This is a genomic window from Chryseobacterium cucumeris, from assembly GCF_001593385.1.
GTDB classification, from domain to species: Bacteria; Bacteroidota; Bacteroidia; order Flavobacteriales; family Weeksellaceae; genus Chryseobacterium; species Chryseobacterium cucumeris.
Genome location: NZ_LUVZ01000043.1, coordinates 1 through 115343, shown reverse-complemented (window position 1 = coordinate 115343; position 115343 = coordinate 1). Strand labels below are relative to the sequence as shown.

General features: G+C 36.4%; 107 protein-coding genes (1 of these 107 running past the window's edge). 54 read left to right on the top strand and 53 right to left on the bottom strand.

Annotation, left to right across the window (positions count from 1 at the left end; translation table 11 throughout):
- Window positions 1–895: the 5' portion of a GLPGLI family protein gene (locus A1704_RS17765; protein WP_062675405.1), read on the bottom strand. 773 nt of this gene lie to the left of the window's left edge; only the first 895 of its 1668 coding nucleotides appear in the window; its start codon is at window positions 893–895; the stop codon falls past the left edge of the window.
- Window positions 896–1082: 187 nt separating this feature from the next.
- Window positions 1083–2288, bottom strand: coding sequence for an RsmB/NOP family class I SAM-dependent RNA methyltransferase (locus A1704_RS17760; RefSeq protein WP_062675404.1), 1206 nt, complete (start codon window positions 2286–2288; stop codon window positions 1083–1085).
- A gap of 612 nt (window positions 2289–2900) precedes the next feature.
- Here A1704_RS17760 and A1704_RS17755 point away from each other — a divergent pair.
- Complete coding sequence (locus A1704_RS17755) at window positions 2901–3245, top strand: zinc ribbon domain-containing protein YjdM (protein ID WP_062675403.1); 345 nt, start codon at window positions 2901–2903, stop codon at window positions 3243–3245.
- A 249-nt stretch (window positions 3246–3494) separates the two neighbouring features.
- Here the strand turns inward: A1704_RS17755 and A1704_RS17750 are convergent, their stop codons facing one another.
- Entirely contained in the window at window positions 3495–4430 is a 936-nt protein-coding gene (locus A1704_RS17750) for a sulfate/molybdate ABC transporter ATP-binding protein (RefSeq protein WP_062675402.1), read from the bottom strand.
- Between the two features lie 75 nt (window positions 4431–4505).
- On the opposite strand from A1704_RS17750, the gene A1704_RS17745 reads away from it, so the two are divergent.
- On the top strand, window positions 4506–5165 hold the full coding sequence (locus A1704_RS17745) for a YceI family protein (RefSeq protein ID WP_062675401.1): 660 nt from the start codon (window positions 4506–4508) through the stop codon (window positions 5163–5165).
- A gap of 126 nt (window positions 5166–5291) precedes the next feature.
- A complete protein-coding gene (gene pheS, locus A1704_RS17740) occupies window positions 5292–6302 on the top strand; it encodes a phenylalanine--tRNA ligase subunit alpha (RefSeq protein ID WP_062675400.1) in 1011 nt (336 codons plus the stop codon).
- Between the two features lie 279 nt (window positions 6303–6581).
- Here pheS and A1704_RS17735 read toward each other — a convergent pair whose 3' ends face one another.
- On the bottom strand, window positions 6582–7352 hold the full coding sequence (locus tag A1704_RS17735; protein ID WP_062675399.1) for a DUF3108 domain-containing protein: 771 nt from the start codon (window positions 7350–7352) through the stop codon (window positions 6582–6584).
- A gap of 153 nt (window positions 7353–7505) precedes the next feature.
- On the opposite strand from A1704_RS17735, the gene A1704_RS17730 reads away from it, so the two are divergent.
- Entirely contained in the window at window positions 7506–8561 is a 1056-nt protein-coding gene (locus A1704_RS17730; RefSeq protein ID WP_062675398.1) for an NAD(P)/FAD-dependent oxidoreductase, read from the top strand.
- Between the two features lie 12 nt (window positions 8562–8573).
- On the top strand, window positions 8574–8903 hold the full coding sequence (locus tag A1704_RS17725; protein ID WP_062675397.1) for a 2Fe-2S iron-sulfur cluster-binding family protein: 330 nt from the start codon (window positions 8574–8576) through the stop codon (window positions 8901–8903).
- 58 nt (window positions 8904–8961) lie between these two features.
- Here the strand turns inward: A1704_RS17725 and A1704_RS17720 are convergent, their stop codons facing one another.
- From A1704_RS17720 to A1704_RS17705, 4 genes are all read right to left on the bottom strand, one after another.
- Entirely contained in the window at window positions 8962–9543 is a 582-nt protein-coding gene (locus A1704_RS17720) for an LOG family protein (RefSeq protein WP_062675656.1), read from the bottom strand.
- Between the two features lie 212 nt (window positions 9544–9755).
- On the bottom strand, window positions 9756–11198 hold the full coding sequence (locus tag A1704_RS17715; protein WP_062675396.1) for an aminoacyl-histidine dipeptidase: 1443 nt from the start codon (window positions 11196–11198) through the stop codon (window positions 9756–9758).
- Between the two features lie 80 nt (window positions 11199–11278).
- On the bottom strand, window positions 11279–11770 hold the full coding sequence (locus A1704_RS17710) for a hypothetical protein (RefSeq protein ID WP_062675395.1): 492 nt from the start codon (window positions 11768–11770) through the stop codon (window positions 11279–11281).
- A gap of 23 nt (window positions 11771–11793) precedes the next feature.
- A complete protein-coding gene (locus A1704_RS17705; RefSeq protein ID WP_062675394.1) occupies window positions 11794–12399 on the bottom strand; it encodes an LURP-one-related/scramblase family protein in 606 nt (201 codons plus the stop codon).
- A 237-nt stretch (window positions 12400–12636) separates the two neighbouring features.
- Between A1704_RS17705 and recR the strand changes: the two genes are divergently transcribed.
- A complete protein-coding gene (recR, locus tag A1704_RS17700; RefSeq protein WP_062675393.1) occupies window positions 12637–13248 on the top strand; it encodes a recombination mediator RecR in 612 nt (203 codons plus the stop codon).
- Entirely contained in the window at window positions 13244–14083 is an 840-nt protein-coding gene (locus A1704_RS17695; RefSeq protein WP_117753113.1) for a glycosyltransferase family 2 protein, read from the top strand. The genes recR and A1704_RS17695 overlap by 5 nt, the downstream gene beginning before the upstream one ends.
- A gap of 51 nt (window positions 14084–14134) precedes the next feature.
- On the opposite strand, the gene secG is transcribed toward A1704_RS17695, so the two are convergent.
- The 3 genes from secG to A1704_RS17680 all read right to left on the bottom strand — a co-directional run bounded on the left by secG (window position 14135) and on the right by A1704_RS17680 (window position 18020).
- Window positions 14135–14476, bottom strand: coding sequence for a preprotein translocase subunit SecG (secG, locus tag A1704_RS17690; RefSeq protein WP_062675391.1), 342 nt, complete (start codon window positions 14474–14476; stop codon window positions 14135–14137).
- Window positions 14477–14609: 133 nt separating this feature from the next.
- Entirely contained in the window at window positions 14610–16655 is a 2046-nt protein-coding gene (locus A1704_RS17685; protein WP_062675390.1) for a M16 family metallopeptidase, read from the bottom strand.
- Window positions 16656–16706: 51 nt separating this feature from the next.
- Window positions 16707–18020, bottom strand: a complete 1314-nt coding sequence (locus A1704_RS17680) for a M16 family metallopeptidase (protein WP_047429324.1) — start codon at window positions 18018–18020, stop codon at window positions 16707–16709.
- Between the two features lie 295 nt (window positions 18021–18315).
- Between A1704_RS17680 and A1704_RS17675 the strand changes: the two genes are divergently transcribed.
- Window positions 18316–20646, top strand: coding sequence for an ATP-dependent helicase (locus A1704_RS17675; protein ID WP_062675389.1), 2331 nt, complete (start codon window positions 18316–18318; stop codon window positions 20644–20646).
- A 398-nt stretch (window positions 20647–21044) separates the two neighbouring features.
- Window positions 21045–23813, top strand: coding sequence for a TonB-dependent receptor plug domain-containing protein (locus A1704_RS17670; protein ID WP_062675388.1), 2769 nt, complete (start codon window positions 21045–21047; stop codon window positions 23811–23813).
- 219 nt (window positions 23814–24032) lie between these two features.
- Here A1704_RS17670 and A1704_RS17665 read toward each other — a convergent pair whose 3' ends face one another.
- The 5 genes from A1704_RS17665 to A1704_RS25050 all read right to left on the bottom strand — a co-directional run bounded on the left by A1704_RS17665 (window position 24033) and on the right by A1704_RS25050 (window position 29539).
- The gene (locus A1704_RS17665; RefSeq protein WP_174525204.1) at window positions 24033–25874 is read right to left on the bottom strand and encodes a carbon starvation CstA family protein; all 1842 of its coding nucleotides are present in this window, start codon (window positions 25872–25874) and stop codon (window positions 24033–24035) included.
- Window positions 25875–26067: 193 nt separating this feature from the next.
- Window positions 26068–27102, bottom strand: a complete 1035-nt coding sequence (locus A1704_RS17660; RefSeq protein ID WP_062675387.1) for an alpha/beta hydrolase — start codon at window positions 27100–27102, stop codon at window positions 26068–26070.
- 21 nt (window positions 27103–27123) lie between these two features.
- A complete protein-coding gene (locus tag A1704_RS17655) occupies window positions 27124–27507 on the bottom strand; it encodes a DUF3037 domain-containing protein (protein ID WP_062675386.1) in 384 nt (127 codons plus the stop codon).
- Window positions 27494–28267, bottom strand: coding sequence for a HipA family kinase (locus A1704_RS17650; protein WP_062675385.1), 774 nt, complete (start codon window positions 28265–28267; stop codon window positions 27494–27496). Before A1704_RS17650 ends, A1704_RS17655 begins: the two co-directional genes overlap by 14 nt.
- A 15-nt stretch (window positions 28268–28282) precedes the next feature.
- The gene (locus tag A1704_RS25050; protein WP_062675384.1) at window positions 28283–29539 is read right to left on the bottom strand and encodes a PKD domain-containing protein; all 1257 of its coding nucleotides are present in this window, start codon (window positions 29537–29539) and stop codon (window positions 28283–28285) included.
- A gap of 61 nt (window positions 29540–29600) precedes the next feature.
- Here A1704_RS25050 and A1704_RS17640 point away from each other — a divergent pair, with 61 nt between their 5' ends.
- Together A1704_RS17640 and A1704_RS17635 are read left to right on the top strand one after the other, a co-directional pair.
- On the top strand, window positions 29601–30443 hold the full coding sequence (locus A1704_RS17640) for an alpha/beta hydrolase family protein (RefSeq protein WP_062675383.1): 843 nt from the start codon (window positions 29601–29603) through the stop codon (window positions 30441–30443).
- 48 nt (window positions 30444–30491) lie between these two features.
- Complete coding sequence (locus A1704_RS17635) at window positions 30492–30995, top strand: hypothetical protein (RefSeq protein WP_062675382.1); 504 nt, start codon at window positions 30492–30494, stop codon at window positions 30993–30995.
- A gap of 53 nt (window positions 30996–31048) precedes the next feature.
- Here A1704_RS17635 and A1704_RS17630 read toward each other — a convergent pair whose 3' ends face one another.
- From A1704_RS17630 to A1704_RS17590, 9 genes are all read right to left on the bottom strand, one after another.
- Window positions 31049–31648: a hypothetical protein gene (locus tag A1704_RS17630; RefSeq protein ID WP_062675381.1), complete on the bottom strand. Its 600-nt coding sequence runs from the start codon at window positions 31646–31648 to the stop codon at window positions 31049–31051.
- Window positions 31649–31661: 13 nt separating this feature from the next.
- Complete coding sequence (locus A1704_RS17625; RefSeq protein ID WP_062675380.1) at window positions 31662–32483, bottom strand: flavin reductase family protein; 822 nt, start codon at window positions 32481–32483, stop codon at window positions 31662–31664.
- A gap of 162 nt (window positions 32484–32645) precedes the next feature.
- Window positions 32646–33893: a fumarylacetoacetase gene (fahA, locus tag A1704_RS17620; RefSeq protein WP_062675379.1), complete on the bottom strand. Its 1248-nt coding sequence runs from the start codon at window positions 33891–33893 to the stop codon at window positions 32646–32648.
- A 52-nt stretch (window positions 33894–33945) separates the two neighbouring features.
- A complete protein-coding gene (locus A1704_RS17615; RefSeq protein WP_062675654.1) occupies window positions 33946–34407 on the bottom strand; it encodes a hypothetical protein in 462 nt (153 codons plus the stop codon).
- Window positions 34408–34476: 69 nt separating this feature from the next.
- The gene (gene hppD / locus A1704_RS17610; RefSeq protein ID WP_062675378.1) at window positions 34477–35607 is read right to left on the bottom strand and encodes a 4-hydroxyphenylpyruvate dioxygenase; all 1131 of its coding nucleotides are present in this window, start codon (window positions 35605–35607) and stop codon (window positions 34477–34479) included.
- A gap of 238 nt (window positions 35608–35845) precedes the next feature.
- On the bottom strand, window positions 35846–36637 hold the full coding sequence (locus A1704_RS17605) for a hypothetical protein (protein WP_062675377.1): 792 nt from the start codon (window positions 36635–36637) through the stop codon (window positions 35846–35848).
- Between the two features lie 140 nt (window positions 36638–36777).
- Window positions 36778–38052 carry an acetyl-CoA hydrolase/transferase family protein gene (locus tag A1704_RS17600; protein ID WP_062675376.1) on the bottom strand — a complete coding sequence of 425 codons (1275 nt, stop codon included), beginning with the start codon at window positions 38050–38052 and terminating at the stop codon, window positions 36778–36780.
- A 219-nt stretch (window positions 38053–38271) separates the two neighbouring features.
- On the bottom strand, window positions 38272–39783 hold the full coding sequence (locus A1704_RS17595) for a succinate CoA transferase (protein ID WP_047424366.1): 1512 nt from the start codon (window positions 39781–39783) through the stop codon (window positions 38272–38274).
- A 171-nt stretch (window positions 39784–39954) separates the two neighbouring features.
- Window positions 39955–41106 carry a homogentisate 1,2-dioxygenase gene (locus A1704_RS17590; RefSeq protein WP_062675375.1) on the bottom strand — a complete coding sequence of 384 codons (1152 nt, stop codon included), beginning with the start codon at window positions 41104–41106 and terminating at the stop codon, window positions 39955–39957.
- A gap of 123 nt (window positions 41107–41229) precedes the next feature.
- Between A1704_RS17590 and A1704_RS17585 the strand changes: the two genes are divergently transcribed.
- Both A1704_RS17585 and A1704_RS17580 read left to right on the top strand, forming a co-directional pair.
- The gene (locus tag A1704_RS17585; protein ID WP_062675374.1) at window positions 41230–43299 is read left to right on the top strand and encodes a TonB-dependent receptor plug domain-containing protein; all 2070 of its coding nucleotides are present in this window, start codon (window positions 41230–41232) and stop codon (window positions 43297–43299) included.
- Entirely contained in the window at window positions 43296–43757 is a 462-nt protein-coding gene (locus A1704_RS17580) for a thioredoxin fold domain-containing protein (RefSeq protein WP_062675373.1), read from the top strand. Before A1704_RS17585 ends, A1704_RS17580 begins: the two co-directional genes overlap by 4 nt.
- 174 nt (window positions 43758–43931) lie before the next feature.
- On the opposite strand, the gene A1704_RS17575 is transcribed toward A1704_RS17580, so the two are convergent.
- Window positions 43932–44402 carry a cupin domain-containing protein gene (locus A1704_RS17575; protein ID WP_062675372.1) on the bottom strand — a complete coding sequence of 157 codons (471 nt, stop codon included), beginning with the start codon at window positions 44400–44402 and terminating at the stop codon, window positions 43932–43934.
- Window positions 44403–44405: 3 nt separating this feature from the next.
- Window positions 44406–45395, bottom strand: a complete 990-nt coding sequence (locus A1704_RS17570) for a quinone oxidoreductase family protein (RefSeq protein WP_062675371.1) — start codon at window positions 45393–45395, stop codon at window positions 44406–44408.
- A gap of 92 nt (window positions 45396–45487) precedes the next feature.
- Between A1704_RS17570 and A1704_RS17565 the strand changes: the two genes are divergently transcribed.
- Window positions 45488–45877, top strand: coding sequence for a winged helix-turn-helix transcriptional regulator (locus A1704_RS17565; RefSeq protein WP_062675653.1), 390 nt, complete (start codon window positions 45488–45490; stop codon window positions 45875–45877).
- Between the two features lie 67 nt (window positions 45878–45944).
- On the opposite strand, the gene A1704_RS17560 is transcribed toward A1704_RS17565, so the two are convergent.
- The 4 genes from A1704_RS17560 to A1704_RS17545 form a co-directional block, all read right to left on the bottom strand.
- Window positions 45945–46799, bottom strand: coding sequence for a glycine betaine ABC transporter substrate-binding protein (locus A1704_RS17560; protein ID WP_062675370.1), 855 nt, complete (start codon window positions 46797–46799; stop codon window positions 45945–45947).
- A 1-nt stretch (window position 46800) separates the two neighbouring features.
- Window positions 46801–47628, bottom strand: a complete 828-nt coding sequence (locus tag A1704_RS17555; protein ID WP_062675369.1) for an ABC transporter permease — start codon at window positions 47626–47628, stop codon at window positions 46801–46803.
- A 1-nt stretch (window position 47629) separates the two neighbouring features.
- Entirely contained in the window at window positions 47630–48880 is a 1251-nt protein-coding gene (locus tag A1704_RS17550; RefSeq protein ID WP_062675368.1) for a quaternary amine ABC transporter ATP-binding protein, read from the bottom strand.
- 524 nt (window positions 48881–49404) lie between these two features.
- Window positions 49405–49770 (bottom strand): DUF1304 domain-containing protein, encoded by a 366-nt coding sequence (locus A1704_RS17545; RefSeq protein WP_062675367.1) that lies wholly within the window; start codon window positions 49768–49770, stop codon window positions 49405–49407.
- Window positions 49771–49835: 65 nt separating this feature from the next.
- On the opposite strand from A1704_RS17545, the gene A1704_RS17540 reads away from it, so the two are divergent.
- The 3 genes from A1704_RS17540 (at window position 49836) to A1704_RS17530 (ending at window position 51354) form a co-directional block, all read left to right on the top strand.
- Window positions 49836–50408 carry a Crp/Fnr family transcriptional regulator gene (locus A1704_RS17540; protein WP_062675366.1) on the top strand — a complete coding sequence of 191 codons (573 nt, stop codon included), beginning with the start codon at window positions 49836–49838 and terminating at the stop codon, window positions 50406–50408.
- Window positions 50409–50471: 63 nt separating this feature from the next.
- Entirely contained in the window at window positions 50472–50906 is a 435-nt protein-coding gene (locus A1704_RS17535) for a DoxX family protein (protein ID WP_062675365.1), read from the top strand.
- Window positions 50907–50910: 4 nt separating this feature from the next.
- Window positions 50911–51354, top strand: coding sequence for a carboxymuconolactone decarboxylase family protein (locus tag A1704_RS17530; RefSeq protein WP_062675364.1), 444 nt, complete (start codon window positions 50911–50913; stop codon window positions 51352–51354).
- Between the two features lie 238 nt (window positions 51355–51592).
- On the opposite strand, the gene A1704_RS17525 is transcribed toward A1704_RS17530, so the two are convergent.
- The 6 genes from A1704_RS17525 to A1704_RS17500 all read right to left on the bottom strand — a co-directional run bounded on the left by A1704_RS17525 (window position 51593) and on the right by A1704_RS17500 (window position 56533).
- A complete protein-coding gene (locus tag A1704_RS17525; protein WP_065119674.1) occupies window positions 51593–52561 on the bottom strand; it encodes a cyclase family protein in 969 nt (322 codons plus the stop codon).
- A gap of 220 nt (window positions 52562–52781) precedes the next feature.
- Window positions 52782–53765 carry an aldo/keto reductase gene (locus A1704_RS17520; RefSeq protein WP_062675363.1) on the bottom strand — a complete coding sequence of 328 codons (984 nt, stop codon included), beginning with the start codon at window positions 53763–53765 and terminating at the stop codon, window positions 52782–52784.
- Window positions 53766–53990: 225 nt separating this feature from the next.
- Window positions 53991–54665 (bottom strand): type 1 glutamine amidotransferase domain-containing protein, encoded by a 675-nt coding sequence (locus A1704_RS17515; RefSeq protein ID WP_062675650.1) that lies wholly within the window; start codon window positions 54663–54665, stop codon window positions 53991–53993.
- A gap of 80 nt (window positions 54666–54745) precedes the next feature.
- Window positions 54746–55033, bottom strand: a complete 288-nt coding sequence (locus A1704_RS17510) for a putative quinol monooxygenase (protein ID WP_062675651.1) — start codon at window positions 55031–55033, stop codon at window positions 54746–54748.
- Between the two features lies 1 nt (window position 55034).
- Window positions 55035–55919 carry an NAD-dependent epimerase/dehydratase family protein gene (locus A1704_RS17505; protein ID WP_062675362.1) on the bottom strand — a complete coding sequence of 295 codons (885 nt, stop codon included), beginning with the start codon at window positions 55917–55919 and terminating at the stop codon, window positions 55035–55037.
- Window positions 55916–56533: an NAD(P)H-dependent oxidoreductase gene (locus tag A1704_RS17500; RefSeq protein WP_062675361.1), complete on the bottom strand. Its 618-nt coding sequence runs from the start codon at window positions 56531–56533 to the stop codon at window positions 55916–55918. The genes A1704_RS17505 and A1704_RS17500 overlap by 4 nt, the downstream gene beginning before the upstream one ends.
- Before the next feature lie 464 nt (window positions 56534–56997).
- Between A1704_RS17500 and A1704_RS17495 the strand changes: the two genes are divergently transcribed.
- Together A1704_RS17495 and A1704_RS17490 are read left to right on the top strand one after the other, a co-directional pair.
- Entirely contained in the window at window positions 56998–57744 is a 747-nt protein-coding gene (locus A1704_RS17495) for a metallophosphoesterase family protein (RefSeq protein ID WP_062675360.1), read from the top strand.
- A gap of 40 nt (window positions 57745–57784) precedes the next feature.
- Entirely contained in the window at window positions 57785–58681 is an 897-nt protein-coding gene (locus A1704_RS17490) for a LysR family transcriptional regulator (protein WP_062675359.1), read from the top strand.
- Here A1704_RS17490 and A1704_RS17485 read toward each other — a convergent pair.
- Entirely contained in the window at window positions 58658–59125 is a 468-nt protein-coding gene (locus A1704_RS17485; protein WP_062675358.1) for a GNAT family N-acetyltransferase, read from the bottom strand. The two genes, A1704_RS17490 and A1704_RS17485, sit on opposite strands and share 24 nt — an antisense overlap.
- Complete coding sequence (locus A1704_RS17480; protein ID WP_062675357.1) at window positions 59126–59560, bottom strand: GNAT family N-acetyltransferase; 435 nt, start codon at window positions 59558–59560, stop codon at window positions 59126–59128. It lies immediately after the preceding gene.
- Between the two features lie 284 nt (window positions 59561–59844).
- On the opposite strand from A1704_RS17480, the gene A1704_RS17475 reads away from it, so the two are divergent.
- From A1704_RS17475 to A1704_RS17460, 4 genes are all read left to right on the top strand, one after another.
- Window positions 59845–60720: an aldo/keto reductase gene (locus tag A1704_RS17475; protein WP_062675356.1), complete on the top strand. Its 876-nt coding sequence runs from the start codon at window positions 59845–59847 to the stop codon at window positions 60718–60720.
- A 101-nt stretch (window positions 60721–60821) separates the two neighbouring features.
- Window positions 60822–61526, top strand: a complete 705-nt coding sequence (locus A1704_RS17470; RefSeq protein WP_062675355.1) for a DNA alkylation repair protein — start codon at window positions 60822–60824, stop codon at window positions 61524–61526.
- 145 nt (window positions 61527–61671) lie between these two features.
- Entirely contained in the window at window positions 61672–62730 is a 1059-nt protein-coding gene (locus tag A1704_RS17465) for an NAD(P)H-dependent flavin oxidoreductase (RefSeq protein ID WP_062675354.1), read from the top strand.
- A gap of 93 nt (window positions 62731–62823) precedes the next feature.
- Entirely contained in the window at window positions 62824–63435 is a 612-nt protein-coding gene (locus A1704_RS17460) for a hypothetical protein (RefSeq protein ID WP_062675353.1), read from the top strand.
- Between the two features lie 48 nt (window positions 63436–63483).
- Here the strand turns inward: A1704_RS17460 and A1704_RS17455 are convergent, their stop codons facing one another.
- Genes A1704_RS17455 through A1704_RS17440 form a run of 4 tightly spaced genes read right to left on the bottom strand, consistent with a single transcriptional unit; the run spans window position 63484 to window position 66744 of the window.
- Complete coding sequence (locus A1704_RS17455; RefSeq protein ID WP_062675352.1) at window positions 63484–64821, bottom strand: UDP-N-acetylmuramate--L-alanine ligase; 1338 nt, start codon at window positions 64819–64821, stop codon at window positions 63484–63486.
- 6 nt (window positions 64822–64827) lie between these two features.
- The gene (locus A1704_RS17450) at window positions 64828–65265 is read right to left on the bottom strand and encodes a hypothetical protein (RefSeq protein WP_062675351.1); all 438 of its coding nucleotides are present in this window, start codon (window positions 65263–65265) and stop codon (window positions 64828–64830) included.
- A 15-nt stretch (window positions 65266–65280) separates the two neighbouring features.
- The gene (locus A1704_RS17445; protein ID WP_062675350.1) at window positions 65281–66087 is read right to left on the bottom strand and encodes a lysophospholipid acyltransferase family protein; all 807 of its coding nucleotides are present in this window, start codon (window positions 66085–66087) and stop codon (window positions 65281–65283) included.
- A gap of 27 nt (window positions 66088–66114) precedes the next feature.
- Window positions 66115–66744 (bottom strand): NUDIX hydrolase, encoded by a 630-nt coding sequence (locus A1704_RS17440; protein WP_034697165.1) that lies wholly within the window; start codon window positions 66742–66744, stop codon window positions 66115–66117.
- Between the two features lie 480 nt (window positions 66745–67224).
- Between A1704_RS17440 and A1704_RS17435 the strand changes: the two genes are divergently transcribed.
- The 6 genes from A1704_RS17435 to A1704_RS17410 all read left to right on the top strand — a co-directional run bounded on the left by A1704_RS17435 (window position 67225) and on the right by A1704_RS17410 (window position 72636).
- Window positions 67225–68043: an RIP homotypic interaction motif-containing protein gene (locus tag A1704_RS17435; protein ID WP_062675349.1), complete on the top strand. Its 819-nt coding sequence runs from the start codon at window positions 67225–67227 to the stop codon at window positions 68041–68043.
- 118 nt (window positions 68044–68161) lie between these two features.
- A complete protein-coding gene (locus tag A1704_RS17430; RefSeq protein WP_062675348.1) occupies window positions 68162–68560 on the top strand; it encodes a hypothetical protein in 399 nt (132 codons plus the stop codon).
- Window positions 68561–68567: 7 nt separating this feature from the next.
- Complete coding sequence (locus A1704_RS17425; RefSeq protein ID WP_238590654.1) at window positions 68568–69302, top strand: curli production assembly/transport protein CsgE; 735 nt, start codon at window positions 68568–68570, stop codon at window positions 69300–69302.
- A gap of 11 nt (window positions 69303–69313) precedes the next feature.
- Window positions 69314–69724 carry a curli production assembly/transport component CsgF gene (locus A1704_RS17420; RefSeq protein WP_062675648.1) on the top strand — a complete coding sequence of 137 codons (411 nt, stop codon included), beginning with the start codon at window positions 69314–69316 and terminating at the stop codon, window positions 69722–69724.
- 24 nt (window positions 69725–69748) lie between these two features.
- Window positions 69749–71113, top strand: a complete 1365-nt coding sequence (locus A1704_RS17415; RefSeq protein WP_062675347.1) for a CsgG/HfaB family protein — start codon at window positions 69749–69751, stop codon at window positions 71111–71113.
- Window positions 71114–71124: 11 nt separating this feature from the next.
- Complete coding sequence (locus A1704_RS17410; protein ID WP_062675346.1) at window positions 71125–72636, top strand: carboxypeptidase-like regulatory domain-containing protein; 1512 nt, start codon at window positions 71125–71127, stop codon at window positions 72634–72636.
- 260 nt (window positions 72637–72896) lie between these two features.
- Here the strand turns inward: A1704_RS17410 and A1704_RS17405 are convergent, their stop codons facing one another.
- The 5 genes from A1704_RS17405 to A1704_RS17385 form a co-directional block, all read right to left on the bottom strand.
- Window positions 72897–73547 (bottom strand): response regulator transcription factor, encoded by a 651-nt coding sequence (locus tag A1704_RS17405; RefSeq protein WP_228436889.1) that lies wholly within the window; start codon window positions 73545–73547, stop codon window positions 72897–72899.
- A 213-nt stretch (window positions 73548–73760) separates the two neighbouring features.
- Window positions 73761–74228: an OsmC family protein gene (locus A1704_RS17400; protein WP_082798822.1), complete on the bottom strand. Its 468-nt coding sequence runs from the start codon at window positions 74226–74228 to the stop codon at window positions 73761–73763.
- Between the two features lie 254 nt (window positions 74229–74482).
- Window positions 74483–76042, bottom strand: a complete 1560-nt coding sequence (locus A1704_RS17395; RefSeq protein WP_062675344.1) for an Rne/Rng family ribonuclease — start codon at window positions 76040–76042, stop codon at window positions 74483–74485.
- A 368-nt stretch (window positions 76043–76410) separates the two neighbouring features.
- Window positions 76411–76701: an HU family DNA-binding protein gene (locus tag A1704_RS17390; RefSeq protein ID WP_002984212.1), complete on the bottom strand. Its 291-nt coding sequence runs from the start codon at window positions 76699–76701 to the stop codon at window positions 76411–76413.
- Window positions 76702–77018: 317 nt separating this feature from the next.
- Window positions 77019–77690 carry a response regulator transcription factor gene (locus A1704_RS17385; protein ID WP_062675343.1) on the bottom strand — a complete coding sequence of 224 codons (672 nt, stop codon included), beginning with the start codon at window positions 77688–77690 and terminating at the stop codon, window positions 77019–77021.
- A gap of 179 nt (window positions 77691–77869) precedes the next feature.
- Here A1704_RS17385 and tssO point away from each other — a divergent pair, with 179 nt between their 5' ends.
- From tssO to polA, 21 genes are all read left to right on the top strand, one after another.
- Window positions 77870–78406, top strand: coding sequence for a type VI secretion system TssO (tssO, locus tag A1704_RS17380; RefSeq protein WP_062675342.1), 537 nt, complete (start codon window positions 77870–77872; stop codon window positions 78404–78406).
- An 11-nt stretch (window positions 78407–78417) separates the two neighbouring features.
- Complete coding sequence (locus tag A1704_RS17375; protein ID WP_034697149.1) at window positions 78418–78942, top strand: type VI secretion system transmembrane protein TssO; 525 nt, start codon at window positions 78418–78420, stop codon at window positions 78940–78942.
- A gap of 48 nt (window positions 78943–78990) precedes the next feature.
- Window positions 78991–79902: a PKD domain-containing protein gene (locus A1704_RS17370; protein WP_062675341.1), complete on the top strand. Its 912-nt coding sequence runs from the start codon at window positions 78991–78993 to the stop codon at window positions 79900–79902.
- A 47-nt stretch (window positions 79903–79949) separates the two neighbouring features.
- Window positions 79950–82355: a type VI secretion system protein TssR domain-containing protein gene (gene tssR / locus A1704_RS17365; protein ID WP_062675340.1), complete on the top strand. Its 2406-nt coding sequence runs from the start codon at window positions 79950–79952 to the stop codon at window positions 82353–82355.
- Between the two features lie 387 nt (window positions 82356–82742).
- Window positions 82743–83150, top strand: a complete 408-nt coding sequence (gene tssD / locus A1704_RS17360) for a type VI secretion system tube protein TssD (RefSeq protein ID WP_062675339.1) — start codon at window positions 82743–82745, stop codon at window positions 83148–83150.
- Between the two features lie 173 nt (window positions 83151–83323).
- Window positions 83324–85249, top strand: coding sequence for a type VI secretion system Vgr family protein (locus A1704_RS17355; RefSeq protein WP_062675338.1), 1926 nt, complete (start codon window positions 83324–83326; stop codon window positions 85247–85249).
- A gap of 12 nt (window positions 85250–85261) precedes the next feature.
- A complete protein-coding gene (locus A1704_RS24530) occupies window positions 85262–85432 on the top strand; it encodes a hypothetical protein (RefSeq protein ID WP_157885782.1) in 171 nt (56 codons plus the stop codon).
- A complete protein-coding gene (locus tag A1704_RS17350) occupies window positions 85419–86351 on the top strand; it encodes a hypothetical protein (protein ID WP_062675337.1) in 933 nt (310 codons plus the stop codon). The genes A1704_RS24530 and A1704_RS17350 overlap by 14 nt, the downstream gene beginning before the upstream one ends.
- Entirely contained in the window at window positions 86330–87031 is a 702-nt protein-coding gene (locus tag A1704_RS17345) for a DKNYY domain-containing protein (protein WP_062675336.1), read from the top strand. The genes A1704_RS17350 and A1704_RS17345 overlap by 22 nt, the downstream gene beginning before the upstream one ends.
- A 266-nt stretch (window positions 87032–87297) precedes the next feature.
- Window positions 87298–87840 (top strand): hypothetical protein, encoded by a 543-nt coding sequence (locus A1704_RS17340; protein WP_062675335.1) that lies wholly within the window; start codon window positions 87298–87300, stop codon window positions 87838–87840.
- An 81-nt stretch (window positions 87841–87921) separates the two neighbouring features.
- Window positions 87922–88557: a PepSY domain-containing protein gene (locus tag A1704_RS17335; RefSeq protein WP_131797533.1), complete on the top strand. Its 636-nt coding sequence runs from the start codon at window positions 87922–87924 to the stop codon at window positions 88555–88557.
- 98 nt (window positions 88558–88655) lie between these two features.
- Entirely contained in the window at window positions 88656–89261 is a 606-nt protein-coding gene (locus A1704_RS17330) for a hypothetical protein (RefSeq protein ID WP_062675646.1), read from the top strand.
- Window positions 89262–89532: 271 nt separating this feature from the next.
- On the top strand, window positions 89533–92028 hold the full coding sequence (locus tag A1704_RS17325; protein WP_062675333.1) for an ATP-dependent Clp protease ATP-binding subunit: 2496 nt from the start codon (window positions 89533–89535) through the stop codon (window positions 92026–92028).
- Window positions 92029–92091: 63 nt separating this feature from the next.
- Complete coding sequence (locus A1704_RS17320) at window positions 92092–92955, top strand: lytic transglycosylase domain-containing protein (RefSeq protein ID WP_062675332.1); 864 nt, start codon at window positions 92092–92094, stop codon at window positions 92953–92955.
- Window positions 92956–93301: 346 nt separating this feature from the next.
- Window positions 93302–93715, top strand: a complete 414-nt coding sequence (gene tssD / locus A1704_RS17315) for a type VI secretion system tube protein TssD (protein ID WP_062675331.1) — start codon at window positions 93302–93304, stop codon at window positions 93713–93715.
- A 206-nt stretch (window positions 93716–93921) separates the two neighbouring features.
- Window positions 93922–96090: a phage baseplate assembly protein V gene (locus tag A1704_RS17310; RefSeq protein ID WP_082798821.1), complete on the top strand. Its 2169-nt coding sequence runs from the start codon at window positions 93922–93924 to the stop codon at window positions 96088–96090.
- Between the two features lie 4 nt (window positions 96091–96094).
- Complete coding sequence (locus A1704_RS17305; RefSeq protein WP_062675330.1) at window positions 96095–97147, top strand: LysM peptidoglycan-binding domain-containing protein; 1053 nt, start codon at window positions 96095–96097, stop codon at window positions 97145–97147.
- Window positions 97148–97162: 15 nt separating this feature from the next.
- The gene (locus tag A1704_RS17300; protein WP_062675329.1) at window positions 97163–97699 is read left to right on the top strand and encodes a hypothetical protein; all 537 of its coding nucleotides are present in this window, start codon (window positions 97163–97165) and stop codon (window positions 97697–97699) included.
- Between the two features lie 74 nt (window positions 97700–97773).
- Window positions 97774–99084, top strand: a complete 1311-nt coding sequence (locus A1704_RS17295) for a hypothetical protein (RefSeq protein WP_062675328.1) — start codon at window positions 97774–97776, stop codon at window positions 99082–99084.
- A gap of 354 nt (window positions 99085–99438) precedes the next feature.
- Entirely contained in the window at window positions 99439–99852 is a 414-nt protein-coding gene (gene tssD, locus A1704_RS17290; RefSeq protein ID WP_062675327.1) for a type VI secretion system tube protein TssD, read from the top strand.
- A gap of 164 nt (window positions 99853–100016) precedes the next feature.
- Entirely contained in the window at window positions 100017–102851 is a 2835-nt protein-coding gene (gene polA / locus A1704_RS17285) for a DNA polymerase I (protein ID WP_062675326.1), read from the top strand.
- 78 nt (window positions 102852–102929) lie between these two features.
- On the opposite strand, the gene A1704_RS17280 is transcribed toward polA, so the two are convergent.
- The 3 genes from A1704_RS17280 to A1704_RS17270 all read right to left on the bottom strand — a co-directional run bounded on the left by A1704_RS17280 (window position 102930) and on the right by A1704_RS17270 (window position 104645).
- Complete coding sequence (locus A1704_RS17280) at window positions 102930–103640, bottom strand: hypothetical protein (protein WP_062675325.1); 711 nt, start codon at window positions 103638–103640, stop codon at window positions 102930–102932.
- Window positions 103641–103652: 12 nt separating this feature from the next.
- The gene (locus A1704_RS24830) at window positions 103653–104108 is read right to left on the bottom strand and encodes a hypothetical protein (RefSeq protein ID WP_062675324.1); all 456 of its coding nucleotides are present in this window, start codon (window positions 104106–104108) and stop codon (window positions 103653–103655) included.
- 138 nt (window positions 104109–104246) lie between these two features.
- Window positions 104247–104645: an immunity 22 family protein gene (locus A1704_RS17270; RefSeq protein ID WP_157885781.1), complete on the bottom strand. Its 399-nt coding sequence runs from the start codon at window positions 104643–104645 to the stop codon at window positions 104247–104249.
- A 224-nt stretch (window positions 104646–104869) separates the two neighbouring features.
- On the opposite strand from A1704_RS17270, the gene A1704_RS17265 reads away from it, so the two are divergent.
- Window positions 104870–105517: an MgtC/SapB family protein gene (locus A1704_RS17265; protein ID WP_062675322.1), complete on the top strand. Its 648-nt coding sequence runs from the start codon at window positions 104870–104872 to the stop codon at window positions 105515–105517.
- A 41-nt stretch (window positions 105518–105558) separates the two neighbouring features.
- Here A1704_RS17265 and A1704_RS17260 read toward each other — a convergent pair whose 3' ends face one another.
- Window positions 105559–106044: a copper resistance protein NlpE gene (locus A1704_RS17260; protein ID WP_238590653.1), complete on the bottom strand. Its 486-nt coding sequence runs from the start codon at window positions 106042–106044 to the stop codon at window positions 105559–105561.
- Window positions 106045–106725: 681 nt separating this feature from the next.
- Between A1704_RS17260 and A1704_RS17255 the strand changes: the two genes are divergently transcribed.
- The 3 genes from A1704_RS17255 to A1704_RS17245 all read left to right on the top strand — a co-directional run bounded on the left by A1704_RS17255 (window position 106726) and on the right by A1704_RS17245 (window position 111006).
- Window positions 106726–108864, top strand: a complete 2139-nt coding sequence (locus A1704_RS17255; RefSeq protein WP_082798820.1) for a S46 family peptidase — start codon at window positions 106726–106728, stop codon at window positions 108862–108864.
- A 70-nt stretch (window positions 108865–108934) separates the two neighbouring features.
- On the top strand, window positions 108935–109933 hold the full coding sequence (locus tag A1704_RS17250) for a polysaccharide deacetylase family protein (RefSeq protein ID WP_062675321.1): 999 nt from the start codon (window positions 108935–108937) through the stop codon (window positions 109931–109933).
- The gene (locus A1704_RS17245) at window positions 109930–111006 is read left to right on the top strand and encodes a GNAT family N-acetyltransferase (protein WP_062675320.1); all 1077 of its coding nucleotides are present in this window, start codon (window positions 109930–109932) and stop codon (window positions 111004–111006) included. Before A1704_RS17250 ends, A1704_RS17245 begins: the two co-directional genes overlap by 4 nt.
- Before the next feature lie 123 nt (window positions 111007–111129).
- On the opposite strand, the gene A1704_RS17240 is transcribed toward A1704_RS17245, so the two are convergent.
- Window positions 111130–113997, bottom strand: coding sequence for a M16 family metallopeptidase (locus A1704_RS17240; RefSeq protein ID WP_062675319.1), 2868 nt, complete (start codon window positions 113995–113997; stop codon window positions 111130–111132).
- Window positions 113998–115343: the final 1346 nt, after the last annotated feature.

The window sequence follows — 115343 nt, the reverse complement described above, 5'->3', positions numbered from 1 at the left end:
CATTTCCGTTTTCGTAAAGAGGAAGTGTTTTTGCTCCCTTTTCCAGACCGTCAAAAAAAGACTTTTCTTTATCCTGTGGAATGAAAAATACAGTTCCGGTTCTGTCATAGGCATCCCCATTGGATTGCTGCTTCAGTTCAACAAAAATATTTTCTCCTTCTAGAATAGTGGGGAATTTTATTTTTTTCAGAATGATGGTTCCGTTAGCGTATCTCTTGATCTGGTCATCAGATTTTGAGGCATCAGAGAAATTGATGGTTTCATTTTCAAAAACATTCAGTGTGGTAAATCTGCTTTTCCACAGGAGATCTTTATATCCCAGCTGATCGGTTGTCTGTATGTTTCCTTTCAATATGTTTTCAATCCCTGTGTTCTTTATTTTTTTGATTGAGCTGGCTGTCGTTAAAGAATTTTTATTTCTCTCTATTTCCAGAACTAATCCTAAATTCTGTCCTAAAACAGAAGGACCACCTTTCAGTTTTAAGTCATTGGTGTACCAGATTTCAATGGTATTTGAATTGATTTTTGTAACCGCTTTTTTACAGTTGTATCCTAAGATCTTTTTTGTTTCATTGGTGAGTTCAAAATTCTGTTTTCCAACAGACTCTGTATCTGATGCTGAAATAATGGATCCTGGTTTTAAAAATGCATAAGAAACAATAGAGTTAGATGGCTTTTCTACCTTAGTGATCTCATAAGGATAGCTGCTTTTTTGTTCTTTGATCGTACTATTGAGAATAAAATTTTCTTTCTCATTGACCCAAATGATGGTAGAGGGCTGATCCGTTGATACCTTTCCGTTATAAGAACCAGTGTACTGAATTTCATAGGTCTGTGCAGAAAACAGACAGTACGCGAAAACAGCCAGAAAATTGAAAACAATTCTTGTATGCATAAATAAATGAGTTTGCTGCAAAGGTATTCTAAACTTTCTACAGCATCAAACCGGTTTTGATCTATACAGTTAGTAGGCAATGGGGTTGAAATGTTACAAAAATTGTTACATTTTTTCAGAAAGGTTTTAAAACAAAAAAACTACTCCAGAAAATAGAGTAGTTTAGTGTATTGTTGTTGGATTTAAATTAAGAAATTCTCTCAATCAAAGCCATATAGAATCCGTCATACCCTTCGCTAGGCATTACTTTTTCATCTTTAATCATCTTGAATCCAGGATTGTTTTTGATGAACTCATCTACCTGAAGATTGTTTTCAGATGGAAGAATAGAACAGGTAGCGTATACCATTTTTCCTCCTTTTTTAAGCATTTTAGAATAGTCCTGAAGAATTTGTTGTTGTTCCTTTTTAATTCTGTCAATAAAGTCCTGATCAATTTTCCACTTGCTGTCCGGGTTTCTTTTCAAAACACCAAGACCTGAACATGGTGCATCAATCAGAAGTCTATCAGCTTTTTCATGAAGACGTTTGATTACTTTATTGTCAGAGATCATACGGGTTTCAATATTGTGGGCTCCGGCTCTCTTGGCACGACGCTTCAGCTCGGCAAGCTTCCATTCGAAGATATCTAATGCTACAATCTGACCTTTATTTTTCATTAATGCTGCCAGGTGAAGTGTTTTTCCACCAGCACCAGCACATGCATCTACTACTCTTTGTCCTTCTTTTACATCAAGAAAATACCCGATTTTCTGAGAAGAAGCATCCTGAACTTCAAATAATCCTTCTTTGAAAGCGGTAGTAAGGAAAACATTTTTCTTTTCTTCCAGCTGAACAGCGTCAGGATAACCTTTAACAGGATAAGAAACAACACCCTCATCTGAAAGATCAGAGATAAGTTCTTTAGTGGTTGTTCTTAAAGAATTGGCTCTTAAAACCGTAGGAGCCTGTTCGTTTAAAGCAATCATTTCTCTTTCCCAGCTGGCACCCAGTTCTTTTTCAAGAGTTTCAGCAAGCCATTCAGGAATAGAGTGTTCTATCGCTTTTGTAGGAACAGTATTCTTTTTAAGTTTGGTAAGAATATCGGCGATTTTGATTCCGTCAAATTCTTCGAATTTTTTATAATTGGTTTTACTCCAAAGTAAATACGCAATAATCAGTTTGTAGATATTGTTGGGTTTTACACCTTCACCCATATAGTATTCAAGGCGTTTTTTCCAACGGATAATATTGTAAAAAATTTCAGAAACAACGGCTCTGTCCTGGCTTCCCCATTTTCTGTTTGCTTTCAAAAGTCTTTCAATAACTTTATCGGCATATTTGTTTTTTTCAAAAAATGTCTCCTGTAAGGCATCGTGAATTCCGATTGCCAAGTTTCTGTGAATAAGTTCCATAAATTTGCTTCGCTGTTTGAATCTGCAAAAATACGACTTTTAATTGAGAGTTGAAGATTTGGGTGAGAGATTGAGGATAGGAGAGATGAAGGGGGATTGTGAATGGTGAATGGTGAATGGTGAATGGTGAATCCGCTTCGCTTGTGAATTTTGGGTTTCCGGTTGAGAAGTTATGAGTAATTATATATTGTACAGATATGTTTTCTAATGGAAGGTTGCGCATTCACTATTCACTTTGCAAAGCAAAAATTGACTATTGACAATCTGAGATTCAGTAGTGAATGGTCTGTGTGTTTATTAATTTTTACAGGGTAGAAATAAATTTTAATGCTCAATTTGTAAAGGTTTTCCGATTATTTATATTTTTTATTTGTTGACGATAGCCTTTTACTATAAGACGTATAAACCAGTGTTTTTTGCTTAATGAAAAATATTTGCTGATAAAATATACACTGTTCATTACTATACTTTATTTTCTTTGCAGCAAGTTTATTTAATTTGTATTAATTCACTTATCTGTGTAAAATTAATAAGCGCTTATGATCTACTATACTGAGCTTTATCTATTGACTTCAACCTTTAAAAAGTTCTACCTTTGCAAAAAATAAAAATATGAGTGACACAGTAATTTGTCCAAAATGCAGCTCTGAGTTTACATACCCGAGCGATAATATGATGGTATGTTCCCAGTGTTTCTACGAATGGGATCCGGCTGAAGCCGCTGCTGAAGCCGCAAATGAAGGAAAAATCCTGGATTCCAACGGAAATGAACTTCAGGATGGTGATTCTGTAGTGGTAATAAAAGATTTACCTGTAAAGGGAGCGCCAAAACCGGTAAAAGCCGGAACTAAAGTGAAAAATATCCGTCTGAGACCGGGAAGTGATCACAATATTGACTGTAAAATTGATGGTTTTGGAGCAATGGCTCTTAAGTCAGAATTTGTAAAGAAAGCATAAGAAAACTTTGTTTTTCTATGCCCTGAAAATAAAGAAAAGGAAAAAATTGGACAGTGTAATCTTTCAACAGACTTAATTGCAATATTGCTAATGTCCGTCTGGAAGGCAGAAAGAGAATTAACCAAAAATTTCCTTATACTTTAGAAGTACAAATGTAAGAAAAAGTTTTAAACAGCTTCTTACGTTTGTGCTTTTTTTTATTGATAAGTATAAGTGAATGTATAAGTTATGTGTAATTCGGTTTTTCGCCTACATAAACGAAATACAGATCGTTTCTGATATTTTCTCATCTGTATACACAACAAGCTCCTTTCCTTTTGCCTTTAATTTATTCCAATAATAATTTCCTGCAAATCTGCTTTCAAGAACTTCGGCTTCGAGACCGGTTTCTGTGATTTTGATTTCTTTGGGATAATAAGAGAATTTGGTAAGCTGGAAATCTTCAGCTTCTGCTTCACTAAAAATATTCACTTCCCCAAATAGCTTAGCAACATAAGAGTTGTAAGGATTTCTGTAGGTTTCTTCCGGGCTGTCATTCTGAATCAGTCTTCCATCCTGCAGAATAACAATCTGGTCCAGCCATGGCATGATATCCTGAAGTTCATGAGTGGAAATAATCAGAGAAACGCCATGCTGTTTTACATATCTGAAAAGTCTTTCTCTCAGTTCAATTTTTCTCGGAAAATCAAGATTACTGAAGGGTTCATCTAAAATAAGAAGCTTGGGAAGTACAGACAATGCTCTGGCAATAGCCACTCTTTGCTGTTGTCCGCCGCTTAGGTATTTTGGAAGTACGTTCGCAAATTCCTGAAGCCCTACCACCTCAAGAAGCTCCGTTACAGTTTCTTTTTTTTGTTTTAAATTGATATTAGAAATAAATTTTCCTACGTTTTCAGCCACTGTAGCGTAGGGCATAAGATCAAAATTCTGCGCTACGAATTTCATTTCCGGTTCTCCCGGAACAAGATTTCCTTTCGGTCCCAAAAGCTTTGTTCCGTTAAAAATAATCTCGCCGCTTTCCCAATCCAAAAGACCATAAATCAGGTTGAGAAGAGTAGATTTTCCACATCCGCTTTCACCGGCCAGCGCTATAATTCTGTTTTCTTCAAACCTTAGGTTAAGGTTCTGAAACAGGGGATTTTCTTTGTTGTGAGAGAAAAATAAATTGTTTATTTCTAATAGCATATTACAAATGTAAGGTTTTTATGAAAACATAATTTTTTTTATTATATTAGCGGAACTAATAAAAATAAATCAAAAATGAGAAAAAAACTGTTTTCGTTAGCTATTCCTGCATTATTTATTGCTGCTGTAATGGTTTCTTGTAAAAAAGACAAACCACTTACCAGTGAAAGTAATGAGGTGACGACTACTAAAGAAGGTAGCCAGTTCACTTTGGATACGCTAAACAGTAAGGTTGAATGGAAGGGATACAAAGTATTTAAATCTGAGAATACAAGCCATTTTGGAACAATCAGGTTTGAAAGTGGAGATGTGACGGTGAAAGACGGAAAACTGGAAAGCGGAAAATTCGTTGCTGATATGAACTCTTTAACTTCTGTGGATCTGAAAGACAACCCCGAAGATTTAGGAAAATTAAATGGCCACCTGAAAAGCGGAGATTTCTTTGAAGTTGAAAAATTCCCGACAGCTTCTTATGAAATTACAAAGGTAACTCCTGCTGCAGAAGGTGATTATAATACTCTTTTGGATGGTAATTTAACCATTAAAGGAATTACAAAACCTGTTCAGTTTAAAGCTAATGTTTCGGTGAAAGAAGGAGAGGTGAGTGTAGCTACTGAGCCAAAAGATATCAAGAGAGAAGAGTTTGGAGTGAAGTTCCAGGCTCCGGCTGAAAACGGTGTGATTAAAGACGAGGTAACTCTTCAGATCAGCGTTAAAGCTTTAGAAAAGAAATAATTTTTTTATTTAAGTGAAATAAGTGATTGAAGTCTGCCTCCCGAAAAAGAGGCAGATTTTTTTTTGACGGACTTATTATTCAACTTAAAATCGTATTTTTGCAAAACATTTTGAAAGGGTAAAATAATGATAGAAAAGATAGAAGAACTACTGGTCGAAGTAAACGGCTTCACTGCTACCTCTAAGGAAGAGATTGAAAACTTCCGAATCAAGTATAATGGTAAAAAAGGGGTTCTGAATGATTTTTTTGAAAAATTTAAAGAAGTTCCTAACGATCAAAAGAAAGAATTCGGACAGAAGATCAACACTTTGAAGCAGGCAGTTGCTGTAAAACTGGAGGATTTGAAAAATGCTTCCGCATCTTCTGTTGTGGTTGAAAAAGAAGATCTTACAAGACCTGCTTTTCCATTGGAATTGGGTTCAAGACATCCGATCAACCTTGTAAAAAACAGAATTATTGAAATCTTCAAATCTATCGGTTTTGCAGTAGCAGACGGACCAGAGATTGAAGATGACTGGCATAACTTTACCGCGCTGAACCTTCCGGAATATCACCCGGCAAGAGATATGCAGGATACATTCTTCATTGAGCAGAATCCTGATATTCTTTTAAGAACGCATACTTCTTCCGTACAAACACGTTATATGGAAGAAAACCAGCCGCCTATCAGAATTTTATCTCCGGGAAGAGTATTTAGAAATGAAGCAATTTCTTCACGTTCTCACTGTATTTTCCATCAGATTGAAGGATTATATATTGACGAAAATGTGAGCTTTGCAGACCTGAAGCAAACAATCCAGTTCTTTACGACTGAGCTTTTCGGGAAATCCAAAATCAGAATGAGACCATCTTTCTTCCCTTTCACAGAGCCAAGTGCTGAAATTGATGTGTATTGGGGATTAAACTCAGAAACAGATTACAGAATCACAAAAGGTACAGGATGGCTGGAAATTATGGGATGCGGAATGGTAGACCCTGCCGTACTGAAAAATGTGAATATCGATGCTGAGAAATATTCAGGATATGCATTCGGAATGGGTATTGAAAGAATCACGATGCTTCTTTACCAGATGAGTGACATCAGAATGTTCTTCGAAAATGATATCAGAACACTTGAACAGTTCAAAACACTATAAAAAATCAAACCTCCGGAGCTCCGGAGGTTTTTTGTTTTTAATTACTGACCTAAGAAACAAAACGTAATTAAAAACTGATCTTATTGAAAAATTTACACGTGTCTGTTTCTTATGCCCATGCTTCTGTTTGAATCCGCTAGGTACTTCAATGAAGTATTGACATGATGCAGTTCTTTGCCTGCCTCTATTATAAAGACAATTTGTATTAAGAATATATTACATAAGAAATTAAAAAAAGCCTGTAAAATTTACAGGCTGTATCTTTGAAACTGACAATTATTATTTGCTGAATTTTAAAGGATATTTTACATTCTTGTAATCATCAATACTTGCTTTCAGCGCTCCTACGGCAAGTTCTGCTTTCAATAGCATAGGAAGATGGTTGGCATCATTGCTAACCCACATGGTGACTCCTTCTTTGTCTTTAAATACTCTTCCGCTTTTTACGGATGGGATAATCTTCAAACAATTGATCGTACCAAATTTTGTCTTTAAATTTTCTGTTCCTGTTACTTTCAGCTGAAAAGGAAACATTTCATCATCAATCCATACATTCATATTAATAACAGTTCCCACTTTCAGTTCATCCGGGCTTTTACTTCTTAAATAATAAAAGCAGGAAAGCATATCCTGAACACCTTTCACTGATTTTAAAACCTTTGAACCGTTGGCCGGAGTTTTTTTATCCGTTAATATTAAAGTATTATTATCGTGATTAAAAACTGTTTCAAAATGCTGGCGGTAGCTTCCTTCACGTACATTTCTGACATAAAAGCTTGGTAATCCAGTCTGTGTATTGATGAAACTTTCATATAAATCTTCTACTTTGAAGAATGCTTTTACAGCACCTGTTGTCTGACCGGTTCCTTTTACATAGAGATGAGGTATACCTTTGTAAGTGGTTTGTTTGGTAGTAAGATTGGCAGTTCCTGCATTAAGGAAACCATAGTGAATTCTAAGAGTAATGGATTCGCCATCCGCGATATTATCAATCTGGGCTGAACCAAAAAAGAATATTAATAATGCAAAAAGGATTGAAATTTTCTTCATAACAAGACATTTACAAAAACATTGCCAAATTTAAAATCTTAAATGATAGATATTTGACAAATCTCAGGTTTTTATTTAGAATCAATTAAATATGCTTCGCATTAAAATTAGTAAATTTGCAGTTACATGTATAATTAAATTATCTTAAAGATTATGATAACCACTGATATATTGATCATAGGTGCGGGACCTACAGGACTTTTTGCAGTTTTTGAAGCTGGTTTATTAAAAATGAAGTGCCATATTATTGATGCACTTCCACAGCCGGGAGGGCAATTGGCTGAACTTTATCCTAAAAAACCTATTTTCGATATCCCTGGTTATCCTTCTGTGAATGCCGGAGAATTGGTAGATAATCTGATGGAGCAGATCAAGCAGTTTCAGCCTGGATTTACTTTAGGGGAGACAGCTGTTTCTTATACAAAAATAGACGATGAATGGTTTGAGGTGATTACCAACAAAGGAACCGTTCACAGATGTAAAGCGATTGCCATCGCAGGAGGTTTAGGAACTTTTGAACCAAGAAAACCTACTTTTGAAAATATCGCTGATTATGAAGAAAAAGGTCTTGAATATTTCGTTAAAGAACCTGAACACTTCAGAAATAAAAAAGTGGTGATTGCTGGTGGAGGAGACTCTGCATTAGACTGGAGTATTTTCCTTTCTAACGTTGCAAGTGAAGTAACTTTGATTCACAGAAGAAATGAATTCAGAGGAGCTTTGGATTCTGTAGAGAAAGTTCAGGATCTGAAAAATCAGGGGAAAATTAAATTAATTACACCTGCAGAAGTTACCGGTATTAAAGGTGACGGAAAAGTAGAAGCGATTACTGTAGAAGTAGAAGGACAGGAAGCTTATGATATTGAAACAGATTATTTCATTCCTTTATTCGGATTGACACCAAAATTGGGTGAGATTGGAAACTGGGGGCTGAATATCGAGAAAAATGCAATCGTTGTAAACAATGCTCTTGATTATCAAACTAACATTGATGGTATCTACGCTATCGGAGATATCAATACATACCCTGGAAAACTGAAGTTGATCCTTTGTGGTTTCCACGAAGCTACTTTAATGTGTCAGAGTGTGTACAACAGGCTAAATCCTGGTAAAAAATTCGTTTTAAAATATACAACGGTAAGTGGTGTTGACGGATTTGACGGAAGCCGTAAAGAAGCAGAGAAGGCAGTTGTGAAAAAAATTGACTAATTTTGCAGAATTATGTCAGACGTTAATATTAAAATCACCGACAGAGAAGGGGTAACCCATGATGTCGTAGCGCCTACGGATATGTCCATGAACTTAATGGAAATTATCCGTTCCTATGAATTGGCAGAAGAAGGTACTATTGGGGTATGCGGAGGAATGGCGATGTGTGCTTCATGCCAGGTTTATGTAATCAATGATCCGGGTCTGGAACCGATGGGAGATGAAGAGGATGCCATGCTGGCTGAAGCTTTCCACGTGAAAGACAACAGTAGATTAGGATGTCAGTTACATATTGTCGATGCCATGGAAGGGCTCGAAGTGGAAATTGCTCCTTATCCTTAGAAAATATTTTTTAATCTTAATAAAAAACCCGTCCGGATTTTCCGGACGGGTTTTTTCTTTATACCTCATCTTTGCTGATCACTTTCCAGATTGTAGGAGCCTGATAATTTCTCATTTTTTCCAGCAGATCATCAATTGAATTACTGAGGAGTACCATATCACTGTTGATTTGTTTTAAAAATCCTTTGTCCACCATGGTCTGAATAAGTTGAATCAGGTCATCATAAAATCCGTCAATGTTCAGAATTCCGATAGGTTTTTGATGAAGTCCCAGCTGTGCCCATGTGATCATCTCGAAAAACTCTTCCAACGTACCATAGCCACCGGGAAGAACGATAACCCCGTCACAGAGTTCGTTCATTTTGGTTTTTCTTTCGTGCATGGTCTCCACGATAATAAGCTCTGTCAGGTTTTTATGGGCAATTTCTTTAGACTGTAAAAACCGGGGTAAGACTCCTGTTACTTTACCTTTTTCACTTAAAGCACCATTAGCAATTGTTCCCATTAAACCGGTTTCCGAACCACCATAAACCAGTTGTATATTTTCTTTTGCTAAAGTTTGTCCCAGCAGAAATGCCTGTTCTTCATAAATTTTATCTGTGCCGAAACTTGAGCCACAGAATACGGTTATACTTTTCATTGTATTAGATTTGTTTTTTATACTATTGTTGAGATGCTTCGACAAGCTCAGCATGACGCTGCTAAAAATTATCTCTAAAAAAGCAGTTAGTATTAGAGATACCATGCTGAGCCTGTCGAAGCATTTTTATAATTAAATAAATATATTCAGACTAAAACTAAAAATATCCAAAATCATAAGACTTTGGATATTAATATAATTATTTTAATGTTCTATTTCTGAGGGATATTGGCTAAAATATCTTTCAGGAAGCTCCAGAATTTCTGAGTTGAAGGAATATTCGCTCTTTCATCAGGAGAGTGTGCACCTCTGATAGTAGGTCCGAAGCTTACCATTTCCATTTCAGGATAGTTGGAACCGATGATTCCACATTCAAGACCAGCATGACAAGCTACTACATGAGGCTTTTCGCTGAACTTTTCAGTATAAAGTTTCTCCATCAGCTGTACAATCTCTGAACCAGGTTTTGGCTTCCATCCCGGATATGAACCGCTGAATTCAACATTCATTCCAGCCAGCTCTGCTACCGATTTCAATTGCTCTGCCACTGAATATTTCGAAGAATCTACAGAAGACCTTGTAAGGTTTAAGATCTTAAGTTCTCCGCCTTTCAGTTCTACTCTTGCTACGTTGTTGGACGCTTCTACAAGATCAGCCACATCAGGGCTCATTCTGTATACTCCGTTGTGAAGAGCCTTTAAAGTGAGGATCACTTTTTTAGAATCTGCTTCTGAAATAGCTTTGTCGGAAGACGTAGAGTTTTCAATATTGATCTGGATTCCCGGTTCTACAGCAGCAAATTCTTCTAAGATCTCTTTTTTAAGAACCGTTACATTTTCAATAAATTCCTGGGCATTTCTCACTGAAATTACAGCAACTCCTTCTCTTGGGATAGCATTTCTCAACCCTCCGCTGTCAATTGAAATTAATTCAATATTCTGGTTTTCCAGTCCGGTATAAAGAAGTCTTCCTAAAATAATATTGGCATTTCCAAACCCTTTATGGATATCCATTCCGGAGTGTCCACCCTGAAGACCTTTTACTTCAAGTCTTACAATTTGTCCTTTTGAAGCTTCTGCAGCATAGGTTTGAGTGATTGTCACGTCTACACCTCCTGCACAGCCGATATCGATTTCATCATCCTCTTCCGTATCAAGATTCAATAGAATTTGTCCTGTCAATTGTCCTGGTTTTAATCCTAAAGCACCTGTCATTCCAGTCTCTTCATCAATCGTGAAAAGAGCTTCCAATGTAGGGTGTGGAATATCTGAACTTTCAAGGATAGACATGATGGTAGCTACTCCTAAACCGTTATCAGCTCCCAAGGTAGTTCCTTTTGCCTTTACCCAGTCACCGGCAATTTCCATTTTGATTCCTTCTGTTTCAAAATCGAAATTAACATCATTGTTTTTCTGGCAAACCATATCAAGGTGGGATTGAAGCACAATAGATTTACGGTTTTCCATTCCTGCCGTGGCCGGTTTCTTAATAATAACGTTTCCTACTTCATCTACCGTAGTTTCCAGTCCTAAATTTTCACCAAATCCTTTGATAAAAGCTATTACTTTTTCCTCCTTTTTTGAAGGTCTTGGAACAGCATTTAATCTGGAGAAATTTTTCCATATAATCTGCGGTTCTATATTAGATAATTCCATTGAAATTTATTTTTCTCAAATTTACGAAATAAAAAATGCTTCCGTGAGATACAGAAGCATTTTTGTAGGATTTAGCTTTATTAACATCCACACTCTCCATAGATCGGAGTAGTAAATGTAGTTCCGTCTGGTTTCTCTATAGTTAGAGTTCCTTCAAACAGTAAAGCTTCTTCGCCCTTTATTTTTTTACCTTTTACGGAAATTTTATAATCATCATTTTCTATTTCCTTGGTCAGCAATTCATCTACTTCCATGTCACTTGATGAAATGAGATTCATCGCCAGTCTTTTACCGTCAAGCATCATGTATGCTGTTTTTCCGGCATCATCGGCGTAGATATATCTTTCATTTTCAAAATCAGATTTGCTGGCTGCAAAATAGCAGGAACATTCTTTGATTTCTTTTGGAAACGGAATGGTTCCCACCAGAATATTTCCTGAAGAAGATCCGATAGACGCAGTATCTTTAGCGATATGTAAAGAATCGGCATGAACAGAACCTGAAACAGTTTCTTTTTCCTTTTTACAGGCTACCAATAGAAATGCGGAAAATACAATGATTATATATTTCATGTCTTTGTGGTTTTATAATTTGTTTATCCTCTTGCTCTTTCAAGAAGTGTCATCATCAATAAAGAAAGGATTACCAGGCTTTCTTCCTCATCATCAATATCGATCAGTCTGTCCAGCTGGAATCTTCTTCCAAAGAATGAAGGCATCTTTTTCAGTTTAAAATAAGCCTTTCCGTCAATTCCTGTTACCGTGTAAGATGGATTAAGGAAATACCCTGTAAACATTCCGATAATAGGAAGTTCTCCTACAAAGCTGTCCCAGAATCTTACCCATGCACTGTCTTCCTGAATTTTAAACTTAGGCTGATCATGCGCATCCAGAATATCATAACTTGCTTTCCAGATAGAACGCATTCCTTTTCTTGCCAGTCTACCGAAGTTTTTATTATCGATAAGATCATTCAAAGAATAAGAAGCATTAAAATCAATCCATTGATTCGCTCTGATTCTGAAAAGTTCCTTAGACTTGCTTTCATCATTAAAAATGATAACATCTTCTTTCAACTTGAACATTTTCTGACGAACATATGCCACATAATTTCCGTTTTTGTCAGTAATGTTGAAGTCACTTGCTAAAGTAGTGATTTTGAATTTGAAATCCAGAGGATAATTAAGATTGTTAAGTACCATGTCAGTTTATTTTTTTCATATTTAATTTAAGCCGCAAATATAAAGGTTTTTTTAGTGTTCTCAGGTATGGGAGAAATATAAAATATCATAATGGGACATTAACCTCATGGTCAATAGTCAATTTTTGCTGCGCAAAGCCAATAGTCAATAATCACTTTATACAAATTCACAAACGAAGTGAATTGACCATGCACGATTCACTATCAATTATCAACTTTAATCCTTATTTTTGTACCTATGGATTACCCTAGTAAAGTATTGGCAAAAGCAGTAGATGAGATTTCGGGATTGCCTGGGATTGGAAGAAAAACGGCTTTGAGGTTAGCACTCCATTTGTTGAAGCAGCCCCATTCCAGAGCTGTAAGTCTTGGAAACTCCCTGATTAATCTTGTCAATGAAATAAAATACTGTAAAGAATGTCACAATTTTTCAGATTTTGACATTTGTGAAATATGCAGTAACGAAAAGAGAAATGGTGAACTGATTTGTATCGTTGAAGATGTACGTGATGTGATTGCGATTGAAAATACAGGAAAGTATACAGGAAAATATCTGATTCTCGGGGGGAAAATTTCTCCAATGGAAGGAGTGGGGCCAGGCCAGCTGAATATTCCAAGTATTGAAAAGAAACTGAATGACGGAAAGGTGAAGGAATTTATTTTCGCATTGAGTGCCACCATGGAAGGGGATACCACAGCTTATTATATTTATAAGAAATTTAAAAGTTTCAATGTGAATTTCTCAAGCATTGCAAGAGGAATTTCAGTAGGGGATGAATTGGAATATGCCGATGAAATTTCTTTAGGAAGATCTATTATCAACAGGCTGCCTTACAACGAAAAGGATTAATATGAAGCTGTCCGTTATTATTGTTAATTACAATGTTACCCAATTGCTCAGAAGCTGTCTCCAGTCGCTCCAAAAGTATATACAGGAAATAGATTATGAAGTGATTGTCATTGATAATGCTTCTACAGACAATTCATGGGGTGACCTTATCCCTGAGTTTCCCAATGTATACTTTATATCTTCTACAACAAATGGTGGTTTTGCAAAGGCGAATAACAAAGCTGTTCAGATGGCAAAAGGAGAGTATATTCTGCTTTTAAACCCTGATACGGAGTTGGAAGGATTTTATATGAAAGAATTGCTGGAATTTGCAAAGGCCCAGCCTTCATTCGGATGTCTGGGAGTGAGAATGCATGATGCAGAAGGTCATTTTCTTCCTGAAAGCAAACGCTCAGTTCCGGATATGTTCAACTCGTTTGAAAAACTGTTTACCAATTTTAAAAAGAACAATTCGAAATCCTATTACAGGAACGACATAGAAGAAAATGCCATTGCAGAGGTAGATGTGATCACCGGAGCATTTTTATTGGCTAAAAAAGAGGTCTATGAAAAAATAGGAGGATTGGATGAAGCTTATTTTATGTATGGAGAAGATATTGATCTCTGCTATACATTTTTAAGAAACGGATATCAAAACTTCTATTATGGAAAAGTTTCTATCCTTCACCATAAAGGAGAAAGTACAATTAAGGATGAAGTATATCTCAACAGATTTTATGGAGCCATGCAGATCTTTATTGATAAGTATTATAAAGAATCGAAGCCTGTACAGTATTCTTTTTTGAAAGCAGGATTAAAGCTTCGGCATCAGATTGAAAAGATCAAATTAAAATAAAAAAGCAACTCAATTTGAGTTGCTTTTGTTGTATGTAAGATAATATTCTTCTTATTTTGCCGGAGCTACCGGAGTAGTTGTAGTAGAAGAAGCAGGAGCTGACTGTTTAGCCGGAGCTTCTTTCTTAGCAGGTTGTTGTGCAGGAAGTGTCTGAGATGGCTTACCTGTGATAACAACGCTTAAAAGGATAAGAACGATGATAGTTCCGCCTAGAGTCCATGTTGCTTTTTCCATGAAATCATTGGTTCTCTGTACCCCGAACTGTGCAGATGATGCACCTCCGAATGTACTGGAAAGGCCTCCTCCTTTTGGGTTTTGTGCCATAACGATAATTACCAATAAAACACTGGCAACCATAACAAGAACCATTAGTAGTGTAAATATAGTATCCATTAATTCTTATATCTTTTTGAATGGGCAAATTTAATCTTTTTTTACTGAATGACAAAAAAAGATGTCGCCAAATGTTGATAAAAATAAAAACGGCAACAATTGTTGCCGTTTTTTGTATAAAAATAAGGTGTTCTTATTTAAAATCCGCATCTGTAGCCTTATTAATCTCATAAGACTTTACCGTCATCGTCATGTCCATTCCCATCTGACTTACAGAGATGGTGTAAGGCATTTTAACTCCGTTTACATCTTTGTAATTAGAGAATGTTGTTGGGATGGTCATTTCCTGGCCTTTAGCTTTTACTTTTTTAGTTTCTCCGGTTTTTAATCCCGTTGCAACACTATAGTAATAGGTGGTATCTCCACCTTTAATAGCATAAGAATCTTCCCCTCCGATTTTTTCAATTCCGCCTAATTTATAATCAGCAGATTTTGCAAAACCTAATTCTTCGAAAAGTTCAGGGTTCTTTTGTTTTTCAGCAATTTCTTCCGGTGTGATATCCACCCTTTGTCCCATTTGCATCGAATAACCGGTTTTTCCATCGAAAACCTGCTTCTGAACAACCTGTCCCATTGCTGTTACAGTGGTAAGTTCCTTTCCGCCTTGTGCCTTAACGATTTTAAAATCGATGTTTTGTCCTTGCATAGACATTGAGGCATTGGTAGTATAAGAAGTGATTTTTGCCAGATTAGCTTTTCCTCCGATAGCATTGATGTATTTGTCAACTACAGAAGCTACCGTTACACTGGCATCCACTTTTTGTACAGTTGGTTTTGCAACAGGATTCGCTTCCTTATCAAAATATTTTACAGGATAACCTAATTTTTCCAATCCTTCAGAAATGTCAGATGCCTTACCAGCGATGAAAATTCTGCTTTGGTTAGGTAAAATAGTAGCTTTTACAGCATTGGAAACATCTGCAGCAGTTACTTTATCGATAGACTTTAAGTAATTGGTATAGAAATCAGCAGGAAGATCCTGAACTTTTTGGTTCAAAGCGAATCTTGCAATTGTCGCCGGCTGCTCTAAAGACATAATGAAAGATCCTTTCAGTTTAGCTTTAGCATTGGCTAATTCTTCTGGTTTTACAGTAGAAATAGCGTTAAGTTCATTCATGAATTCTTTAACAGCTTTGTCTGTCACTTCGTTTCTTACGCTTGCACTTGCAGAGAATTGTGGAGAATACTTGCTGGCAACCATACTTGAATACGCCCCATAGGTAAATCCGTTTTTCTCACGAAGATTCATGAAAAGTCTGGCTTCACCACCACCACCAAGAATATAGTTGGCAATTGTTGCAGGGAAGTAGTTGGCATCTTTCATTTTCAGAGTGTTCAGGTTGTTTAAAGAAACAACAGACTGTACTGCAGAAGGAACATCTACTACATTGATCTCCGTTTTAGCAACATTAGAAGCTGGTTCTAACTGTGCAATAGGAGTGTTTGCTTTTTTCCAGCCATTGAAAGCTTTTTCAATCAAAGGTTTTACCTGGTCAAACTTTACGTCTCCAACAATTACTAAATAAGCATTATCCGGAGCGTAGTATTTTTTATAAACATTTTGTACGTCAGCTAACTGAATTTTATTGATAGATTCAACGGTTTCAAACTCACCTCTTGACGTATTCTTTCCATACATCAAAGCGTTAGAAACTCTTTCAGCAATAGAAGATGCATTTTTTTCTTCAGACTTTAATCCCTCGATAGCTCTTTCTTTAGAGCTCTGAATTTCTTCAGCAGAGAATTTAGGGTTAATGATTGCATCAGCCATCAAACCTAAAACTTCAGGGAAATATTTTGAAAGTGAATTGGCAGAAGCACCTCCCGAAGAGAAATTAAGGTTCGCTCCAAGGTAGTCTACTTTTTTGTTGAAATCATCTTTGCTGATGTTGGTAGTTCCGTTTTCGAACTGTTCAGCCATAATTTCGCTTACTCCGGTTACTGCTCCTTCGTTGTATGGAGGTCTGTCCATAGAAAGGCTTGCACTTACTCTTGGTAATTTGTTGTTTTCAACCACCATTACTGTAAGACCGTTGCTTAGCTGGAAAGTTTTTGGCTTCGCAATGTTAATCGCAGGAGTAGGTCCCGGTTTCGGCATTGCATTAAGATCTATTTTTTGTGCTGAAACCATTCCTGTAAAGAAAAATGCTGCAGCTATATATGTTAATTGCTTTTTCATTTGTAAAAATTTAATTTTTAATAATCATGTTATCACCTAAAAGTTGAATGATTACTTTTTCTCAGGTACGTAATTGATGATTATTCTTTGGTTGGAATTAAGATACTTTTTAGCCGCATTTTGAAGATCCTGTCTGGTGATAGATCTGTAAATGTCAATTTCTTTGTTGATCAGATTCGTGTCACCCATCAATACGTGGTTGGTTGCCAATGAAGCAGCAATTCCCTGAATGCTAGAGTTCGCATTTACAAACTGGTTTTCGTATTGGTTTTGAAGTTTTTGATAATCTTCTTCAGAAATTAAAGTAGTCTGAAGCTTTTTGATTTCAGCATCAATATCCGTCTGTAAAGCCTGTTTTGTAGTCTGTCCCATCGGAATTGCGAAGAAGGCAAAAATACTGTAGTCTTCAAGTCCCTGGTTGAAAGCCGCTACCTGAAGTGCTTTTTTGTCCTGGTCTACTAATTTTTTATATAAAACTGAAGACTTACCGCTGCTTAAATAAGAAGAAAGCATATCTAAAACATACGCGTCTTTTTCTTTGTTAGCCGGAGTTCTGTACGCGAATACATATGCCGGAAGCTGGATGTTCGGGTCAGTAGCAGTCACTTCTTTTTCCTGTGTGATAGGCGTTTCTTTCGGAAAATCTTTTGGATAAAGCGTTCCTTTTGGAATGCCTCCATAGTAGGTTTCGATCCATTTTTTTGTCTGCTCAGGTTTGATATCTCCTGCAACTACTAAAGTAGCATTATTAGGAACGTAATACTTTTTGTAGAACGCCTGGAACTCTTCTAATTTAGCAGAATTCAGATCTTCCATAGAACCAATTGTCGGCCAGTTGTATGGGTGATTGGTAAATAAATTTTTCTGAATGGTCGTGAAAAGATTTCCATAAGGCTGGTTATCCATTCTTAATCTTTTCTCTTCTTTTACAACCTCTCTCTGTGTATCTACACCAATCTGGTTGATAACAGCGTGACGCATTCTTTCCGCTTCCATCCAAAGTCCAAGCTGTTCGTTGTTGGAAGGGAATGTTTCGTAATAATAAGTTCTGTCATTGGTGGTGTTGGCGTTGTTCTGCCCTCCGTTTGAAGAAACGATTTTAAACCAGTCTCCTCTCTTGATGTTAGGAGTTCCTTCGAATAAAAGGTGTTCAAAGAAGTGAGCAAAACCTGTTCTGCCTTTTACTTCATCTTTTGCACCTACATGGTACATTACACCTGTTGTTACAACTGGTGCCGAGTTATCCTGATGAAGAATTACGTGAAGACCATTGGGAAGGTCATACTCTTCGAATTTAATTTGCTGTGCATTCAGCATTAGCCCGAAGAAAGCTACGGCAGCAGCAGAAAGAAGTCGCTTTTTCATAAAATTTAGAAATTGTTTATCAATTAGTATGAAAAGTGAATTAAATGTTACAGAATGTGTAGAAATATATAGGTGACGGTGAATAGTGAATGGTGAATTCGCTTCGCTTGTCAATTTGTTACGTGATTCGGGTTGCGGGATTTGAGACTAAGACTAATCATTCACAATTCACTTGCGGAGCAAAATTGACCATTGACAAATACTATCTGAATACTTCAAATTCCTAACTTCTCTATGAAAGTTTGAATTCTCCTCCGAATACCTTAATTTTGTGTTCCCAAAATTTTTTTGCTGTATGGACTATTTGAAAGGACTCAACGAATCACAATATGAAGCTGTTACCTCTTTACAAGGACCTCTGATGGTACTTGCCGGAGCAGGTTCCGGGAAAACGCGTGTATTGACTATGCGTATTGCCCATTTAATACACAATGGAATAGACCCTTTCAATATCCTGGCGCTTACCTTTACCAATAAAGCAGCACGCGAGATGAAAGACCGTATCGCGAAAGTAGTTGGAGACAGCAATGCAAGAAGCCTTTGGATGGGAACATTTCACTCCGTTTTTGCAAGAATTCTGAGAATTGAAGCCCATTATCTTGGATATCCTTCCAACTTTACCATCTATGATCAGCAGGATGCTCTGAATGTGATTAAAAAAGTTCTGAAGGATATGAATATTGATGCAGATCTTTATAAACCAAAAAAAGTTCAGGCAAGAATTTCAACCTATAAGAACAACCTGATCACGGTAAAAGCTTATTTCAACAACCCTGAACTGATGGAAGCGGATGAAAAAGCGAATATGAAATTCATTGGGCAGATTTACCAGAAATATGTGGATCAGTGCTTCAGAAACGGATCTATGGATTTTGATGACCTGCTATTGAAAACCAATGAACTATTAACCCGTTTCCCGGAAGTACTGGCAAAATATCAGGACAGATTCCGATACATCATGGTTGATGAGTACCAGGATACCAACCACTCTCAGTATCTTATTGTAAAAGCTTTGGCTTCAAAATTCGAAAATATCTGTGTGGTAGGAGACGATGCACAGTCTATTTACTCTTTCCGTGGAGCGAATATCTATAACATTTTAAACTTTAAAAAAGATTATACGGATGCCAAAACAGTATCATTGGAACAGAATTACCGTTCCACACAGAATATTGTAAATGCGGCTAATGTTGTTATCGCTAAAAACCTGCAGCAGTTTAAGAAAAATGTCTTCAGTGATAATGAAGAGGGAGATAAGATCAAAATATACCGATCTCTTTCCGATGCTGATGAAGCCAATTTCGTAGCTGGAAATATCTGGGAACTTCGTAACCGGGACCAGAGAAAATACAGCGATTTTGCCATTTTATACAGAACCAACTCTCAGACGCGTGCTTTTGAAGATGCACTGAGACGTAAAAATATTCCGTACAAAGTGTATGGAGGACTTTCTTTCTACCAAAGAAAAGAAGTAAAAGACCTTATTGGTTACCTTCGTCTTCTGATCAATGAAAATGATTCTGAAGCATTGATGAGGATTATCAATTATCCTGCAAGAGGAATTGGAGAAACGACACAGAATAAACTGATTGTTTTTGCTGATGCCCACAATATAGCAGTTTCAAAAGTATTGGAGAATCTTCCGATGTATGCACCGCAGCTAGGTTTGAACAACGGCGTTTTAAACAAACTGAACGATTTCTGGTCTATGATCAAGGCTTTCCAGGTATTGCTGAAAACAGAAACGGCTTACAGTGTGGCTATGGAAGTAGCAAAGCGAAGCGGATTAATCAAGTTTTTAAAAGATGATCAGACTCCGGAAGGAATTTCCAGAGTAGAAAACGTACAGGAATTGATGAACTCCATGCAGGGATTCATTGAAGAACAGATGCAGCTTGAAGACGGAGATCCTAGTCTTTCCAACTTCCTTGAAAACATTGCCCTGTCTGCAGATACTCAGGATAAAGAACTGGAAGATGATATGGTTTCTTTGATGACGATCCACCTTTCAAAAGGACTAGAATTCCCGGTGGTTCACCTGGTAGGACTTGAAGAAAACCTTTTCCCAAGCTTTATGAGCTCAGCAACCAGAGAAGATCTTGAAGAAGAAAGGAGATTATTCTATGTGGCATTGACAAGAGCAGAAAAGCAAGCTTTCTTCTCCTATGCGGTTTCCCGTTTTCAGTGGGGGAAAATTACAGATGCTGAGCCTTCAAGATTCTTAAGCGAAATTGATGATGAATATATTGAATTCCTTAATCCGGCTTTGGAAAAAAGGTTTATCAATAATTCAGGAGTGAAATCCAATATCTTTGATGAGCATCCATCTGAAATGAGATCTTTCAAAAAGCTTGAGAAAAAGACCATCGACAGAGGAGATACTTCCAAACCTGCTCCGGAAGTCAGAAAACTGAAACCGGTAAGTACGGCTAAAATTATCAATCCAAGCGGAGCTTCTTCTCAGGATATTGAAGTAGGAGATAAAGTGAGACACGACCGTTTTGGAATAGGAGAAGTTACTTTCTTAGACGGAACAGATCCTCAGAACATCAAAGCAAAAGTAGTTTTCATGCATGAAGGAGAGAAAAATCTGATCCTGAAATATGCTAAACTGACTAAGATTTAATTTCAGAATAAAAATATAAAAGAAACGGATTCAATTTTTGGATCCGTTTTTTGTTTGACCGCCATGTTCGCAATGTGACTATTACGCTGTGTATATTTTTCGATCGCGAGCTAAGATAATCCTCTCCTGAACGAAGTGCCGTTGCAACCGGAAGAATAATCAATAAGCAGTTTATTTCTTTGCGTGGGTAACATTTTTCAATATTTATTATGAATTTAATCTTCTATAAAGCAATGTTTTTTACGAATGTTTCCTTAATTTATCATAACTTTAAATGAGGGATAGAAAGAAACGATAATAGTTTTTTACAAAAACAAAGTCTATATATTTTGTAGACTAATAAATAAATTTTACATTTGCACCTTGTAAAAACATAAATGTTAATCAAATTCTAAACTATGAATAATAAGAAAACTATTCTTTCGGCCTCTGTTTTATTTTTCCTCGGTGTATTTACTTATGGACAGGAAAAAGACAGCATAAAAGCAAATAAAGACACCATAAAAACCAATACTGTAGAAGAAGTAGTCGTACTGGGTTCAAGAGCCGGTGCCAGATCTAAAGTAGACAGTCCGGTTCCTGTAGATGTATTCAATGTAAAAGAATCTTCTATTATCCTTCCACAAACCAATATCGGACAAATTCTTAATGCGGTTGCTCCTTCATTTACTTCTACCATTCAAACGAATTCAGATGGAACAGATCACCTGGATCCTGCACAGCTGAGAGGTTTAGGACCAGATCAGGTTTTGGTTTTGGTGAATGGAAAAAGAAGACATACTTCAGCATTGGTGAACGTCAACGGAACACCCGGAAGAGGAACTGTTGGTACAGATTTGAACGCCATTCCTTCTTTTGCTTTAAACAGAATAGAAGTATTAAGAGATGGAGCGGCTGCACAATACGGATCTGATGCTATTGCCGGTGTTATCAACCTTGACCTGAAAAGAGATACAAGAAAACTGGCAGGACAGATAAGCTATGGAGGAAATCTTACACCAACAGCTAATGACCACACCGGAGATTTTGACGGACAAAATATTCAGTTGGATTTAAACTATGGGAATAAAATCGGAACCAAAGGAGGGTTCTTTAATATTACATGGTCTTCACAATTCAGAAATCCAACGTACAGAGCAGGAACAGAAAGTGGTCCTATTTACAATGCTTATAACGCCATTGAACAACGTGCTTTGAATGACGGAGTGAACCTTTCATCTCTTTTTACGAATATCTATAATACTCCCAATTCACAGCAGCTTGTGAATTATATCCATCAGTATGCACAGAATGTAAATTATTTTTCTCAGGATTTGCAAAATTCAATCCAGGGAGCGAATACCATTTCTGCGCTACAGAATGTTTTGAAATCTGCCAATTTTACAAGAGATCAACTTAATTATATCACTGATCAGGAATTGGCTTACAGAGGACAGACAAGAAAGGATTTTAATATGCAGGTAGGGCAGTCTAAGCTTAACAATCACCAGCTTTTTGTGAATGCTGAGATTCCTGTAAGTGACAACTGGAAAGTATATACTTTTGGAGGTTATAGTATAAGACACGGAACTTCCGGAGGATTTTACAGAAGACCAAGTGAAAGCAGAACTTTTACAGGATTATATCCTAATGGTTACCTTCCACAGATCGGAACAGATATTCAGGATATCTCATTAGCAGCTGGAATCAAAGGAAAATGGGAAGGCTGGAATATTGATTTCAGTAATACATACGGACAGAATTCATTTACCTATAATATTCAGAATACAGGAAATACTTCTTTGCGTTTTGCTTCACCAAGAGAGTTTAATGCAGGAGGTTTAAGGTTTTCTCAGAATACCATCAATTTAGATTTCTCTAAAAAATATGATGTATGGGAAGGGATTAACGTTGCCTTCGGCGGAGAACACCGTTATGAGAATTTTAAAATTACCCAGGGAGAAGAAGCTTCTTATGCGACCTATGATGTTTCTGGAAATGTTTGGAACGGAAATTCTGTAAGACCTACAGATTTTTTTGGAGCATCGCTTCCGGGAGGTTCTCAGGTATTCAACGGGTTTAAACCTGGAAATGCAGTCGATAAAAACAGACAGTCAGTAGCAGCCTATGCAGATGTGGAATTCAACTTTACCAACTGGTTGTTAGTAGATGCAGCAGCCAGATATGAAAACTATTCGGATTTCGGGTCTACATTCAATTATAAACTGGCTTCAAGAATCAAAGTAGCGCCTAATTTCAATGTGAGATTTGCGGGATCTACAGGATTCAGAGCGCCATCAATCCACCAGATTTATTATAATGTAACCTCTACATTATTTACGAATAATCAGCTTTTGGAAGTAGGAACATTCAGTAATGATTCTCAGCTGGCAGGATTACTGGATATGCCAAAACTGAAGCAGGAAACATCCAAATCAGCAAGTGTAGGATTTACGTACAGAATTCCTTCAGCGAGTCTTACCTTTACAGCAGACGGATATTTCACGAGAATTGACAACCGTATTATTCTTACAGACCAGTTCTTAAAAGCGAATGTTCCTCAGAAAGCACAGGAAGCTTATGATCAGTTAGGAATCAATGCAGCGCAGTTCTTTACGAATGCCATTGATACGGAAACAAAAGGAGTTGACATTGTAATTTCACATAATACCAGATTCTCTGGATTTAAGTTGGATAACAATTTTGCCATTAACCTTAATAAAACAAAACAGGTTGGTGATATCCATTCTGCAGGACTTCTGCAGTCTCCACAATTGGAGAAGGTATATTTCTCTGAGAAATCAAGAGTGTATCTGGAAGAAGCAGTACCGAGAGTGAAAGCCAGTCTTTCTCATACGCTTTCATGGAAGAATGCAAGTTTATATCTGAGAAATACCTATTTCGGAAAAGTAACAGGAGCCGATATTATTGATGTAAACGGAGACGGAATTATTGATTTTAATGAACACCAGCAGATCGGAGATAAGATCATTACGGATTTATCTGCTGCTTATCAGTTTACCAAAAATGTAGGATTGACTTTGGGAGTAAACAATTTGTTTGATATCTATCCAACGAAAAACCTTACTGCTTCTACCAATAATGACCAATTCATCTATTCAAGATCTACTTCACAGTTTGGGCAGAATGGAAGGTATGTTTTTGCAAGATTGAATTTCAATTTTTAAATAAAACAAATGCATAAAAAAAACAGTTCAGAAATCCTGAACTGTTTTTTCTTTATGTAATATGAATTAAACTTTTATTTTTGAACCATTAAGATGTAATAAGAGTGTACGAGTATTAAGATAAGATTCGCTTTAAGCTTAAGAATCAGAAAGATTCATCTTAACTATACTTTATTTCTTCAATCCTCCTTAATGGTTTTTCTTTAAAAAATTTGAATCTTATCTTTCTACCAGTTCTTTCACTGGTTCACCATAATGGTCAATTTCAGTTGTTTTGATTTGAAGAAGCTGATACCACTTTCTGAAAGCTCCTGCAAATACAATAAGCATCAGAACCATGGCTGTTACCGCTAAAGCAGCCAGTAAATACTGTCCTTTAGGAATATAAATGGCTGTCACCTGAATATAACCGGCCCAAAAGGTAATTCCAGCCATAAACACCCCTGGAATAGCCGAACATAAAGCATATTTTCCCCTGTTCATTCTGATCAGCATCGTCGTACAGACAATAAGCCCGCAGGCTGCCAGCAATTGGTTACTGATTCCGAATAACGGCCAGATACTGTTCACATTTCCGGTGTACACCAGATATCCCCAGGCAAAGGTGAAAAGAAGACTGCTGATAATGATTCCCGGAATCCAGTTTTTATCATTGAATTTTGGAACTACGGACCCCAGCATTTCCTGTAAAAAGAAACGTCCGACTCTGGTTCCTGCATCAATAGCAGTAAGAATAAATACCGCTTCAAACATAATGGCAAAATTATACCAATAAGCCGTCAGCTGATCCATATATGGAATTTTATTAAAGATATGGGCCATTCCCACGGCCAGAGATACAGCACCTCCGGTTCTGCCGTACAGATCAATACCTATTTTCTGTGAGTAATAATCAATATCTACTCCGTGCAAAGAAGGATGAGCTGCCAGAAATGAATCATAAGCCTCTTTGGGAGTATTGATCGCAAAATAATCACCAGGCATCAGCGTACATGCTGCAATAAGTGCCATTAATGCGACAAAACCTTCTACCAGCATTGCTCCGTAACCAACAAAAAGAATTTCCCTTTCTTTATTCAACATTTTTGGAGTGGTTCCCGTAGCAATCACCGCATGGAATCCGGAAATCGCTCCACACGCAATTACAATGAAAATAAAAGGAAGGACCGGCCCGCCAATAATAGGCCCACCTCCATTAACAAAAGCTGTGATAGCAGGCATCTGTATCGTAGGATGGATAACGATTACTCCTATAGCCAGCATGATAATGGTTCCGATTTTTAAATAAGTTGAAAGATAATCTCTCGGAACCAAGAGAAGCCATACCGGCAATACAGAAGCAATAAAACCATAGAGAGGAATCGCTATAGAAATCGTTTTAATATCCCAGGAAAATAAACCATTCATCGTAGGATTCTGCATCAGAGTGTGTCCTCCAATAATCCCTGCAATCAGAAGAATTCCTCCCAGAATACTTGCAAACAGGACACTGTTCTTTTTATAACGCATAATCAATCCCATAATAATAGCAATAGGCATCGTAATGATTACTGTAAAAAGAGACCATGAAGCTTCGTGCATCGCGTTGATACAAGCCAAAGATAAACCTGCCAGCGTAAGAATCAAAATGAAGAGGATTGCAAAACCCGCCACCGTACCCGTTGCTTTCCCGATTTCTTTGGAAGCAATCGTGGCTAGACTTTGCCCTTTATGTCTCACTGAAGCAAAGAGCACAATCATATCATGAACACCACCTCCCAGTACGCATCCTATCAATATCCATAAAGCTCCCGGAAGATATCCGAACTGCGCAGCAAGAACAGGTCCTACCAAAGGACCAGCAGCTGCAATAGCCGCAAAATGATGCCCGAAAAGTACATTTTTATTGGTAGCCACGTAATCTTTACCGTCGGCAAATTCTACAGCAGGTGTCGTATTTCCGTCATTGAGCCTGAGAACTTTATTGGCAATGAAAATACCATAAAAGCGGTAAGCTATCGCAAAAAGAAGAACAGATACAAAGATGAGCGTAAGTGCGTTGATATTGTTTAAAGATTCCATATTCTTTATTTTTGTTGATGAAAAATTAAATTATTGGTACTTTTGTTGTTAATAATTTAAACAATAGCCAAGGTAATTAATTCTCAATGAAAAATATCAATATGTATATCAATCTAGCAAATTTATTATATTTGTATGTGTTAATGTTTTGATTTATAGTTATTTGAATTGTGTTTTGATGAGAGTATGTATATTACTTCTTCTGTGAAAGAATGAATTCCACCATCTGATCCGTAATTTGATCCAGATAAGCTTTATCAGTGGTGCCAAAGCCATGGACTCCGCCATCAACGACGATCAATGAGTTCTGTATTTTAGCTCTGTTTAATTTTCTGTGAAGCTTTTTAGACTGGCTTAAAGGGACAATTTTATCATTATTCCCCTGAACAATCAAAGTTGGAACTCCTCCGGAAACAAAATAGGCAGGGGAAATCGTTTTAAGATAGTCAATAGCACTGTCCTGATTTTTTCTGATATCAAACCCGGAAATTCCTTTGACAAGATTCTCCTGTAAACCGACAATTTTTTTGGACATTAATCCAATGAGTGCTACCGGGATTGTGCCTAATTTGGTGTGGAAAAGTTTGTTGAGGTCTGCAGGGCCATAGTGATCAATCACATAATTCACCTTAGCCGAATAAGAGGAAAGTTCCGGATTACCCAGATAAGTATTGTCTGGTGTATAGGCTGCCATCAGAGAAAGATGAGCTCCGGCAGAAGCCCCGAATAACCCGATATTATTGGGGTCGAAATGATATTTCTCTGCATTTTTTCTTACCCACCTTATGGCATCTTTGGTGTCTTCCAGAGGCAAAGGAAAATGAATGCTGTCACTTAAAAGCGTATAATTAATACTGATCACCGCATATTGTTTGTTTATCAGTTTTTTTACAGTCGTTTCAAGATAATTATCTGCATTTACCACTTTGTCACCTTCTACCCATCCGCCTCCATGAACGTAGATCAATACCGGAAGCTTTTCAGTGGTGGCATTCTTGGGAGTATAGAGATCAAGAGCGAGAGGTTTCCCCTTTTTGTTTGTTTTGTAGACGATATCTTCGGAAACTGCTGCAATTTCAGGAAGTAATGTACTTTTTATAGCAGAAGCTTTGTTTGGTCTTAACGGTAATTCTTGTGAAAAAAATAAATTAGAAAATCCTATAATTAAAACAAAAAACAGGTTTGTGAAAAACCTGTAGATTGATATGTTGTTTGTCGATAAATTCATAATAAATTTTTAAGAAAAGTGTTACTTTACTAACTCCTCAAAAAGCTTACCAAAAGTGACATTCAGATCCTTTGATTTTCCCGGATGAGGTCTTGAGGTCTGGACTACAGAACTTCTTACCGCTGTCAGCCATCGGAAACGTTCCGGAATATCAAGAAAAGCAATAGGACCGCCATCTTTCTCACCGTTAGCAATTTTTTGAAAGCTTTCAAGATTGTGGATGATATCATCGTAATCCAGTTTGCTGTGCATCAGTTTAAATTTGTCCGGACATAAATAGAATTCCACTCTGATGAATTTTTCCTTCTTGGAAAACATCACCAGTCCGATATTGAAAAATTCTTCTCTTTCAACTTTAGGTACCAGGCGTATTACCGCATATTCATATATTTTATCCTCTTGCATTTTTCGCTTCGTTTACAAAGATTTGAGAATTTTCTAATCTGGTTTTCATAAACTGAAAATAGATCTCACGGATTTCTTCTGGCGTTTCGTCAGCATCATTCCAGTGTAACCAGTCTTCAGGAATCATATTGACAATATTTCTGAAAAGAGTGTCATTCAAAACTTCGTGGGCAAATTTATCCGCTTCATCAAGCATTTTGGCCTTAGGAAGAAGCACATGATCTTTCACATATTTGAAAGGCGTTTTGGCCGCTGCATCAAAATTCTGCCATGAGTGGTGAAAGTAGAACGAAGCACCATTATCGATGATCCAAAGTTCTTTATGCCACATCAGCATATTGGTATTTTTAAAAGTACGGTCGATGTTGGTAATGAATGCATCCAGCCATACTATTTTTGAAGCAAGAAGCGGATCCACACTTACTCCCGGATCATATGTAATAGAACCGGAAAGATAATGTAACCCAAGATTCAGACCTTCAGAAAACTTCAGAAGATCCTGTATTTCCTCATCGGCTTCCGTTCTTCCGAAATCAGCATCAAGATTAACGAAAACAAGTTCAGGAATTTTAAGTCCCAAAGCTTCGGTAATTTTCCCGCCCAACAGTTCGGAAATCAGCATTTTTACCCCATGGCCTGCGCCACGGAATTTTAAAACATATTTGAAATCATCATCAGCTTCTGCCAGAGCCGGAAGAGATCCTCCTTCTCTCAAGGGCAGAATGTAACGCATCACGGTTACAGTTCTTAAATTCTGCATGCAGCAAAAATAAGCTTATTTTTTAATAATTTTTTTAGTGAATTCCTTTTCTCCTGTTTTATATTGCAGGAAATAAACTCCGCTGGTCAAATGTTGAAGTGAAATACTGTAGCCAGTCTCTGTTTTATTCAAATGATGAGGAATGATTTTTCCTGAAGCTTCTGTAAGGGAAATTACTTCAAATTTCTTTTTAGAAACAATGTAAATAAGGTTTTGAACAGGATTTGGATAGATTTGAATTCCATTTTCTATAGTTGTTTCTGCTGTATGTAATGTGCTTACAACAACCAGTTTTGTTTTGGTCGTAGTTGCTCCGCAGGCCTCTGTAGTAAGTTTTACATGATAACTTCCTCCCACAGTATAGGTGTGTGTCGGATTTTCCAGCGTAGAAGTCGTTCCATCACCAAAATCCCATGAATAATTGGCCGCATTCTGGGTTGCATTCGTAAACTGAACGTTTCCTGCTCCGGTAAGCTGATAAGTAAATCTGCTGTGAACATCATTGTTGGTTACATACCATTTATCAGGCTGGTTATACACTTCTGTTTTCACAATATCTTTGATCAGTTGAGCCTGTGCCGGAGTAAGATTTCCATTAAAAGGAGTCTGGGTAGGATCTTTCTTGAATATAATCGTATAAAATGTATACGCAGCTGCCATAGAACCAATGTAGCTCGGGTGCGATTCATCCTGATCATACAATTCAATTGCTGGGTTTTGTTCTCTGATCGTTCTCCAGACTTTACCTACAGGAGAGACAATACCTTCATTGTTCATCGCCATTTCCATGTAACGGTTATAAATTTGAGTGTCCATTCCCTGATATGTGCAGACTGTGGGAAGTCCTGGACAGTTGGTTGCATCACCATTTTTACGGCCCCAGGTCATATAGAAAATAACATTTCCACAAGGATTGGCTGTTTTAATTAAATTGGAAAGCTGAAGAGCATAAGGATACACCTGATTTTGTACCTGTGAATCGGGAAACGAAGGAAGCTGGCTCTGTTCCTGTAAAACCACGTAATCCCAGTTTCCCTGATTAATATCTGAAGTGACATTCGGATTGTTGGCATGATCCTGCAGGGTAGCACCTCCCGGAGTCTGGCTGTGATGTTCGAATACATCACCATTAGATGCAGCAATGCTTTGAATAAGGCCAGGTAAATTGTTAACATAAGTATAACTGTTTCCAATAAAGAATACCCTTTTGGTCGTCTGGCTCAGGATGAAAGAAAATGTAATTAAAGATAAAAAAAGTAGAGTTTTTTTCATAAATTTCAGTTTGAATTCATCCTATAAATATAAATAATATTAAGTAAAACCCATTTGTTTTATGAATTTGATTATAGAAAAGAATATATACTTAGAAAATAAAGAAACAAAAGGTTTTCTTGCTGATGCTTTTTATAAAGACAGTCAAAAAAAACGTCCCCTGATCATATTTGTTCACGGATATAAAGGGTATAAAGATTGGGGAGCCTGGAATCTGATGGCTGAAAAGTTTGCGGAAGCAGGTTTTTTCTTTGTCAAGTTTAATTTTTCACATAACGGGACTACAACTGATGATCCGTTCAACTTCGGAGATCTTGAAGCTTTTGGGCAGAATAATTATTCTAAAGAACTTTCAGATCTTGGAGTGGTAATTGATCACTTTAGTAAAGATCCCCATGTGGATGATGAAGAGATTGTGCTGATCGGGCACAGCAGAGGAGGAGGAATTTCTATTGTTAAAACTTTTGAAGATGAAAGGATTAACGGGTTGATTACGTTGGCTAGTGTGGATACTTTAAATCGTTTTCCAAAAGGAGAAGCCTTGGAGAACTGGAAAAATAATGGTGTTTATTATGCTTTAAATGGGCGTACACAACAGGAAATGCCTCATTATTATCAGTTTTATGAAGACTATGAAAAGGATATTCACCGTTTTGATGTAGAACGAGCTACAGAAATGGCTAAAGCTCATATGCTGATTATTCATGGAACAGAAGATGAAGCGGTAGAGGTGAAGCAGGCAGAACATCTTCATATTCTTCACCCTAATTCTGAGCTTTTTCTGATTGAAAATGCCAACCATACTTTCGGGGGAAAAGAACCATGGGAAGGAAATGATTTACCAAAAGATCTCCATACTGTAACTGAAAAATGCATTGATTTTATCAAAGAAAAATTGAAATAAAACATTTAAAACTACGTTATTATATAGTAACCACCATAAAATATATTTATGAAAAAAATTATTGCAGGCGCATTTGCGCTTTCACTATGTGTTGTTTCATGTAAAAAAGAAACAAAAACCGAATCTTCTGTAAGCAGTGATACTTTGGCAACCGTAATGCCTAAGGATTCCGTAACAACTCCAAAAGCAGATTCAGCGGCAACTGCAGCTCCTTCTGCTCCTGATAATGTTATTACCAAAAACGTGGGTAAATATCCTCATGATATTAAATTCTTTGAAGATAAAGGTATTTCAGAAAGACTGAAAAAACTTACCGGTGCTCAGTATGATGAAATGGTAAAGAATTTCAACGTGGAAAGTCCTATTGCATCAGAAAATGGAATCTACAAACTGACTGGATGCAAACAACACGACTGTCCGGGATATGACACAAGCATTTACTATGATGCTAAAAATGACAACCTGAATATTTCTATTGATAAAAACGGTAAAGCAACAGAATTTGCAGAAAAAGGAAAAATTACTGTTTCAGAATCGCTTAAATCCAAATAACAGAAAAGGAGTGAAACTTTCACTCCTTTTTTATTGATGATCGATAGATATCTTTAGTTCGTTTTAACAGCGTTCTTTTTTACTGCCTTTAAAAGACTTCGAAAGTTTTTCATAGTCATCATTTCTGTTGAAGGATCAAAGATAGTCACCTTTTGATCTTTTTCCACCGAAACTTCTGAATATGCTTTGAGAGAATATATTTTCTTCATAGTGCTGATATCATAGACATCCATCGTTGCAAAAGTTTCATTTTTTTTATATTCATATTGCGTTCCCATTGAATTGTCTAGACCGTTTCGCACTTTCATGGTGTAGATGTTTACCAGGAAATTGAAATCAGAATTTCTTTTCAATACCTCAAGATCTTCAGTTTCCGGATCAAAAGGAATACTATTCTGAATGATATTTTCTGCTTTTGCCGTTTTTAAGTCAAAGGCTTTGCCATTGCTTAAATCCTGGAATAGTTGAAATGCTTCCTTGCTCATCATTTCCCGGTGGTGCGAATCTACATCCGTTTTGATGTTGTTAATCAGCCACTTTTTGTCCTTCGAAAACACCAATGATTTGCTGTAAATCCCGTAATCTTTTCTTACAGGATAATAACATGACTGTAAGGTGATTAAGAGAAAAAGGAAGAATATATATTTTTTCATCTATAAATTCAGACTACTTAATTAAAATCTTCCAGGCTTCTTCAATTTTACTTTCCAGAAGTAATTTCTGGGCATCTAGATGGATGTTTTCATCGGCATGAAAGTCTCCGGCTGGTAATACTTCCGTATTGGCAAGCATTCCAAGGTCATTTCCTGTAAAGACTTTACTGTATTTAATAGGATCTGGCAGCAGATCGAAACCGATTCCTTTTGTTACCAAAGGTTTGGGTACTTCAAAAAGACTGTTTTCATTGCTTCTGGAATACCAGTTGCTGCCTAAACGGGCTACCATATCCAGTTTTTTCTGATCCAGATTTCCTGCTTCATTCAAATATTCTTCTCTGATATGGATTTTCTGAACTTCACAGATTACCAGATTTCCTGCTCCGCCCTGATCACCCAATGATTTTACCTCTAAAACCTTACATTCAAAGTTAACAGGGCATTCTTCAATAAGCTTAGGCTGTACAAGATCTGCATCTTTCATGGTAAGGCCGGATTTGATAAATTCATTCACTCCGGTTTCGTATTCTGTAGATGCTAAAGAGATCTGTTGTACAATCGGAAAGTTTACTGTTCCAATGACTACTTCAGGTACTTCAAGAACATTTTCCAGTGTATGTTTGGTAGTATTGTCACGAACTCTTCTCGATGGTGAAAAAATCAGAATCGGAGGAACCGTGCTGAACATATTAAAAAAACTGAACGGAGATAAGTTATTATTACCGTCTTTATCTACAGTAGATGCCAGTGCAATCGGTCGTGGTGAAACGGCCGTCTGCATAATGGTCTGCAGTTGTACGGAGGTTATCTCGGAGGGGATTACTGTTTTCATGTTTTTACTTTAAAAGATGCTTCGACTCCGCTCAGCATGACATTTCGAATACTAACTGTTAAGCAGTATATTTCTAGCGATGTCATCCACCAAACCTTATAGGTTTTCAAAACCTATAAGGTTTAATAGTAGTATTGTGCAGAGCTAAAATTTAGATAAAAATTAAAGTGCTGGAATGATTTTACCGGAAACTTCCCCGAAACCTACTCTTACACCATCTTTTTCAGCCCATGCTTTCATGGTAACCGTATCATTGTCTTCGATGAATTTTCTTTCTTCACCGTTGCTTAATGATAAAGGATTTTGTCCTCTCCATGTAAGTTCAAGCATAGAACCGAAAGATTTCGGGTCACTTCCGGAAATGGTTCCACTGGCGTACATATCACCAACTTCTACGTTGCAACCGTTTACGGTATGGTGTGCCAGTTGCTGGGTCATATTCCAGTACATGTGTTTGTAGTTGCTTTCACAGATCAGATTCTGATCTCCGTTTTCAGGCTGGATATATACTTCAAGGTTGATATCGTAATTTTTATCACCTTCAAATTTTAAATATTCTAAAACCTCAGGATCCTGCACTGGAGAAGCAGTTCTGAATGGTTCCAAAGCTTCCAGTGTAACCACCCATGGAGAAATGGATGAACCGAAGTTTTTCGCAAGGAATGGCCCTAGCGGAACATATTCCCAGGATTGAATATCTCTTGCAGACCAGTCATTGAAAACAACCATTCCGAAGATGGCATCTTCTGCATCTTTGGTAGAGATACTTTCTCCCATCTCTGTATTTTTATTGATGATAAAGGCCATTTCCAGTTCGAAATCCAGTTGTTTACATGGTCCGAAAACTGGTTTGTCTGCATCTGCAGGCTTCATCTGACCTTTAGGACGGTTGATTTCCGTTCCGGATACTACGATAGAAGATGCTCTTCCGTGGTAACCTACCGGTAAATGTTTCCAGTTGGGTAATAAAGCATTGGCAGGGTCACGGAACATTTTTCCTACGTTGGTAGCATGTTCGATGCTGCTGTAGAAGTCCGTGTAGTTCGGGATGTGCACAGGCATCATCATTTTTACTTTATCCAGGTCATAGAAAGCTTCTTCAATAGTTTTCTGATCTTTTGATAAAATTGATCCTTCCTGTAATAAGGTTTGGATTTTAGTACGAACAGCGTTGGTAACAGGTTTACCCAGCTCGATAAATTCGTTGATGGTATACGCTTCAAAAACATTGTCGTCTAATCCTTCAATATCTTCAAAATACCCAAGATCGTACAATGTAGCAAGGTCAATGACCTGATCTCCGATTCTTGTACAGCATCCGATATATTCTTTGTTAAAAACTGCGACTCCGAAAGGAATATTGTGTATAGAAAAATCCGAATTTGAGGAATAGTCTACAAATGATTTCATAAGTTTAGATTTTAGTTAGATTCAATATCATCCGGAGAATTCCCCGGAACATTTATTTGGTCTTTTTTGAGTAAGAGGCTTCATCAATCCATCTGTCTCTGGTATTGACATCAATAAGGTACAGAATATTGTCCTGTTGTGTCAGCAATAAAGTCTTCGTGACAGGCATTGGGATTTTTTTGTTTTCAAGCATGTCTGCTCTTAAAGAAATAATATTTTTTTTCCTGATGATATCACCGGTGAAAACATTGGAACTGCTTTCTCCAGTTGCTTTATCATCGAAAACTTCTACATAGGTGGCATTATTCCCTTTGATAATAATAAAGTCCCTCTCCGTATGGTCGTCTTCATCTTTAATAAAAACAAACTTTTTGTTGTCAATATTTACATTTTCAAGATGCTGATTGATGCCTTTTCTTTGTTCAAGTCGGTTAAGGATTTCATTCAAAGTTCCATATTGGGCTTTAAGCCCTAAGGTTCCCAGAAGGAAAATCCCGATAAAAAGTTTTCTCATATACTGTGTTTTATAAAAAAGTTTTGCCAGAATACAGTATTCTGACAAAACTTATATTTTATTGTAAAATTAAAGATTACCTCTTCTTTCCTGTTCTCTTTCTAATGCTTCGAACAATGCCTTGAAGTTTCCGGCACCAAAACTCTGTGCGCCGTGTCTTTCAATAATTTCGAAGAATAGAGTAGGACGGTCTTCTACAGGCTTCGTAAAGATCTGTAATAAGTATCCTTCTTCATCATGATCAATAAGTATACCTAACTCCTGAAGTTTTTTAAGATCTTCATCAATATGACCAACTCTTTCAGGAACCATGTCGTAATAAGCTTCCGGTGGAGCAGAAAGGAACTCTACACCACGTTTCTTCAATTCAGTTACGGTGTGGATAATATCCTTTGTTGCCACGGCGATGTGCTGAACTCCTTCACCTTCATAGAAATCAAGATATTCTTCTACCTGAGATTTCTTTTTACCTTCTGCAGGCTCGTTGATTGGGAATTTAGCATATCCGTTTCCGTTTGACATTACTTTAGACATCAATGCAGAATATTCTGTGTTGATCTGCTTGTCATCAAAAGAAAGGATGTTTACAAATCCCATTACTTTTTCATACCATTCTACAGTTGGGATCATTCTGTTCCAGTCAACATTTCCCACACAGTGGTCTACGTATAATAAACCTGCTTCTTCAGGCTTATAATCACTTTCCCACTTTTCATAACCAGGCATGAAAGCTCCGTTATAATTTTTTCTTTCCACAAACATGTGAACGGTTTCTCCGTATGTATAGATACCGGACATTCTTACCTCACCATGCTCATCAGTTAACGTTACAGGCTCTAAATAAGGTTTTCCACCTCTTTTAGTTGTTTCTTCGAAAGCTGCATAAGCGTCATCTACCCAAAGTGCCAAAATTTTTACTCCGTCACCATGTTTTTTTACGTGCTCGCTGATAGGAGAGTCAGATTTAAGTCCTGTTGTTAATACCAATCTGATTTTTCCCTGTTGAAGCACATAAGATGCACGGTCTCTTACTCCTGTTTCAGGACCCGCATAAGCTACAGACTGAAAACCGAAAGCGGTTTTGTAATAATGGGCAGCCTGTTTTGCATTTCCTACATAAAACTCAATATAATCTGTACCGTTAATCGGTAAGAAATTTTCTGCTTGAGCTATTTTCTCGGCAAATGTAAGTGTTGACATATTTTCTCTTTTACTTTTATTTTATTGGTATGCAAATTACAAAATTCTTAGATATGGCGAAAATATTCCCAAGGATTCATTGAATATATTTAACATAACGTTAAAGAAGAGTTTACTTAAGTATATTTAAGTTTCATAAGTCTAAAATCATCTGCCTACATTTGTTATACAAAAGACAAGTGAAAAAAAAATATTTCGAAACATGAAAGCCGTAGATACTCTCTACGGCTTTCTTATTTTAGGTTGTTTCAATTTTTCTGTTGAGCATTCCTGCATCAGGATTATAATTGTCCCAGATTTTCCAGGTATTATTTATTTTTTTGATAAAATAAATTTGTGTACTCAGTTGATTGACAAAATGTTCTTCTCCGGTTTCTCCTACTTTAAACAGAAGATTCCAGAATTCCTGTGATTCCAGAATTTTTTTGTCAGGTTCATCAGTAACCACATGGATATCAAATACTTCGTAGTTGGATCTGTTATTTTTTGTTACCAGGTGGAAATCCCTGTCACATAGTTCTTTACTGAATTGTGAAGCCCTTTCTAAAAAAGGAGAATCTTCAAATACCAGACCTTTTAAAAGTTCGGTATTGTGAACGGGGAATAGCTTATAAAACTCAAAAGCCGATGCACAATAATCATAAACCATTTGGGTTAGATAGGACTGGTCATCAATTTCTTTGTCGTCAACTTTCTTATATCTTATCGTAAGGATGTAATCATTAAGATCTTTATATCCTAAGAAGATGCAGATTTTATCAAGTGTTTTAAGAAATCTGAGGTCACTATGGGTTTTATCCTGATAATCATTTTCAAAAAAACGCTGAAGAGTAACATGAGAAATGGTATTTCCGATTTCAAATTTTTTTCCTCCTTTCAGTTCTTCAGCTTCAGAAAGCTCATCTTTAATAATTTCGGAAAGAATAATATAATGGCTTCTTTTCCATTCATTCACATTCCCCAAAACAGAATTCCTCACCTTGGAATGTTTTACCACTTCGTCTCGTATCGAATTATATATAGTTTTCAATTTCCTTGTTTTTGAATGAATTTTATCAAATATACTGCCAAAAAATTAATATTTTCATATGATTCTATGATGTTAAATTCAAAATTTGTTTTAAAGTTTCAATTAAAAAAGGAGGTTGTAAGGAGTTTATAATTTGATTATCAGTGTTTAAATCTTTCAAAAGCAGCTCTTTCCAGCATTTCTCTGTCATCCGGATGGGCAATGCTGATAAGTTCCTGTGCTCTCTGGCGAAGGTTTTTTCCGTACAGATAAGCTGTTCCGTATTCAGTTACAACATAGTGAATATGCCCTCTTGTAGTAACTACACCAGCGCCTTGTTTAAGAAAGGGAACGATTCTGGAAACTCCTTTTTTTGTTCTTGCGGTAATGGCTATGATAGGTTTTCCCTCATCACTTAAAGCTGCACCGCGCATAAAATCCATTTGACCTCCAATTCCGCTGTACTGGAGTGTTCCGATAGAATCGGCACACACCTGGCCTGTAAGGTCTATTTCAATGGCAGAATTGATGGCTACCATCTTTTTGTTTCTCATGATATTGATAGGAAAATTAACCTCGCTTACATCCCTGAAAGCAAAAACAGTGTTATCATCCACATAATCGTAGAGTTTCCGGGTTCCGAAACAGAAACTTGTGATGGTTTTATTATCGTTGTAACCCTTGTATTTATTGTTGATTACATCATTTTGAATCAGGTCAATAACACCGTCGCTTAACATTTCTGTGTGAATTCCAAGGTCTTTATGATTGGTAAGGCATTTTAACACGGCATCAGGAATGGTTCCAATTCCCATCTGAATGGTCGATCTGTCTTCAATAAGCTCTGCTACATTTTTTCCTACGAGCATTTCTTCAGGACCTACTTTGGAACCATAATCTACTGTTGGGAGTTCCTCTTCATGCCAAACCAGCTTGTGGATTCTGCTGATGTGGATCATTCCGTCCCCGTGGGTTCTCGGCATTCTTGGGTTAACGATGGCCACAATGATTTTTGCCGTATCTACAGCGGCTCTCGCAATATCCACAGAAGTTCCCAACGTACAAAAACCGTGTTTGTCGGGTGGAGAAACCGTAACAATAGCTACATCAAGAGGCAGAATATTTTTTCTGAATAAAATAGGAATTTCACTTAAGAAAACGGGAACAAAGTCTCCGCGGTCAGAATTCACAGCATCACGCACAGGTGTGGAAACAAATAAGGAGTTAATGAAAAAGCTGTCTTTGTATTGTGGTTTTGCGATTTCCACATTTCCCTGCTGGGTAATGGAAACCATCTCCACATTTTGCAAACGATTAGACTGTCTTGCCAGTTCATCAATAAGATAATTGGGAGTACAGGCACTACCGTGAAAAAAGACACGGTTACCGCTTTTTATCGTATATATTGCTTCTTCTGCGCTGATGTAATTATTCATATTTTGTCTTTTTAAAAAGGTGTTAAGATAATTTTATAATTCAAAAAAATACCGCTCTTCTTTCAAAGATAATCTTTATAATTTTATATTCATATAAATATTTTGAGGATATTGAACAGACTTTTATCATATCAATAAACCACCTTTGATTTAAAATAGAAAGGACTGAATGTGTTGGCATTCAGTCCTTTTGTTTTATCTGTTATTTTGATAAAAATCTTAATTAGCAGTTTCTACTGCAGTTTTCTGTTTCATACTTCCGGTTTCTGCAAATCGTAAATGCCAGCTGAAAGATTCTTCCAATAAATGAGGGGTATGACCTCCTCTTTCACAAGCTCTGTCGAAGTAAGACTGTAGTTCTTCTTTATAATCCGGGTGAACACAATTATCGATGATTTTCTGAGCTCTTTCTCTTGGCGCTAATCCTCTTAAGTCAGCCAAACCAACATCTGTTACCAGAATATCCACATCATGTTCTGTATGGTCGGTATGAGAAACCATTGGAAGGACGTGGGAAATATTGTTGCCTTTTGAAGCAGCCTGAGTTACGAAAATACTTAAATAAGCATTTCTTGCAAAGTCTCCGGAACCTCCGATTCCGTTCATGATTTTGGTTCCTCCGATATGAGTGGAGTTTACATTTCCATAAATATCGAATTCAATAGCTGTATTGATAGCTATTACTCCTAACCTTCTGATCAATCCCGGAGTATTTGAAATATTCTGAGGTCTTAAAACGAATTTGTCTTTATATTTTGAAAGGTTTCCTAATACTCTTTCATAGCATTCCTGAGAAACGGTAATGGATGATGCCGAAGCAAAACTTAGCTTACCGGAATCGATCAGATCAAATGTACTGTCCTGAAGCACTTCGGAAAACATCGTCAGATCATAAAAATTACTGTCTTTGAACCCTGTCAGAACAGCGTTGGCTACTTTACCGATACCTGCCTGCAGAGGAAGTAAGCGGTCTGTAAGGCGTCCTAGAAGGACCTCATTTTCAAAAAAGGCAAGAAGATGTTTGGCAATAGCTGTAGTTTTTTCGTCAGGTTCTGCAATATCAGCCGGACTGTCTTTACGGTTGGTAAATACGATAGCCTCAATTTTTTCAGGATCTACAGGAATGCTTTTTCTCCCGATTTTGTTCCATGGCGCAACAATCGGAATAACATTTCTGTAAGGATAATCTTCGGCCTGGTAGATATCATGGATTCCATAAACTTCTTCAGGAACTTCCGTATTGATTTCAATAATAACCTTTTTAGCCAAAGCCGCAAAAGTCACAGAATTTCCTACAGAAGTAGTAGGAACGATGCTTCCGTCTCTTTCAATATAAGCCGCTTCGATAATGGCTACATCAATGCTTTGGAGATTTTTGGTGTGAAGAAGCTCGGCACTTTCACTTAAATGCTGGTCGATGAAGAGAATTTCACCGTTGTTAATTTTGTTTCTTAAGATAGGGTCTACCTGGAATGGCATTCTTTTTTTCAGAACATTGGCTTCGGCCAGTTTTCCATCGGTACCGTGCCCCAGTGAAGCTCCGGTCATCAAAGTGACCTTAAGGTCTTCTGTTTTTCCTCTTTCAGCCAATGCCGGTAAAATGGCTTTACTGTCACCTGCTTTTGTAAAGCCGCTGGACCCGATGGTCATACCGTCTTTAATGATTTTTACAGCGTTTTCGGCTGTGGTTACCTTTTGGTGTAAACTTTCTAATCTGATTCTTTCTAACATGTAATATTGATTTTGTTTTAAACCACCATTACTTAGGATGCGATATGAAAAATAATGATGGTCAATATGTTAACCATACCTCACAAATTTACAAAAAAAGACGCTTTAAATAAAGGATTTAAAGCGTCTTTTGTATGTATTCAGTAATACTTTTTGATAATTTTTAATGATTTATTCTAACCATGAAGTTTTATAAGAAGGATCTTCTACTTTTAAAGCTTCCTCTGTAATTTTTAACGGACGGAAAGGGTCTACCATTACGGCATATTCTTCCGTGAATTTTTTGCCGATACTTCTTTCCATAGCACCAGGGTGAGGTCCGTGTACAATTCCGCCAGGATGAAGGGTAAAGTCCATTAAATCAATGTGGTTACGGCTCATGAAATCACCTTCTGTGTAGAATAATACCTCATCAGAATCAATATTAGAGTGGTTGTACGGAGCAGGAATAGCCTGTGGATGATAATCATACATTCTTGCACAGAATGAGCACACTACGAAATTGTGTCCTTCAAAATTCTGGTGAACCGGTGGCGGTTGGTGAATTCTTCCCGTAATAGGTTCGAAGTTTTTAATATTGAATTTATAAGGATAAAAATAGCCATCCCAGCCCACGACATCGAACGGGTGAGTAGCGTAGATGAAGTCGGTAATCTGGTTTTCTTTTTTTACTTTAATAAGGAATTCTCCTTTTTCGTCTATGGGTTCTCTGTAAGTAGGAGCAATGATATCTCTTTCGCAGAATGGCGAATGTTCCAAAAGCTGTCCGAATTCATTTCTGTATCTTTTCGGAGTATAAATAGGAGAGTGGCTTTCCAGTACAAAAAAGACTGTATCATCAGATTTCAGTTCTACCTGATAAATGGTTCCTCTCGGAATAATAAGATAATCTCCGGTTTCGAATTCAAGATCTCCCACAAATGTTTTTAAGATTCCGGCTCCGTTATGAACATACAAAAGCTCATCACATTCTGCATTTTTGTAGAAATAATCCATCGATTTTCTTGGCTTTGCCAATCCCATTTTCAGGTCATTGTTCATCAAAAGGATCTTTCGGCTGTCCATAAAATCATCTTCAGGAGTGACGTTCATTCCCTTAAACATTCTTGGAGCCACATTTTTTTCCACAGCGATTTTTGGAGTAACATCTTTCGGCTCACCGATAGATTTGATTTGTGTAGGGCGGTGGATATGATATAACAGAGAAGAAATACCATGGAAGCCTTCTGTACCGAAAAGCTGTTCATAGTAAAATTTATCTTCCGGAGACTTAAAGATCGTATGCCTTTTTTGTGGGATATTTCCCAATTGATGATATCTCATTTTACTTTCATATGTAGTTTCTCAAATTTAATCATTTTTCATGAATTGGCTCAACCTATATTTTCTGGATTAAGTTTTGTATTTGAAAAATAATTGTTAGATTTGTCTAACAATTTTAATTTCATGAAGCGAATATTATTTTCTATTACTTTTTTATCTACCTATTGCTTTGCGCAGGAGACGGACAGTTTGAGCTTGCAGCAGACTAAAAGTCAGGATTCTGCCAGGGTTATGAAGAGGGAATTTAAGACCAGTACCATTGAAGATGTAGTGGTTACCGGTACCATAAAACCGATGAGCAGGTCCAAAAGTCCTGTTGCCGTAGAGATCTACAGTCAGAAATTTTTTCAGAAAAATCCTACTCCCAGTATTTTTGAGGCCATTGCCATGGTTAATGGAGTAAAACCTCAGCTGAACTGTTCTGTGTGCAATACGGGAGATATTCACATCAACGGACTGGAAGGGCCTTATACCATGATTCTGATTGACGGAATGCCGATTGTAAGTTCACTTTCCACCGTCTATGGATTAAGTGGAATTCCTAATAGTTTGGTTGACCGAATTGAAGTAGTAAAAGGCCCTGCATCTTCCATCTACGGTTCTGAAGCCATGGGAGGGGTTATCAATATTATCACCAAAAATGCACTGACCGCTCCTAAATTAAGTATTGACCTGATGACATCGAGCTGGTTTGAAAATAATCTGGATCTTTCTACTAAATTCAACGTAGGGAAGAATGCCGCTTCATTATTAAGTTTAAATTATTTCAGTTTTCAGGAAAGAATAGATCAGAATAAAGATAATTTCACGGATACCACTTTACAAAGTAGAATTTCCGTATTTAACAAGTGGAATTTTAAGAGAAAAGAAAACAGACAGGCAAGTTTTGCTTTGAGGTATCTGTATGAAGACCGCTTTGGGGGAGAAATGCAATGGAATAAATCTTTCCGTGGCAGTGACGAAGTATACGGAGAAAGTATCTATACCAACAGAGCAGAGGTTTTCGGATTGTACGAATGGCCGATGAAAGAGCATATCGTGACACAGTTTTCTTATAATTATCATGATCAGAATTCGTTTTATGGATCAAACCCATTCAATGCAACACAAAAGGTAGCCTTTGTGCAAACGTATTGGGACAGGAGCTTCGGGAAACATGATATCACGGCCGGACTTACCTTCAAAAGAACTTTTTACGATGATAATACTCCGGGAACACTCGATGCAGATGGCATCACCAATGCACCGATGAAATCTCCTATCTGGGGAGCTTTCATTCAGGATCAGTGGGGAATCAACGATAAAAATACTTTGCTGATTGGATACAGATATGATTATGATAAAATACATCACTCCGTTCACTCACCGAGGTTTGCATGGAAATTTAATCCCAATCCATATCATACTTTACGTTTCAATTTTGGAACAGGTTTTAGAGTGGTTAATTTATTTACAGAAGATCACGCAGCTTTGACAGGTTCAAGGGAAGTTGTGGTAAAATCTGACCTGAAACCGGAAAGATCTATTAATGGAAACCTGAATTATATCTGGAAAATTCCCGTAGGAAACAGAATGGTGAATCTTGATGCATCTGCATTTTACACTTATTTCAGTAATAAAATTGTAGGAGATTTTGATTCTGATCCTAATAAAATTATTTATGACAACCTTCACGGATATGGAATTTCAAGAGGTGCTTCCCTGAATGTGGATTTTAGTTTTCAGTTTCCTTTGAGTGTCAATCTTGGTGTTACTTATCTGGATGTCTATCAGAAATTTGATAATGAAAATCAAAAAACACAGCAGCTGCATGCCCCAAAATGGAGTGGAACTTATAACCTGACGTATAAATTTGCGAATAACCTGACCATCGATTTTACAGGACAGTTCTACGGTCCAATGCGATTACCTGTCTTAGTAAATGATTTCCGCCCTGAATATTCACCCTTTTATTCTCTCGCCAATATTCAGGTGTCCAAGAGTTTCAAATCCGGATTTGAAGTGTATTGCGGGATGAAAAATTTATTCAATTTCAGACCTAAAGATCCTTTGATGAGACCATTTGACCCGTTTGATAAATATGTTGATGATCCTATAAACAACCCTAATCATTATACTTTTGATACGGCATACGGTTATGCCCCGATGCAGGGAATCAGAGGTTTCTTAGGAGTAAAATATACTTTAAAGTGAAAAAAATAGCTTTATTTTTAATGTTAGTGCCCTGTCTTTATCTGTCTCAGATAAAGACAGGCACTTTTTCTGATCTTGAGGTTCAGCAAAAAGAAAATCCGAAACCGGTTGTGATCCATCTTTATACAAATTGGTGTGCGGTCTGTAAGATTGAGTCTTTCCGTATGAATAAAGATCAGCAGCTGGTTGATATGATCAATGACAATTTTTATTTTGTCAATTTCGAGGCGGAGAAGACGAAGGAGAAAATTCATTTCCAGAATCAGGAGTTTGAATATCTGCAGAATGGAAATTCAGGAATTCATGAGTTGGCGCTGGCTTTGTCTAAGAATAAAAATCAGCCTGTTTATCCTTTGTGGATATTCCTGGATAAGCATCAGAATCTGGTGTATTATCAGGAAGGACAGATGACGCCTGAAAAAATGAAGCAGAAGCTGTTGGAGATTTCTGCTTTGTGAGGTGTAAGATTAAATATAGACAATTATACACAATTCCACATTAATCCTGCTATCTTATTATTAGGACACTCTCATTCTGAATGTAACGCAGTGAAATGAAGAATCTAAGCTTTACATGAGATTCTTCCTTCGTCAGAATGACAATCGTGTAAAATCTTATACAGTCGTTTTAATTTAGATCGCTGCATCAATCAAAACCGCCAGCTGAATGCAAGGTTCATCAGAACGGTTGCTCCATGCATGATTTGTTCCTCTCTGGATAACGATGTCGCCAGGTTTCAAAAGCGTTTCTCCTTCCTCCATGATGAGGTAAAGTTCGCCGGAAAGAATAATGATATAATCCAGTGTTGGCGTTTGATGCATCATCGGATGAGGTTCGTTCTTTTTCCATTCTACACCTAAATCTTTATCAGGAGGAACTACTACATATCGGAAGTAAGTACCATTTTTAGGAGTTTGTGGAAATCCGGTATTGGGAATTTGGGTTTCAAAGTCCAGGCTGGCCGGCGTTGTCGGGGTATTCCATACATCTGAAATGATAAGCCCCGGGAAGTGTTCCACAGCGTTTTCTACTTGTTGATCTTCTATAATAACGGATTTTCCATCTTTTATTCCTGTTACGATTCGTCTTGGTATTTTATTCATAGATTAATGTTTCATAATAAGTTTATGACCTTGAGTCTGATTATTTTTTAGAATAGAATGTGCCTGTAGAACGGTATCCAAAGAAAGATTTCCAACGGTTCTATATTGTGGAGGGAGAATCGTTCCGTTTTCAATAAGTGTTTTGATGGTAAGCAAGCTGTTTTTATAATACTCGTATTTTTTTACCATTCCATACATATAATTGGAGATATTCATAATCATAGTTCCTTTGTTGAAAAGGGTTTCATGAGCATCTCTAGTGACCAAGGCTGTCACATCCACATACGTTCCGTTGATTTTTAAAACTTCTGCGGTGATTTCAGACATATAGTTTCCCACCAGATCAATTCCATATTCGAAAGGTTGATCATTATTGGCTTTTAGAATATTACCGATTAGATTTTCTTCTTTATAGTTGATGATCTGATGATTTTTCAATCCCAGATTGAGAAGAATCTGTCTGTTTTCCTCGCTGCCAACCGTGGCTGTGATCTGTTGGATATTATGTGCTAATAAAATTTTAATCAGAAATGAACCGACTCCTCCTGTTGCTCCTGTTACTAAAACTGTATTTTCGGGGTTTAATTTCAAGCGGTTAAAAATCTGTAAAGAAGTAAGACCTGCCGAAGGAATGGCAGCCGCCTGTTCAAATGAAATATTTTTTGGTTTAAAGGAAACAATGGCTTCAGGAACGACAATATATTCAGCATAAGTGCCGTTGCTTCCCATGGAACCGCTGCCACAATAGACTTCATCTCCAATATTGAATTCTGTAACATCAGAACCTTTATCCACTACAATTCCGGATAGTTCTCTTCCTAATATCGGAGAACTGATCAGTTTTCGTTCCAGTTCATTTTCCAGCATCTGATAATCGATGGGATTGAAACCACTTGCTTTAATATGGATTAAAACTTCATTGCTTTTAGGTTTTGGCTGTTCTGCCAGTCCGTTTTCCAGTGCTCCGTTCTTATTTAAAATAACTGCTTTCATTATTGTTAATTTGATACACAAATGTAAAGCGAGAATAGTTTATATTTGCTACTAGTTAACCAATGGTAACTAGTTACCTTCATGAAACTATTATGGCAAAAATCATTGAAAACGGTATCGAAAGAGAAGCAAGCTGTACCGAAGAATTGTTCGCGATGCGGGACAGTCTGGATGTTTTAGGAGGGAAATGGAAACTGATGATTTTACGGTATCTGACGAACAGACCTAATCAGATGATCCATTTTAAAAAGCTGGAACGCAGTATAGAAGGTATCTCTGCGAAAATGTTGAGTAAAGAATTAAAAGAACTTGAAACGAATCTCCTGATCACAAGAACCATTCAGGATACAAAGCCGATTACGGTAACTTATGCGGTGACCGAATATGGAAAATCTGTATTTCCGGTGACAGAAACATTGGTGAATTGGGGGATCATTCATCGGGAAAAGATCAAAGAATCAATGAATTCTTCGGAACAATAGATCAAAAAAAATCCTCAGACCGGATTAAGGTTGAGGATTTTTCATACTATCAAGAAGTATCTTTTTGTTAATTTTTATTTAACCACGACTGTACAAGCTCAGCGTGATCTTTCACCCATTCTTTGGCGGTGGCTTCTTTATCTTTACTCTGTTCCATTTTCATTAAAAGATCAGACATATTTTCATCATCAAAATGGAGTTTTGAAAAGAATTTGGCCAGCTCAGGATGATCTTTTGCAAAGCTTTTTCTGGAGTAAGTTTTAATCTGTTCTGCTTCACCATATATCTTTTGAGGATCATCAAGAAATTTAAGCTTCATTTTTCCGAACATCCAGTGGGGCTGCCATCCGGTTACCACAATCCATTCTTTACGTTGGATAGCGTTCTGTAATTCGGTGATCATGGCAATGGTAGAAGAGTTAATCTGATGATAATCCAGTTTATAGTCAATAATTGCTTTATCCGTTCCGGTGGTTAATCCTGCTCCTTTTTCAATTCCAATGATTCTTTGATTGAACTGATTTTTATTGTGATTGAGCTCTTCAATGGAGTTAACAGGAACGTATTCAGGTACAACTAATCCTATACGACCGTTGTCATAATTGGTTCCAAGATGAGTCAGCCCAGGAAATTTAGCAAGCTTTTTCGCATGAGTGTAAGGAAGCCAGACTCCCATGAAAAGGTCTGTATCTTCATTATTCATCGAAGCCAGAATCATATCCGTAGAGGCTTTTTGGATAATAACGTGATATCCCTGCTCGTCCAGAATGGCTTTTGCAACATGCGTCATCGCAACATCTTCCGCCCAGCCATCTACCATTCCGATGGTAATGTATTTTGAGTTTTTTATGTTTTCACACGAACTTAATGCTGTAAATAGTAACATTAAAACGGGCAAAAACAGATATTTAAATTGTTTCATCTTATTGCTTTTTCTTTACAAATCCCTGAGTAATACGGTCGAGGATAATGGCCAATATCACTACGGATAAACCACTTTCAAATCCTAATCCGATATCCAGATTATTAATTCCTTCCAGTACTTTCTCTCCTAAACCGCCTGCAGCAATCATTCCGGCAATAACAACCATGGATAAGGATAACAATATGGTTTGATTAATCCCTGTTAAAATCGTTTTCATCGCTAAAGGAAGCTCTACTTTGAACAGAATCTGACGGTTGGTGGCACCAAAAGCTCTGGCAGCCTCCACAATATCTTTCGGAACGGCTTCAATTCCCAGTGTCGTTAATCGAACTGCTGGCGGCATGGCGAAAATAATCGTTGCAAAAGCACCCGGTACTTTACCGATACTGAAAAATAGTACAGCCGGGATCAGATAGACAAATGCGGGCATAGTCTGCATCAGATCCAGTAAAGGACGAATGATTTTGTCAGCTATTTTGCTTTTCGCTGCTAAAATTCCAAGCGGAATAGAAAGAATAAGGGCGGTAATGGTGGAGACAAAGATCAGAGCCATCGTTTCCATGGTTTCTTTCCATAATCCCATTAAAAATATTAAACTTAATCCGGCAGCCGTTACTACAGCAATGCCTTTTCCGGCTTTCCATAGTGCCAGCAGGGTAAAAAAGAGAATGATTACATAAAAAGGAGTGTTTGTTAAAACCCATTCAATCCCCATAATAGAGGAATTTCCCAGATGCTTTATGACATCAAATACAGGTTTTCCGTTTTCTGTGAGCCAATTGATTGCAGTTTCTACATATTGACCTATATCTATAGTTTTATTCATCTTATTGGTTGTTTGCGATTTCTTTTAATTCAATAATCTCTTCTTCGTTAAATTTGGTCGCTTCTATGACCAGTGATAACTGAGTGACAAGACCTAAAAATTTATTGTCTTCATCAATTACAGCGATGGATGATTTATTTTCAGAGATCAGCGGCAGCATTTCTTCTACAGTTACTTCAGGATAAACCGAAGGAACATTGCTGTTGATAATAGATTCTACCGTAGGTTCTTTCTTTCTGGCAATGCGGACCACATCATTAAGGGTTACAAAACCCAGAAATTTATTTTGAAAATCTACCACTGGCAAGTTTTCTAATCCCGTGGCTCTCATTTTTCTTAAAGCGCCTTCAGGACCGTCTTTTCTGAAACGTACCACTGTCGCTTTGTCAAACATTAAAGATCTGGCAGTAATAATCGTTTTACGGTCTACTTTCTCTACGAACGCTTTTACATAATCGCTTGCCGGATTGGTCAGAATATCTTCAGCAGTTCCTATCTGTTCTATGACACCATCTTTCATGATGACGATGCGGTCTCCGATTTTAATGGCTTCGTCCAGATCATGGGTAATAAAGACTATGGTTTTTTGCAACGTATTCTGCAGTTCAAGCAGCTGATCCTGCATTTCAGATTTTATCAATGGGTCCAGTGCGGAAAAGGCTTCATCCATAAGCAGAACTTCAGGGTCGTTTGCCAGTGCTCTTGCCAATCCTACTCTCTGCTGCATTCCTCCGGAAAGTTGGGAAGGATATTGGTTTTCAAAGCCGGTTAATCCGACGATGTCCAATGCTTTCTGTGCTTTTTTATCGCGTGAAGCTTTGTCTTCTCCTCTTATTTCTAATCCGAAACCAGCATTGTCAAGAATTGTATGATGGGGAAGTAATCCGAATTTCTGAAATACCATACTCATTTCCGTTCTTCTTACTTGTAAAAGTTCCTTGTTGTTTTTACTGGTAATATCATCGTCATTGATGAATACTTTTCCTGAAGTGGGTTCATTCAGTCTGTTAAGGCAACGCAGTAAAGTAGATTTTCCGCTTCCCGAAAGTCCCATGATCACAAAGAATTCTCCTTCATAAATTTCAAAACTGGCTTTGTTGATTCCTATGGTGCAGCCTGTTTTTTCAAGAATTTCCTTTTTGGAAAAACCTTTATCCAGAAGTTCCTGTGCTTTTTCTTTGTTTTTACCAAAGATGATGGTCAGGTCTTCCACTTTAAGTTTTACTTTTCTAGTGTTTTCATTTTTTTCCATATTCAGAATTTTTCAATTAATAATTTGATATAAAAAATTGTACACCAATTCATTATATACATTTAGCTTTTGTTGTTCTGCTGTTGATGATAGGATAAAATAATTTGCTAAGCCTTTAGTGATAAAAGCTTTAAACAAAAAAATAACAGCATAAAGACCTACTGGCCTTATGTTTATTTTAAATATTTCAATAGATTATACTCTAGAAAAAGAGTGTATTATGTAAAAAGAAACTGATCTTTTACATAGATTCTACAATTAAATTACTGATGAGGTAATTACAGATATGTGTACTGAACAACTTGAATGGCTACATTTCATCAAAATGCTTGCCAGCATCAAAAAACTGTATATCAATTTTTTATGACGGTGCAAATTTACGAATTTTATATTAAATGGATTTTTACGTATGTAAGTTTTTGATTTTCAATACTATTTAAAAGAGGTGATTCATGACGAATTTTCTCTTATCATTAAAGTTAAAAGATAAATAAGGTAATTATTTTAAAAGTTAAGCTGTAAGATTATTTCAATAAAACAGCAATAATGGCAAGGATAGCTGGTAAAGCCTGAACGAAAAATATTTTTTTAGTGGCAGAAATGGCTCCATAGATTCCGGCTACAGCTACACATCCTAAAAAGAATAATGCCACATTGGTCTGCCATTGCGGATCTTTAATCAGGAATGACCAGATCAGTCCGGCAGCCAGAAAACCATTGTAAAGTCCCTGGTTGGCAGCAAGTCCTTTCGTTGGTTTAAACATTTCCGGAGGGAGAGCTGCTTTAAAAACTTCCTTTCCCTTGGTTTCCCATGCGAACATTTCCATCCAAAGTATATAAAGATGTTCCAGTGCAACGACAGCGATCAGAATTTTAGCAACGATTTCCATGATTCAATATTTTTCTCATTGTAAAACTAAAAAAATAAAGTTAAGTTTGAGTATTAAATCTTACAATGGATTCATTCAAATCACATTTAAACAAATTTATTACGGTAACTGACGAAGAATATACTTCTATTGTATCATTTTTTGAGGTAATGGATGTTAAAAAGAAGCAAAATCTGGTGCTGGAAGGTGAAGTATGCCGGACCATGTATTTTGTAGTGAAAGGATGTCTGAGAAAGTTTTTTATCAATGAAAAAGGAGTAGAGCAGACGACGGAATTTGCCATTGAAAACTGGTGGATTACAGATACATTTTCTTACGAAAGGCAGATACAAACTAACTTTTCTATACAGGCGGTAGAACCTTCTTCCGTTTTGGTGATTGATCTGGAGCGCCAGGAAGAATTATTACAAAAGCATCCTATTATGGAAAGGTATTTCCGCATGATCTATCAGCGGGCATATGCTGCTGCGGAACGCAGAATCCGTTATTTATATGAGATGTCCAGAGAAGAACTTTATATGCATTTCAGTACATTGTATCCGTGGTTTATTCAAAGGATTCCTCAATATCTGATTGCCTCATTTTTGAATCTTACTCCGGAATATCTGAGTGAAATCAGAGCAAAATTACGATCTTAAACCAGTTTAAGTTTTTTACGGATCATAAGCCGGAAATTTGTCATGTGATTAAAAGCAAATGCAATGACAGATCAAAAAAATCAATTTCCGCAACTTTTTTTAAGACTGGCTCTTGCCGTTACGATGCTTTCTGCGGTGGCAGACAGGTTCGGATGGTGGAGTAAAGAAAATTCATCATGGGGAAACATGGAGCGTTTTAAAGAATATACAAGACAGCTTACCTTTTTTCTTCCGGAAGCTTTAAGTACGGTTTCAGCGTATGCCGCTACCTTTTTAGAAATTCTTTTTCCTTTGATGCTGATTTTTGGATTTAAAACAAGAATTGCGGCCTACGGAAGCAGTATCCTGCTGTTAATTTTTGCGATATCCATGACCATCGCATCGGGACCAAAAGCTCCACTGAACTATTCCGTATGGGTGGGAAGTGCAGCAGCACTTTTACTGGCGGTACAGCAGCATTATTCTTTAAATATAGATCAATTAACCAAAAAAATATAATATTATGAGCGCAAGATTAAATATTGCAACAGTAGATTCAGCAGCCTATAAAGCTATGCTGGGATTGGAAGGGTATTTACAAACGATTTCTTTAACACACATTCAGAAGGAACTGATTAAGATCAGAGCTTCACAGATCAATAAATGTGCTTTCTGTCTTGATATGCATACCAAAGATGCCATCAAATACGGAGAAAATCCTCAAAGAATTTTTATTCTGAACGGATGGACAGAAGCAAAAGAATTTTTCACTGAAGAAGAGCAGGTGCTGTTGGCTATGACGGAAGAAATTACGCTGATCAGCGATAAAGGTTTAACCGAAGAAACATATCAGAAAGCGAAGTCTTTCTTTGATGATAACCAGATCGCTCAGATTATCATGGCGATCATTACGATCAATGCCTGGAACAGAATTGCAGTAAGTACTCATCTTCCGATTGCAAAATAGGGAAGTCAGGAAGATGGAGGATAAAAGTTGATGAAGACTGTATTATCTATGGATATTTATTTTATTAAAAAAAACGGCCTTTCAAATTTTTGAAAGGCCGTTTTAATGTAAGATGCAAAGTGACAGTGTAACAGGGTTCGGGTATTAATTCTAAAAATAAATTTTTTGGTTCATTTTATTTTTTAAACCGGAATTACATTGTCTCTTCGTTTCTCGGGTTATATTTCTAATAATTAAATTAGTAAATAGCCACAGGGTTTACATTCACCTGAGTAGAACCTACATATAAAGGCTGTCCCAGCACGAATAAAAATTCCCAGACTTTTTGTTTTACCAAAGGACGGCTGTCTATCAGTTCCAGGTTATAAATTCCTTTTTTAGCCAGCATAAACTGGTTGATGGGAAATTCTTCCTTACTTTTTGGGTTAGGATATACTTCGGAAGCCCAGGTGTCGCCACCAAAAGCTACGATTCCCTGATCGGCAAGCCATTTTGCGGCATCCATACCGATTCCGGGTTCTGTTTCCAGGAATTGCTGATTGTTTTTACCAATCAATTCAAGCCATCCCGTATTGAAAAGAACGATATCACCTTTTCGTAAGGTAAGTTCCTGTTTCTTCAAAACAGATTTAATATCTTCTACTGTAAATTCTGTTCCTCCAGGCACGATTGATTTTCCGTAATGTGCAGTCATATCAAGCACTACACCGCGGGTAACGAAAGGGGGTACTTTTTCAACACCCAGTCTTTTTACGCCTTCTACGGTTACGAAATCTGTTGCCTTGTTTCCGTTATAGTAAGTATTGTCAATACCAATGTGTCCGATACCGTTCAGCTGTGTTCCCACTCCGGTCCATCCGTTGACCAGTTCGTCATTGAAGGTGAATTTATTAGGACCTATGCTTTTTCCGCCCTGTTCTCCGGGCTGAATATTGTATAAATTGAAACTTCTGTGTCTGAAAGCAGGAAGGTTTTTATCAATAGGAACCGCAAGCGCTAATGTTTTGCCCTGTTTTACTAATCCTAGTGCCTGTTTTACAACTTCCGGCGTTAATAGATTCGCTGCTCCAATCTCATCTTTCGCACCGTAAACCGAAGGATACCATGATTGGTCTTCCGGATTGACGAGTGTCTGAGCTTTTAAACTAATGCTGTTGATAGTCAATAGCGTAGCTAACCCGAACATTTTGATCAGATTATTTTTCATTTTTAAAAAGATTTGGGGGTTAAAAGAGGGAAGCAGAAAGCTGGGAGAGGGAAGTTCTATTAGTGTATTGATAATTAGGTGGTTTCTATGCACTTTTCTGCATGTAACAAAGAGATTCCTCCTTCGTCGGAATGACAGTTGAAGTTCAATCGTAAACCAATCTATTGGTTATCCGACATCAATAACTTCCATCTTCCAGCCTCCTTCTTCCAGCTTTATATTATATTTCGCTCAAAGCAGAATTGATAAAGTTCAATTCTTCCTGTGAAAGGTCAATAGATATTGCTTTTGCGTTTTCGATGGCCTGCTGGGCATTTCTTGCTCCTGCCAATACGACTGTGATTGCTGGCTGAAGCGTTGTCCATCTTAATACCAGTTGCGAAAGGCTGGCTCCTTTTTCCTGTGCAATAGGCTCAATTTTTTCTAAGAAAGTTTTTACCTTATTCAGGTCAAACTGAGAGAAATATCCGTTTCTATGGTCGTTATCTTTTAATTGGTTTTCTTTGAAATATTTACCTGTTAAAAGACCTCTTTCCATTGGGCTGTACACAATAATTCCTGTATTATTTTCTAAAGAATAAGGGACAAGATCGTTTTCAATAGCACGGTTCAGCATGCTGTAAGAAACCTGGTTGCTGGCAAGTAGTAAAGTTCTCTTGGCTTCTTCCATTTGAGCTACACTGTAGTTGCTTACTCCTGCAGTACGGATTTTTCCTTGCTGGATTAATAACTCCATCGCTTCCATAGTTTCAGAGATAGGCGTTGTGCTGTCCGGCCAGTGAAGCTGTAAAAGATCAATATAGTCTGTTCCCAATCTTTTTAAGCTCTCTTCAACTTCTTTGATGATGTTTTCTTTTGAAGCCAGCTTATAAACCGGAAGAGTTTTTCCTTCGTCTTCTGCATCAAAGAAAAATTCTCCTTTTCCGTTGTTGCTTCCGTCCCATACCAATCCGAATTTTGTTAAAAGCTGAATTTTTGAACGGTCTTTTCCTTTGATAGCTTCACCGATCATTTCTTCACTCAGTCCGAAACCGTAGAATGGTGCGGTATCAATAGAAGTTACTCCGTGATCCAATGAAGCATGAATAGAATTGATGGAATCCTGTTTTTCATTACCGCCCCACATGTTTCCACCGATGGCAAAAGCTCCGTGTGTGATTGCTGATAATTCTAAATCGGTGTTTCCTAATTTTCTGTATTCCATTTTTGTTTGTTTAAAAATTGTTTTGTTATACCACCCCGTCAAAAATTCTTTGAATTTTCGCCACCCCTCCGGAGGAGGGGAATTCTCGCCGTTTCAATGGTGACCCTTTTAAGAACTTTTCGGATTTAAAAAGAACTTAAGTGTTCTTCTCTGTATTCTGAATAGCATCTTTTTTTACTTAAGTGACTGAAAACTGTTGTGACTTTTGGGGTTAAAATTTGTCTGTTACTTATTTAATTCCTTTACGATAGCTTCTCCAACGCTTTTTGCAGACTGTGGATTCTGTCCTGTGATTACTCTCTGATCTGTTACTACATGATTTTGCCAAAGCCCTGATTTTTCAAATTTTGCTCCTCTTTCTTTCAGTTTATCTTCCAGTAAGAATGGAACAACGTTCGTTAATTTTACTTCAGATTCCTCTTCATTGGTAAAAGCATTGATTTTCTTACCATCTACAAGATATTTCCCATTATTAAGCTTGATATTCACCAAACCTGCGGGACCATGACATACTCCGGCTACAATACCTCCATTTTCATAAATTTTGGAAGCAATATCTGCCAGTTCCTTATTGTCTGCAAAATCCCACATTGCTCCGTGTCCACCTGCATAAAAGATTGTTGAGTATTCTTTCGGATTCACTTGTGACGGCGTCATAGAATGGTCAATCTTATTTTTATATTCCTTGTTCTCCCAGAATTCTTTGTTGACAGGATCTTTTAAATCGAAGCCGTCTACCGGAGGTGTTCCGCCTTTCGGGCTTACAAAGTCGATTTCATATCCTGCTTTGTGAAGAACTTCCCAAGGGTGAGAAACTTCACCCAGATAATATCCTGTATCTTCACCGGTACTGCCTTTTTTATCATGGCTGGTAACGACGAATAAAATTTTCTTTTTCATATTCTTTGATTTTTTGGTTTGTGCTTGTATGAATCCTATCGTAAAGATCGCAAGCATTAAAAACGCTAATTTTTTCATTGTTAAATAAGATTGGTGATATAAATCTGTGGTTTTTCCTGAAGTTTCTCCTCGACCAAAGCTCCGAAGGCCTGAATGTAAGGCTGTTGGTTGTGTTGTGCCAACCCTTCCTCGCTTTTCCAGATTTCGTAGAAAACAAATTCATTTTTGTTTTCAATTCCCTGATGAAGGTTGTAAAGTTCACATGCTTCTTCTTTTCTTGTTTCTTTTACCATATTCTGAAGAACTTCCAGTACTTCTGCCTGATGTTCTGCTTTGGATTTTATAATGGCTGTAAGATGAATTTTCATATTAAATAAAATTTTCAATAGAGTTATAGATAGGTTTCCAATCCAGTTCTGCTTTGGCTTTATCTGAACTGCATCTGCTGTTGGATGCAAAACCGAAATAACCTCCTGCAGGACCAAATTTGTCAACCGCATCCTGTATGCTTAATGATTTAGCTGATTGTAAGTTATATTTTTTACTGATATTTTCTGCAATGTTTTTCAGAGAAGATGAACCGTTTTCTGCATAATAGATAGAACCTCCTTTTGCTTTTTCCAATGCGAGTACATACAGATCTGAGAGATCTTCAATATGTAAATTGGACCAGATGTTTTCACCTTCACCAAAATAAACACCATGCCCTTTCTCCTTAGAAAAGTTGATAAGAGCCGGAATCTGAATGCTGTCTTTTTTTATTCCAAGGCCTTCTCCGTAAACCATGGTAGGAACAATAACAATACTTCGTATGCCTTTGCTGGCAGATTGCAGGACGTAATTGTTGATCAATACTCTTGATGCCATTTCCAGTCTTGGCTGCAAAGGGAAATCTTCTCTGAAGATAAAGTCACTTTTTTGGCCATTCTCCTTTCCTCCAAAAATGGCAGAGCCTGAAGTGAATATAAAGGTTTTCTGACTTCCTTCCAGAGCTTTGATAAAGTTATCTGCTGCATACGCATCATCTGCTGAATCTGCATTATGAATAACTGCATCTGCATCGGAAACTGCTGTTCTGATAAGATCTTCATCATGAATATTTCCCACAATGGTTTTGATTCCTAATGATTCAAGTTCCTGTACGTGGGTTTCATTACGAACCAGTCCTGTCACTTCATAATTCCTGTCGAGGAGTTTTTTTGCGATAGTTCCGCCTATATAGCCGGTAACACCTGTGATCAGTATTTTTTTCATGATACCAGTTCAGATCTTAATTCTTTTTCAAAAACATTTCTCACATGTTCTCTGTAAAGCTTCATATCGCGTTCTATATTGGCGTTTTTCTCCACATCGTGGAAGTGGAAGCTTTCCATTTTTTCCATCGAAACAAAGGCATTCATTCTGTGGAATCCAAATAATGGTCCTTCATCCACACTTTTTTCACTGAAAAATTCTCCGGGAAGAGTGAAAGCAGTTGCGGGAGCGTTCCAGCTGGTAGTCAACATATATTTTCTCCCGCCAAGCATTCCTCCTGTACCATAGTTGATTTCCGGATTTTCAGCATTTCTTCCGTCGCTCATATAAATTCCTTTAGCGTGACCTGCTGTGAACACTTCATCAATATACTTTTTCAATCCGTTAGGTAATTGGAACCACCAGATTGGAGTGTGATAAATAATGTAGTCTGCCCAGACAAATTTCTCCACTTCTTCATTTTTGTCGTAATTTTCACTTACATTGGTTATCTTTACTTCTACATTATCAAATTCTTTAAGAACGGCTAGTGTATTGTCTGCGATAGTCTGATTATATTTTCCCCCGGAATGTCCGAAATTCTGTCCTCCGTTGATGATTAGTACTTTTTTCATTTTTTTATGATTGTTTGAATTTTACTCTGCAAAGTTAGATCAGATGATTGTATAATAAAAATAATATAAATTATAGGAAAGTATTATTTAAATTATAGTTTGAGAGATTTAAGGTTATATATGTGAATGGTCAATGGTCAATACGCTTCGCTTGTGAATTTTTTACACGTTTTGGGGTACGTGGTCCGGGTACGAGATGTGAGGTTTGTTGATCGTGACTGGCGAAGAATCAATCCGCTTCGCTTGTGAACTTTTTACGCGTTTTGGATACGTGGTTCGGGATTGAGTGCAGCTGATTTGTTTGTATATACAGGTATTTCTAATCAGCAGTTAATCATTCACTATTGACTTTGCGAAGCAAAAATTGACGATTGACAATTTTCCATTTTATGGTAAAATATCATATCATCTCTGAACCGGAATTATTTTCTGACAGGTAAATTTGTCTAACAAATTGAAGGACAATGATACAGATAGCTGTTTTTAGTGATGTGCATGGAAATCTTCCTGCATTGGAAGTTGTGTTGAAGGATATAGAGCAAAGAGGAATCAGTCAGAGATTCTGCTTGGGAGATCTGGTTGATTTTGCACCCTGGGGCAATGAAGTGATAGAAAAAATAAGAAGTCTGAACATTCCCTGCCTGATGGGAAATCATGACGAAAGAATTGCCTTTGATATTCCTGTAGTTCCTTTGTCTAAGCATTCAGAAGAAGAAACCACTGCCAGATTCATTGCGATAGATCATTCTAAAAAACATATTACAGAACCGAATAAAAAATTTCTTTCCGGGTTGCCTTTCCACTTAAAGTTAAATTACAAAACAGGTAAAAAGCACTGGAACATCCAGCTGGTTCATTCCAGTCTTGAAAGTAATGATACCTATTTATACGAATCTGAGAGTGATGAGGTTTTCACATCAATGCTGAAGAACGCGGACGCTGATCTCATAGTGATGGGGCACACCCATTTATCATTTAAAAAACAGTTTGAAAATAATACCTGGGCTGTCAATTGTGGTTCCGTGGGGCGTTCTAAAGAAGAAAACAGATTGGCTTCTTACCTTATTCTTACATTAGATGAAGAAAAAATTACTCCTGAAATTATTCAGCTGTCTTATCCGATTGATGAAACTGCCCGCCAGATAAGGGAAAGTGGGATTCCCGATTATTATGCGTCATTCCTGGAAAATGAAAACGTATCAATATTATAATTATTTTGTAATTTTGTATTATAATATTAATAATTAAGTCATGGTTAATTTAGAATGGTATCGTACTTTTAAGGCGATCTATAAAACCGGGACATTGACAGGTGCTGCCGATGCTCTGTTTATATCACAGCCGGGAGTGAGCCTTCACTTAAGCTCATTGGAAGCTTATGTTGGATACAAACTATTCGACAGAACAGGTCGAAAAATGATTCCGACAGAAAGAGGAAAAGTATTGTTTAATGCAGTTGCCGAACCTATTACCAAACTCGAAGATGTAGAGAAAAATTTTCAAAAATCTACAGAGAAGCATACTCCAACCATCAGTGTCGGGATGTGCTTTGAGACTTTTCAGACCACTTTGGAGCAATATGTTTCTTCATTGCCTTTTAATCTGATTATCAGTTTCGGAGAATACCCCGAAATGCTGGACCAACTGGATAAGGGAATCCTCGATCTGATCATCACTCCCAAAAAAGGATCTTCACCCAATATCGAACATGAAGCATTCTCTTCCGAGCAGATCATTCTGGTTGGAGGGAAGGATGTGGATAAAACAGCTTTCAATAAAGTGTTGAAAACAAAAGATGCCGAACAGATAGAGGAGTGGCTGAAAAACGAAAAATGGTACGGAACCACTGGTGATATGGAACATCTTTTCCAGTACTGGATATTGAATTTTGGTCATAAACCGAATTTTCGTCCTAATTATATCGTTCCCAACATGAACTCAATCATCCGTTGCCTCAAAGGAGGAACTGGGTTAGCCGTTGTTCCTGACTTTCTATGCAGAAATGATATTGCAAGCGGTAATATTCAGCTGATCTGGGAAGGAAAGAAAAAGTTTGAAAATACCCTGTATTTCGGTTGTCGTAAGAAAACCAATTATCAAACCGAAATAGAACATATCAAAGGCTTATTCCGCAAGGTGATGGCTTAATAAAACCATATCTTTCATCTGTAAACCGTTTTCATAAATAGGAGCCGGATAGTTTTCAATAAAAAAATTTTTCAGGATTCCACTTTTAGTGAAACCGTTTTTCTCATAAAATCTGATCTGTTGGACACCGGTATCCGATGTTCCAACAGTCAGTGTTTTATAATGATTTTCTTTCGCAATTTCTTTTGCTTTATTCATCAGAATACTTCCGATGCCTTTGCTTCGGTAGCTTTCAATGACGGCAACATTTTTAATTTCCAGTTCAGTATTGCTTTTTCTGTACAATGCCATTACCGCAATGCTTTCAGTACCGTCATGCAGAAGATAGATATCAGAATTGAAAATGTATTGATTAATTGCTTCCTGGGTTTCATCAGCCAACAACAGGAGATGATAAGGAATCTCCGAATCAGAATGCAATAGATTGAAAGTGAAATTTTCCATTTACAGACTCATATGAATAAGTGGATAATCCTTTCCTGAACCATCTTTCTCAGATCTTCCGACCTTTTTGAATCCCATTTTTTCATAAAACCCAATGGCTTGGGGATTTTGTTCGTTGACATCTACTTTCGTCAGTCCGGTTTTCTCTTTCATAAACTGATAAAGTTTTTTACCGTACCCTTTTCCACGCGTGTCATTATGAATGAAAAGCATTTCCAGATTACCGTCTGCTACAGAAGCAAACCCTTTAGATTCATTATCTTCAGTAATTAAATACACTTCCAGATGAGGAAGGTAGTCTCTTGGAATGGCTTCCTTGAAATAATTGAAATCCTCTTCAGCAAGAAAATCGTGAGTTGCTTTTACTGCTGATTCCCATATTTCCATAATTGCCGGATAATCCTCTGCTGTAGCCAATCTGATATGTTGTGACATGATTTCTAAATTTTAGACAAAAATAGGTAAAATGCAGGTGAGATGCTAGATGAAGGGTGGATTTTGAGGCTGGAAGTCAGAAGTAGACATAGCCGTTTTATCGACCACTCATTCCCCTTCTTTGAAGGGGTGGATTTTTGCAAAGCAAAAAGACGGGGGTAGTTTAAACAAACCTCATTAAATGACAATTTTTTAACAGGAACAGTAAAATTGGTAGGCTGTATTTTCAATTTTTTATTGCAAATTTGTTTATCACTTTATATTAATAACTAAAATAAAGATTTATGCAAAAGAAAACCTATACAGGACAACCTGTGGTAACATTAAATAACGGAGTGGATATCCCGGCTTTAGGATTCGGAGTATGGCAGATGGAAGATCTGAAGGAGTGTGAAAATGCGGTAATTAAAGCTATTCAGACAGGATATAGAATGATTGATACCGCTGCAATTTATCAGAATGAAACCGCGGTAGGTGCTGCTGTGAAAAATAGTGGTGTAAACAGGGACGAACTGTTTATCACCTCCAAAGTATGGGTTCAGGATCATGGATACGAAAAGGCGAAAAGTGCTTTTCAGAGAACATTGGACAGATTACAGATGGATTATCTTGATATGTATCTTATCCACTGGCCATACGGAGATTTTCTGGCTACATGGAAAGCTTTGGAAGAATTATACAACGAAGGAAAAATCAAAGCGATTGGAGTATGCAATTTTACAGTAGAAAAACTGGAGGAATTGAAAGCTAACTCAACTGTTTTACCGGTTATCAATCAGATTGAACTGCATCCTGTATTTCAGCAGAAAGAACTGCAGGTGTATGACAGAGAAAATAATATCGTAACTCAACCTTGGAGCCCGTTAGGAAACGGTAATGCAAATCTTTTAAGCAATCCTGATCTGAAAGCTATTGCAGAAAAATATGGAAAAACAGTAGCTCAGGTAATTTTGAGATGGCACTTACAGGAAGGATTTGTCGTGATTCCAAAATCTGTAACCCCTTCAAGAATTGAAGAAAACTTTAATGTATTTGATTTTGAACTGACAGAAGATGAAATGAATGTTGTCCGTTCTTTAGATACTGGGAAAAGATTATTTTTTGATCCTAAAGATCCTGAATGGGAGCAAAAAATGTTAAATTCCGTAGCGGATATTTAATCTGGAATTTATAAAAAATACATCCCGCAGCTTTCACAAATTTACAGATCTACGAATCTGAGCTATTGTGAGATCTGCGGGATTTTTAAATCAATATAACCATGACTGCAAAAGAATTCATAGAAACACTCGCATTATTTAAGAATGAAAAAGAGCTTAATAAAGCTGAAAAGTTTTTCAAAGGAAATGATGGTATTACCAAGAGTTTCGGGACGAAATTCGGAGATGTTTTTTCTACGGCTAAAGAATTTTCGGAGATGTCTCTGGAGGAAATCAATAAGCTTCTTGACAGTGATTTTTATGAGGTAAGAATGGGAGCGGTAAGCATCATGGATTTTCAGGCGAGAAGTAAAAAAACGTCTGAAGACCATAAGAAAGCCCTTTTTGATCTCTATCTCAACCGCCATGACCGTTTGAATAACTGGGATTTTGTAGACAGAGCTGCCAGAAGTATTATTGGAGAATATCTTATTGATAAACCGAGAGACATTTTATACAAACTTGCTGATTCCGACAGTCCATGGGAAAGAAGAACAGCCATCGTAAGCACTCATGCATTTATTCGGAAAAATGAGGTAGCAGACACTTTTGCCATAGCGGAAATTCTTGTTCACGATCCAAACGAGTTTGTGAATAAAGCTGTAGGAAGCTGGATTCGGGAAGCCGGAAAAAAAGACAAAAAGAAATTACACGGTTTTTTCACTGCTTATGTAAAAACAATGTCTGCCGTTACATTTTCTTACGCAACAGAAAAACTGGATCCGGAATTAAAATTGTTCTACAAAGAACTCAGGAAGAAAAAGTAAATCTTTATTCATTTAATATAGAATAGAAGTTGATCTACAACCTTAAACTCTAAACATTGAACCTTGAATAAATAGTGAGCAATATCATATCTTGGAACAAAAACTATTGCTTTGTTCTTCGTACATTTTAATAAAAATAATTCTTATGTTTTGGCCGGATACAATCAGTAAAAAACTAGGTATAGAATATCCTGTAATTCAGGCTCCAATGTTTGGAGTGAGCACGGTACAGATGGCATTAGCAGCTACAAAAGCAGGCTGTCTCGGATCTTTGGCGCTGGCTGACCTTTCTGCAGACCAGTCTGTGGAATTAATCAGGGAAACAAGAAAACTGACTGATAAACCGTTTGCTGCCAATATATTTGTTCATCACATTCCTGAAGTGACAGATGCTTTAAGAGAAAAGTATAGTAAAACAAAGCAATTTATTGAGCAGCTGGCTAAAGACAATAGTATTGAAGTGCACCTTCCGGATCTTGAAGAAATCAGTGTCAACGGTTATCGTGAACAGGTGGATGCTATCATTGAAGAAAATTGTAAAATATTAAGTTTTACTTTTGGAAATATGGAGGATCAGAGTATTCAGAAATTAAAGGAAAATGGTGTTACCCTTATCGGAACATGTACTTCTGTGAAGGAAGCTTTATTTCTTGAGAAATCCGGTATTGATATCATCTGTGTTCAGGGAATAGAAGCTGGAGGACACAGAGGAAGTTTTGAAGCAGAAAATATTCCGCAGATCGGAGGTTTATCTTTACTATCGCAGATCTTTGATCAGGTAAATGTTCCTTTAATCTATGCAGGAGGAATTTACGGAGCAAGAACATTAAAGGCTGTGAAAGACTTAGGTGCGCAAGGTTTTCAGGTTGGAAATCTTCTATTAACTTCTCAGGAAAGTGCTCTTTTGCCTTTTGAAAAAGAACGATTGAAAAAAGTAACAGAAGACGAAATTGTTTTAACGAAAAGTTTCTCCGGAAGGTATGCCAGAGGAGTGAAAAATCAATTTATAGAAACAGTTGAAAACTCAGAATATATTTTACCTTATCCTTATCAGAACAAACTTACGAATGCCCTGAGAAAAGCAGCTAAAGCTCTACAAAATCCTGAATTTGTAGGAATATGGGTAGGGCAGTCCATTCATCGGTACAGTGAAGAATCTACGGAGGAAATTTTGAGAAATCTGATTAAAGAATGTGAAAAATAAATCTGTATGTTTTAATTTGATGATAATTTTATATTTTCGTACATCAATAGTATTGATCTGAACCAATATAAAACTAAACCAATAAAAACATCCATGAAATACTCAGAAGGAATTCAGAGATCTCTTCCGTTCGGATATCTTTTCCTCGTCATAATGGGAATATTAAAAGAGAGTGTATTCTATTATCAGATAGGGATTAATATTCTGAAATATTCAACGATAATGGATATTTTGATAAGCCCGATAGCCACTCTAACGGCTCACCCGATAATACTGATTGCCCTCATTATTATAGTTGTATTTTCATTTGCTTTTCCCTCTTTTTTGTCAAAACAGGCCAATAGAGATAAAAAATGGGCTTTAAAAATGGCTTCTCTTAAAGAACATAAAACGATGACTAAAGAAGCTATTGAGAATCATTTTACCAATATGTTTGTGAGATTTCTTGCCATGATGTTACTGTCTTTTTTTGTAGGGATAGGATGGGGAGAGGGTCTTGGGCTCACCAGGAAGATAAAGGAGAATAAACTTAAATATGACTATAAGTTAAACTATGGTGATGAAAGCTTTGATCAGGTACATCTCATAGGATCCAACAGCATGTATTATATTTATCTGGCTCAAGGAAATAAAACGATAAAAATAGCACCGGTAGGTTCTATAAAAAGTATCGAACTGACCAATAATAAAAAGTTGATCAATTAAAAATAAACTACCATAAAAAAGCTTCAGATATACTCTGAAGCTTTTTATTTATTTTGTTAAATCTAATCCGCCAAAATTTCCGGAACTCATCATCAGATAAACACCATCCGTTTTATCTAATGTATTCCAGTAGGTATGAAGATCTTCAGCATTGGTGAAAACCCTTAGATTTTCATTCCTGAATTTTTCTTTGATAAACTCAGGAGAAATAGCTTCCATTCTCTTGATCTTCAATGCGTCTTCAGAATAGAAAACAATGGCTTCCTCCAAACCATCCATAGCATGGTCATACTGTTCAAGGAAAGCAGGATTTAAGCTGGAATAGGTATGAAGCTCCAGGAATCCATATTTCTTATCCTTTTTAAATTGCTCTGCGAAGGCTTTTACAGCTGCTTTCACCTTACTTGGTGCATGAGCAAAATCTTTGTAAAGAATTCCTTTATCTTCTCTTTCCACTTTTTCAAGACGTTTGGATGCGCCTTTGAAACTCATGATTGCCTCATAGAAATCTTCATCCATAATTCCCAACTGCTGGCAGATATGTCTTGCTCCTTCAAGGTTCAGCAGGTTGTGTGCTCCAAAAACAGAAAGAGGAACATCTCCCATTTCCGTTTTTAAATATACTTTACCATTATTGATTTCGTATTCAGGAGTTCTGTAAGGGATCTTTCTGAAATAGTTTTCTGCATTTTCCACTACTTTTACGACTTCCGGATCTTCTTCGTTGTATACCAGAACGCCGCCTGCTGTAATGCTTGCCACAAACTTTCTGAACTGCTCAATATAATCATCAAATGTTTTGAATACATTGATATGATCCCATGCAATACCACTCATTAAAGCGATATTGGGTTGATACAATAAAAATTTCGAACGAAGATCAATAGGAGATGAAAGATATTCGTCACCTTCCAACACCATGAAATCATTATCCTGAGTCAGTTTTACCATACAGTCGAAACCTTCAAGCTGGGCGCCTACCATGAAATCCACATCTTTCTGATGGAAATTCAGAACATGGAGAATCATTGAAGTAATGGTTGTTTTACCATGTGATCCTGCAATGACAACTCTTGTCTTATTTTTAGACTGTTCGTACAGGAATTCAGGATAAGAATATATTTTCAAGCCCAGTTCTTTTGCTCTTGCCAGCTCAGGATTATCCTGGTGTGCATGCATCCCAAGAATGACTGCATCAATATCCGAAGTGATCTTTTCCGGGAACCAGCCCATTTCCTGAGGCAGAATTCCTTTCTTTTCCAATCGGGACTTTGAAGGCTCAAAAATAGCGTCATCAGAACCTGTCACCTGATATCCTTTGTCTTTTAATGCGATGGCGAGATTATGCATGGCGCTTCCGCCAATGGCAATGAAGTGGGTTTTCAATTGTATTTACTGTTTTTTAACATTAGTATTAATGATCTGCTGAAAAGCTTCAAGAATATTGTTCCAGTTGGTCTTGTAATTCGGAATGATCATACTGGCATCCGTTTTACTGCCTTCATTGGGACCTTTCTTGACGTTGATGGACGTTGAAATATTGTCGTACAATTTTTTACGGTCTTCCTGTATTCTTCTGAAATTATTCTGAGAAAGAACCTGATCCAGTTTCTTTAAATCTTCATCAGAAATTTTAAAATCCTGTTTGTATTTCTTTCCCTGTCCTTCAAAAGAGTAGTGTACATTATTTCCTTTGATAAGAAGATTTTCATAAATAGGAGCAACACCTCCGCTTTTCGAATAGCTGATGTCAAAATCCGAATATACCTTTTGGCTGTTGCATGAAACTAATACTATGATTGCGAATAGGATTCCAAGTATTTTGTTCATAATTTTTAATTTACTTTAATTATTTGAGTCCTTTTGTTCTAATTTTTTAGCTTTAAGTTCTTCATCATAACTGTGTAATAGATTGAAATCTTCTGTCTGCTCAATAGCAGTCATAATTTTCAATAAAATTTCCGGTGCTTTTTCATTATCATAATCAATATCCAAAGGAGCTTTAAATTCCATCGTAGGTTTTACACCGGTTACCTTTACGCGGAGTCCTTTTTTATCAAAAGCTCTTCTGAATCCGTTTATTTTGATTGGAATTACAATAGGACGCTGATTTTTTACCAGTTTGGCAGTTCCTCTTCGTCCCTGTGCAAAAGCCGATGTAGTTCCTTGAGGGAAAGTAGCTACCCAGCCATTGTCCAATGCTTTCATAATATTATCTACCTCGCTCATATCTACCATTCTGTTGACATTTTTCCCTTCAGATCTCCATGTTCTTTTTACCGTTACAGCTCCGGCAATTTTGAAAATTTTGGGAAGAATACCTTTATTCATGGTTTCTTCTGCTGCCACATAGTAAAAATCGATCTTCGGATTCAACAGATAGATCGGGTTTTTTATTGTATTTAAATATCCGTTGTTCACAGCACAGAAGGCATGATACATTGCCGCCACATCTGCAAAATAGGTCTGATGGTTGGATACAAACAGTACGTTAGAGTCCGGAAGATCCACAAGGTGTTCTGTACCGGTTATTTTTAACTTATTAAAGCCATTGAATCTTCTGTAAGAAACAATTCCTAAAATAAAAATAATAAACCTTTTCAAAAAATAAGGAGTTCCGAATGCATCGGTGAAAATATTTTTCTTCGCCATCTCTCAATTAAACACGGTAGTGCAAAGTTACATTTTTTTCAGCAACTGACTGAATTCACTTAATATCATGGCTGTAGCACCCCAAATGATATATCCGTTGAAATTAATGACAGGAACATCATGTCCGCCTGCGCTTGGCAGAGCCATAATCTCCGGGGTATCCGACAGGTTTAAAAAGGAAGTGATCGGAAATTCTATGGTTTCCACAGCTTCAGTCTGTTGAAGAACAAAAGCAGGATTCTTTTTGGTATAAGAGATATAGGGATACACATAAAAATTGCTTGGCGGGATATAGATAGGAGACATTTCTCTGATGATCCTTACATAATGTTTATCTATTCCGATTTCTTCAGAGGTTTCACGAACTGCGGTTTCTGCAAAATCTCTGTCCATTTCCTCACGCTTTCCTCCAGGCAGTGATATCTGCCCGCTGTGTCTGTCGTGCTCATTAATCGTTCTTTGAATCAATGGAAAATACCATTCGTTGTCTTTCAGATATAAAACAATATTGACTGCCGCAAATTTGGGATTCTTTGACAATACTTCATCATAAGTAAAAACGGGACGGTAGGGAGGCGAGAATACTCCATGGGCGTGTTCACCGGGAAGTTCCACGCTTTTTATTTTTCTTAATAAATCTTTTCCAAAATTTTCCATAGCTCAAATTTAGCAATATATCTTGAAGAAATAAGTGCCTTAACATTAATTAACCTATGAGAAAGACCGCATCGTAGCCAGAAATATTTACTTATTAAACCTAATAAGATATCATGAATGATAAAATGCAATCTATTTCACTTTCAGTCTTGAATTTCTAATATAAAATTGATTTTCGGTGGATAAAATAAATTTGAAAGGATTGGGTAAGAAATAGCGTAAAACCCTGAATTGTGATGTTTTGAATAGATAAAAAATCGGGCTTGCTTAGAAGAAATCATCCTTGCATAAATATTAATATTCACTATTGATGGATTTTACTGTAAATCAATATGTTGTGATGGTGTTTTTCCGTAACGGTAAATAATGACTTGTCCAACTGGAAACAGTGATTTTCAAAATTTACACTTTGATGGTGGTTTTTCATTTTGACGGGGAAGCTACCTTTGCCTTACTATTAACCAATTAATTTTTACTAAGATGAAAAATTTACTTACAGGTGTACTTACACTATTCGCAATGAGTTTCGGATTCGCACAATTCAATATTGATGTGACTACTCAAACAGGAAACTTAAATGTTGCTACAGTAGACCAGACAGGTCTTTTGAACATCAATTCTCTTACACAGACAGGGAATCGTAATACTGCAGATATTGACCAGGTAGGAATTTTAAATGTCAATAATGCAAAAAGTATCGGAAACAGAAACTCTGTAGATGTAGATCAGATGGGTATTGGAAACTCAAATGAAGTGTTACAGATGGGTAACAGAAACTCTGCTTCAACTTGGCAATTAGGAGTACTTAACTCTACAGAACAAACTCAGATCGGAAGAAGAAATGATGCTTCTTCAGTACAGATTGGATTAGGAAACTATGTTTTCCAATATCAGGACGGAAGAAGAAATGATGCTTCTGCTATTCAGGTGGGTATTGGGAATGACGCTTATCAGGTTCAGCTGGGAAGAAGAAATGATGCCAGCGGACTTCAGATAGGAGCTAATAATGTTCTTGTTCAGTATCAGGATGGTGATGACAACAGTGCCACTCATATTCAAGCAGGAAATGGTAATATTGCGGCCTCAGTACAGGTAGGAGATGACAACACTTCTGCAGGAGTACAGATAGGTAATGCTAACCAGCTTTATCAGTTCCAGATAGGAGATTCCAACACAGCTCTTGATCTTCAGATGGGTAATGGTAACTTTACCTGGGTAGCTCAGAGCGGTCTTGGCCATGTTCATGTAGGAACTCAGATGGGTAATGGAAACTCAATGATTGTAAATCAGTCAAATTAAGCCCTATAACAACATACTGTAAATCTTAGAAATTGTAAAGGAGAAACTGCAGTGTTTCTCCTTTTTTAACCCTTCGGTTTTCTCCGTTTTGTTATCATGTAATTTTAATACTAAGGCTATGTTTAACTTAAAATGGAGTGTTTTGGCTCTTTTCATAATGTTGCCAATACATGCACAGGAGATAGACTGGGATAAGGTCAACAGCAATACAATCTTTAATCTTATAGCCAGACAACAGACAGATCAGAGTTCTTATGGATCCGATATCATCCAGATAGGAGACTATAACAATGCCGAACTTTCCCTAAATACCCGAACGAATATTATAGTAAGACAGCTGGGAGATTTCAATACACTATATTTTATCAATTCATTTACAGATAAAGAAACAAAAGCTGCCATTACTGCACAGGGAAACAATAATATTATTGATGTTACAGGAAGCAACAGTATTTCGGATGGAATTCAGATTAATGTAAAGGGAGATAATAAGACAGTTTTCATGAGAAACTATTAAAACACAAATGATGAAACTTTTATATTCCCTTAGCTTGGGTACATTTTTTACCATCCTGTCTGTATGGGTTTATGGGCAGGAAGATAAGAAAGTAAACGCAAGGATAGAGAGTAGTGTCCTTGAAAACCAGGTCAGATTGAAAGCAGTCGTAATCAATAACACTGCTGTATATAAAGAACTGAATTACCTTTTGATTTCCATTAAAAAAGGCAATAGTGGAAATCTTTCAAACAACCAGCAGAACGGTAAATTTTCCGTCAATCCCAATGAAGTAAAGGTATTATCGGAAATCAGTGTGAATCTTGAATCAAAAGATGCTCTCAAAGCTTTTCTTTATATCAGGGATGAAGAAACCCAGAAGCTGATTGCCAAAGACAGTGTTGAACTGAACAGCAATCTTTTCAAAAAAAAAACAGCTAAGATAGAAGAAGATGCTGCTTACGAACTCAGAGGACTTACTATTGATGAGACAAAAACCAAAGTAGGAAAAGACTTTTATGATATGTTTTACATGCAGTACAGTCAGCTTCCTGATAAAAGCAGTAGCGTAATAACTATTACAGAACTTCCTCTCCGTGGAACAAGTGGTCAGATTAATATTCAGATGGAAGATAAAATTATTTACAGTTTTATGACCAATCCGGCAGAGGATTATTTAAAAGAACAATTAAGCTATAGCTTAAAATATATCAAAGAATTTAATGCTAAGAAAAATCTTATTAAAAATGAATTCATCTATTAAAAATGTCCGCCATGAAAACATTTATTATTATTTTGACATGTATTGCGGGTATTTTCTACGGAAAAGCTCAGCAGCTCGTCTATAAGCCGGTAAATCCAGCCTTTGGAGGAGATACATTTAATTACCAGTGGCTTTTAAGCTCTGCTAATGCCCAAAACCCATTTGATGAAAAAAATGATTTCAGCAATTTGCTGGATCGGGTGAACTCTCTTGATAGTTTTACTGAGAGTCTTAACAGGCAGATCCTCAGTGAGCTTTCACGAAAACTGTTTGAAGAACAGTTTGGTGATGGAAACATAAAACCCGGAAATTATCTTTTCGGTTCCCTTTATCTACAAATTACCAATACTAATCAGGGACTTTTAATCAATATTTTGGATACCAGCAATGGCGATCAGTCCGAGATCGTAATTCCAAAATAGGTAATCACTAAAAATAAACTTACCATGACAACCTACACTTATACCAGAATCTTTTTCTGCACCTTCCTGCTATGCATTCTGCAGGCCTGTAGTTCAATATTTGGTTTACCTTCGGATCCCGAAAAACCAACAATGGGAGAGGTTACATCTTCCACCGCAGAATTAAAAAATCTTCCGCTTCCCAAAGAGAAAATTGTAATAGGAGTCTACAAATTCAGAGACCAGACCGGCCAGTATAAACCTTCCGAAAATGGAAACAACTGGAGTACGGCAGTCCCTCAGGGAACTACAACCATTCTTATCAAAGCATTAGAAGACAGCCGATGGTTTGTCCCTATTGAAAGGGAAAACATCGCTAATCTTCTCAATGAAAGACAGATCATCCGTTCCACCAGACAGGAATATATCAAGGATGCAGACAAAAACAATCAATCACTTCCACCTCTTTTATACGCCGGAATTCTTCTTGAAGGCGGCGTTATCTCATACGACAGCAATATTCTGACCGGAGGACTTGGAGCAAGGTATTTCGGAATCGGAGCTTCCACACAGTACCGCCAGGACAGAATTACCATCTATCTCCGCGCTGTCTCTACACTTAACGGAGAAATTCTTAAAACGGTTTATACTTCTAAAACCATTCTTTCAACCAGTGTTAACGGAAGTTTTTTCAGATATATTGATACTGAAAGATTACTGGAAGCTGAGGTAGGTCTGACTCAAAACGAACCTGTTCAGCTCGCTGTTACAGAAGCAATAGAAAAAGCAGTAAAAGCCCTGATTGTTGAAGGAATCAGAGATAAAATATGGGGGAAGGCAATAGATGAGAATGGAGGATATCAAAGCTTAATTAATGAATATAACAGAGAGCAGGAGCAAAATAATGACAGAGTTGTTGGAGGCAGATATCCGCAGGATTACAGACAGAAAGTATCCATATTTGCCAACGTTGAAGGACAGAAAGTTAAAGATGACTATGTAGGTCCTAAAATGAATGTTGGTGGAAAAATTGGGCTTAAATATTTCCTTACTCCTTATCTGAATATGGAACTGAACGCAAGCTTCTTTACGCTTGAAAATTCAAATATTGTGAAAAGAAACTACTATGGTCCTGAAGTGAATCTGGAATACATCCTTTTTCCGAAATACAGATTCAGTCCATTTGTGTATGGTGGAGCAGGAGCGTTGTATTCAAAATATAAACCTCAATATAAAGCACAGTTTGGTGGCGGGCTGGAATATATGATCAGCAAGAATTTTTCGCTGAGAGCCTCAGCCCAATATGATCTTGGCTTCAAAGACGACTGGGAAGGCCTTGTTAATGGGAAAAGAAAAGATCAGGCTTTGCGCTTTGGAATAGGAATCAACTTTTACTTCGGAAACAAATAAAAACATGAACTATGAAAACTATAATTAAAATATTCAGCATACTCATCTTTGCTTTTTGTCTGGTTTCATGCAATGAAGACCTTGTAGAACAGGCGCAAACAGGAATGTTAAAAGGAAAAGTCGTGAAAAGGGGTAGCAATGTGCCGCTTTCTAATGTGAAGATATTTACAAATCCTACGACACAAACGGTTTTCAGTGGTACAGACGGTTCATTTGAAATCGCTGCCATGCCGATAGGGAATTATTCTGTAAAAGCAGAACTTTCAGGATATATCACAAGCTTTCAGTCAGTCAATATACAAAATCAAAATCAGGTGGTAACGGTAGTTTTTGAGATGGATGATGATACTTCATTGAATTCTCCTCCCGCTACACCACAGTTGCTAAGTCCGATAGATAACGCAGTAAATCAACCTTTGAGCGTCGAATTAACCTGGAGCGCAACAGATCCCGATACAGCAGATGTATTAAGATACAGTCTGACCATTAAAAATAATCTTGACACTAATGTGATTCAGGTTAATGATTTGACAGCAAACCACTATACGCTTTCAAATCTGAAGTTTGGTGTAAGTTACTTCTGGCAGGTGTCTGTTTCGGACGGCATTCACCAGCCAGTTTTAAGCTCTATCAGTAAATTTACTACCAATACAGTTCCGGCCAACAGGTATCATTACGTTCAGAAACAAAATGGAAACTTTGTGATTATTTCCAGTGATGATCAGGGAAATAACTTCCAGTTTACCAGTTCTTCCTATAACAGCTGGCGACCGCGTAAAAACAATAATGCAGGTCTCATTGCATTCCTTCGTACGGAAGGTGGAAGTACCCATCTTTACACTGCCAATCCGGATGGCTCCAATCCTTTTAAAGTAACAACGGTTGCTGTTGCAGGCTTTAATAACTATGAAATGGACTTTGCATGGAGTACCAACGGTAAGGAGCTTATTTACTCCAATTTTAATAAGTTGTACAGAATTAATAAAGATGGAAGTGGCTTGAGCTTAGTCTATACAACTCCGGATGGAAGCCTGATCTCCGAATGTGACTGGAGCTATGATGGTAGTAAAATAGCATTGAAAACCAATGATTATAACGGATACAATACTAAAATTTATGTAATAGATATAAATGGTGCTGTTCTTAAAACGGTATTGTCAGGTACTGCAGGTGCCAGCGGAGGCTTGAACTTCTCTGTAGACGGACAGCTTCTTCTCTTTACCCGTGATATGTCCGGATATTTGGATGGAAGTGGAAATTACCGTCAGCTGGATTCACATATCTTTATCTATAACCTTGTTACAGATGCTGTAAGTGATATTTCTGCAGAAAGCGAAAAAGTACTGGGAACGAATGACCTCGATCCTAGGTTCTCACCAAATAATGCTCAGATTATATTCATGAATACCTCCAACGACAATATTTCTCAAAGGAATATAATGGTCATTGACCTTAGTAGTACGCTGACCGATATGACAAGGGCAACACTGTTCAGTAATGGAGAAATGCCGGATTATGAATAAGATACAATATTTAATGTCCAAGGTTTTAGTTTTAAAGTGAGGTATGAGATCATATCTGTACCATTAGAGATCAATTTTTTAGAATTAATTAAATATGTTTTTCATGTTTTGTCTCTAGTTTCTCTGCCTCACTTTTTATTCTACAGACTTTGATTATACGTAACAATAAAAATTTCACTGAAGAACTAATTAAAATCAGAAGTAAAAAAAATTCCAGACTTTTTAAAGCCTGGAATTTTTGAGTGATTCATGGAAGTCTTTCAGTCGATGATATGATTCTCGATCGCATATTTTACAATTCCGACTGAGTTTTTCGCATTGAGTTTCAAAAGAATTCTTTTTCTGTGTGTTTCTACCGTATTGATACTGATAAATAATTTTTCTGATATATCTTTACTGCTGCATCCGTCACAGATCAGTTTGAGAATTTCCATTTCGCGGCGGGTGAGAGGTTCTTTGATGTGAGGGTTGGGTTTTCCCTGTTCATTACTAATAAAATTGATCATTCTTTCCTTTGCCTGATCACAGATATAGATCTCATTAAGAAGTAAAACATTGATGGATTTAAGAAATTCGTCATAGGAACAATTTTTATCCAGATAAGCTTTAATACCTTTATTGAAGAGTTTTCGGATGTCAATCACATCATATGAACTTCCAATGATAGTAATCTTGGTATTTTTATGCTTTGCAATAATAGTCTCCACAAGCTTGCATATTTCTGAAAGCATAAGCATGTTGGAACTCATCACAAGCATTTCCGGAGGTTCTTCTTTTAAATGTTTTGAGAGGTTTTCTAGAGAATTGCAAATATCAATTGTACTAAAAATTTTGCTTTGAGTAAGTAGTCTTGATAATCCTTCTGTATAGAGCATCGGTTCATCAAAAATAGTCAATTTTGGTTTCATCATGGTTTATTTTGTTTATATAAAAATAGGAAAAAAACTTCATATTTTAAACAAAATTGACAAATAATTTCAAATTATTATGTTTTTATTGATGATAAAATATTATTTTTATTGATTTTTCGCTAAATAATTCTCTTTTTGTGGAATTTTTTGGAGTTATTATTGTTGAAATCTATTATTCATCGTTGTTTTTAAACGTTATTTTGAAATGTGGTACTATTTAACTAACGTGGTAGGGATATGCTTTACCGGAAAGTTAACGGAGTTGGCAATGAAGCAGAATTCGCTGGCCTTATGATGAAGTTGTTCTGCTTTTTTAATCATAGATTCTTCAGCAACTGTTACTGTTGGGTGTAGAGTTACTTCTGTAAAATGACCGCTTCCACTGGCTGTTTCTACCATGGTACCTGTCGCTTCATCAGTATAATTTGTAACGATAATGCCGGCTTCAGAACAAAAATGAAGATACCATAGCATATGACAGGAGGAAAGTGAAGATAACAGCATGTCTTCCGGATTATGTTTTGTTCTGTCACCACGGAATGCAGGATCTGATGAACCTTCAATCACAACTTTGTTTTCTGCTGAAATGGTGTGATTTCTTTCGTAGTCTCTATAGCCGCTGGTTCCTGTTCCCTTATTTCCTGTCCATTGGACGGTAATTTTATAATGGTGGTTTTTCATAGATAAAAGATAAAAGATAAAAGATAAAAGATAAAAGATAAAAGATAAAAGATAAAAGATAAAAGATAAAAGATATTGTTGTTAAACAACTATTATACATCTGGATATCAATAGGGTGGGCTTTAGCCCGCCTAGTGTAATAATCTAATCGTCCATTGTCTTGAGGCAAAACTTAAATTATTAATCATGTTCTATATTTGCAATACATTATAAAAACGAAAAAACCTCCAGTACAACTGAAGGTTTTAAATTTTTTAATTAGAGAATTCTATCAATTCTTCTTTTTTGGCATTGTAGATTTTGTATTCTAAATATTTAAAAGAATCCCTTGGAACAATGGTTACCCACTTTTTGTATTTGATAAACCATTTCATCTGGATACTTTTAATGCCTTTTGTAAGGTAGGCTTCCACAAATGGGTGTACATGCAGGTAGATTTTTCCTTTTTCTTTCTGCAGGATATTTCTTAAGGTTTCACCCATTCTTTCCACGATAACAATAGGAGCTACAATTTCTCCGTCTTTGTTCGGGTTTTCTTCTTTGGTGTCGATCTGTTTTTCCGGACGGTTTCTTTGTCTGGTAATCTGGATCAGACCAAATTTACTTGGAGGAAGGATTTTGTGGCGTGCTTTGTCGCGCTTCATTTCCTCTTTAAGATGCTCGTAAAGATCTCTTCTGTGATCAGAATTCGGCATATCTATGAAATCGATAACGATGATACCTCCCATATCGCGGAGGCGAAGTTGTCTTGCGATTTCTGTAGCAGCCATTTTGTTCACTTTCAGTGCATGCTCTTTGTTGACAGCAGTTCCGGTAGTAATATTGTTTCCGGAGTTGACGTCTACTACGTGAAGTGCTTCTGTGTGTTCAATAACAAGATAAGCTCCTTTGGAACTCGGAATGTTGACGTGTTTTCCGAAGCTCTGTTTAAGCTGTTTTTCAACATTGTAATATTCCAGAAGTGGAATATGAGAATCATAAAACTGGACAATGTTTTTCTTTTCAGGGGCAATTACTTCAATGTAATTTTTCATTTCGTTGACCATTTGCTCATCGTCGCAGATAATATTCACGAAATCCTGATTAAAATTGTCTCTTAGAATAGCTGAAGCTTTGTCTTCTTCGCTTAAAACTTTAGACGGAACTTTATTTCTCTGGATGTTTTTGAAAGTGCTTTCCCACTTCTGAACCAGCTGGTTCATGTCATTATGCAGGTCTGCTACTTTTTTTCCTTCTGCTACCGTTCTGATGATTACTCCGAATCCTTCAGGCTTAATGCTGTCGATAAGGGTTCTCAGTCTTTCTTTTTCCTCAGAACTTCTGATCTTTTTGGAAATAGAAACTTTATTGTCAAAAGGAATTAAAACCAGGAAACGCCCTGTTAATGAAATCTGGGTAGAAATTCTTGGACCTTTGGTAGAAATAGGTTCTTTGGTAATTTGTAACAGAACAAGATCGTCCTTGGCAATTACTTTGTCTACCGTTCCGTTTTTGTCTATTTCGGGTTGTATCTCGAAATTTTTTAAGCTCGAAGTGCTTTGTTTTTTGGAAATAGTATCTTTTAAAAACTTTCTGTACGTAAGATACTGAGGTCCCAGATCCTGGTAATGCAGAAATGCATCTTTGTCATATCCGATATTGACGAATGCTGCATTCAGATTGGGTGCCAGTTTTTTTACTTTTCCTATAAACAGATCTCCAACTATAAAATCGCTTTTGTCTTCTTGCTCATGAAGTTCACATAGTCTTCCGTCTTCCAGCAGCGCAATCTTTGTAAGATCATCTTCATGCGAAACTATTAGTTCTTTCTTCATTTTTTAATAAGATAAAATTGTTAAGATTATAGGAAGTGGATGTTTTTTATCGATTAATTCATCTATTAAATATAAGGATTTTGAATGAAAATCATTATATGTTTATTAAAATAATATTTGAAACCCTCCGTTTTCCGCGGAATCTTATAGTTGCAAACAAAAATATAGTTAGTGAACTTTAAAAATTTAAATCCACCAACTATATTATTATATTGTAAATCTCGAGAAAAAGAGATTATTTTTTCTTATGTCTGTTTGCTCTTCTTCTTTTCTTTCTTTTGTGAGTCGCAACCTTGTGTCTTTTTCTTTTCTTTCCGCTTGGCATAATTTTAATTTTTTAGTAACTAGTTAATATTCAGTTAATGTTCTTATTTTACTGCAACTTTAGTTTTTACTTTCTCAACAAAAGATTTTGAAGGTTTGAAAGCAGGAATGTTATGAGCAGGAATCTCAATTGCAGTGTTTTTAGAAATATTTCTTCCTGTTTTAGCAGCTCTTGTTTTAATGATAAAAGATCCAAAACCTCTTAGATAAACGTTATCCCCATTATACATAGAAGTTCTGATCTCCTGCATAAAAGCTTCTACAACTTTCTGTGTTTCATTCTTTTCTGTTCCCAACTTATTTGAGATGGTGTTTACCAATTCTGCCTTTGTCATTTCCTTATTTTAATTTTAAATTTTAGGTGTGCAAATTTAGTTAAAAAAATTGAATACTAGCAAATTAGTGGCAAAATATTTTTATTCAAAGAGTTGGACTTTTTGTGTATACACTATATTAAGGTGTGGTGAAGATTATTTAACAATAAAATAATACAGCCGGATAAAGGTACAGAAATTTGGTGAACAAAATTTAATAAATGCTGGTTATAGCAGGCTTTACAGTACTTTTTAATATTGATTATAATATTTTGAAATCCTCTTCTCTGTCCTCATACATCACGAGGAATTGATTTTTTTAGTGAAATCAAAATTTTTTATAAACTGGAATTATAATATCCGTTTTCTACACAGAAACGTATCAGATGAAGTTTGGTCTTTAAGCCCAGCTTTTCTGTTAGCCTGTTGATATAAGTGTCTATAGTCCTGGTACTCAGATTCAGTTTTTCTGCAATTTCTTTATTACTGAATCCTTCATAACAGAATCTCATAAGCTGTATTTCCGCCGGTGACAGCTCTTCCTGTCCTTTTTTCTGCCTGTCCATGTATTCCTGTACAGCAAGAGGTTGCTGTTCCCATTCTTTGGAATAAGCCTGATAGTCGAAGTCGTCAGACACAATACTTCCTTTAATAATATCCTTTATAATGGTGCTTTTTTTCTGACAGTAATAAATATTGGGAATCTTCGAAAGGATTTCCGCCATATCTTCCTGATAAGTGCCGGAATACGTAATAATAGGGGTTTCAGTATTGTTTTTTCTGATATACTTAATAGCTTCAATTCCACTTAATACCGGCATGAAGAGTTCAATAATGAACACATCTTCCTGTCTTCTGTAGATTCTGTTTACCAGTTCATGCCCATTGTTACAATCATTCAGAAGCATATAGAAAGGATTTTCCATAAGAGTTTTGATCATTATTTTTTTAAAATAAAAATCACTGTCTGCAATGGAAAAACGTACGGTATTAGATAATATTTTACTCATTCTTAATATCGATTTGGCGAATGATATTTAAAATTCAGAGGTCTAATTTATGAAAAACTTATCAAAGTGAAAATTAATATTAATTTAATCAGGGTTTTCACGAAACAGGGTTGGGGAAATTACGTATTGTGCATAAAATTTTTTTTTTATATTTTCACAGGCCAAACAAATCGCAAATTATGTCTTCTAACAGGGAAAAAAAATTAAACAAATCTGACGTCAGAACGGGCATTTGGAAGTTTATTCTGTCATTTGTTGTTTTGTCGGTTGTATCTTTTACGTGCTTATTTCTCTTCTTTAAGAGTTATGACATACAGCGCGAAGGGATTAGCCGTGAAGCTGAAGCTTATAAAGAACTGATGCTTCGAAGTGACGTGCTTAAAGATCACATTGATGATATTTACGACAAAATGAACCAGCTTAGCATTAATAAGGTGGAGAATGAAGTGTTTCTCAGAACCAGTATTATGGATAATGTGAGAGATGCTAAAAACATTATGGGTAAAGACAGTGTGCAGAGCTTTAAACATTATGCTTTATTGATGAAGCAAATTGTACCGATGATGACTTTAAAAGCCAAGATCATTGAAGTGGAGTATCAGAAGAAAACAGTTTTAAGAGATCTTGATGAATGCATGGGGAAGATCAAAGTAACCAATAATGAACTGAGAAAAGACCCTACAAGAAATTTCACAGGAAGTAAAAGAAGAAGATAAAAAGAAAAGATATGCAAGGACAAATCACATTATCTAAGAAAGAAAGGCATTATCAGTTTTTTTATTTAATACTGATGCTGGTAACTGCAATGTTATTTTTGGGAGTGATCTTTTTAAAAGGATTTGTATCTCCTTTTTCTGATGAAGATGTAAGAGGAATTCAGAATCTTGAGCAGAAAGCCGAATTTGAACAACACCAGAAAGTTGTTCTTCCTATCATGGACAGTACGTATACCATGATTACCAAACTTACGGACGACGGGCCACAGCCTTTCATCGAAAACAATATCCAGCTGGGTGTTAACGACCTTAACAGCTATTTCAATAGTACTGACGTTGTGGATATCCGCAAAGATGCCTATCCACAGATCGCAAAATTTTATAAAATGTATTTTGATGACAAAAAAGTCATTTCAACCACCTCTGAAGACATTAAAATTTTCCAGAAACAGGTAGATGAATGCAGAATCGGATTTAAAGATAAGCAGAATAAGCTCTATCAGCGCGAGCAGGATCTGAAAGCAAGAATGCAGTAAGCAATAAATACTAGGAACTTTAAATAAAACACATCACAATTACTAACTATGAATTATTTTCAAAAGAACAAGAAAAACATTATTATCGGTGTTATTGCAACTTTGCTGATCGCAGCATTGGTTGCTCTGTGGCTGCAGAAAAAGGTAATACACTCAGCCGATGATATTGTTGGGGTGGTTTATCCGTCTTCATTGGCGGTAGGAGACACACTTTTATTCGAAGATAAAACCCAGTTTGCGAAAACCAAAAGATGGAATTTCGGAGATGGAACAACTTCAGATAAAAACAGTGGTATTCACTTCTATAATAAACCAGGGTACTATCAGGTAAGCTTGATCGTTGACAACAAGTACACGAAATCTTTCCCTGTAATGGTAGGCGCAAGAAGCGTTCAGAAACCTAAAGATACTGCAACGACAAAAACGACTATCGAAGCCGTGAGTCAGGCGATGCAAAATGAAAATGTGACTTTCCGCGCTGTTTCTGATGCAAAACAGTTTGCATGGAAATTCGGTGAGTCTGGAAATACAGATGCGAAGGATAAATTTACCATCTATTCCTATAAAAAACCTGGAGAGTATCTGGTGACTCTTTACACAGAACAAAGCCAGGATCCTATCTATCACCGTATCAAAATTCTTCCGGCTTATGATGCTCTTGCAGAAGATGAAGTTTCAGTAGAAGACTCTTATGCCAAAGTAGACAATGATTTTAAATATCACCTGCAGCAGATTGCCAACGGAAACAGTTTCAATATGCATTACAATTACCTGCTGAAAACTTATCTGTGTAACAATGAAAATACAGTGGTAAAAGTAAATGACAGCAAAGTGAATAACTTCTACATGTATTGTGCAGGCCTTCAGTTTGATAAAAATACGGTAATCCAGACGGTAAAAGTAAACCTGGATGATACGCAGAACTGTGTAACTAAAGTAGATATTAATCAAAGCAAATAATTTCGTCCGGTCTTACGGATGTGCCAATCATAAAAAGATTAAATAGGATGAAAAATAAATTTCCTCTAGCAGCATATTATATAGGGTTATCAGTATTATTGACGAGTTGCCAGGTAAAACTGCCGTCAAAGAAAACCCCGGAGCCTTCACAATATGGGCAGGTGGATGCTTCACCTGTCGTTAACGGATATCCAAAAAAGTCAGTGCCATGGATTGTTATTTCAGACAGATCCAGAAATACAGCTTATTTGGATAAAGATGATGAGAAGTCTTACAAAGAAGTGAAATTCCTTGAACCTTTAATGGTTTTAAAACATAGAGACGGAATGGTAAAAGTAGCGGAATATGTTCCGGATGCTTTAATGAAAAAAGTTTCCCCAAAATCAGTCAAAACATACGGCTGGATTCAGGAATCTGACCTCCTTCTTTGGAATAATGCCTTAAAAAGCGAAAAAACAGGTTATCCTGTAAGAGTCGCAGTAGTCCCTAATAACAGCGAAGTCATCAGAAATGCTGAAAGATACTACAAAAACGACTCTATTATGGTGTTCAACTCACCAAGCCTTATTGAAACAGCCAACGTGAAAATTCCTAACGGACAAATTGTTTACGTATACAAGATGGCTGAAAATAACAAACGTTTCCTGGTAGGTAAAAAACCATCTGTTGATATGGACAGTATCAACAAAGGACTTTACGGATGGGTAAGCTCAAATGTAATTTCCAGCTGGGGAGAACGTTCTGCAATCAAACTAAAAAATACAACAGGAATTAATGATACAACACTGGGAATTCATGAAGGGCATCCAGGTGGATCAGCTTCTGATGCTGACAACAAAACCGCAGTTCTTCTTACTGATGTAAACAAGAGAACTCCTCTTGAAAATATCTTCCCGGTAAATCTCCCTTTAGAAGAAACACCAACTCCTGATTCAAAGACAAAATATTTCACCAATATTTTAGATTACAGCAAAAACTTTGTATCCAATGTATTGGGAGAACCCATCTATTTTGACCGTTACAGAGAAATCACGGAAAGAGATAAAAATATCAATATTGTTTTCGCGCTAGATGTAAGTGCAGCCAATGCACCTTATGCACCTATTGTAAAATCATTATTACAGGACCTGCAGCTTAGATTTGAAAAACCATCTTATTTTAGTAATGTTAAATATGGAGTGGTTTTATATAAAAATAATCCTTGTGGGGAGAATATTTCTGTATCCAATTTAAGTACAGATTACAGCAAGATTTCTTCGTTTATCGATCAGAAAACAAATGAAATGAACTGCGCAAGCAACAATGGTTATCAGCCGGTAGGAGAAGCTCTTACTGCAGCTGGAAATCTTCTTTCAAATGTTCCTGATGAAACCAATATTGTAGTGACTGTAGGTACTTCTGCTAACCAGAGCGGAAATATGTACAGTGTAATCAGCTCATTGACGCAGGCTCAGGCAAGGTTAATCATGTTCCAGACCAGTGCAAGATCATCTGATACTTATAATGATTTTGTATTGATGGCAGAAAATGTGGTAACCAATACAGCTAAAAATATTGCTGAACTTAAAAAGCAGAAGATCATCAACCAATATGATGTACTTACCAAAAACAATTTCAACCTTGTGGAAGGTGATGAAGGATTTTTCTCTTTAGCTTATCCTAAGCAGAGTATGTCTCAGGGATTCGTTATTTTCCCTAAAAAAGGAGATATTACCACTCCGGGATTCCTGAAAAAATCTGTTGACAGCCTTATTGCGCAGGTTACTTTAGACAATCAGACTGTTGATAAATCTCTGAATGAATATTTTCATTCATCGGTAGGCGCAGGAAGAACAGATGTAGATCTGAAATATAAATATCTGTATCCAGGACTTACCAATCCTGTTTCTGCCGGAATTGCGGCACAGCTGATCAACTACGGAAGTCCATTCCTTGTGAAAGGATATATTCCAAAAGATCTGAAAGATTATACTCCGGCAATAGAAAAGGGAATCCTTATTTCTGAATCCGAATATGATAACTTAAAAGCATTCTATACTGAAGTTTACAGAAACACTCAGGCGGACCGTGCAGACTTTAATCAGGCAAGAGCGGTGAAAGAATATGTAAAGCTGTTGAAGAAATATAATCCTACAATAAAATTCTTAGATAAAGGAGCACTTTATGAGCTGCCAATGTCTTACGCTATCGGAATGAGTACAGGATTTGATCTTTCTGAAGAAGAACTGATGGCTAAATATAAGCTGAAAGGTTGGAAAAAATCAAAAGTTGTTCCTAGTGAAACGGTAAAGAATTATTTCCAGCATTATAAAAACTTAGCGGACAGAATGCTTGCCAACAGAAACAATCCGGCTGTAAAAATTCAGCAGAACGGACAGACTTTCTACTGGCTTAATGAGTACTTTACTCCATCAAGAATTCCAACAGAACAACCGGAATACACAAAACATTAAAAAATTCATTTTATGATATTAAAAGCAGGAGTATATACTTCTGCTTTTTTTGTCGCATAAAGACAGATTGACCAAAAAATTGATTTACATAAACCTGAAACCTCGGACTTTAAACCTTAAACTTTGAATCTTAAACCTCATTATTTCTCCTTCATGTGTAAAATTATTTTTTATCTAAAAATGGAGAGATAATTTAAAACACTGTATTAATGGATGTTATCGTGTGGTGTGTAAATCCATTGTCGTAGAATTACGACATTAAATCGTAGAACTACTACAAAATCTCAGATTTATAGAGAAAAGTTTTTTTTAGCGGAAAAGAGCCTCTATATTTGCTAACACAATCACCACATCACAAAATATTACTAACGATTAAATTTACTAATCATGGCAGAAAGAAATTCAAGAGGAATCTTAAAATTCAATAATGGAGAAGGGCAGAAGCTGTTAAAAATGAATTACAGCGTTTCCAGATCTACAGATGTTTCAGGACGTGTAGCATCAGATCCTTCCAACGCATTAATCAAGGTTACAGTAGAAGCTACTGAAAAATCAGATATCCTTGAAAGCTTGCTGAACGGTAAATATAAGCCGACTGTAGGAGAGATTACTTTTAACAAATCTCACGAAGAAGGAACATTGATTACACTGAAATGGCAGAATGGATATGTAATCCAGCATCAGGTAGATTTCGATGCTATCGACAGCAACAGTATGCTGATCAGCTTCGTAATCAGTGCTGAAACAATAGATTATGGTACTTCTCAATATGCTGGGCTATGGCCATCCAGCTAAATACTGACACACATTATCAACATTCATAAGAAGAAAGACTGTCCCTATTTAAGACGGTCTTTTTTTGCCTGAATAAAAAAACTATACCTGAGAATTTTATTTTATAACATATTTATATAGTGTCTGTTACATAAATTTTGTTATCTTTAATACCAAACACAAACACAAAGCATATGAAAACCGAATCAAAGACCAAAGGATCTTCTTTCCGCCCATCTCAGAATGCAGACGGGATATCCGCGAATCATCACGCAGGGATCAACCGGCTGGTTAAATTATCACTGGTTGTAGAAGGTAAAATTATTAAGTACTATAAACATTTCACTCTTAAACAAAAAGCGGGTCACCACCACGAATTCAATCTTATTCTTGCTCACGATGCTTTGGGAGACAGGCAGAGCCATACCCTTGAAGAAGCCAACAAATTTCTGGGAAAACGTCTTACAGCTGTTATTTCCTACAAAGATATTGAGGAGAGTCCGGAAAGGAATTTTGTCGGGGTTATTACCAAAGTAGGATTCAGTCAGGAAAAAATGAGTCTGGGAAATATTGTACTTTCCGGATACAGCCCAACGATCCTGCTGGACGGTGCTCCGCATATTCAGAGCTTTGGCGGCAGCCAGCCTGTTAATATGGGAATCATAGCCAAAGAAGTAATACAACAGGGAATAGATAAAGAACGGTTTGATATAAGAGTCGAGACCAATGATTATTCCCAGATCATTTATAGCAGCCAGTATAACGAAACCCATTATAATTATCTGTCGAGAATGGCAGAAGCTTATGGAGAACAATTTTATTATGATGGTGAAGTATTGCATTTTGGAAAGCTCCCTCCGCAGAATAAACCTATAAAACTTTTATACGGAAGCAATGCAGATAATATTAAAGTAGAGCTTAAAGCGGTTCATACAAAACCTCAGTATTATGGCTATAACAGCAGTAAAAATGAAAAACTGACCTCAGGGGAAACTCCGGTTGATCATTTAGGTGATTTGGCCCGCACAGCATATACTCATAACGATAAAATCTATAAAACTCCGGCACTGCAGGTTGCGCCTATCAAAGCAACAACGCATCTGGATGTGGAGCATTCTCAAAGAAGCGCGTCAGGAAGTGAAGCGGTTAATGTATTTTCGGTTTCCGGATCTACAACCGTTCCTTTTTTGCATCCCGGATGTATTGCTGATATTCATATGAGAAAACCGGACAGCAGTGAAACATCTTATTTTACGAAGGTTATGGTGACAGAAGCCGTTCATGAAATTGATACGATCGGACATTATGCGGGAACTTTCGAATCCATTGCCGCAGACACGGGTTTTCTGCCCAAACCGGAATTTACGGTACCGGCTGCACAGCCACAAATTGCAACGGTAATTTCCAATACCGATCCGGAAGGTCAGGGAAGAGTTCAGGTAAGATTCGACTGGCAGATGAATGATAACACTCACTTTGTAAGAGTAATGAGCCCCGATGCAGGAGGAACCGATCAGATCACTCAAAATCGTGGTTATGTAGCTATTCCCGAGGTAGGCGATCAGGTGATGGTTAATTTCGTACATAGTCATCCTGACAGACCATTTGTGATGGGAGGAATGTTTCATGGCGGAATAGGCCTTGGTGGAGGTGCAGACAATCGTGTAAAATCTATGCAAACGCGAAGCGGCCATAGAATCGTTTTTACAGAAGACGAAAGCATTATTATTACAGATAAAAGCGGAAATGAAATCCATCTGGATACAACAGGAAGTAATATTAATATCACGGCACCGGAAACCATGACCCTGAACTGTAAGAATATGAATATTAATGTAGGAGAGAATATGACGACGACGGTGGGAAATAACCAAAGTACAAACGTTGGAAATAATATTACAATATCTGCTGGTAATGATATTATAGAAACTGCTACGGGTAATAGAATGGAAATATCTGATAACCGGACAGAGATGGTGGATAATGATTATACAAGACAGTCTTCAACGTCTGATATTTTTGCAAAAAAAATGACTGCTATAAGTTCAGAAGATGATATTCTTATACAAAGTGCTAAGACTGTACATATGAATAGTGGTGAAAAAGGGACTAATCATTAAAAATTAACGTCTATGGCAATTATAAGAAAAGCTTCGAATATTAAAATTATTACTCAAAATAAGGACGCTGTTTTAGCTGGGAGAATTCACATGAGTACCAGTAAAAAAATGATATTCGATGCAATCGAAGATAATCTGGAGTTCAATAGCGCAAAAAAAATAAAAGCAGATGGCAGGGGTTAGTTATAATACTTGGTTTAAAGTCACGAGAGAAATATTTCCTACCTCTGTAAATTTTGAATGTACAAGAATAGTAGAGTATAACATTAGCTTGAATGAAACAAGAGAAATTAGATTTAAGGTAGGTGGGAAAAATGATGATAAGAAGCGTGATCTGAAATTTGAACTTAATAATTCAAATATATCATTATCTACTTCTTATTGGAGTGTTGAAAATGAATGGGTAATAAAGACAAAAGTGACGGGCAAAAAGCTTGGTGAAACTCTTATTACGGTAAAAGTGGAAGGAAAGACGTTAAATACGATTAAAATAAAATGTGTTGATTATAAAGACGTATTTTCTGAAAAAGATGTGGAAAGATTAGTTGAGGAAAATAAGATTTCTATTTCTCGACATACAGCATGTATAATCGCTGCTGACAAACAATTAGGGAAGTTATTATTGGACAATAAAAACTTTATAACTGAAACTTCAAATAATAAAGCAAATGTTTATAATGCTTATACAAGAATAGATCAAATTAAAGATTATGGTTTTGTTAAGAATTTTCAAATTTTTGAACAAAGTACTTTTAAGGGTGGAGGTAATTACCAACCAAAGGAATATAATACTGGAAAACAAAATGTAATATCAAATTATTTGAAAAATGCAATTGGTAGTAAAATTGGTTATCACGTATTTTATTTTACAATTTTAAATGGTTATCATGTATTGCTGCTTGTTGTAAATGCTTCAAATCCATGTGATATGAAATTTAAAATATATGATCAATTAAGAGATAGAGGAGATTATCAAAATTTTTCTTTGATAGATGATAAGTTGTTAGAGATGAATGTTAATAATTGGTCTGGAGCAGCAAGTTTAACCAGAGATAAAACAGCATCAACAAAATTTGGAATATGGAAAATACAAAAAAAATAGGATATAGTATTTTGTTTTTATTAATTATGCTTTCATGTGATGGACAAAAACAGATCAATTATTATGATACACAATTAAAGGAAATTAATAACAGTAATAATATTAGAAAACTAAAATTAAATCTATATATGTATAATGGTAAAGTGAATATTTCATCAGATTATACTATACAATATGCGGGAACTAATGAAAAGATAATGACAAAAAATAAAGGATTAATTTTACAGGATTCTATCTTTTCTTTAAAAACAAATTCTTTATGGAGTACTGATGCTATTATAAAAACAGCAAGTTATCAGGAAGTGGAAAAGAATATTTTATACAAGGATGTAAATAATATTTATTATAACTCTACTTCGAGAAATAATAATTCTCCATATATAATATTAGATTTAGTGTCTCCAGAAGTCAAATTATTAAGTGGTAATTATATTAGAGATAAAAAGAATATTTATAGCTATGGAGGGATAAATTGTCAGAAATTGGAGGGTGTCCAAATAAATTCATTTAAAACCGAAAAATATATGAATTCAATTAATGGTAAAAGTATTTATTTGGGATTCGATGGTGAAAGTATCTTCCATAATGAAGTCAAATTATCTATTGATGATGTAAAAAATTTGCCTATTCATGAAAAAATAAAAGACTCTCTCCAAAAAGAATATTTTTCTGATAGGTAAGAAGAGTTATTATATAATAATGAAATCTTAAAATATTAATACATGTAAACTGTTTGTTAATTCTATCCTTCAGGGTTAGATATTTTAAAAAAAATCACACAAAGAAATTACTTAGGATAAGGGCTTAGAAACAAGCAAGTTGGACTTTTACTAATACTTTTATGAACAGATTACTAGAGCATTTAGTTTAGTAATAAGTTTTGATGAAAAAAGAACAGCTGGTATGGTAAGGTATTTAAAAGCTAACAATATGAATTGCTATAAAAATGGAAAACTTATTAAATCAACACATCAAGGGATTTTCAACAACCATCGTTAAGGTTTTCTTACAATTATTATTAATAACTACTGTAGCTTGTACAAAAATGAATGAACAAACATTTAAAGTATTTGGAAAAGAAGATATATTGAAGAATACTAAAATTAATATCATAAAGATAGATGATAGAGGAGCAAAAACTGAAAATACATTATTGTTTTTAGGAAAAGAATATGACATAAATGCAGAAACGGAAGCAGGTGCTACCTATGAACTTTATGTTTCTTATAAAGATTCATTAGTTAATATATTGAAATTTGAAAATGTAATGAGAAATGCAAATGATCATATTAATCATATTTATTTGAATGAAGAAAATAATAGCATAAACGTTATTTATATCGGAAGAGAATCAGATGTGGTTAAGCATCATGGGTTTATGAAAACATTGATGCCAAAAAACGATTTTTATAAAGCTAATAATATTTCAGATGATAAAACGATAGAAAAGTATAACCAGCTTTTTTTGATGAAGTTAAGTAGCTCTTAAATTATGAAATTAAAAGTTTTTTTTTACTGTTATACCTTTATTTTTCCCAATGTAAAAAAACAATAACCTATAAAAAATATTGTGAATAAAATAATAATATTAGTTGGGTTGGGTCTTTTTACTCAATTTCAATCTCAGGAATTACAAAAGACAATGATCCCTAAAATTAGTAACAGATTTGAAAAGTTTGATAAAGACAAATTTAGTAAATCAGCAAAAAAAGAAACTGATGTTGTAAGAGAGTTTCTGCCCAATGGAAACTATATTGAAATGAGTATGGCAAACTCTGGTAAATATTATACTGAATCATATAAAGGTTCTTATTTTATGCTGTCTAAATCATATTATCCAAATGGAAATATAAAATATAAGGGAATTATGTTTAATGTACCTTGGGGAGCTCCTTTTCAAAAAGGAATTTGGTATAGTTTTGATGAAAATGGAAAGCTGATTAAAGAGATTGATTGTGATAAGCCTTACAAATATACATTTGAAGATATTTTAAAATTCTGTGAAAAAGAAGTTATTCCCATTACAAAAGGTCCGGTATTAAAAAGTACAGGTTTTCATACTATAATTTCAAGAAGAATAGAAAATGAAAAACCTATTTGGGAAATAGAATGGTTAAAGAAGTCGAATCGTGTTGAAAATATAATTTTGGATAGTATTTCCGGTAAAGTAATTTCAAGAAGAGAGTCAGAATTTATAAACAATTGATTTTTTTAGTTATGAACTAACAGTGGGAATTACATTTTGAATGTCATTAACATATACGCTGTATTATTGAAAAACAATCAATGTACAAAAAGAATATTATGAATAAAATAATAATATTAGCTGGGTTAGTTTTCTTTACTCAATTTCAATCGCAGGAATTACAAAAGACAATGATTCCAAAAATTAGTAATGAATTTGAAAAGATTACCATACAGAATTCTAAGAAAAAAGATGATGACAGATGTATTGAAACTCCAGAAGGAAGAAAAGAAATCTTTTCTACTTCTGAAGGTGGATATAAATTAAGTATTTACTATGAGAATTCTTTTTATAAATCAGATAAATTCTATTATAAAAATGGGTACATAAAAAATAAATCATTGGCATTTAACACGGGCTCACCCGTCGGAATATTATATCATTTTGATAAATCAGGTAAGCTTACTAAGGAAGAATATACAGATGAAGGATATAGTTTTACTCCTGAAAAGGTAATAATGTATTGTGAAAAGAATAAAATTGATCTGCCTAAAGGCTACCATGATTCTGGTTACCAAGCTAGAGTATTAAAACAGGTTCTTGATGGTAAAAAAGTTTGGGTAATAGAATACCTTATCCCTGATGGAGATATTCAAAAAGTTGTTTTAGATGGTCAATCAGGTACAGAACTTGAGAAAAAAGTGGTTCCGTTTGTGAGCCGTTAATAGGTTAATCTTTTTTCTATTTTGGCCGGAAAGAGATCCAGAAAAGTAATATGTCACCATCAGAACTACGATTAAAAACAAAAAGCACCGTTGTTACTTCTCTAATTGAAGAATTAACTATCTTTATATCGTTTAGAATAAAATAGCTAATTTTAGCTGCACAAAAAGAATAAGTTTTAATTCTTTGAAAAAAGAGATGAAAAATATACTTTAAAATCATCAAATCGTAAGCACAACAGAACGCCAATATATTAATATAAGAAAATTATAAATGGGAGTACTAGTAACCAACGAAACAGTAAAGCAACTATTTCACATTGCTCAGTCGATAGCGAAGGAAAATTATAATGGAACTTATGGTGGCCCGCACATCCTGCAGGCTTTAATGCATAAAGATATCGGACTTAATGAATTCCTGAAAAGCATAGATAAAGATCCGGGCTATTTCTATGAATGGGCAGATGTCCGTATCGAAGAATATCCGAAAACCAGCCATCTTCCCGATGAAGTAGGACAGGATGATGCAGTGGATACCCTTATTGAAGAAGCTGATGATATCCGTTTAAAATTAGGATTGGATGAGATTACTCCTATCTGTATCCTGACAGCCATTGTAAAACCACAGGTTGTATTCTCTCTTCAGCAGTTAAAGTCACTTCCGTTGAGAGAACATGAGATCTTTAATCTATACAGAAAAGATACTCCGTTTACCGTTTCAGAAGATGGGAACTTCTCATCATTATTTTCAAATGGTTCAGACTATTCAGACTCTTCCTTTCCTTCCATTAAAAGCTATTGTGTAGACAGAACGGCGCAGGCAAGAAAAGGAGAAATAGAAAATATCATCGGCAGGGACAAAGAACTCAGAATGCTGGTGGAAATCCTTTGCCGAAGAAGCAAACCGAATGTGATCATCATTGGGGAACCAGGAGTAGGAAAAACAGCTTTGGTAGAAGGCTTTGCTACAGAAATTATTAAAGGAAATGTTCCTGAAATGCTTAAAAACGGTACCCTTTTAGAACTGGACACCGGAGCATTATTAGCCGGAACTTCTTATAAAGGGGAAATTGAAGACCGCCTGAAAAAAGTCATCAATGAATGTAAGAAAATTGAAAAAGCCATTCTTTTCATTGATGAAATCCACACCCTTTTAGATTCGAAAGGAAGCATCGGAAACGTTGCCAATCTCTTGAAACCTGAGCTTGCCAGAGGCGAAATTACTGTAATCGGAGCTACTACGCAGGAAGAATACAGAAAAATTATAGAGCCGGAACAGGCTTTCAACCGTCGTTTTGAGGTGTTAACCGTTCTTGAACCGGATGAGAAAACATGCGTCAAAATGATCGATGTACTCCTTGAAGGATACAAAAAGCACCACGGTATTGAAGTGGAAAAAACAGCCCTTCCGGAATGTGTACGTCTGGCAAAAAGATATGCAAAAGGTAAAAAATTACCGGACGCCGCTATTGACTTATTAGACAGAACAATGGCAGCCATCAAAATGCTTGATGAACTTTCCGAAAAAGAACTTGAAAGCTGGAAAGAAAGCTATGATGTAATTCTGAAGGAAGAATATACAGACAGCAAAGATAAAGCTGATGAACTGATCTGGACATATAACCTGCTAAGAGACAAAATAAGCCCAATTTTGTGGGGATCACTCAGCGAGCAGCCTTCCATCGACAACTCTATGCCGGTAGATCAGATTCAGAAAATCATTGAAGATACTTACGCAGAACTTTTACAGCATGCTGCCAAGAAAAGAGAAAAAGTAGACAGGTTGGAGCTGGCAGCTGTAATGGCCGCTAAAACCAATATTCCAATCGGGAAAATTCAGGCTCAGGAAAAAGAAAAACTCCTGAATATGGAATCCCTTCTATTGAACAGGGTTGTAGGGCAGGATCATGCACTAAAAATCCTTTCCGATGCTATTGTTGAAAACCGAAGCGGATTGAACAAACCGGGACAGCCTATCGGATCGTTCTTCCTTCTTGGACCTACCGGAACTGGTAAAACAGAGCTGGCAAAATCAATGGCAGAATTACTTTTCAACGATGAAAAGGCAATGGTACGCTTTGATATGTCGGAATTTAAAGAAGAACATTCCGCAGCGTTGCTATACGGAGCGCCTCCGGGATATGTAGGATATGAAGAAGGAGGAATGCTTGTTAATAAAATCAGACAACAGCCATATACTGTTGTGTTATTTGATGAGATTGAAAAAGCCCACCATTCTGTTTTTGATGTATTCCTTCAGATTATGGATGAAGGGAAAGTTCATGATAAATTAGGTAAAGAAGGAGATTTCAGCAATGCATTGATCCTGTTTACCTCCAATATCGGAAGTGAAGAAATTGTAAAACAGTTTGAAGAAGGAAAAATTCCGGAATCATCTTCACTCATGCAGATTATGTCAAACTCCGGACGATTCAGACCTGAGTTCCTGGCAAGAATTACAGAAATTATTCCTTTTGCACCGATCACAGAATCTATTGCAGAAAGAATCTTTAATATTCAGCTGAAATCACTTCATACTTCATTAACAAGATTGGGAATTGCTTTGAAAATTACCGATGAAGCTGTGAAAAACCTTGCATTAGGAGGGTTTAGCAGTAAGTATGGTGCAAGACAGATCTCAGGGGTCATCCGTGCTCAGCTTGCAAGACCAATCTCTAAAATGATTGTGAGAGAAGAAGTGAAATCCGGCCAGACTATTCATGTAGATTGGAATAAAGACGAAGAAAAATTAAGCTGGAAAGTAGATTAAGTATAAAGTAAAAAGGCCAATTTGTTACCCACTTTTGCCTTTTAGCTTATAAATAAAATTAAAATGAAAACAATTGTCAGAAATATCTTTACAGGTTTTCTATTATTAGGATCCGTTATCATGATCAACGGACAGTTTCTTGCCGCTTCCGATACCTCTGAAAGCAGTGTGAAAAAGTATAAAGGTATCATTAATGCCAATAAGGATCTTGTAGAATTTATTGAACAATTACTCCTTCAGAAAGGCCTTCCCAAGCATTTGAGAAATCTGGCCCTGATTGAATCGCATTTTGACAGAAATATTACCTCAGGTGCCGGAGCAGTAGGAATCTGGCAGTTTATGACTGCACATGCCAACCAATACGGGCTTACAGAGCAAGGACGTACTGACATTTATAAAAGTACTAAAACCGCTACCATTTCCTTAAGTAATCTTTATAAAAAGTACAATAATTGGGTGACCGTGGTTGCAGCCTATAACTGTGGTGAAGGAAATATTGCCAAAGCAATGGAAGCTGCTGGCTCTACTCAATATCATGTGTTTTATAAATACCTTCCGGGAGAAACCATTAATCATGTGAAGAAATATCTTAATGCATGCTATGCAACAGGAGAACTTCAGAGTGTATTGAATAATTATAATTCTGCAAGGCTTAACAAGATTTTCTTTGAGGGAGATCGTAAAGAAACTGCTGCAGCGCTTTCAGAAACAGAGATCAATGCCGGATTCAATCTGAACGTTGTTGCTGCAGAATTGAACGTAGAAGTAGACAAAATCCTTGCCTGGAATCCGGGAATCGTAGAAGAACTCCAGAAAAAAGGAGAAAGTCCATTCTATCTTCCTGTGGATCTGATGCCTGATTTTCTGCTGAGAAAAAACAAAATATTGGTTCGTTCCATAAAAGAAGGTGGAAAAACTCAACAGTAAAATAATATCCGATAACAATAAAAAAGCAACCCATAAAACGGTTGCTTTTTTATTGGATAATCTGTTAAAAACATCCTAATATTTATTAAGAAAATCTTAATATTTCTCACTGATGTGGAAAATTATTGTTTTTGTTGTTAATTTTCAATCAATTAAAACCTTTTATTGATAGGCTTTTGGTTGGTGTTCTTAAATCAATTGTCGTAGAATTACTACAAGAAATCGTAGAACTACTACAAATTTTCAGATTTATATTCAAAAGTTTTTTTTAGCGAAAAAGAGCCTCTATATTTGCTAACACAATCACCAAATCACAAAATATTACTAACGATTAAATTTACTAATCATGGCCGAAAGAAATTCAAGAGGAATCTTAAAATTCAACAACGGAGAAGGACAGAAGCTGTTAAAAATGAATTACAGCGTTTCCAGATCTACAGACGTTTCAGGACGTGTAGCATCAGATCCTTCTAATGCATTGATCAAAGTAACAGTAGAAGCTACTGAAAAATCAGACATCCTTGAAAGCTTGTTAAACGGTAAATACAAGCCAACAGTAGGGGAAATCACTTTCAACAAATCTCACGAAGAGGGAACACTGATTACTTTGAAATGGGAAAACGGATACGTAATCCAGCACGAAGTAGATTTCGACGCAATAGACAGCAACAGTATGCTCATCAGCTTCGTAATCAGCGCTGAAACCATTGACTACGGTACTTCTCAGTACGCAGGATTATGGCCTTCAGCAGGTAAATAAGCCTATTCATCATCTTAGTAAAAATAAAATTGGTACAGAACAGTACGCTCATTCGGGTATACTGTTCTGTTTTTCCGTTTAAAAGAATTTCGAAAATCATTTTTCAAAAGGAAAATGATAGATGCACAAATGATTTATCAATCTCACACTTTCTATGCTGTAAGTATCAGCAGTTTATTTACGATTTAACTTAAATACAAAACGCTATGTTTCAGGATGATAAAAAAATTAAAGTAGCAAACCCGAAAAACGAGATAAACGCGGGCAAACAACAGTTGAAAAATACAGTGCAGGAGAATGTTACCAAAAAAGCAGAAGGAAAATTGAATAAGGCAGATGAAAAAGTAAAAAAGGTAGCAAAAGCAGGACAGCAAAGTTTAAATGCTGCTCAAGGTGCTGATATGTTTATGAACCAGACTTTTGTACCGAACAATCCTTCTATTGTTGATAATAAAGTGTGGGCGAAACAGCCAACTTCAAAAATACACAATGCTGAAGCTATTGCTCAAAGTTTTATTGCAGGAATCAATCGTGTGGTAAAGCTGGATGTGGTTATTGAAGGACAAATTATCAAACATTTTAAGCATTTCAAACTTACCCAGAGTGCTGCAAAACATCATGAATTCAACCTGATGTTGGCTCATGATGCCCTTGGTAATGCAGAAAATCACAATCTTGAAGAGGCCCAAAGCTTTTTAGGAAAAAGAATTACTGTTGTATTTAAATATAAAGATGTAGAAAAAGGCGCTGAACGTAATTTTGTAGGAGTCATTACAGAAGTAGGTTTCAGCCAGGAAAAGGGAAGCCTTGGAAATATCGTTCTTAAAGGTTTTAGCCCGACAGTACTTTTAGATGCGGCTCCCCATATTCAGAGTTTTGGAGGTGGACAGCCTGTCAGCCTGAATAGTATTGCCGACCAGGTGATCCGTGAAGGGCTGGGACAAAATAAATTCGACTTCAGAATAGATGCTCAGCACGGAAATGTAGCCTACAGTTCACAATACGAAGAAACTCATTATAATTATCTGGCGAGAATAGCTGAGGCTTATGGTGAGCAGTTTTATTATGATGGTGAAGTATTACATTTTGGAAAACTTCCACCTCAGGAAAAACCTGTTAAACTTACCTATGGAAGCAGCGTAAGTGATATTGCTGTCAAAATGAAGGCACAGCATGTCAACCCTACATTTTATGGCTATAACAGCAGTAAAAATGAAAAACTGACCACTGGAAGTTCGAAAATCAGCCATACTTCAGATATTGCAAAAAGAGCCTACGAAATATCTGAAAAGATCTTCACCACACCTTCTTTGAGAGTAGCCCCAATAAAAGCAACCTCTTTTATGGACATTGATGCCTCACAGAAAGGAACAGCAGGAAGTAAAGCCTCGGAAGTATTTATTACATCGGGGACAACTACTGTTCCGTTTTTATATCCGGGATGTACAGCAGATATTGAAATGCGGAAATCTTCAACAAATGAAACTTCCTATTTTACCAAGCTGATGATTATCGAAGTAACCCATGAAGTAGATGCAAGAGGTTACTACGACGGTAAATTTGAAGCAATTGCCGCAGACACAGGTTTTATACCACGGCCTGAATTCGAAACTCCGAGAGCTGAGGCTCAGTTTGCAAAAGTAATTTCCAATACAGATCCTATGAATCAGGGAAGAGTTCAGGTACAGTTTGACTGGCAAAACGGGCCGGACAGTACAGAATTTATCCGTGTAATGTCTCCGGATGCAGGAAGCAGTGATAAGGTCAATAAAAATAGAGGCTTTATGTCAGTTCCTGAAGTTGGAGACCAGGTAATTGTCAATTTTGTACATCAGCATCCTGACCGTCCTTTCGTAATGGGAGGAATGTTTCATGGTAGTATAGGAGCCGGTGGCGGAGCTGGAAATAATATAATGAGCTTTAGCGGTAGAAGTGGTGCAGAATTAAAGTATGATAACGGAGCCGGATCGATGAATCTTAAAGATCAGGGTGGTGCAAATATGTTTTTTGACGGATCCGGAAATGTTATACATAATGCCAATAACAACAGCACTAAAACTGTTGGTAATGATAAAACAGATAAGATTGGAAACAATAAAAAACTGGAAGTAGGCTGCGATCATATTTCAGACGTAGGCAATACCCATAAAGTCTCAGTAGGCAAAGACCAGAGTGTATTTACAATGGATAATGCCGGAGTGATTGATTTAACCGGAGCCCAGAAAATTACCATTAAAGTAGGTAACAGTGAGATTATCATTACCGGAACGAAGGTTTCTATTAAAAGTGATGAAATCGACATCAACGGAGGCGGTGCAACAGCTAATTTTAAAGGCTTGACAAAAATAACAGGATCACAGGTAGATATCAATTAACAGAATGGATTTTATAAAATACGAGATTAAAAAAGGAGATACCCTGGAATCTCTTGCAGAGAAACAAGGGACATCGGTTAAAGAACTGATCAATTTTCATAACCTCTATTGTGGAACCACAAATTTTATTATTGGAGAAAAACTGCCTATTCATCTGCAATATCTTTTTTTAGAAAAGAAAACAGGTGAAGAAATCAATAAGGCAATAGAAGACAGGAAATTTCCCCAAAAAGCAAGATACAGATGCGAACAGTTCAATACTACAAAGGTTGAAGATAGAATCACATTTCATTGCAATACCAAAAAAGAGTATGTTGTTGAAAAAGATGCAGCCAATACTAAAGCTAAAGTGAAGCTTAAGGAATATTTATATAAAATAAATCCCGAAAATATGGCTCTTGCTATAGAAGCTGTCAAAGAACTGGAATTTGATAAAGAAGATGTAATTTTCAATTTAAATGATGACCATACCATAAAAGGAGTAGAAAATTTTCCCCAGATAAAAGAAAAATGGGAACTTTTTAAACCCAAATTAAAAGCTTCGGAATTTTACAGACAGGTGGAGAAAATTAACTCCAAAGCTGCTGAAGATATCATCAAAGGTGGCGGACTGGAATTTGAGAACGAAGCCAATCTGAGAAAAACCTATGACAAGTCTCTTCTTTATCATGTCTTGTTTAATGATTTTGATGCCCGTAAAAAGAGAAAGCAAAATGATGTTTTAAAGTTTATTTCACAGATATTTGTCAATGTTCCTATTGAACTGGAATTGCAGCATACCATTATAAAAGAAGATGATTACTTTATAGAATTCAGAACTGTGGGGACACTTTTAAAAGATAAAATAGATAATGCTGTGCTGGAAGAACAATACAACAAATTCTACAAACCTATTATTGAATATGGTTTCAGTGAATATAATTATGATTATAGAATCAGAAGAATGGTCGATAAAAAAACAGGAACTATCATCAATGCATCAGCATTAATGAAAGAAGAAGTAAAAAATAATTATCAGTTTGTTACCCAGTTTGATCTAAAACAAATTGAATATTAAAAGTAATTTTTAAGTATGGCCGAAAATAAAGTGTTTACATTCAATAACGTTTTGCCTTATCATATTGCCAGAACACTTCTGGTTATTATCCCATGCCTGGTTTTCTATGGAGCATTGTATTATGTTCTCTTCAAAGGAGTATTCAGACTTTCTTTCGTTATGTTTTTTTTCCTTTTTTATTTTGGAAGCTGTTATCTGATCCTGAAAGCAATTTCTGTGAAGTTGAAAATCTGGTTTGATGAAAACTATTTTTATATACAGAAGGGAAACCAGACTCCTGAAAAATATTCCAAGACAGATATTGAAGGATTTTATGCTTATGATTATGAAACCAAAGCACCGTCATTGCAAAGCTCAAAAATATACTTCAGATTCCGCTTGAAAAATAAGACAGACATTTACTTAAATGATGTTGAATACAAAAACAAATACGAAGAAGAGAAAGGAAACGAACTTAAAAAATTTCTGATATCAGCTCAGAAAGAACTCCATTTTTCAAAAACAGAAAAGAAAAGTCTTCAGAATGTTTATTGGTATTCACAATATAATTAAGACATATAAACTCTGAAAATTTAAAAGACAAATTCACTATTTACAGGATGTTTTAATCAATAAAATGTAACATTATGAGTGCTTCCTATATACCCAAAGATGTTTACACAGTGTGTACATTTCAAACCGATTCAGAACCAAGACAATTAATTCCTACAAGAGAACCCATTACTGTTTTCTATGGATCTGATAAAACCCGGCCCTTATTAACAAAAGAAGATCGAAATATCAATAAAGAATTTCCCTGTAAAAGTCCTAAAAATGCCATGTGGGGATTTCTTTGCTTTGGAGCAGGCCTTATTGTTGGTGCACTGCTTGTGTTATCCGGACCTATTGGCTGGGCTGCATTAGCCGTGGGAGTTGGTGTTCTGGCATGTGGAGCAGCAGCAGCATATCATGCAACAAAAATAAACCACTTATGTACTGAATCTTTAGGAAAAGGAAACTGGAAAATTGAACATGAAAAAGTAAAATTTGATCAATTTATGGCCATCACCCAGAACTCTATACTGGTTTGTGATACCGGAGGACTATTAAGCCCCATATTCAGCTATTCTGTGGCCAAGAAATACGCACAGCAGATCGAGAGTAATAATGGAAAGGAAATTGTTCTCAATGCCGCTGCTTCTTTCTTCGGAGGAGCTGGGATCGTTATTGCAGGAGTAGAAATGGGAATCGGTAAGACGCTATTGTGGATGGGTGGAACCATGGCAGTAATGAACGAAGGAAGTTACTGGGAAAGAGAAATCATCAGAAGCAACTCATTGGAAGATAATAGCCATTATCAGGATATGAATAAAGAAGCAGATGAAAACAGCAGAGTTCCCGGATACCTAAAGGATTTTCCAAAAAATGTGACGGGCATAACTCCTTCAGATCTTGCCAGCCCGGATATTCTGGAACTTAATGAAAAAGGAGGATTGGCAAGCAGAGACGGTAAAACCCCTATTTTCTTTAACGGAAAATGGTATGTCCAGGATTGGCAAAAAAACCTGATTGAAATAAAACAAGGGACAGCTTTATCTAAAGATTTGACAGCTTTAGAAGGTGTAGATTCCCGTGAAGTATGGAAAACATCTGAAGGAAAGGCTATTGTAGAAAATATCCGTAACGGCAAATATTCAGAATCTCTGGTTGCCACAGCAAAAGACGGCTTAGGAAGAGTACGTCCCCGAAACTTACCGAATTTAGCCAAAGAACTTCCCAGCATAAAAATGCAGAATATCAAAAATATTGGTAAACTTGGCGTAAAAGGTGGTGGATTCATCGGTTTCTTTTTCCCATTTATCGCTACGTATTTTTCTGAAGACTCAAGAAGAATATTAGCCAATGCAATGGCGGAAGATGCCGGAAACGGAATACATGTAATAGCAAATGATGCCTAGACTCAATCCAATTTTTGATTTTTAAAAGATAAAATAACCAGACCTGGATAAGGTCTTTTTTATGTATATAAGTGAATTTTATGTATATTATTTCTCTTAATAGTGTAATAAGTTGGTGTTTGTTGAAGATTTTTAATCCTTTTTAAAATATTTATTTACAGTGTATTGTGCTTTGTTTTAAATCTAATATCGTAGAATTACGACACGAAATCGTAGAACTACTACATCAAATCGTACAATTACGACACTTTTTCAGATTTCCCTTCAATTGCTTTTTTATCAAACCCAAGGAGGCTATCTTTGTTATATAATTATTGAATTACAATTTATTACTAACGATTAAAATTTACAATCATGGCAGAAAGAAATTCAAGAGGAATCTTAAAATTCAACAACGGTGAAGGGCAGAAACTGTTAAAAATGAACTACAGTGTATCAAGATCTACAGACGTATCAGGACGTGTAGCATCAGATCCTTCCAATGCATTAATCAAGGTGACAGTAGAAGCTACTGAAAAGTCAGACATCCTTGAAAGCTTACTAAACGGTAAATACAAGCCGACAGTAGGAGAGATCACTTTCAACAAATCTCACGAAGAAGGAACACTGATCACTTTGAAATGGGAGAACGGATACGTAATCCAGCACGAAGTAGATTTCGATGCAGTAGACAGCAACAGTATGCTGATCAGCTTCGTAGTAAGTGCTGAAACCATTGATTACGGTACTTCTCAGTACGCAGGACTGTGGCCTTCTTCAGGTAAATAATCCCATAAACTTAAATAAAAAAAGGAACAGTGTACCTTCGGGTATGCTGTTTTGTTTTTTTAACCCCATCTCGAACCCTCGAACCCGAATTTCCATTCCCGAAACCCTTCAACGGGCTGCCAGTTTTTACTCCTATTTTCTTATATTTGTTCATTATTCAAAATATGGACGCAACACAAGATAAAAGGCTGTTTCTCATCGATGCTTATGCGATGATTTTCAGAGGATATTACGCATTAATCAGGAATCCGAGACTTACCAGCAAAGGTCTGGATACTTCTGCCATCTTTGGTTTTACCAATTCTTTGATCGAATTGATCAGAAGAGAAAAACCAACACACCTGGCAGTCGTTTTTGATGTTGGACAGGCCAGTGTAAGAACTGATGATTTCTCAGAATATAAAGCCAACAGAAGCGAAACTCCCGAAGCAATCAAAATTGCGATTCCATATATTCACAAAATTCTGGAAGCAATGCACATCCCGATTCTTGGTGTGGAAGGATATGAAGCCGATGATGTCATTGGAACTATCGCATGCAAAGCAGAAAAAGAAGGATATACCACTTTCATGGTGACGCCGGATAAAGATTTTGCACAGCTGGTTACCGATAAAATTAAAATTTATAAGCCAGGTTTAAAAGGTGGCGATATCGAAATTCTCGGAGTTGAAGAAGTAAAGGCAAAATATGAGATTGATGATCCTAAGCAGGTGATAGATTTCCTTGCTATGATGGGAGATGCAGTAGATAATATCCCTGGATTAGAAGGGGTAGGAGAAAAAACGGCTATGAAATTCCTGAAAGAATTCGGCAGCATTGAAAATTTATTAGCCAATACGGATAAACTGAAAGGAAAACTGAAAGAAAAAGTAGAAGCTTCCGCAGAACGTGGTATTATGTCTAAAAAACTGGCAACCATTATTTGTGACGCTCCTGTAGAATTCCATCAGGAACAATATGACCTTGAAACTCCTGATTTTGAAAAAGTAAAAGAAGTCTTTGATGAAATAGAATTCAGAAGGTTATACGAAAACTTATACAGGGCTTTTGCTCCTGCAGCTGTAGAAACAGTGGTTGTAAGTGAAGTAGAAGTAAAGCAGACTCCGGCCGGAACCGAAGTAAAAGGGCAGGTGATGCAGCTTGACCTTTTTGCCAATTTTGAAGAATTGGAACAGGCTACTTCTACAAAGTCAACGATTGAGAATAATGATCACCTTTATCAGTTTATCAATAATCCGAAAGCTCAGAAAAAACTGGTAGACAACCTGCTGCAGCAGAAAGTAGTATGTTTCGATACGGAAACTACATCATTAAACGAACTGGAAGCAGAACTGGTAGGAATGAGCTTCTCTTATAAAAAAGGACTTGCCTACTACATTCCTCTCTCTGAAAACAGAGAAGAAGTGTTGCAAACCCTGGAGATCTTCAGACCGTTTTTTGAAAAAGAAGACCTGCTTAAAATTGCTCACAATCTAAAATACGATTATAAAGTTTTAAAACAGTACGACATCACCGTTAAAGGGGCTATGTTCGATACCATGATTGCCCACTACCTGCTGAATCCGGATGGAAGACACGGAATGGATTACCTTTCAGAAGTATATCTGAACTATAAACCGGTATCCATTGAAACCATCATCGGAAAAAAAGGGAAAAAACAGGGGAATTTCAGAGATGCTGATCTGAGAACGCAGACAGACTACGCGGCGGAAGATGCAGACATCACTTTCCAACTGTATGAACTTTTCGCACCGCAGCTGAAAAAAGAAAACCTGGAAGAGCTTTTCTTTACCATTGAAATGCCTCTGATGGAAGTACTTGCAAAAATGGAACTTTCAGGGATTTCTTTGGATGAAAAATGGTTGGCACAGGAAAGTGTTGACCTTGAAAATGATCTGAAACAGCTGGAAACAAAGATTTTTGAACTTTCAGAAGAAGAATTCAATATGAATTCCCCTAAACAGTTGGGAGAAATTCTATTTGAAAAATTACAGCTGGATCCTAAGGCTAAGAAAACAAAGACTGGACAATACGCAACCTCAGAAGATGTTCTTCAAAAATTGAGTTCAAAACATGAGATCATCAAGCATATTCTGGAATACAGAACCTATCAGAAATTAAAATCAACCTATGTGGATGCATTGCCTTCACAGATTGAGAAAAAAGATAACAGAGTACATACCAACTTTTCACAGACTACAGCCGCTACAGGCCGTTTGGCGAGTGTAAACCCTAACCTGCAGAATATTCCGATCCGAACGGTAAGGGGCCAGCAGATCCGTGGAGCATTTGTTTCCGGAGAAGGGAAGAAGATTATTTCTGCCGATTACTCTCAGATTGAACTTCGTTTGATTGCTGAGATTTCCGGAGAGGATAATATGATCAAAGCTTTTCAGGATGGAGAAGATATCCACGCTTCTACCGCTGCAAAACTCTTTAAAATTCCTTTGGCTGAGGTATCCAAAACCCAGAGAAGTCAGGCTAAAACCGTAAACTTTGGAATTATCTATGGACAAGGAGCTTTTGCTTTGGCAGAACAAACCGGATTATCCCGTACAGAAGCCAAACAGATGATCGAAGCTTACTTTGAAACCTATCCGAAACTGAAGGAGTACATGGCTGAGCAGGTGAACAAAGCACGCCAGATAGGATATGTTGAAACTATTTTAGGAAGAAAACGTCATTTGAAAGATATTAATTCCAATAATTTTGTGGTAAGAGGTCATGCGGAAAGAAATGCTGTAAACGCACCAGTTCAGGGAAGTGCAGCAGATGTTGTAAAGCTTGCCATGATTAAAATAGACAGAGAACTTGAAGAGCAACAGCTTAAAACAAAGATGCTGCTTCAGGTACATGACGAATTGGTGTTCGAATCTCCGGTAGATGAGATTGATACAGCCTCAAAACTAATCAAAACTGAAATGGAAAGTGCCTTAAAAACACAGGTTCCGCTATTGGTAGAAATTGGAGTAGGAGATAACTGGTTAGAAGCACATTAATCAATACTATAAATCATACTTTAAATAAAAAACTTCCGTCTTTTAGGCGGAAGTTTTATTTTGTTAGAACTGGATAGCTTACTCCTGTTCTACAGAATTGTAAACATTGGTGACAACATCATCAGGAGAAACATTTTCAAATAAAAATCTTTCTTTTTTTACCTGTACTTTTTTAGTTTCTGATGGCATTTCTTCTTCCATGGTATTTACCGTTTCCAGTATTACTTTACCTTTCATAGGCTCATAATAGAGGGCAGAGTGGGAACCTGCACCCATATTATACGTTTCAATATAGGTAAGAATCAGGTTGTCATTCACATATTTGAATTTACTGAACAGATTACCATAAGGTCCGATATCATAGAGATTGATATTCAATGTTCCTTTTTCAATACTGATGTCTTCAGGATCGTGCATTTTATAACCAGATTCATTGTATTCATCGGGAAAAACGGTTTCAGAACTTTTAAATAACCGGTATGTTTTGTCAGGATTCTTTAGAAGGACTATCATAGTTCTCTGTGCTAAAGTGTCGTCTTTTTTTCTAAGAACCAAAGCTTTATCAGCAAGTCCGTCATGGTTGAGATCACCTTCGGTTTCGTATTGAATTTCATATTGACTGGATACAAAATCTGAGACTTTTTTTCCTGCTATCGACTGTTCCTTCTCAACTGGTGCCGTATCCTTTTTTATAATGCCTGAAGAGTTTTTCGGAGCCTGGGTTTTGGTTTTGTTACATGAATAAGCAATTAAAGAAGCAAAAAGTAAAGTAGAAATGATTTTTTTCAATGGTTTTTGTTTTTAAGATACAAATCTAGCTTTTATTTCCTGATAATGTAAAATTACAACACACAAACATCCCAGTACGGTAACAGGTAGAAAGGAAAGTGAAATTGTATATTGGATTTCCGAATTGAAATCGTAAGTACTCCAGGAAGATTCCCTGTCTACAAATAGAGTGTAGTTCCAAAATAACCAGACAAAGATCAGGAATAGGAACTCGACTGAAGCCTTGAAGAAAATCTTTTTAACAAAGAAAAGCAGAGAAAAGATAATTGATAAGAACCCACCGGCTATAAGGGATATATACACCGCATCTTCAAAAAATGAACAGTCTATACAGCCGCTTGAAACACGTTCTGAAAGGGTTCCCATTGACCAGTAAAATTGTAAGAATGTAACCACTGAAATAAAGGTGGTACTAATGAACCATCTCTTCAGAAAAGAGTAGAATTGATGAGGTTTGGATTCTTTCATGATATTAAAATATCTGAATTATTTTATTATTCTTATCATGGCTAAATCATCTGTAGGTTTTAAAAATAGCAACAAGTGATCACACGTATCATGAAATTACTTGTTGCCGGTGTTGAGAAAGCAGTTTTGCTTTGGTTATTAAATATCGTATTCTATTTCCCCCACATAATGCAGTGAAAAATCATCATTTTCTACAGAAACCGGATTAGGAATCACAAATCTAGTCGCAAAAATAATAGCATTTACGGGTGTATCCAGACTGAGTTCGTTTAATTTGTTTTCCAGAACCGGAAGCCATTGGTCAGCATAAGAATACTCTGCAAACTTATCATAAAGACTAAGGTTTTCATCCTCAAAACCATATTCTATAAAATCATCATCAAACCATTTGATGTTTTGTGATTCTGCAAACTTGGAAACATACTGATCATCAGTTTCTTCCTCTATATAGTAGTTTTCATCCTCTTCTATAAAGCTATAAAAATCTTCTTCATTCTTGAAATATCCTAACCAGAAGTGTGAAATTTCTTTATCCATAATTATATATATAAGTATTATTTTTTTTGATTTTTTAATAAGTGACATTTTTCCGCATTGATGAATATCCCTTTTATACAAGAAAATTTCCGCAATTAAAATGTAACATTGCAAAAGTTTTTCATGCAATAAATTTTTTGAGGCAGCAACGCAAAATCTCCTCAGCAAAGATAGTTCCTTAATAGTATTTATTGTAAATTTATTCTCTGTTTAAATTATAAAAGATGGATTTTCTTCAGGACCACTATATTATTAAAAATGAATTGCTGCTGATCCTTATTTCAGTTATTCTAGGATTGTTTATTGGTGCTGAACGTGAATACCGTAATAAGTCGGCCGGCCTCAGGACCTTTATTCTCGTGTGTTTTGGTGCCTGTCTGTTTACCATACTTTCTATAAAAATAGGCGTGGCCAATCCGGATCGTCTGGCAGCTAATATCATTACAGGAATCGGATTTCTGGGAGCAGGGGTTATTTTCAAAGGAGATAATAAAATTGAAGGAATTACCACAGCCACCACTATCTGGGCAACTGCTTCTATTGGAATGGCTGTAGGTTCCGGCTATGTTTATATTGCATTGTTGGGAACTACGTTGGTATTACTTATTTTAAGTGCCCTGACTTATCTCCAGAATTTTATTGATAATTATAATAAAGTAAGGGAATACAGAATTGCTGTAACAGACTCCCAGGATATTAAATATTGTGAAAATATATTCAAAGAAAATCACTTAAGATATCAGATGCTTAAACAGCAGTATTCTCAGGAAAGCTTTACCATTATATGGAGACTTACCGGAAAAAATAGCCATCATGAGGAAGTCATCGGACGTCTGGTGAATGATCCGAAAATTAAAGCGTATCAGTTTTAGACAGTGAAAGAGCAAAAAAATAAAGGCCGAAGCCTTTACTTTTATTTCTTCTTAAATACATAAAGATCTTTGTTGGGACCATCGATCTCCTTTCCTTCCATATCCAGCTGGATCAGCATATTCTCACCCACTTTGTATTTATAGTTGGCAGATTTCCCTTTTAAAGTAATCATGCTTCCAGTAGCATCCCAGGTGAAAGATCCTTTGTCCTGGTTCTTTGAATTTCTCTCAAGATATTCCTCTGTAATGCTGAATGTTTTATCATCATTCAATGTCAAAGAAGTCTTTATTCCCGGGCAGTCTGCACAAGGAACTGTTGCTTCATAAGTACCTGCCCAGTCCAGAGCATTTTCAGAAGTGTCACCAGCTGCTGTAGGAGTTGCTTTAGTGATACTGTCCGTAGCAGTAGGTTGTACAGCCGTTGTAGAATCTGTAGTAGCTGTTGTTTCAGTGGTTTCTTTTTTAGAACATGAAGCAAGGAATAGAACAGATACCATTCCCAACATGAGCATTTTACTTTTCATCATAATAATTAATTTAAGGATGTTTTTTATAATAATATACTTCCAATCAACAAAAACTGAGCCAGAGGGAAGGGATAGAATGTTTGAATGAATAGTGAATAGTCAATTCGCTTCGCTTGTCAATTTTTAATGAATTTACTTATTGTTTGATTATAAAAATTCACCATTCACTTGCGAAGCAAATTCACCATTGACGATTCAACTTTTGAATGCATTGTGAATAGTGAATAGTCAATTCGCTTCGCTTGTCAATTTTTAATGAATTTAATTATTTTTTTGATTATAAAAATTCACCATTCACTTGCGAAGCAAGCTTCATCATTGACAATCCAATTTTTGAACGCATTGTGAATAGTGAATAGTCAATTCGTTTCGCTTGTCAATTTTTAATGAATTTAATTATTTTTTTGATTATAAAAATTCACCATTCACTTGCGAAGCAAGCTTCATCATTGACAATCCAATTTTTGAACGCATTGTGAATAGTGAATAGTCAATTCGCTTCGCTTGTCAATTTTTAATGAATTTACTTACTGTTTGATTATAAAAATTCACCATTCACTTGCGAAGCAAATTCACCATTGACCATCACTATTTTCCAAAAACGAACTCTTAGTAACTTTTCCACCCGTTTTATAAAGCCTGTTCCTATTTTTCTTTGTAAATTGGGGCAAAATTTTGATTATGACAAAAAAGATACTTTTATCTGTATTTCTTTTGCCAGCTGCAATGGCATTTGCGCAACAATATGGAGGAATGTGGATTCCTACAGAGCTGAATGAAAAGGAAATGAAGGATTTAGGAATGAAGATTTCTGCAAAAGATATTTTCAATCCTCAGAAACCAAGCATTAAAGATGCGGTTGTACAGTTTAACGGCGGATGTACTGCAGAAATTATTTCGCCTAAAGGATTGCTTTTAACGAACCATCACTGTGGTTTTGGGCAGATTCAGGCACACTCTACCGTTCAGAATGATCTTCTTTCAAACGGATTTTGGGCAAAAAATACAGAAGGTGAGCTTCCTAATCCGGGAGTAAAAGTAGATTTTATTGTAGATATAAAAGAAGTTACTGATCCGATATTAGAAGGTACAGACAATCTTACAGAACCAGAACTTACTAAAAAGATCAACAACAATATTGAGGTGTATAAAAACTCTCAGAAAATTGAATCTTACCAGTCGATCATGGTAAAACCAATGTATTATGGAAACAAATACTATGCTTATACCATCGAAACGTATAAAGATATCCGTCTTGTAGGAGCTCCGCCTCAAAGCATCGGGAAATTCGGAAGCGATACGGACAACTGGGTTTGGCCGAGACACACCGGAGATTTCTCTATGTTCAGAATTTATGCAGACAAGAACAACAAACCTGCAGAATATTCTAAAGACAATGTACCTTACGTTCCAAAGCACTATTTACCGGTTTCTATCAAAGATAAAAACGAGAACGATTTTACTTTTGTTTTCGGATTCCCGGGAAGAACTACAGAATACCTTCCTGCAATTGCTGTAGAGAAGATCATGAAAGATATTGACCCTGCGAGAATTGCGGTACGTGATGTAGCTTTAAAAACTTTGGACGAAAAAATGCGTGTTGACAATGAAACGCGTATCAAATATGCCTCAAAATATGCTTCAGTAGCCAACTATTGGAAAAAATGGATCGGTGAAGTAGAAGGATTGAAAAAATCCAATGCTGTAGAAAAGAAAGTAATGTATGAAGGTTCTTTGGTTGCTAAAAATCCTGAGATCAAGACTACTTTGGATCAGCTGAATAAACTGTACAATGATCAGGCTCCTTATGCATTAAACAATGCTTACTACACAGAAGTGATAAGAAATGCAGAGACTTTGAAGCTTGCCGGAGATTATTATGACTTCGTAGCTTCTGTAGAAGCAGGAAGAATGGATGAAAAGGAACTTTCAAAGTTAAAAACAAAATTAACTTCTTTCTATAAAGATTACAGTGCTGAGCTTGATGCAAAAGTAACTGCGAAACTATTGGCTTTATATGTGAATAAAACGGCACCTCAGTTTTTACCGGCAGGATTCAGCAAATATAAAGATGAGAATGCTAATATTCCTGTTGTAGAAGATATGTCTAAAAACTCTGTCATCACAGGAAGAACAGCTGTAAACGGAGGAACATTAACTGCCGATATTGATAAAGCATTTTCTAATCAGGATAAACTGATCAGGACTTTAAAGAAAGATCCTATTTATCAATTATATGTTTCGATGAAAGAAACCTATATGAAAACTGCAGATCCGCAATACACTTCAATGCAGGCAAAAATTGATGCTTTGCAGAAAAAATTCATGGCGCAGCAGATGAAGACGGATAAAGACAGAAAATTCTTCCCGGATGCCAACTCAACGCTTCGTGTAACTTACGGTAAAGTGAAAGGTTCTACTCCTAGAGATGCCGTTTCTTACGGATACCAGACTCACCTTGCAGGAGTAATAGAAAAGTATGTTCCCGGAGATTACGAATTTGATGTTCCCAAGAAACTGATTGATCTTTACAACAAAAAAGACTTCGGAATCTATAAAGATAAAACAGGTGATGTTCCTGTAGGATTCACTGCTACCAACCATACAACCGGAGGAAACTCGGGAAGCCCGGCTTTGGATGCCAACGGAAACCTTGTAGGATTGAATTTCGACAGACAGTGGGAAGGAACAATGAGTGATATCAACTATGATCCGCGTTTCAGCAGAAACATCATGGTAGATACAAAATATATCCTTTTCATCATTGATAAGTTCGCAGACTCAAGATGGCTTGTTGATGAAATGAAGATCATAAAATAATTTTAAAAGTTATACCTTTAAGAATCTATTTGAATTTAATTTTGAATAGATTCTTTTTATTTACAATAGGATGAAAGACAGCATCATCAATGTTTTGGCAGCTTTTGAAACTGGGAATATCGGAAAATCATTTCCGCTGGACTATTGTCTGCCGCTTTATCACAGTGTTTCAGACAAAGAACTTCCTCATTTAAAACATGTGATCCGTTATAAGACGACTCAACAGTTTGAGAATGATCTGGATTATATAGCAAAGCATTTTCAGTTTGTAAACTGGCAGGAGTTCAAAGATTATATGGCCGGAAGTTTTAAACCTTCGAAAAAAATTGCCCTTTTAACTTTTGATGATGGTTTCAGAGAGTTTTACGATATTGTAGTTCCCATCCTGGAACGAAAAGGAATATATGCCTGTAATTTTATCAATCCGGCTTTCATAGACAATAAAGAGATGATGTTCAGATGCAAAGCGAGTCTTCTTGCCGATGCTGCTGAAAAAATGAAAACAATAGATCCTGAAATTTATTTTAATCTATCGCTAAAAAAAACAGATAGACGCGCTCTACAAAAGAAAATTTTATCCATAAATTATCAGAAAAGAAATATTCTGGATCAGCTTGCTGAAAAACTTGAGGTAGATTTTAAAGCCTATTCAAAGGAATTTAAACCTTATTTAACAACAGAAGAATTAAAAGAACTTACCAACAAAGGTTTTGGAATTTCTTCGCACAGCTGGGATCACCCCAAATATGGCGATTTGTCTTTGAAAGAACAGATGACAACAACCGACAGAACCTTTGCCTATTTAAAAGAAAATGGTTTTTTGTACGAAAGTTTTGCATTCCCGTTTACCGATTTTGAAGTAAAGAAAGATTTTTTTGATGAACTTTATAAAAATGAAGAGATCTACTGCAGCTTTGGGTGTGCCGGTATAAAACTGGACAGTGTAAAGAGAAATTTTCAAAGAATTCCTATGGAAATAGGAGAGAGTGGGGCTCGGATATTGAAAAAAGAAACAGCTTATTTCAGATTGAAAAGCCTGATGAATAAAAATACGATTGTAAGAAAATGATAACGCTGAAAACATACAACAGAAGAGAACTGGAAGATTTTATATCCTCCGGAGCTTTCCGGCAGTATGATTTTCTTCCGGTTACCAGACACCGTGCGCTGTCTCATATTCAGAATCCAAAAGCAGCAGATGGGGATACGCTTCTTATTCTTGCTTTTTATGAAGATAAACTGATCGGTTATGTGGGATGTTTTCCGGATTGTTTTATCATTGATGGAAAAGAAATCCGCTATGCGTGGCTCAGTACCCTGTATGTAAACCCGGAATACAGAAAAAAAAGACCGGCGAAAGCATTGCTGAAAAAAGTTTTTGAAGAATACGAAGGCCGGATTGCCATTACAGAATTTACCAAAGAAGCAGAAGCACTCTACAATATTATGGGTGTTTTTGAATATGTCTTTCCCAAAGAAGGCAAACGCTACTACTTCAGAACCGATGCCGCTAAAATGATTCCTGAAAAGAAACCGGGAACACAACCGTTGAAACCTCTTTTTCAAATTCTGGATGCCGCTGCCAATGGAGTGATCTCAATAAAGAACCTGGCCGCACCAAAACCAGATTTTAAATATGAAATTCTGGATCATATCGACAAAGAAAGTGCAGATTTTATGAACAGGTTTCCCGGGATGCGCAATGCAGACGAAATCAATTCTTTTATAGAAAATCCCTGGGTTTTGGAAGGCAAAAAAGATGAAAAATACCTGTTTTCAAGTTTTGCCGACAGCTTTAAATATTTCTGGATCAAAATTTTAAATAAAAATAACAAGATTACATCCTGTTTTCTGCTGCAGCTCCGTGATGGCTATCTTAAAATACCTTACCTTTTTACGGACGGTAATTTCGATGAGGTTATTCGGGTTTTACATTATTTCATCGTGAGTCATAAAGTAAAAGGCTTTACTTCTTATCAAACCGCATTAAACAAGGAAATACAACAGTCAAAAGTATTTTCCCCTATCTATGAACGTGATTTTAAAAGAGAGTACCTGTTTCATAAAAATCTTTTGGAATTGCTTCCCGGTCATTTTAACCCAAACTATCAGGATGGTGACGGAGATTGCATGATGACGTAATAGATTTATAAATGATGAATGATGAATGATGAATGATGAACTACACATGATCAATTATCAATTATCAATTATCATTTATAAAAAAAAACAAACCGCCTGATAATTCTATCGGGCGGTTTGTTTTTAATGTCCAAAAATATCTTTCAGACTTACTTCTTTAAATATTCCCATTTTGTTGACAGCTTCCATATCAAGATTCTCTTTTTTGCCGATAATAGCGGTGTTAAAATGTATTGATTTGACTTCTGTCTGATAAAAATGCTTGATATCCTCAAATGTTAACTGCTGGATCTGTTCATAAATATCTTTTCTGAAATCATGATAGATATTTAATTTCTGCAGTCTTAAGGTATTGAAAAATATATTGTTTCGGGTAACCCTTGTAGAAGCAATCTGTTTCAGAGCTGCATTTCTGGCATTCTCAAACTGAATAGGGACTTCTGGCAGCTCGTTCATCAGTTCATTCAGGGTATCTACAGCGATCATCAGCTTGTCAGGCTGGGTTCCGATATAAGTCGTTACATAATCAGGATGGTTCAGCTCAGAGTTCGCTGTATAAGAAACATAAGCAGAGTAGGCAAGACTTTTACTTTCCCGCATTTCCTGGAAAACAATGGAAGATAATCCTCTTCCAAAATATTCATTGAACACATTGATCTTTCCGAAATGAAGCGGGTTCACCTCGCTTCCTTTACCAATCTTGCTCATTTCCATCTGAACCATATCATAGTTGATGAAATACACGTTTCCTCCGGTTGCCGGTTCCGGATACAGTTTAGCAGCTGGTATCTGAAGGCTTTCAGGTTCTATGTACTCACCGATGTATTCTTTAAAGGTTTCAAAATTTTTACCATAGAAAAATACCTGATAAGGATATTGGAAAAGCTTTTTCATTCTGTCTGTAAAAACTTCAGCACTGCTGTTTTCAAGCTCTTCCTTAGAAATAACATCCGTAAAACGTGAGTTGCTGCCCAGCTTTGTATAATTGTTCAGGGCCGTTATAATACGGTTTTTATCTTTCTTCATGGCCTGGCGGTTTTCCAGTACTGTTCCCACAAACTGATTATAGATTTCCTGATCAGGCTGCACATTGCGCATCCAATGCTGCAGAAGGGCAATTCCTTTTTCTATATTTTCTTCCAGTCCGCTCAGCGAGATGGTCAGCTGATTGTTCGTTGTTTTAAAATCATTGCTGATTCCGATTTTGAAAAATTCCTTTTTTAAATCCTCCGGTGAAAAAGTATCTGTTCCCAAATACTGCAGAAGCTGAGTTGAAATCCCTAAATCTCTGTCATGATCACTTCCTAAAGGAAAAATAAAGTGCAGCTGAGCAATATCGTTGTATTTATTCTTTACGAAACTTAATTTCTTTCCGTTACGCTCATCTGTAACGATTTCTTTTTGATAATCAATAAATTCAGGCTTAATATCCTCCGTTTTATCCGCCAGAATCTCTTTCAAAAATTCAGACTGACTATCACGGTTGATCTTAACAGGAGTGATACCTGGATTCTCAACTCTGATCAGTTTGTCGTTTACCCCTTTTTCTTTATTGACCACCACATAGTTTTCTTTGAAAAACTCATTGGCAAAATTCACTACGTCATCTTTGGTGAAAGAGGCATACTCATCCATTTCATTCAGTTCCTCTTCCCAGGTTCTTCCTTTTATATAAGAATCGTAAAGATTGGTGGCGAGACCTTCGGCAGTTTCAAGACCTTTCATTCTCTGAAGTTTGAAATCATTGATGATGGCTGGCAGCATCCAGTCCGGAAAATCTCCTTTCTTGATCAGCTCAATTTCATCCAATACCATATTCTTTGCTTCCTCCAGAGTCTGTGTTTCCTTAGGAACCGCAACAATGGAGAAATATCCATACTGTCTTAGTCCTACAGAAAAGGCTTGAGCCCAAAGCATCTTCTGCGTCTGGTTAATGTGTAAATCCAATAATCCGGCTTCTCCTCTGTTGCTGAGAATATTGGCAACTATATCAGCCAGCATTGCTTCTCTTGTTCCATAGCTATCTGTTCTCCATGCAAGCTGAGTACGTGGAGTAGTAGGGCTTTTTACTGTTCTGGCTACAACTTCTGTAATAGGCTGTTCAGTAATGGGTGTTTTTGCAGGAAGTTCCTTATAAGGTAAAGTCCCGAAATATTGATCAATTAATTGGATCGTTTCATCGAAATCAAGATCCCCAACCAATACCATAGCATAATTATTGGGAACATAATATTCATCAAAATACTTGTGAATAGCTTTCATCGATGGATTTTTCAGGTGTTCCGGTTTTCCCAGGGTAGTTTGCTGTCCGTTGGGATGAGTGGGAAAAAGAGCATTCATCAGTTCGTAGTTCACAAGTCTTGTATCATTGTCCTGCGCCCTGTTGAACTCCTCATACACCGATTCAAGCTCAGTATGAAAAAGACGAAGGACAATTTCAGAGAACCTTTCCTTTTCTATTTTCAGCCATTTTTCAAGTTCGTTATTCGGAATATTGTTTTTGTAAACCGTTTCATCAAACCAGGTATGCGCATTGGTACCACTGGCTCCCAGAGAAGAAATCGCTTTATCATATTCATTGGCAATGGCATATTGGCTGGCTTCCTGGGAAACTTCATCAATCTTTTTGTAGATTTTCCTTTTCTTTTCAGGATTCTGTTCTGCTTTATGTTCTTCATATAAAGCCGAGATCTGATCAAGAAGTTCTTTTTCCTTTTCCCAGTTCTGGGTTCCGATTTTTGAAGTTCCTTTAAACATCATATGCTCAAGATAATGTGCCAGCCCTGTATTATCAGCCGGATCATTATTACTTCCTGTTCTTACCGGAATGAAGGTTTGTATTCTTGGGGCATCAAAATTCTGAGCAAGAAAAACCTTTAATCCATTTTTCAAAGTATAGATTCTGACGTTATTTTCGTCATGGGTTACCGTAATATAGTCGTATTGGTTGTTATCTGTATGTACCGTTTCCTTATATTTTCTGTCTGTCATATATAAAACTCATTTCATCCCTTAGAAACCGGAATGCACTACAAATGTAAGGAATCAAAAAAAATGTTAGCCTCTTTTTATCATTATTACATCTATTATTACAGTTGAGAAGGCGAATCATTCTACAGAAACTGTTTGTCAATCCCGTATACCATTATATACAATCACTATAATTTCATATTCCCAACTCTCCAATTTTTTCAGGAGCTAATTCCTGCTATCCATTCATACTCCTCGCACCAGCGCTCTCCCACGCTCCAACCCACCCACCCTCCGACGCAAGCTGCGGGGTAACCATTTCTATCAGGGCTAGGGTAGGAGTCGTTAATGATAAGTGGTGAATGATGAATGATGAATGATGAATGATGAATGATGAATGATGAATGATGAATGATGAATGATGAGGTTCGGGTTATTGTGTTTCGAGATTTGGGTCTCCATGTATAAAAGGAATATTGGTTTGAACATTCATATTGCAGAATTCTATGTAAACATATTATTGAGTGTAAATCCCTATTCCCATTGTATCATTCTGCAGGAATCCAAGCTTCTTTATGAGAGTCTCAAAAAAAGTAAAATGACAGTATAATGTCTAAGATTTTTTTTAACAGTTAGTATTAGCCATGTCATGCTGAGCTGAGTCGAAGCATTATAATTAATTACGGGTACAGGAGTTAAATCTTATTACTCTATATTTATATATTAAATATACTCTTCAGTCTTCGTCGAGGAAAGTCAGCTCTCTAGTCTAGTCTCTCTATTATATAATATATACTTTATTTGATCATAGCCACCCCAAACCCCGCATCCCGCACCCCGAATCTCACATTCCCTCTTCACACACAGATCCCCCCAACCTCCAACCCACTTACTCTCCAACCACACCTCCAAACAAATGTTTAAAATTTTTCTCTCTGCCTTCCAGCTGATTAGGATAAAAACCTATCCGAATATGAAATTTATGTTAAATAAACTTGTTTTGCGTTGTATGAAGTTACTATCTTTGCCCCACTGAAAAACGAAAGACATTCAGTAGCGCAGAAGCGCCTTTAGATGGGCAGAAACGATATTACTTCAAAAAAGAAACGGACGAAAAAAAACTTTAAAACTTTTTGAAAAAAAAGTTGCCAGTTTAAAAAGAGTTTGTATCTTTGCAGTCCCAATTAGAGGGAGCGCAGGAGTGTAGAGATTGAGGTTTTGAGAAGGATTAAGGTTACTTAAAAAACTTTAAAATTTTCTTCAAAAACATTTGGTCATTAAAAAATAAAGTTTTACTTTTGCACTCGCAAATACGGAGCGACACTGACAGAGAGATTGCTTCGTTGAAAAGCGAAAGATATAAAGAT

What these genes read in the sequence shown, in the direction of transcription:
- A1704_RS17565 (WP_062675653.1), top strand. Translation starts at nt 45,488, where the DNA reads ATGGCAAAAATCATTGAAAACGGTATCGAAAGAGAAGCAAGCTGTACC.
- tssO (WP_062675342.1), top strand. Translation starts at nt 77,870, where the DNA reads ATGTCTTCTAACAGGGAAAAAAAATTAAACAAATCTGACGTCAGAACG.
- A1704_RS17665 (WP_174525204.1), bottom strand. Translation starts at nt 25,874, where the DNA reads ATGGAATCTTTAAACAATATCAACGCACTTACGCTCATCTTTGTATCT.
- A1704_RS17395 (WP_062675344.1), bottom strand. Translation starts at nt 76,042, where the DNA reads ATGAAGAAAGAACTAATAGTTTCGCATGAAGATGATCTTACAAAGATT.
- A1704_RS17255 (WP_082798820.1), top strand. Translation starts at nt 106,726, where the DNA reads ATGACAAAAAAGATACTTTTATCTGTATTTCTTTTGCCAGCTGCAATG.
- A1704_RS17520 (WP_062675363.1), bottom strand. Translation starts at nt 53,765, where the DNA reads ATGGAATACAGAAAATTAGGAAACACCGATTTAGAATTATCAGCAATC.
- A1704_RS17680 (WP_047429324.1), bottom strand. Translation starts at nt 18,020, where the DNA reads ATGAAAAAGCGACTTCTTTCTGCTGCTGCCGTAGCTTTCTTCGGGCTA.
- A1704_RS17555 (WP_062675369.1), bottom strand. Translation starts at nt 47,628, where the DNA reads ATGAATAAAACTATAGATATAGGTCAATATGTAGAAACTGCAATCAAT.
- A1704_RS17530 (WP_062675364.1), top strand. Translation starts at nt 50,911, where the DNA reads ATGAGCGCAAGATTAAATATTGCAACAGTAGATTCAGCAGCCTATAAA.
- A1704_RS17710 (WP_062675395.1), bottom strand. Translation starts at nt 11,770, where the DNA reads ATGAAATATATAATCATTGTATTTTCCGCATTTCTATTGGTAGCCTGT.
- A1704_RS17570 (WP_062675371.1), bottom strand. Translation starts at nt 45,395, where the DNA reads ATGAAAGCAGTTATTTTAAATAAGAACGGAGCACTGGAAAACGGACTG.
- A1704_RS17470 (WP_062675355.1), top strand. Translation starts at nt 60,822, where the DNA reads ATGACTGCAAAAGAATTCATAGAAACACTCGCATTATTTAAGAATGAA.
- A1704_RS24530 (WP_157885782.1), top strand. Translation starts at nt 85,262, where the DNA reads ATGGCAATTATAAGAAAAGCTTCGAATATTAAAATTATTACTCAAAAT.
- A1704_RS17325 (WP_062675333.1), top strand. Translation starts at nt 89,533, where the DNA reads ATGGGAGTACTAGTAACCAACGAAACAGTAAAGCAACTATTTCACATT.
- A1704_RS17320 (WP_062675332.1), top strand. Translation starts at nt 92,092, where the DNA reads ATGAAAACAATTGTCAGAAATATCTTTACAGGTTTTCTATTATTAGGA.
- A1704_RS17540 (WP_062675366.1), top strand. Translation starts at nt 49,836, where the DNA reads ATGGATTCATTCAAATCACATTTAAACAAATTTATTACGGTAACTGAC.
- A1704_RS17615 (WP_062675654.1), bottom strand. Translation starts at nt 34,407, where the DNA reads ATGAGAAAACTTTTTATCGGGATTTTCCTTCTGGGAACCTTAGGGCTT.
- A1704_RS17715 (WP_062675396.1), bottom strand. Translation starts at nt 11,198, where the DNA reads ATGGAATTATCTAATATAGAACCGCAGATTATATGGAAAAATTTCTCC.
- A1704_RS17415 (WP_062675347.1), top strand. Translation starts at nt 69,749, where the DNA reads ATGACAACCTACACTTATACCAGAATCTTTTTCTGCACCTTCCTGCTA.
- A1704_RS17725 (WP_062675397.1), top strand. Translation starts at nt 8,574, where the DNA reads ATGTCAGACGTTAATATTAAAATCACCGACAGAGAAGGGGTAACCCAT.
- secG (WP_062675391.1), bottom strand. Translation starts at nt 14,476, where the DNA reads ATGGATACTATATTTACACTACTAATGGTTCTTGTTATGGTTGCCAGT.
- A1704_RS17305 (WP_062675330.1), top strand. Translation starts at nt 96,095, where the DNA reads ATGGATTTTATAAAATACGAGATTAAAAAAGGAGATACCCTGGAATCT.
- fahA (WP_062675379.1), bottom strand. Translation starts at nt 33,893, where the DNA reads ATGAAATCATTTGTAGACTATTCCTCAAATTCGGATTTTTCTATACAC.
- tssD (WP_062675327.1), top strand. Translation starts at nt 99,439, where the DNA reads ATGGCAGAAAGAAATTCAAGAGGAATCTTAAAATTCAACAACGGTGAA.
- A1704_RS17245 (WP_062675320.1), top strand. Translation starts at nt 109,930, where the DNA reads ATGATAACGCTGAAAACATACAACAGAAGAGAACTGGAAGATTTTATA.
- A1704_RS17355 (WP_062675338.1), top strand. Translation starts at nt 83,324, where the DNA reads ATGAAAACCGAATCAAAGACCAAAGGATCTTCTTTCCGCCCATCTCAG.
- A1704_RS17390 (WP_002984212.1), bottom strand. Translation starts at nt 76,701, where the DNA reads ATGACAAAGGCAGAATTGGTAAACACCATCTCAAATAAGTTGGGAACA.
- A1704_RS17595 (WP_047424366.1), bottom strand. Translation starts at nt 39,783, where the DNA reads ATGTTAGAAAGAATCAGATTAGAAAGTTTACACCAAAAGGTAACCACA.
- A1704_RS17270 (WP_157885781.1), bottom strand. Translation starts at nt 104,645, where the DNA reads ATGGATAAAGAAATTTCACACTTCTGGTTAGGATATTTCAAGAATGAA.
- A1704_RS17585 (WP_062675374.1), top strand. Translation starts at nt 41,230, where the DNA reads ATGAAGCGAATATTATTTTCTATTACTTTTTTATCTACCTATTGCTTT.
- A1704_RS17250 (WP_062675321.1), top strand. Translation starts at nt 108,935, where the DNA reads ATGAAAGACAGCATCATCAATGTTTTGGCAGCTTTTGAAACTGGGAAT.
- A1704_RS17420 (WP_062675648.1), top strand. Translation starts at nt 69,314, where the DNA reads ATGAAAACATTTATTATTATTTTGACATGTATTGCGGGTATTTTCTAC.
- A1704_RS17485 (WP_062675358.1), bottom strand. Translation starts at nt 59,125, where the DNA reads ATGGAAAATTTCACTTTCAATCTATTGCATTCTGATTCGGAGATTCCT.
- A1704_RS17575 (WP_062675372.1), bottom strand. Translation starts at nt 44,402, where the DNA reads ATGAATAAAATACCAAGACGAATCGTAACAGGAATAAAAGATGGAAAA.
- A1704_RS17480 (WP_062675357.1), bottom strand. Translation starts at nt 59,560, where the DNA reads ATGTCACAACATATCAGATTGGCTACAGCAGAGGATTATCCGGCAATT.
- A1704_RS17590 (WP_062675375.1), bottom strand. Translation starts at nt 41,106, where the DNA reads ATGAGATATCATCAATTGGGAAATATCCCACAAAAAAGGCATACGATC.
- A1704_RS17460 (WP_062675353.1), top strand. Translation starts at nt 62,824, where the DNA reads ATGAAATACTCAGAAGGAATTCAGAGATCTCTTCCGTTCGGATATCTT.
- A1704_RS17295 (WP_062675328.1), top strand. Translation starts at nt 97,774, where the DNA reads ATGAGTGCTTCCTATATACCCAAAGATGTTTACACAGTGTGTACATTT.
- A1704_RS25050 (WP_062675384.1), bottom strand. Translation starts at nt 29,539, where the DNA reads ATGAAAAAAACTCTACTTTTTTTATCTTTAATTACATTTTCTTTCATC.
- A1704_RS17375 (WP_034697149.1), top strand. Translation starts at nt 78,418, where the DNA reads ATGCAAGGACAAATCACATTATCTAAGAAAGAAAGGCATTATCAGTTT.
- A1704_RS17475 (WP_062675356.1), top strand. Translation starts at nt 59,845, where the DNA reads ATGCAAAAGAAAACCTATACAGGACAACCTGTGGTAACATTAAATAAC.
- A1704_RS17515 (WP_062675650.1), bottom strand. Translation starts at nt 54,665, where the DNA reads ATGAAAAAGAAAATTTTATTCGTCGTTACCAGCCATGATAAAAAAGGC.
- A1704_RS17660 (WP_062675387.1), bottom strand. Translation starts at nt 27,102, where the DNA reads ATGAATTTATCGACAAACAACATATCAATCTACAGGTTTTTCACAAAC.
- A1704_RS17650 (WP_062675385.1), bottom strand. Translation starts at nt 28,267, where the DNA reads ATGCAGAATTTAAGAACTGTAACCGTGATGCGTTACATTCTGCCCTTG.
- A1704_RS17750 (WP_062675402.1), bottom strand. Translation starts at nt 4,430, where the DNA reads ATGCTATTAGAAATAAACAATTTATTTTTCTCTCACAACAAAGAAAAT.
- A1704_RS17755 (WP_062675403.1), top strand. Translation starts at nt 2,901, where the DNA reads ATGAGTGACACAGTAATTTGTCCAAAATGCAGCTCTGAGTTTACATAC.
- A1704_RS17670 (WP_062675388.1), top strand. Translation starts at nt 21,045, where the DNA reads ATGAATAATAAGAAAACTATTCTTTCGGCCTCTGTTTTATTTTTCCTC.
- A1704_RS17550 (WP_062675368.1), bottom strand. Translation starts at nt 48,880, where the DNA reads ATGGAAAAAAATGAAAACACTAGAAAAGTAAAACTTAAAGTGGAAGAC.
- A1704_RS17440 (WP_034697165.1), bottom strand. Translation starts at nt 66,744, where the DNA reads ATGGAAAATTTTGGAAAAGATTTATTAAGAAAAATAAAAAGCGTGGAA.
- A1704_RS17465 (WP_062675354.1), top strand. Translation starts at nt 61,672, where the DNA reads ATGTTTTGGCCGGATACAATCAGTAAAAAACTAGGTATAGAATATCCT.
- A1704_RS17685 (WP_062675390.1), bottom strand. Translation starts at nt 16,655, where the DNA reads ATGAAAAAGCAATTAACATATATAGCTGCAGCATTTTTCTTTACAGGA.
- A1704_RS17630 (WP_062675381.1), bottom strand. Translation starts at nt 31,648, where the DNA reads ATGAAAAAATATATATTCTTCCTTTTTCTCTTAATCACCTTACAGTCA.
- A1704_RS17410 (WP_062675346.1), top strand. Translation starts at nt 71,125, where the DNA reads ATGAAAACTATAATTAAAATATTCAGCATACTCATCTTTGCTTTTTGT.
- hppD (WP_062675378.1), bottom strand. Translation starts at nt 35,607, where the DNA reads ATGTCAACACTTACATTTGCCGAGAAAATAGCTCAAGCAGAAAATTTC.
- A1704_RS17675 (WP_062675389.1), top strand. Translation starts at nt 18,316, where the DNA reads ATGGACTATTTGAAAGGACTCAACGAATCACAATATGAAGCTGTTACC.
- tssD (WP_062675339.1), top strand. Translation starts at nt 82,743, where the DNA reads ATGGCAGAAAGAAATTCAAGAGGAATCTTAAAATTCAATAATGGAGAA.
- A1704_RS17735 (WP_062675399.1), bottom strand. Translation starts at nt 7,352, where the DNA reads ATGAAGAAAATTTCAATCCTTTTTGCATTATTAATATTCTTTTTTGGT.
- tssR (WP_062675340.1), top strand. Translation starts at nt 79,950, where the DNA reads ATGAAAAATAAATTTCCTCTAGCAGCATATTATATAGGGTTATCAGTA.
- A1704_RS17635 (WP_062675382.1), top strand. Translation starts at nt 30,492, where the DNA reads ATGAAAAAAATTATTGCAGGCGCATTTGCGCTTTCACTATGTGTTGTT.
- A1704_RS17705 (WP_062675394.1), bottom strand. Translation starts at nt 12,399, where the DNA reads ATGGTACTTAACAATCTTAATTATCCTCTGGATTTCAAATTCAAAATC.
- pheS (WP_062675400.1), top strand. Translation starts at nt 5,292, where the DNA reads ATGATAGAAAAGATAGAAGAACTACTGGTCGAAGTAAACGGCTTCACT.
- polA (WP_062675326.1), top strand. Translation starts at nt 100,017, where the DNA reads ATGGACGCAACACAAGATAAAAGGCTGTTTCTCATCGATGCTTATGCG.
- A1704_RS17400 (WP_082798822.1), bottom strand. Translation starts at nt 74,228, where the DNA reads ATGAAAAACCACCATTATAAAATTACCGTCCAATGGACAGGAAATAAG.
- A1704_RS17265 (WP_062675322.1), top strand. Translation starts at nt 104,870, where the DNA reads ATGGATTTTCTTCAGGACCACTATATTATTAAAAATGAATTGCTGCTG.
- A1704_RS24830 (WP_062675324.1), bottom strand. Translation starts at nt 104,108, where the DNA reads ATGAAAGAATCCAAACCTCATCAATTCTACTCTTTTCTGAAGAGATGG.
- A1704_RS17545 (WP_062675367.1), bottom strand. Translation starts at nt 49,770, where the DNA reads ATGGAAATCGTTGCTAAAATTCTGATCGCTGTCGTTGCACTGGAACAT.
- A1704_RS17450 (WP_062675351.1), bottom strand. Translation starts at nt 65,265, where the DNA reads ATGAACAAAATACTTGGAATCCTATTCGCAATCATAGTATTAGTTTCA.
- A1704_RS17505 (WP_062675362.1), bottom strand. Translation starts at nt 55,919, where the DNA reads ATGAAAAAAATACTGATCACAGGTGTTACCGGCTATATAGGCGGAACT.
- A1704_RS17430 (WP_062675348.1), top strand. Translation starts at nt 68,162, where the DNA reads ATGTTTAACTTAAAATGGAGTGTTTTGGCTCTTTTCATAATGTTGCCA.
- recR (WP_062675393.1), top strand. Translation starts at nt 12,637, where the DNA reads ATGGATTACCCTAGTAAAGTATTGGCAAAAGCAGTAGATGAGATTTCG.
- A1704_RS17490 (WP_062675359.1), top strand. Translation starts at nt 57,785, where the DNA reads ATGGTTAATTTAGAATGGTATCGTACTTTTAAGGCGATCTATAAAACC.
- A1704_RS17720 (WP_062675656.1), bottom strand. Translation starts at nt 9,543, where the DNA reads ATGAAAAGTATAACCGTATTCTGTGGCTCAAGTTTCGGCACAGATAAA.
- A1704_RS17310 (WP_082798821.1), top strand. Translation starts at nt 93,922, where the DNA reads ATGTTTCAGGATGATAAAAAAATTAAAGTAGCAAACCCGAAAAACGAG.
- A1704_RS17525 (WP_065119674.1), bottom strand. Translation starts at nt 52,561, where the DNA reads ATGAAAAATAATCTGATCAAAATGTTCGGGTTAGCTACGCTATTGACT.
- A1704_RS17260 (WP_238590653.1), bottom strand. Translation starts at nt 106,044, where the DNA reads ATGATGAAAAGTAAAATGCTCATGTTGGGAATGGTATCTGTTCTATTC.
- A1704_RS17500 (WP_062675361.1), bottom strand. Translation starts at nt 56,533, where the DNA reads ATGAAAAAAGTACTAATCATCAACGGAGGACAGAATTTCGGACATTCC.
- A1704_RS17300 (WP_062675329.1), top strand. Translation starts at nt 97,163, where the DNA reads ATGGCCGAAAATAAAGTGTTTACATTCAATAACGTTTTGCCTTATCAT.
- A1704_RS17495 (WP_062675360.1), top strand. Translation starts at nt 56,998, where the DNA reads ATGATACAGATAGCTGTTTTTAGTGATGTGCATGGAAATCTTCCTGCA.
- A1704_RS17560 (WP_062675370.1), bottom strand. Translation starts at nt 46,799, where the DNA reads ATGAAACAATTTAAATATCTGTTTTTGCCCGTTTTAATGTTACTATTT.
- A1704_RS17345 (WP_062675336.1), top strand. Translation starts at nt 86,330, where the DNA reads ATGGAAAATACAAAAAAAATAGGATATAGTATTTTGTTTTTATTAATT.
- tssD (WP_062675331.1), top strand. Translation starts at nt 93,302, where the DNA reads ATGGCCGAAAGAAATTCAAGAGGAATCTTAAAATTCAACAACGGAGAA.
- A1704_RS17600 (WP_062675376.1), bottom strand. Translation starts at nt 38,052, where the DNA reads ATGAATAATTACATCAGCGCAGAAGAAGCAATATATACGATAAAAAGC.
- A1704_RS17385 (WP_062675343.1), bottom strand. Translation starts at nt 77,690, where the DNA reads ATGAGTAAAATATTATCTAATACCGTACGTTTTTCCATTGCAGACAGT.
- A1704_RS17760 (WP_062675404.1), bottom strand. Translation starts at nt 2,288, where the DNA reads ATGGAACTTATTCACAGAAACTTGGCAATCGGAATTCACGATGCCTTA.
- A1704_RS17445 (WP_062675350.1), bottom strand. Translation starts at nt 66,087, where the DNA reads ATGGCGAAGAAAAATATTTTCACCGATGCATTCGGAACTCCTTATTTT.
- A1704_RS17655 (WP_062675386.1), bottom strand. Translation starts at nt 27,507, where the DNA reads ATGCAAGAGGATAAAATATATGAATATGCGGTAATACGCCTGGTACCT.
- A1704_RS17625 (WP_062675380.1), bottom strand. Translation starts at nt 32,483, where the DNA reads ATGAAAACAGTAATCCCCTCCGAGATAACCTCCGTACAACTGCAGACC.
- A1704_RS17240 (WP_062675319.1), bottom strand. Translation starts at nt 113,997, where the DNA reads ATGACAGACAGAAAATATAAGGAAACGGTACATACAGATAACAACCAA.
- A1704_RS17350 (WP_062675337.1), top strand. Translation starts at nt 85,419, where the DNA reads ATGGCAGGGGTTAGTTATAATACTTGGTTTAAAGTCACGAGAGAAATA.
- A1704_RS17340 (WP_062675335.1), top strand. Translation starts at nt 87,298, where the DNA reads ATGGAAAACTTATTAAATCAACACATCAAGGGATTTTCAACAACCATC.
- A1704_RS17640 (WP_062675383.1), top strand. Translation starts at nt 29,601, where the DNA reads ATGAATTTGATTATAGAAAAGAATATATACTTAGAAAATAAAGAAACA.
- A1704_RS17405 (WP_228436889.1), bottom strand. Translation starts at nt 73,547, where the DNA reads ATGATGAAACCAAAATTGACTATTTTTGATGAACCGATGCTCTATACA.
- A1704_RS17425 (WP_238590654.1), top strand. Translation starts at nt 68,568, where the DNA reads ATGATGAAACTTTTATATTCCCTTAGCTTGGGTACATTTTTTACCATC.
- A1704_RS17370 (WP_062675341.1), top strand. Translation starts at nt 78,991, where the DNA reads ATGAATTATTTTCAAAAGAACAAGAAAAACATTATTATCGGTGTTATT.
- A1704_RS17745 (WP_062675401.1), top strand. Translation starts at nt 4,506, where the DNA reads ATGAGAAAAAAACTGTTTTCGTTAGCTATTCCTGCATTATTTATTGCT.
- A1704_RS17330 (WP_062675646.1), top strand. Translation starts at nt 88,656, where the DNA reads ATGAATAAAATAATAATATTAGCTGGGTTAGTTTTCTTTACTCAATTT.
- A1704_RS17435 (WP_062675349.1), top strand. Translation starts at nt 67,225, where the DNA reads ATGAAAAATTTACTTACAGGTGTACTTACACTATTCGCAATGAGTTTC.
- A1704_RS17510 (WP_062675651.1), bottom strand. Translation starts at nt 55,033, where the DNA reads ATGAAAATTCATCTTACAGCCATTATAAAATCCAAAGCAGAACATCAG.
- A1704_RS17535 (WP_062675365.1), top strand. Translation starts at nt 50,472, where the DNA reads ATGACAGATCAAAAAAATCAATTTCCGCAACTTTTTTTAAGACTGGCT.
- A1704_RS17730 (WP_062675398.1), top strand. Translation starts at nt 7,506, where the DNA reads ATGATAACCACTGATATATTGATCATAGGTGCGGGACCTACAGGACTT.